At 60.2% G+C, this 112,641-nt stretch carries 103 protein-coding genes and 1 tRNA gene (2 of these 104 cut by a window edge); 55 read left to right on the plus strand and 49 right to left on the minus strand.

The genetic code is table 11. The annotated features are described in order from the left end of the window. The 3 genes in view from HXW87_RS04950 to HXW87_RS04960 are tightly spaced (at most 56 nt apart) and all read left to right on the plus strand, a layout consistent with a single transcriptional unit that may run on beyond the window. Positions 1–374 carry the 3' portion of an RNA polymerase sigma factor gene (locus tag HXW87_RS04950; RefSeq protein WP_230679351.1) on the plus strand. The gene continues 208 nt to the left of window position 1, outside the view, so 374 of the gene's 582 nt are visible here — the last part of the coding sequence; the start codon falls outside the window, past its left edge; it ends in the stop codon at positions 372–374. Further along, positions 371–970: a hypothetical protein gene (locus tag HXW87_RS04955; protein WP_239778506.1), complete on the plus strand. Its 600-nt coding sequence runs from the start codon at positions 371–373 to the stop codon at positions 968–970. Before HXW87_RS04950 ends, HXW87_RS04955 begins: the two co-directional genes overlap by 4 nt. A 56-nt stretch (positions 971–1,026) precedes the next feature. Further along, entirely contained in the window at positions 1,027–1,257 is a 231-nt protein-coding gene (locus HXW87_RS04960; protein ID WP_196302410.1) for a hypothetical protein, read from the plus strand. Positions 1,258–1,333: 76 nt separating this feature from the next. Here HXW87_RS04960 and HXW87_RS04965 read toward each other — a convergent pair. Beyond that, positions 1,334–1,410: transfer RNA gene (locus HXW87_RS04965), tRNA-Arg, on the minus strand. A gap of 443 nt (positions 1,411–1,853) precedes the next feature. On the opposite strand from HXW87_RS04965, the gene gabD reads away from it, so the two are divergent. From gabD to HXW87_RS04980, 3 genes are all read left to right on the plus strand, one after another. Continuing rightward, positions 1,854–3,296 carry an NADP-dependent succinate-semialdehyde dehydrogenase gene (gabD, locus tag HXW87_RS04970; protein WP_007963502.1) on the plus strand — a complete coding sequence of 481 codons (1,443 nt, stop codon included), beginning with the start codon at positions 1,854–1,856 and terminating at the stop codon, positions 3,294–3,296. A 185-nt stretch (positions 3,297–3,481) separates the two neighbouring features. After that, positions 3,482–4,762, plus strand: a complete 1,281-nt coding sequence (gene gabT, locus HXW87_RS04975) for a 4-aminobutyrate--2-oxoglutarate transaminase (RefSeq protein WP_108181327.1) — start codon at positions 3,482–3,484, stop codon at positions 4,760–4,762. A gap of 131 nt (positions 4,763–4,893) precedes the next feature. Then, complete coding sequence (locus tag HXW87_RS04980) at positions 4,894–6,105, plus strand: response regulator (RefSeq protein ID WP_047290759.1); 1,212 nt, start codon at positions 4,894–4,896, stop codon at positions 6,103–6,105. A gap of 130 nt (positions 6,106–6,235) precedes the next feature. Here HXW87_RS04980 and HXW87_RS04985 read toward each other — a convergent pair whose 3' ends face one another. Both HXW87_RS04985 and desA read right to left on the minus strand, forming a co-directional pair. Next, positions 6,236–7,225, minus strand: a complete 990-nt coding sequence (locus tag HXW87_RS04985) for a sensor domain-containing diguanylate cyclase (protein WP_047290760.1) — start codon at positions 7,223–7,225, stop codon at positions 6,236–6,238. A 247-nt stretch (positions 7,226–7,472) separates the two neighbouring features. Continuing rightward, positions 7,473–8,657, minus strand: a complete 1,185-nt coding sequence (desA, locus tag HXW87_RS04990; RefSeq protein WP_145595726.1) for a delta-9 fatty acid desaturase DesA — start codon at positions 8,655–8,657, stop codon at positions 7,473–7,475. 147 nt (positions 8,658–8,804) lie between these two features. Between desA and dibA the strand changes: the two genes are divergently transcribed. From dibA to HXW87_RS05020, 6 genes are all read left to right on the plus strand, one after another. After that, a complete protein-coding gene (dibA, locus tag HXW87_RS04995; protein WP_239778507.1) occupies positions 8,805–10,724 on the plus strand; it encodes a phosphodiesterase DibA in 1,920 nt (639 codons plus the stop codon). Between the two features lie 308 nt (positions 10,725–11,032). Then, positions 11,033–11,215 (plus strand): sulfur starvation response protein OscA, encoded by a 183-nt coding sequence (gene oscA / locus HXW87_RS05000; RefSeq protein WP_039772974.1) that lies wholly within the window; start codon positions 11,033–11,035, stop codon positions 11,213–11,215. Between the two features lie 145 nt (positions 11,216–11,360). Continuing rightward, positions 11,361–12,374, plus strand: a complete 1,014-nt coding sequence (locus tag HXW87_RS05005) for a sulfate ABC transporter substrate-binding protein (RefSeq protein WP_047290763.1) — start codon at positions 11,361–11,363, stop codon at positions 12,372–12,374. Between the two features lie 229 nt (positions 12,375–12,603). Continuing rightward, the gene (cysT, locus tag HXW87_RS05010; RefSeq protein ID WP_007952818.1) at positions 12,604–13,422 is read left to right on the plus strand and encodes a sulfate ABC transporter permease subunit CysT; all 819 of its coding nucleotides are present in this window, start codon (positions 12,604–12,606) and stop codon (positions 13,420–13,422) included. Positions 13,423–13,435: 13 nt separating this feature from the next. Then, positions 13,436–14,308: a sulfate ABC transporter permease subunit CysW gene (gene cysW / locus HXW87_RS05015; protein ID WP_007952817.1), complete on the plus strand. Its 873-nt coding sequence runs from the start codon at positions 13,436–13,438 to the stop codon at positions 14,306–14,308. 3 nt (positions 14,309–14,311) lie between these two features. Next, the gene (locus HXW87_RS05020) at positions 14,312–15,301 is read left to right on the plus strand and encodes a sulfate ABC transporter ATP-binding protein (RefSeq protein ID WP_047290764.1); all 990 of its coding nucleotides are present in this window, start codon (positions 14,312–14,314) and stop codon (positions 15,299–15,301) included. An 89-nt stretch (positions 15,302–15,390) separates the two neighbouring features. On the opposite strand, the gene HXW87_RS05025 is transcribed toward HXW87_RS05020, so the two are convergent. After that, entirely contained in the window at positions 15,391–15,918 is a 528-nt protein-coding gene (locus tag HXW87_RS05025) for an Mpo1-like protein (protein ID WP_047290765.1), read from the minus strand. A gap of 82 nt (positions 15,919–16,000) precedes the next feature. Here HXW87_RS05025 and HXW87_RS05030 point away from each other — a divergent pair, with 82 nt between their 5' ends. After that, a complete protein-coding gene (locus tag HXW87_RS05030) occupies positions 16,001–16,678 on the plus strand; it encodes a Crp/Fnr family transcriptional regulator (RefSeq protein WP_239778508.1) in 678 nt (225 codons plus the stop codon). Between the two features lie 126 nt (positions 16,679–16,804). Here the strand turns inward: HXW87_RS05030 and uraH are convergent, their stop codons facing one another. Both uraH and HXW87_RS05040 read right to left on the minus strand, forming a co-directional pair. Continuing rightward, positions 16,805–17,215: a hydroxyisourate hydrolase gene (gene uraH / locus HXW87_RS05035; RefSeq protein WP_047290767.1), complete on the minus strand. Its 411-nt coding sequence runs from the start codon at positions 17,213–17,215 to the stop codon at positions 16,805–16,807. A gap of 11 nt (positions 17,216–17,226) precedes the next feature. Beyond that, a complete protein-coding gene (locus tag HXW87_RS05040) occupies positions 17,227–17,712 on the minus strand; it encodes a heme-binding protein (RefSeq protein ID WP_239778509.1) in 486 nt (161 codons plus the stop codon). A 136-nt stretch (positions 17,713–17,848) separates the two neighbouring features. Between HXW87_RS05040 and HXW87_RS05045 the strand changes: the two genes are divergently transcribed. From HXW87_RS05045 to HXW87_RS05060, 4 genes are all read left to right on the plus strand, one after another. After that, a complete protein-coding gene (locus tag HXW87_RS05045; RefSeq protein WP_131670853.1) occupies positions 17,849–18,529 on the plus strand; it encodes a heavy metal response regulator transcription factor in 681 nt (226 codons plus the stop codon). Next, positions 18,519–19,907, plus strand: coding sequence for a heavy metal sensor histidine kinase (locus HXW87_RS05050; protein WP_239778510.1), 1,389 nt, complete (start codon positions 18,519–18,521; stop codon positions 19,905–19,907). The genes HXW87_RS05045 and HXW87_RS05050 overlap by 11 nt, the downstream gene beginning before the upstream one ends. Before the next feature lie 113 nt (positions 19,908–20,020). Beyond that, positions 20,021–20,269, plus strand: a complete 249-nt coding sequence (locus tag HXW87_RS05055; protein WP_182403351.1) for a helix-turn-helix transcriptional regulator — start codon at positions 20,021–20,023, stop codon at positions 20,267–20,269. Continuing rightward, positions 20,262–21,485, plus strand: coding sequence for a type II toxin-antitoxin system HipA family toxin (locus HXW87_RS05060; RefSeq protein WP_239778511.1), 1,224 nt, complete (start codon positions 20,262–20,264; stop codon positions 21,483–21,485). The genes HXW87_RS05055 and HXW87_RS05060 overlap by 8 nt, the downstream gene beginning before the upstream one ends. A gap of 3 nt (positions 21,486–21,488) precedes the next feature. Here HXW87_RS05060 and HXW87_RS05065 read toward each other — a convergent pair whose 3' ends face one another. After that, positions 21,489–22,493 (minus strand): AraC family transcriptional regulator, encoded by a 1,005-nt coding sequence (locus tag HXW87_RS05065; RefSeq protein WP_047290771.1) that lies wholly within the window; start codon positions 22,491–22,493, stop codon positions 21,489–21,491. Positions 22,494–22,593: 100 nt separating this feature from the next. Here HXW87_RS05065 and HXW87_RS05070 point away from each other — a divergent pair, with 100 nt between their 5' ends. Continuing rightward, a complete protein-coding gene (locus tag HXW87_RS05070) occupies positions 22,594–23,667 on the plus strand; it encodes a fatty acid desaturase (RefSeq protein ID WP_047290772.1) in 1,074 nt (357 codons plus the stop codon). 130 nt (positions 23,668–23,797) lie between these two features. Here the strand turns inward: HXW87_RS05070 and HXW87_RS05075 are convergent, their stop codons facing one another. Genes HXW87_RS05075 through HXW87_RS05085 form a run of 3 tightly spaced genes read right to left on the minus strand, consistent with a single transcriptional unit; the run spans position 23,798 to position 27,832 of the window. Then, positions 23,798–25,408 carry an arylsulfatase gene (locus tag HXW87_RS05075; protein WP_239778512.1) on the minus strand — a complete coding sequence of 537 codons (1,611 nt, stop codon included), beginning with the start codon at positions 25,406–25,408 and terminating at the stop codon, positions 23,798–23,800. A 13-nt stretch (positions 25,409–25,421) separates the two neighbouring features. Further along, positions 25,422–26,237: an ABC transporter ATP-binding protein gene (locus tag HXW87_RS05080; RefSeq protein ID WP_239778513.1), complete on the minus strand. Its 816-nt coding sequence runs from the start codon at positions 26,235–26,237 to the stop codon at positions 25,422–25,424. Next, entirely contained in the window at positions 26,234–27,832 is a 1,599-nt protein-coding gene (locus HXW87_RS05085; protein ID WP_239778514.1) for an ABC transporter permease, read from the minus strand. Before HXW87_RS05085 ends, HXW87_RS05080 begins: the two co-directional genes overlap by 4 nt. Positions 27,833–28,229: 397 nt before the next feature. Between HXW87_RS05085 and HXW87_RS05090 the strand changes: the two genes are divergently transcribed. Further along, positions 28,230–29,243: an ABC transporter substrate-binding protein gene (locus HXW87_RS05090; protein WP_239778515.1), complete on the plus strand. Its 1,014-nt coding sequence runs from the start codon at positions 28,230–28,232 to the stop codon at positions 29,241–29,243. Positions 29,244–29,320: 77 nt separating this feature from the next. On the opposite strand, the gene HXW87_RS05095 is transcribed toward HXW87_RS05090, so the two are convergent. Then, positions 29,321–30,241, minus strand: a complete 921-nt coding sequence (locus HXW87_RS05095; protein ID WP_041071095.1) for a LysR family transcriptional regulator — start codon at positions 30,239–30,241, stop codon at positions 29,321–29,323. A gap of 181 nt (positions 30,242–30,422) precedes the next feature. Between HXW87_RS05095 and HXW87_RS05100 the strand changes: the two genes are divergently transcribed. Continuing rightward, positions 30,423–31,343, plus strand: a complete 921-nt coding sequence (locus tag HXW87_RS05100; protein ID WP_239778516.1) for a TauD/TfdA family dioxygenase — start codon at positions 30,423–30,425, stop codon at positions 31,341–31,343. Positions 31,344–31,450: 107 nt separating this feature from the next. Here HXW87_RS05100 and HXW87_RS05105 read toward each other — a convergent pair whose 3' ends face one another. Then, on the minus strand, positions 31,451–33,067 hold the full coding sequence (locus HXW87_RS05105) for an alkaline phosphatase family protein (RefSeq protein ID WP_239778517.1): 1,617 nt from the start codon (positions 33,065–33,067) through the stop codon (positions 31,451–31,453). Positions 33,068–33,280: 213 nt separating this feature from the next. Then, a complete protein-coding gene (locus tag HXW87_RS05110; RefSeq protein ID WP_239778518.1) occupies positions 33,281–34,225 on the minus strand; it encodes a LysR family transcriptional regulator in 945 nt (314 codons plus the stop codon). A gap of 165 nt (positions 34,226–34,390) precedes the next feature. Between HXW87_RS05110 and HXW87_RS05115 the strand changes: the two genes are divergently transcribed. The 13 genes from HXW87_RS05115 to HXW87_RS05175 all read left to right on the plus strand — a co-directional run bounded on the left by HXW87_RS05115 (position 34,391) and on the right by HXW87_RS05175 (position 47,436). Further along, positions 34,391–36,751 (plus strand): TonB-dependent receptor, encoded by a 2,361-nt coding sequence (locus HXW87_RS05115; protein ID WP_239778519.1) that lies wholly within the window; start codon positions 34,391–34,393, stop codon positions 36,749–36,751. A gap of 23 nt (positions 36,752–36,774) precedes the next feature. Next, positions 36,775–38,118, plus strand: coding sequence for an aryl-sulfate sulfotransferase (locus HXW87_RS05120; protein WP_239778520.1), 1,344 nt, complete (start codon positions 36,775–36,777; stop codon positions 38,116–38,118). A gap of 181 nt (positions 38,119–38,299) precedes the next feature. Further along, positions 38,300–38,626 (plus strand): hypothetical protein, encoded by a 327-nt coding sequence (locus HXW87_RS05125; RefSeq protein ID WP_007952780.1) that lies wholly within the window; start codon positions 38,300–38,302, stop codon positions 38,624–38,626. A gap of 380 nt (positions 38,627–39,006) precedes the next feature. Further along, complete coding sequence (locus tag HXW87_RS05130) at positions 39,007–39,822, plus strand: energy transducer TonB (RefSeq protein ID WP_239778521.1); 816 nt, start codon at positions 39,007–39,009, stop codon at positions 39,820–39,822. 44 nt (positions 39,823–39,866) lie between these two features. After that, entirely contained in the window at positions 39,867–40,592 is a 726-nt protein-coding gene (locus tag HXW87_RS05135; RefSeq protein WP_041071117.1) for a MotA/TolQ/ExbB proton channel family protein, read from the plus strand. Position 40,593: 1 nt separating this feature from the next. Continuing rightward, complete coding sequence (locus tag HXW87_RS05140) at positions 40,594–40,995, plus strand: biopolymer transporter ExbD (RefSeq protein ID WP_003220570.1); 402 nt, start codon at positions 40,594–40,596, stop codon at positions 40,993–40,995. 280 nt (positions 40,996–41,275) lie between these two features. Then, entirely contained in the window at positions 41,276–41,857 is a 582-nt protein-coding gene (locus tag HXW87_RS05145; protein ID WP_239778522.1) for an alpha/beta hydrolase, read from the plus strand. Positions 41,858–41,916: 59 nt separating this feature from the next. Further along, complete coding sequence (locus HXW87_RS05150) at positions 41,917–42,837, plus strand: sigma 54-interacting transcriptional regulator (RefSeq protein WP_239778523.1); 921 nt, start codon at positions 41,917–41,919, stop codon at positions 42,835–42,837. Positions 42,838–43,097: 260 nt separating this feature from the next. Beyond that, positions 43,098–43,895, plus strand: a complete 798-nt coding sequence (locus tag HXW87_RS05155) for a MetQ/NlpA family ABC transporter substrate-binding protein (protein ID WP_041071133.1) — start codon at positions 43,098–43,100, stop codon at positions 43,893–43,895. 587 nt (positions 43,896–44,482) lie between these two features. Next, complete coding sequence (locus HXW87_RS05160; protein WP_041071136.1) at positions 44,483–45,148, plus strand: amino acid ABC transporter permease; 666 nt, start codon at positions 44,483–44,485, stop codon at positions 45,146–45,148. Then, positions 45,129–45,788 carry an amino acid ABC transporter permease gene (locus HXW87_RS05165; RefSeq protein WP_047290785.1) on the plus strand — a complete coding sequence of 220 codons (660 nt, stop codon included), beginning with the start codon at positions 45,129–45,131 and terminating at the stop codon, positions 45,786–45,788. Before HXW87_RS05160 ends, HXW87_RS05165 begins: the two co-directional genes overlap by 20 nt. Continuing rightward, positions 45,785–46,567, plus strand: a complete 783-nt coding sequence (locus HXW87_RS05170; RefSeq protein WP_239778524.1) for an amino acid ABC transporter ATP-binding protein — start codon at positions 45,785–45,787, stop codon at positions 46,565–46,567. The genes HXW87_RS05165 and HXW87_RS05170 overlap by 4 nt, the downstream gene beginning before the upstream one ends. Next, a complete protein-coding gene (locus tag HXW87_RS05175; RefSeq protein WP_047290787.1) occupies positions 46,564–47,436 on the plus strand; it encodes a transporter substrate-binding domain-containing protein in 873 nt (290 codons plus the stop codon). Before HXW87_RS05170 ends, HXW87_RS05175 begins: the two co-directional genes overlap by 4 nt. A gap of 119 nt (positions 47,437–47,555) precedes the next feature. Here the strand turns inward: HXW87_RS05175 and HXW87_RS05180 are convergent, their stop codons facing one another. Next, positions 47,556–48,752 (minus strand): AAA family ATPase, encoded by a 1,197-nt coding sequence (locus HXW87_RS05180; protein ID WP_182402958.1) that lies wholly within the window; start codon positions 48,750–48,752, stop codon positions 47,556–47,558. 202 nt (positions 48,753–48,954) lie between these two features. On the opposite strand from HXW87_RS05180, the gene HXW87_RS05185 reads away from it, so the two are divergent. The 3 genes from HXW87_RS05185 to HXW87_RS05195 are packed head-to-tail and all read left to right on the plus strand — an operon-like array spanning position 48,955 to position 54,169. Continuing rightward, positions 48,955–50,058: an efflux RND transporter periplasmic adaptor subunit gene (locus HXW87_RS05185; RefSeq protein ID WP_047290789.1), complete on the plus strand. Its 1,104-nt coding sequence runs from the start codon at positions 48,955–48,957 to the stop codon at positions 50,056–50,058. Beyond that, positions 50,055–51,119, plus strand: a complete 1,065-nt coding sequence (locus HXW87_RS05190; RefSeq protein WP_239778525.1) for an efflux RND transporter periplasmic adaptor subunit — start codon at positions 50,055–50,057, stop codon at positions 51,117–51,119. The genes HXW87_RS05185 and HXW87_RS05190 overlap by 4 nt, the downstream gene beginning before the upstream one ends. After that, positions 51,116–54,169 carry an efflux RND transporter permease subunit gene (locus tag HXW87_RS05195; protein WP_182402331.1) on the plus strand — a complete coding sequence of 1,018 codons (3,054 nt, stop codon included), beginning with the start codon at positions 51,116–51,118 and terminating at the stop codon, positions 54,167–54,169. Before HXW87_RS05190 ends, HXW87_RS05195 begins: the two co-directional genes overlap by 4 nt. 84 nt (positions 54,170–54,253) lie before the next feature. Here HXW87_RS05195 and HXW87_RS05200 read toward each other — a convergent pair whose 3' ends face one another. The 12 genes from HXW87_RS05200 to HXW87_RS05255 all read right to left on the minus strand — a co-directional run bounded on the left by HXW87_RS05200 (position 54,254) and on the right by HXW87_RS05255 (position 66,715). Then, the gene (locus HXW87_RS05200) at positions 54,254–54,883 is read right to left on the minus strand and encodes a class I SAM-dependent methyltransferase (RefSeq protein ID WP_095667830.1); all 630 of its coding nucleotides are present in this window, start codon (positions 54,881–54,883) and stop codon (positions 54,254–54,256) included. A 136-nt stretch (positions 54,884–55,019) separates the two neighbouring features. Then, positions 55,020–55,664 (minus strand): methionine ABC transporter permease, encoded by a 645-nt coding sequence (locus tag HXW87_RS05205; RefSeq protein ID WP_027611182.1) that lies wholly within the window; start codon positions 55,662–55,664, stop codon positions 55,020–55,022. Further along, a complete protein-coding gene (locus HXW87_RS05210) occupies positions 55,654–56,775 on the minus strand; it encodes an ATP-binding cassette domain-containing protein (RefSeq protein WP_239778526.1) in 1,122 nt (373 codons plus the stop codon). Before HXW87_RS05210 ends, HXW87_RS05205 begins: the two co-directional genes overlap by 11 nt. Before the next feature lie 2 nt (positions 56,776–56,777). Beyond that, on the minus strand, positions 56,778–57,587 hold the full coding sequence (locus HXW87_RS05215) for a MetQ/NlpA family ABC transporter substrate-binding protein (RefSeq protein ID WP_095667828.1): 810 nt from the start codon (positions 57,585–57,587) through the stop codon (positions 56,778–56,780). A 126-nt stretch (positions 57,588–57,713) separates the two neighbouring features. Next, the gene (locus HXW87_RS05220) at positions 57,714–59,066 is read right to left on the minus strand and encodes an LLM class flavin-dependent oxidoreductase (RefSeq protein WP_239778527.1); all 1,353 of its coding nucleotides are present in this window, start codon (positions 59,064–59,066) and stop codon (positions 57,714–57,716) included. After that, entirely contained in the window at positions 59,066–60,259 is a 1,194-nt protein-coding gene (locus tag HXW87_RS05225; RefSeq protein ID WP_239778528.1) for an SfnB family sulfur acquisition oxidoreductase, read from the minus strand. Before HXW87_RS05225 ends, HXW87_RS05220 begins: the two co-directional genes overlap by 1 nt. Before the next feature lie 36 nt (positions 60,260–60,295). Continuing rightward, positions 60,296–61,537 carry an SfnB family sulfur acquisition oxidoreductase gene (locus HXW87_RS05230; protein WP_239778529.1) on the minus strand — a complete coding sequence of 414 codons (1,242 nt, stop codon included), beginning with the start codon at positions 61,535–61,537 and terminating at the stop codon, positions 60,296–60,298. Between the two features lie 394 nt (positions 61,538–61,931). Then, positions 61,932–62,696 (minus strand): hypothetical protein, encoded by a 765-nt coding sequence (locus HXW87_RS05235; protein WP_047290799.1) that lies wholly within the window; start codon positions 62,694–62,696, stop codon positions 61,932–61,934. A gap of 469 nt (positions 62,697–63,165) precedes the next feature. Next, the gene (tcyN, locus tag HXW87_RS05240) at positions 63,166–63,915 is read right to left on the minus strand and encodes an L-cystine ABC transporter ATP-binding protein TcyN (RefSeq protein ID WP_239778530.1); all 750 of its coding nucleotides are present in this window, start codon (positions 63,913–63,915) and stop codon (positions 63,166–63,168) included. A gap of 3 nt (positions 63,916–63,918) precedes the next feature. After that, complete coding sequence (gene tcyL / locus HXW87_RS05245; RefSeq protein ID WP_003220607.1) at positions 63,919–64,584, minus strand: cystine ABC transporter permease; 666 nt, start codon at positions 64,582–64,584, stop codon at positions 63,919–63,921. Further along, a complete protein-coding gene (gene tcyJ, locus HXW87_RS05250) occupies positions 64,584–65,384 on the minus strand; it encodes a cystine ABC transporter substrate-binding protein (protein ID WP_041071182.1) in 801 nt (266 codons plus the stop codon). Before tcyJ ends, tcyL begins: the two co-directional genes overlap by 1 nt. Positions 65,385–65,716: 332 nt before the next feature. After that, on the minus strand, positions 65,717–66,715 hold the full coding sequence (locus tag HXW87_RS05255; RefSeq protein ID WP_239778531.1) for a D-cysteine desulfhydrase: 999 nt from the start codon (positions 66,713–66,715) through the stop codon (positions 65,717–65,719). A gap of 186 nt (positions 66,716–66,901) precedes the next feature. Between HXW87_RS05255 and epsC the strand changes: the two genes are divergently transcribed. Together epsC and betT are read left to right on the plus strand one after the other, a co-directional pair. After that, a complete protein-coding gene (gene epsC / locus HXW87_RS05260) occupies positions 66,902–67,828 on the plus strand; it encodes a serine O-acetyltransferase EpsC (RefSeq protein WP_095137901.1) in 927 nt (308 codons plus the stop codon). Positions 67,829–68,252: 424 nt separating this feature from the next. Further along, positions 68,253–70,214 (plus strand): choline transporter BetT, encoded by a 1,962-nt coding sequence (gene betT, locus HXW87_RS05265; protein WP_174377299.1) that lies wholly within the window; start codon positions 68,253–68,255, stop codon positions 70,212–70,214. A gap of 24 nt (positions 70,215–70,238) precedes the next feature. On the opposite strand, the gene HXW87_RS05270 is transcribed toward betT, so the two are convergent. Next, complete coding sequence (locus tag HXW87_RS05270) at positions 70,239–70,499, minus strand: hypothetical protein (RefSeq protein WP_095667822.1); 261 nt, start codon at positions 70,497–70,499, stop codon at positions 70,239–70,241. Between the two features lie 396 nt (positions 70,500–70,895). Between HXW87_RS05270 and HXW87_RS05275 the strand changes: the two genes are divergently transcribed. Next, on the plus strand, positions 70,896–71,078 hold the full coding sequence (locus HXW87_RS05275; protein ID WP_239778532.1) for a type II toxin-antitoxin system HicA family toxin: 183 nt from the start codon (positions 70,896–70,898) through the stop codon (positions 71,076–71,078). Between the two features lie 59 nt (positions 71,079–71,137). Then, positions 71,138–71,539: a type II toxin-antitoxin system HicB family antitoxin gene (locus HXW87_RS05280; protein ID WP_095669259.1), complete on the plus strand. Its 402-nt coding sequence runs from the start codon at positions 71,138–71,140 to the stop codon at positions 71,537–71,539. A 93-nt stretch (positions 71,540–71,632) separates the two neighbouring features. Here HXW87_RS05280 and HXW87_RS05285 read toward each other — a convergent pair whose 3' ends face one another. Continuing rightward, a complete protein-coding gene (locus HXW87_RS05285; protein WP_239778533.1) occupies positions 71,633–72,670 on the minus strand; it encodes a LacI family DNA-binding transcriptional regulator in 1,038 nt (345 codons plus the stop codon). Between the two features lie 205 nt (positions 72,671–72,875). Between HXW87_RS05285 and HXW87_RS05290 the strand changes: the two genes are divergently transcribed. From HXW87_RS05290 to mgrA, 3 genes are all read left to right on the plus strand, one after another. Continuing rightward, on the plus strand, positions 72,876–75,101 hold the full coding sequence (locus HXW87_RS05290) for a TonB-dependent receptor (RefSeq protein ID WP_239778534.1): 2,226 nt from the start codon (positions 72,876–72,878) through the stop codon (positions 75,099–75,101). 1 nt (position 75,102) lies between these two features. Next, positions 75,103–76,422, plus strand: a complete 1,320-nt coding sequence (locus HXW87_RS05295) for an LLM class flavin-dependent oxidoreductase (RefSeq protein WP_239778535.1) — start codon at positions 75,103–75,105, stop codon at positions 76,420–76,422. A 173-nt stretch (positions 76,423–76,595) separates the two neighbouring features. Beyond that, on the plus strand, positions 76,596–77,633 hold the full coding sequence (gene mgrA / locus HXW87_RS05300) for an L-glyceraldehyde 3-phosphate reductase (protein WP_047290806.1): 1,038 nt from the start codon (positions 76,596–76,598) through the stop codon (positions 77,631–77,633). A gap of 160 nt (positions 77,634–77,793) precedes the next feature. On the opposite strand, the gene tauD is transcribed toward mgrA, so the two are convergent. The 7 genes from tauD to HXW87_RS05335 all read right to left on the minus strand — a co-directional run bounded on the left by tauD (position 77,794) and on the right by HXW87_RS05335 (position 86,138). Next, the gene (gene tauD / locus HXW87_RS05305) at positions 77,794–78,636 is read right to left on the minus strand and encodes a taurine dioxygenase (RefSeq protein ID WP_095667817.1); all 843 of its coding nucleotides are present in this window, start codon (positions 78,634–78,636) and stop codon (positions 77,794–77,796) included. Positions 78,637–78,773: 137 nt separating this feature from the next. Beyond that, positions 78,774–79,607, minus strand: coding sequence for a taurine ABC transporter permease TauC (gene tauC / locus HXW87_RS05310; RefSeq protein WP_095667816.1), 834 nt, complete (start codon positions 79,605–79,607; stop codon positions 78,774–78,776). Next, a complete protein-coding gene (tauB, locus tag HXW87_RS05315) occupies positions 79,604–80,398 on the minus strand; it encodes a taurine ABC transporter ATP-binding subunit (protein WP_095667815.1) in 795 nt (264 codons plus the stop codon). Before tauB ends, tauC begins: the two co-directional genes overlap by 4 nt. Positions 80,399–80,414: 16 nt before the next feature. Beyond that, positions 80,415–81,392 carry a taurine ABC transporter substrate-binding protein gene (gene tauA, locus HXW87_RS05320; protein ID WP_239778536.1) on the minus strand — a complete coding sequence of 326 codons (978 nt, stop codon included), beginning with the start codon at positions 81,390–81,392 and terminating at the stop codon, positions 80,415–80,417. Between the two features lie 208 nt (positions 81,393–81,600). After that, positions 81,601–83,184, minus strand: coding sequence for a glutamate--cysteine ligase (gshA, locus tag HXW87_RS05325; protein ID WP_047290811.1), 1,584 nt, complete (start codon positions 83,182–83,184; stop codon positions 81,601–81,603). 246 nt (positions 83,185–83,430) lie between these two features. After that, complete coding sequence (locus HXW87_RS05330; protein WP_052912698.1) at positions 83,431–83,814, minus strand: PaaI family thioesterase; 384 nt, start codon at positions 83,812–83,814, stop codon at positions 83,431–83,433. Further along, positions 83,814–86,138: a Tex family protein gene (locus tag HXW87_RS05335; protein WP_239778537.1), complete on the minus strand. Its 2,325-nt coding sequence runs from the start codon at positions 86,136–86,138 to the stop codon at positions 83,814–83,816. The genes HXW87_RS05330 and HXW87_RS05335 overlap by 1 nt, the downstream gene beginning before the upstream one ends. Positions 86,139–86,496: 358 nt before the next feature. On the opposite strand from HXW87_RS05335, the gene ompR reads away from it, so the two are divergent. After that, entirely contained in the window at positions 86,497–87,237 is a 741-nt protein-coding gene (gene ompR / locus HXW87_RS05340) for a two-component system response regulator OmpR (RefSeq protein ID WP_003220637.1), read from the plus strand. Positions 87,238–87,351: 114 nt separating this feature from the next. Further along, complete coding sequence (locus tag HXW87_RS05345; protein ID WP_027611205.1) at positions 87,352–88,665, plus strand: ATP-binding protein; 1,314 nt, start codon at positions 87,352–87,354, stop codon at positions 88,663–88,665. Positions 88,666–88,751: 86 nt separating this feature from the next. On the opposite strand, the gene rimK is transcribed toward HXW87_RS05345, so the two are convergent. Then, positions 88,752–89,657, minus strand: coding sequence for a 30S ribosomal protein S6--L-glutamate ligase (gene rimK / locus HXW87_RS05350; protein WP_007949201.1), 906 nt, complete (start codon positions 89,655–89,657; stop codon positions 88,752–88,754). Beyond that, the gene (locus HXW87_RS05355; protein ID WP_230679352.1) at positions 89,654–90,073 is read right to left on the minus strand and encodes an ATP-dependent zinc protease; all 420 of its coding nucleotides are present in this window, start codon (positions 90,071–90,073) and stop codon (positions 89,654–89,656) included. Before HXW87_RS05355 ends, rimK begins: the two co-directional genes overlap by 4 nt. Before the next feature lie 276 nt (positions 90,074–90,349). Between HXW87_RS05355 and HXW87_RS05360 the strand changes: the two genes are divergently transcribed. Next, positions 90,350–90,754, plus strand: coding sequence for a S4 domain-containing protein (locus tag HXW87_RS05360; protein WP_047290815.1), 405 nt, complete (start codon positions 90,350–90,352; stop codon positions 90,752–90,754). A 167-nt stretch (positions 90,755–90,921) separates the two neighbouring features. On the opposite strand, the gene HXW87_RS05365 is transcribed toward HXW87_RS05360, so the two are convergent. Further along, complete coding sequence (locus HXW87_RS05365) at positions 90,922–91,725, minus strand: phosphatase PAP2 family protein (protein ID WP_047290816.1); 804 nt, start codon at positions 91,723–91,725, stop codon at positions 90,922–90,924. 104 nt (positions 91,726–91,829) lie between these two features. On the opposite strand from HXW87_RS05365, the gene hslO reads away from it, so the two are divergent. Both hslO and HXW87_RS05375 read left to right on the plus strand, forming a co-directional pair. Then, positions 91,830–92,732 (plus strand): Hsp33 family molecular chaperone HslO, encoded by a 903-nt coding sequence (gene hslO / locus HXW87_RS05370; protein WP_239778538.1) that lies wholly within the window; start codon positions 91,830–91,832, stop codon positions 92,730–92,732. A 181-nt stretch (positions 92,733–92,913) separates the two neighbouring features. Beyond that, positions 92,914–94,455, plus strand: coding sequence for a phosphoenolpyruvate carboxykinase (locus tag HXW87_RS05375; protein WP_239778539.1), 1,542 nt, complete (start codon positions 92,914–92,916; stop codon positions 94,453–94,455). 63 nt (positions 94,456–94,518) lie between these two features. On the opposite strand, the gene HXW87_RS05380 is transcribed toward HXW87_RS05375, so the two are convergent. From HXW87_RS05380 to HXW87_RS05405, 6 genes are all read right to left on the minus strand, one after another. Next, positions 94,519–96,009, minus strand: a complete 1,491-nt coding sequence (locus HXW87_RS05380) for a TIGR04141 family sporadically distributed protein (protein ID WP_239779137.1) — start codon at positions 96,007–96,009, stop codon at positions 94,519–94,521. Between the two features lie 360 nt (positions 96,010–96,369). Continuing rightward, positions 96,370–97,644: a HipA domain-containing protein gene (locus HXW87_RS05385; protein WP_239778540.1), complete on the minus strand. Its 1,275-nt coding sequence runs from the start codon at positions 97,642–97,644 to the stop codon at positions 96,370–96,372. Then, complete coding sequence (locus HXW87_RS05390) at positions 97,641–98,120, minus strand: helix-turn-helix transcriptional regulator (protein ID WP_239778541.1); 480 nt, start codon at positions 98,118–98,120, stop codon at positions 97,641–97,643. Before HXW87_RS05390 ends, HXW87_RS05385 begins: the two co-directional genes overlap by 4 nt. A gap of 390 nt (positions 98,121–98,510) precedes the next feature. Continuing rightward, entirely contained in the window at positions 98,511–98,810 is a 300-nt protein-coding gene (locus tag HXW87_RS05395) for a hypothetical protein (protein WP_239778542.1), read from the minus strand. A gap of 346 nt (positions 98,811–99,156) precedes the next feature. Continuing rightward, positions 99,157–100,284, minus strand: a complete 1,128-nt coding sequence (locus HXW87_RS05400) for a hypothetical protein (protein ID WP_239778543.1) — start codon at positions 100,282–100,284, stop codon at positions 99,157–99,159. A gap of 94 nt (positions 100,285–100,378) precedes the next feature. Continuing rightward, complete coding sequence (locus HXW87_RS05405) at positions 100,379–100,666, minus strand: hypothetical protein (protein ID WP_108181383.1); 288 nt, start codon at positions 100,664–100,666, stop codon at positions 100,379–100,381. Between the two features lie 290 nt (positions 100,667–100,956). On the opposite strand from HXW87_RS05405, the gene HXW87_RS05410 reads away from it, so the two are divergent. Further along, positions 100,957–101,460, plus strand: a complete 504-nt coding sequence (locus HXW87_RS05410) for a polysaccharide deacetylase (protein WP_239778544.1) — start codon at positions 100,957–100,959, stop codon at positions 101,458–101,460. Between the two features lie 19 nt (positions 101,461–101,479). Here the strand turns inward: HXW87_RS05410 and HXW87_RS29460 are convergent, their stop codons facing one another. Next, the gene (locus HXW87_RS29460) at positions 101,480–101,608 is read right to left on the minus strand and encodes a hypothetical protein (protein WP_260687873.1); all 129 of its coding nucleotides are present in this window, start codon (positions 101,606–101,608) and stop codon (positions 101,480–101,482) included. A gap of 245 nt (positions 101,609–101,853) precedes the next feature. Here HXW87_RS29460 and HXW87_RS05415 point away from each other — a divergent pair, with 245 nt between their 5' ends. From HXW87_RS05415 to HXW87_RS05425, 3 genes are all read left to right on the plus strand, one after another. Next, entirely contained in the window at positions 101,854–103,782 is a 1,929-nt protein-coding gene (locus HXW87_RS05415; protein WP_182403397.1) for an ATP-dependent DNA helicase RecQ, read from the plus strand. A 148-nt stretch (positions 103,783–103,930) separates the two neighbouring features. Next, positions 103,931–105,157 (plus strand): 3-hydroxyacyl-CoA dehydrogenase, encoded by a 1,227-nt coding sequence (locus HXW87_RS05420; protein ID WP_047290822.1) that lies wholly within the window; start codon positions 103,931–103,933, stop codon positions 105,155–105,157. A gap of 61 nt (positions 105,158–105,218) precedes the next feature. Next, a complete protein-coding gene (locus tag HXW87_RS05425) occupies positions 105,219–105,650 on the plus strand; it encodes a thioesterase family protein (RefSeq protein WP_121183125.1) in 432 nt (143 codons plus the stop codon). Between the two features lie 64 nt (positions 105,651–105,714). On the opposite strand, the gene HXW87_RS05430 is transcribed toward HXW87_RS05425, so the two are convergent. From HXW87_RS05430 to fdhD, 3 genes are all read right to left on the minus strand, one after another. Next, positions 105,715–106,194 (minus strand): glycine zipper domain-containing protein, encoded by a 480-nt coding sequence (locus tag HXW87_RS05430; RefSeq protein WP_047290823.1) that lies wholly within the window; start codon positions 106,192–106,194, stop codon positions 105,715–105,717. Between the two features lie 346 nt (positions 106,195–106,540). Then, positions 106,541–108,889, minus strand: a complete 2,349-nt coding sequence (locus HXW87_RS05435; protein ID WP_239778545.1) for an FdhF/YdeP family oxidoreductase — start codon at positions 108,887–108,889, stop codon at positions 106,541–106,543. Beyond that, entirely contained in the window at positions 108,886–109,725 is an 840-nt protein-coding gene (gene fdhD, locus HXW87_RS05440) for a formate dehydrogenase accessory sulfurtransferase FdhD (protein ID WP_239778546.1), read from the minus strand. Before fdhD ends, HXW87_RS05435 begins: the two co-directional genes overlap by 4 nt. Positions 109,726–109,960: 235 nt before the next feature. Here fdhD and lysM point away from each other — a divergent pair, with 235 nt between their 5' ends. Continuing rightward, the gene (gene lysM, locus HXW87_RS05445; protein ID WP_027611221.1) at positions 109,961–110,401 is read left to right on the plus strand and encodes a peptidoglycan-binding protein LysM; all 441 of its coding nucleotides are present in this window, start codon (positions 109,961–109,963) and stop codon (positions 110,399–110,401) included. 103 nt (positions 110,402–110,504) lie between these two features. Here the strand turns inward: lysM and yrfG are convergent, their stop codons facing one another. Then, complete coding sequence (gene yrfG, locus HXW87_RS05450; RefSeq protein WP_047290827.1) at positions 110,505–111,167, minus strand: GMP/IMP nucleotidase; 663 nt, start codon at positions 111,165–111,167, stop codon at positions 110,505–110,507. Between the two features lie 88 nt (positions 111,168–111,255). Here yrfG and nudE point away from each other — a divergent pair, with 88 nt between their 5' ends. Together nudE and cysQ are read left to right on the plus strand one after the other, a co-directional pair. After that, positions 111,256–111,822: an ADP compounds hydrolase NudE gene (gene nudE, locus HXW87_RS05455; protein WP_239778547.1), complete on the plus strand. Its 567-nt coding sequence runs from the start codon at positions 111,256–111,258 to the stop codon at positions 111,820–111,822. An 11-nt stretch (positions 111,823–111,833) separates the two neighbouring features. Continuing rightward, positions 111,834–112,641: the 5' portion of a 3'(2'),5'-bisphosphate nucleotidase CysQ gene (gene cysQ, locus HXW87_RS05460; protein WP_047290828.1), read on the plus strand. The gene runs 20 nt beyond the window's last position; the window shows 808 of its 828 coding nt (coding positions 1–808); its start codon is at positions 111,834–111,836; its stop codon lies beyond the right edge, outside the window.

A 112,641-nucleotide genomic window follows, 5' to 3' on the forward strand; every position in this document is an offset into this window, starting at 1 on the left:
AGCCACAAGGACGGGCGACGTTTCGTACGTGGCTGTTCCAGATTGCGCGCAATCGGCTGATTGATCACTGGCGTAAACACGGTGCATATCAGCCGCTGCACGACAGTTACGACGAACAGCTGCACGCGGTCGGCGACGAGACCCACGATCCCGAACAACGGCTGAACCTCAGCCGCGACAGCCAGCGCCTGGAAAGCGCCCTGCAAACCCTGCCCACCGAGCAGCGCGAAGTGTTTCTGCTGCGCGCCCACGGCGACCTCGACCTGGCGCAAATCGCCAGCCTCACCGAAACACCGCTGGAAACCGTCAAGAGCCGCTTGCGCTACGCCCAGCAAAAACTGCGTCGGCTGCTGGCCGAGGAGGTACTGACATGACTGACGCCCGCCAGACGCCGGAAGAGCAACTGCTCAAACATTATCGCGAGCAACACACCAGCGAGCCGTCAGAACAGCTCGATGCGCTGATTCTCGCCGCTGCACGCCGCGCCGCTCCGGCGCCCAAGCCAAGCCTGTGGCAACGCTGGCTGCAGGCCTGCCAGAAACCGCGCTGGCAGGTCGCATTCGCCAGCCTGGTCGGTGTGGCACTGATGCTGTCGCTGGTGCAACGTGCGCCCGAGCCGCCAGCCCAATTCGACTTCACCCCGGCCGCCAAACCGGCCGCGCCATTGGCGCGCAAGCAAGCGCTGGAAGCGCAGTCACTGGCCGCTCCGCCCGCTGCGGCCATGTCCGCACCGGCACCGATGATGGAAATGGCCGAGCCGATGCAAAGCGACGCGATCAGCGCCGACGAAGCCAGACTCGGCAAACGCGCCGTCGCGCCGGCCAACGGCCTGGATGAGCAACTGCGCGAAGTCCTGCGCCTGCGCGAGGCCGGCCAGTCGCAAGCCGCGGATGCGCTGTACAACAATCTGCACAAACGCTACCCCGGGGTGAACCTCGACCTGCGACTTGGGCGCATTCGCCAGAACTGACCGCTTGCTCACCCAGCCATTTGGCATTGCCCGGCAAAAACGCGCACTATCGAGCCATGGCTGAAGCGCTGGAGAGCAAAGTGGCAGCAAAAATCGACCGCATCGCCCAACTCCTCAACTGCCCGCAGAAGGGCGAGGAGATGCGGCGCGCGATTACCGAGGCGCGCAAGGAGTTCCTGCTGAACCAGTCGGAAGACGACGTCGTGGAAGAAGACGAGGTTTTTGAGGAGGCTGGGGAAGAAGAGGAAGACGACGATTACGACGAGTTTGACTGGACGACGGAGTGACCGCAGTCACATGAAAGTCAGCGTCCACAAAAAAGCCCCGGACCATCACAGTCCGGGGCTTTCTCGTTTCAATTCATGGCGCACCAGGCGGGATTCGAACCCACGACCCCTGCCTTCGGAGGGCAGTACTCTATCCAGCTGAGCTACTGGTGCAGCGGGCGACATCATACCTAGGTCGGCTCGGGGCGTCCATGCCGGGTTTTGGCGGGTTTTGTCAGTGCGCGTGTCGGTGTGAAACGCTGCATTCCTTAAAGCTGTAACGTCCTGCAAAACCCTCGCTTGGCGCTTTTTCCTGGCTGATCTATGGTTTGGCTGTGGCCGGGGCTTTTTGCGCGTTGATCTGAAAAATCCAGCAAACGCCGGGTTTTTGTTCTTTTTTTCGAACGACCTATTGTCCTTTAACCCCTTTGCTCCTACGATCCGTTTGAGATTTCAAACGCTCGTTGACGGGGTGAGGAAGCGCAGGTGCTGTGAATAACGCACGATCACTGCGCCTCACCCGGTGAATGATTTCCCTGACGGCAGCCTTGCGAGGCGCCTTTCTACAATCATAATTTTGCTCCGCGCAGGCCGCGGTGCTGTTAAGGAAAGCCGACATGCAGCTTAAAGATACCCAGTTGTTCCGCCAGCAAGCCTTCATTGATGGCGCTTGGGTCGATGCGGACAACGGTCAGACGATCAAGGTCAACAACCCGGCCACCGGCGAAATTCTCGGCACCGTGCCGAAGATGGGCGCTGCGGAAACCCGCCGTGCCATCGAAGCCGCCGACAAGGCGCTGCCGGCCTGGCGTGCACTGACCGCCAAAGAGCGTGCCGGCAAGCTGCGTCGCTGGTTCGAACTGATGATCGAGAACCAGGACGACCTCGCGCGCTTGATGACTCTTGAGCAGGGCAAGCCGCTGGCCGAAGCCAAGGGCGAAATCGTTTACGCCGCGTCGTTCATCGAGTGGTTCGCCGAAGAAGCCAAGCGCATTTACGGTGATGTGATTCCGGGCCACCAGCCGGACAAGCGCCTGATCGTGATCAAGCAACCAATTGGCGTGACCGCCGCGATCACCCCGTGGAACTTCCCGGCGGCGATGATCACCCGTAAGGCCGGCCCAGCGCTGGCCGCCGGTTGCACCATGGTGCTCAAGCCGGCTTCGCAAACTCCATTCTCCGCGTTCGCCCTGGCTGAACTGGCGCAGCGCGCCGGCATCCCTAAAGGCGTGTTCAGCGTGGTCTCCGGCAGCGCCGGCGATATCGGCAGCGAGCTGACCAGCAACCCGATCGTGCGCAAGCTGTCCTTTACCGGTTCGACCGAAATCGGCCGTCAGCTGATGTCGGAATGCGCCAAGGACATCAAGAAAGTTTCGCTGGAACTGGGCGGCAACGCGCCGTTCATCGTGTTCGACGACGCGGACCTGGATAAGGCCGTCGAAGGCGCGATCATCTCCAAATACCGCAACAACGGTCAGACCTGCGTCTGCGCCAACCGCCTGTACATTCAGGATTCGGTCTACGACGCGTTCGCCGAGAAGCTGAAAGTCGCGGTGGCCAAGCTGAAGATCGGCAACGGTCTGGAAGAGGGCACCACCACGGGCCCGCTGATCGACGAAAAAGCCGTAGCCAAGGTGCAAGAGCACATCGCTGACGCCGTGGCCAAAGGCGCCACCGTGTTGGCCGGTGGCAAGCCGATGGAAGGCAACTTCTTCGAACCGACCATTCTGACCAATGTGCCGAAAGACGCGGCTGTGGCCAAGGAAGAAACCTTCGGCCCGCTGGCGCCGCTGTTCCGCTTCAAAGACGAAGCCGAAGTGATCGCGATGTCCAACGACACCGAGTTCGGTCTGGCTTCCTACTTCTACGCCCGTGACCTGGGCCGCGTGTTCCGTGTGGCGGAAGCTCTGGAATACGGCATGGTCGGCGTCAACACCGGGTTGATCTCCAACGAAGTCGCGCCGTTCGGCGGCATCAAGGCGTCGGGCCTGGGCCGTGAAGGCTCCAAGTACGGCATCGAGGATTACCTGGAAATCAAATACCTCTGCCTGGGCATCTAAGCCGGGAAAGGGATCGCTGCAAACGCAAAGGGCACGAGAGCGCTGTCCCTTTGCGTCGTTTCAAACCGGAATTTTCTCTGCGGCCGGGAACGCCGTGGCAGTCGATCATCGCATGCTGTCACCGCCGATTCCCCCCGCTTAATCCTTGAACCACGCCGCCCGATGAGCGGTGAATGAGGACTGTAATGAGCAAGACTAACGCTGAACTGATGGCCCGTCGTACCGCAGCTGTTCCACGTGGTGTTGGCCAGATTCACCCGATCTTCGCCGAATCGGCGAAGAACGCTACCGTGACTGACGTTGAAGGTCGTGAGTTCATCGACTTCGCCGGCGGTATTGCGGTACTGAACACTGGCCACGTGCACCCGAAAATCATCGCCGCCGTGACCGAACAGCTGAACAAGCTGACCCACACCTGTTTCCAGGTACTGGCCTATGAGCCGTACGTTGAGCTGTGCGAAAAGATCAACGCCAAGGTGCCTGGTGATTTCGCCAAGAAAACCCTGCTGGTGACCACCGGTTCCGAAGCCGTGGAAAACGCCGTGAAGATCGCTCGTGCCGCCACTGGCCGTGCCGGCGTGATCGCCTTCACCGGTGCCTACCACGGTCGCACCATGATGACCCTGGGCCTGACCGGTAAGGTCGTGCCGTACTCGGCCGGCATGGGCCTGATGCCAGGCGGCATCTTCCGCGCGCTTTACCCGAACGAGCTGCACGGTGTGAGCATCGACGATTCGATCGCGTCCATCGAACGCATCTTCAAGAACGACGCCGAGCCGAAAGACATCGCCGCGATCATCATCGAGCCGGTGCAGGGTGAAGGTGGTTTCTACGTCGCGCCGAAAGAGTTCATGAAGCGTCTGCGCGCCCTGTGCGACCAGCACGGTATCCTGCTGATCGCTGACGAAGTGCAGACCGGCGCTGGCCGTACCGGCACCTTCTTCGCCATGGAACAGATGGGCGTTGCGGCCGACCTGACCACCTTCGCCAAATCCATCGCTGGCGGCTTCCCGCTGGCCGGTGTCTGCGGCAAGGCCGAATACATGGACGCCATCGCTCCAGGCGGCCTGGGCGGCACCTACGCCGGTAGCCCGATCGCTTGCGCCGCGGCCCTGGCCGTGATGGAAGTGTTCGAAGAAGAACACCTGCTGGACCGCTGCAAGGCTGTTGGCGAGCGTCTGGTCACCGGCCTGAAGGCCATCCAGGCCAAATACCCGGCAGTGATCGGCGAAGTGCGTGCGCTGGGCGCGATGATCGCGATCGAGCTGTTCGAAAACGGCGACAGCCACAAGCCGAACGCGGCCGCAGTGGCATCGGTGGTAGCCAAGGCACGTGACAAGGGTCTGATCCTGCTGTCTTGCGGCACTTACGGCAACGTGCTGCGCGTTCTCGTACCGCTGACCTCGCCGGACGAGCAACTGGACAAAGGCCTGGCGATCATCGAAGAGTGCTTCTCGGAGCTGTAATTCCGGGCACTGTGTGATCGGATCGAGAAAAAACCCGCTTCGGCGGGTTTTTTTATGCCTCGGAAACCCTTTTGCGCTGTATCGAAGGGCCAGCATTGGCTAAGGTTCAGGCATTGCAAGGGAGAGCGCGCATGACCGCCGTTGATTTACCCGCCGTACCCCGAGTGCTGATTGCCGAGGCCGATCCGTGGTCCCGTGATCTGCTCAAACATGTGTTGCTCAACGTGCGCTGCGATGCGCGGCTGGACTTGTGTGCCGACGGCCAGCAAGCGCTGTCGTTACTCACCGACGTGCCCTACGACCTGGCGATTGTCGATTGGGAGTTGCCGGGCATCGACGGTTTGAGCGTGCTGCGCAGCGTGCGTCAGCGCAAACGCAATCCGCCGCTGCCATTCATTCTGATGAGCAACCGCAACGACAGTGCCAGTGTGCGCGAAGCCATCCCGTTGGCCCCGACGGCCTACCTGACCAAACCGCTGAACATGGAAAGCCTGACCGAGCGGCTGCAGGGTTTACTGTTGAATGCGGGTGAAGAGGTGTTCTGCGAAGTGCCGACGCTGGCGCCGGGCATGACCTTGTCGGTGTTCCTCGAGCGGCGCCGCGAGCAGGCCGACGGCGCGCCATTGATGACCGATGTGCAGGTGGCGGTCAAACGCAGCCTCAACCCCAATGGCCTCGACCTGAAACTGCTGGAAGAAGAGATCCGTACCGATCCGCAGATTACCGCCGTGCTGATCGCCGCCGCCAACAGCGCGGCGCAGCATCATGGCGCGGCGGTACAGACCCTGGGGCAGGCGCTGCATCGCCTCGGCACCGGACAGAGCATGAACCTGATTCTCGGCCTGGCGCTCAAGCGCAGCGCCAAACTCAGCGACCCGTGCCTGGCGGATTACGCCGAGCGCTATTGGGGCTTGTCGCTGCATACCGCCGAATACGCCCGCACCCTGGCGCGCCTGCTCGACCTGGATCAGGAGCGCTGCTATTGCGCCGGCATGCTGCATCGCCTTGGCGATCTGGCGCTGTTGCGCTGTTTACAGGAGTGGAAGCAGGCCGGCGGCGAGCTGGATGAGTGGGAGGAAGTCGGTGACGCGCTGGCGGAATTTGGCGCGGCTTACGGTTCGGCGTTGCGCACGCGCTGGCGCCTGCCGCTGGAGCTGCGCGAGTTGATTGCGTCGGTCTACCAGCTCGGAGGCGGGGTGTATTCCCGTGAGGCGCTGGTGATGAACATGGCGGCGCAAATGGCCCGCCTGACCGAGCATGAGGGCGTTGAGGAGCTGGCAAAGAGTCGCACGGCGCGGCTGCTTAAGATCGGGTTGCCGGAATTGATGCGGATGCGCAAGTAACCGGATTCACGAGCATCCCCCTGTAGGAACTACGGCACGCTGCGATCTTTTGATCTTGTTTTTTAAAGCAAAAATCAAAAGATCGCAGCGTGCCGCAGCTCCTACAGGAGAGGTAAATCGGAGGGTGGATTCAGCTTGAGATAATCCGGTTCTTGCCCTGCCGTTTGGCCTCGTACATCGCCGCGTCCGCCCGGGCGAACAGGCTGTCGAGGCTTTCGTCATCGTTCCTGAGGCTGGTCAGTCCCTGGCTGACGGTGATGCCGAAGGTCTGGCCGTCGACATTGAAGACCATCCGCTGAATCTCCTGCTGCAGCCGCTCGGCCACTTGCATCGCCATGTCCGGTGCGCAACCGGGGAACACGGCAGCGAATTCTTCTCCGCCGATACGTCCGAACAGATCGCCGCGACGTAACGAGGTGCGCCCGCATTCGGCGATGCGTTGCAGCACGTTGTCGCCTTCCGGGTGGCCGTAGCTGTCGTTGATCTGCTTGAAGTCATCAATGTCCAGCAGCAGGAAGGCCAGTGGCGAACCTTGCAGGCGCGCGTCGTCGAACTCGCGGTTGGCGCATTCGAAGAAGTGGCGACGGTTGCTGCTTTGGGTCAGTACGTCGGTGGTGGCCAGGCGATGCAGTTCGGTTTCCATGCGTTTTTTGTCGGTGATGTCTTCGGCGATGCCGACGATGATCACCGGTTGCCCGGGCTCGTCCTGACGGTTGATGAAGCACTTGTCGCTGAGCCAGCGAACCTGGCCGTCAGCGGCGATGATCCTGTATTCGCGGTCTTCCACCGCGCCTTTGTGCAGCACTTCGGCCAGACTGCGCTCGGCATAGTCGAGGTCGTCGGGGTAGATGCTGTCGCGCCATTGGTTGTAGTCAGCCAGCAATAGCCCTGCGGAGCGACCGAAAATTCGCTCGTAGGCAGGGCTGACATAGAGCACCTGACGGGTTTCCCAATTGAACGCCCAGAGCACCGCGTTGACGCTCACCAGCAAGGAACTGAACAGTTGTTCGCGCTCGCTCAGCCGGGCGACTTCGCCTTGGGCGTGCATCAGCGCCATCAGGGTTTGCGCGGCCTCGGGCCACTGCGCGAGGGATGAGTCTTGTTGATTGTTGTTGACCATCGGCACATATCTCAAAGGGCGTGCCGCAATTTCGACAACGGCCACAGTACAGCCCGCCGGGATGGCGAAGTGTCTTTGAGATAGGGCTTTCGGTGCTAAGTTCCGCGCTTTTGTGGCGAGGGAGCTAGCTCCCGCCGGGCGGTAGATATGACGCGTTTCAGCAATGAGAACGCGTCGACAAATTTGCGGTAGCTGCGCTACCGATCGGGGATGAATCCCCTCGCCACAGGGGATTCGTTCATGGCGGTCAGGCTGTGGCGGGGCGCAGCGAGTAGGTTTTCAGCTGGTCGGCGAATTCACGCAGGGACTGAATGCCGCTGGCCTCGGCCTCGTGCACCCATTCCTTGATGGCGGCGAGCATGTCGTGGCCATTGGCGCTGGTCTTGACCCAGATCTGCTGCAGGGCCAGGCGTTTTTCGTAAATGACCTTCAGCGCCTGGCTGTGCTCGAGCATGTTCTGGATGCGCAAGTGATGACGGTCTTCCAGCAGGCTGGTTTCCCGCGACAGCAGGCGTTTGGCCCGATGGAATTGATGGCGTACCGAATGATCGACCTTGTCCAGCTCCTGCTTGACCAGTGGGCCGATCACCAATTTGCGGTATTGGGCCATGATCTGGAAGCGGTTGTTGAGGATCGCCATGGCGGTGTCCATGTCCAGATGGCCCTTGCCTTCGACGCGGTGGGCGATCGGCGCCACACGCTGGACCTTGGCCAGTCTGAAGAAGCTGAAGACTTTGATCCACGCCCAGCCGAGGTCGAATTCCCACTTCTTCACCGACAGCTTGGCCGAGTTGGGGTAGGTGTGATGGTTGTTGTGCAGCTCTTCACCACCGATCAGGATGCCCCACGGCACCAGATTGGTCGCCGCGTCGCGGCATTCGAAGTTGCGGTAGCCGATGGCATGGCCCAGACCGTTGACCACGCCGGCGGCCCAGACCGGGATCCACATCATCTGGATCGCCCAGATGGTGATGCCGATGGTGCCGAACAGCAGCAGGTCGATTATGCCCATGATCGCCACACCCAGCAGCGGATAGCGGCTGTAGAGATTGCGCTCGATCCAGTCTTCCGGGCAGTTCTTGCCGTAGATGCGCAGGGTCTCCGGATTCTCGGCTTCGGCCCGATAAAGCTCGGCGCCTTTGCGCAGCACGGTGGACAGACCCTTGATCACCGGGCTGTGCGGGTCATCTTCGGTTTCGCACTTGGCGTGGTGTTTGCGGTGGATGGCAGTCCACTCGCGGGTGTTCTGCGCCGTGGTCAGCCACAGCCAGAAGCGGAAAAAGTGTTTCAGGCCGGCATTCAGCTCAAGCGAGCGATGGGCCGAGTAACGGTGCAGATAGACCGTGACGGCGACAATTGTCACGTGGGTCATCAGCAGGGTGACCGCGACCAGTGACCAGGCCGACAAGCCAAGAAAACCTTCGTACCACATAGGCTATAGGGCCCTCGATAAAGATAAAAACAGCCGTTGCATTATCACCAAGCACACAGATAAAACCAGTCGCCCTTTCAGATAAGAGTCGCTGGATGTTTCTTGACCTATAATTCCAACCTTTTTTGTAGGGACATGGACAGCCGAATGCCTGCCACTTACCGCGATGCCCTGCGTGCAGCGCTGCTTTACCTGTTGCTTGCTGTTGTCTGGCTGCAAGGCACTGGTTACTTATTGAACAGTTTCTTTGATGAGTCTGTCGATCTGCAGCGATGGCAACTGATCAACGGTTACGTCTGGGCTGCCGTCAGCGCGGGGCTGATCTTCCTCGCGCGGGCCAGATTGTGCGAATTTCTCGGCATCGGTGCGCGGTTACGCGAGCGGCAGGCCGACCGTGAACGCCTGCGCCAGGCCGCCGCGGTATTCGACTGCACCCGCGAGGGCGTGCTGGTGACCGACCGCGAGGGCCTGATCGTGCACGTCAACCGTGCGTTCATGGAAATCACCGGCTACCAGTACGAGGAAGTTCTCGGCCACCAGCCGAGCCTGTTCAAGTCCGGTCATCATCCGCCGGGCTTTTATCAGGCGATGTTCGCCACGCTGGAGAGCGAGGGCGAATGGAGCGGGGAGATCTGGAACCGGCGCAAGAGCGGCGAGATTTACCCGCAGTGGCAGACCATCCGCGTGATTCACGATGATCAGGGCCGTCTCAGCCACTACGTGGCGGTGTTTTCCGACATCAGTGCGATCAAGGACTCTGAACACGAACTCAAGCACCTCGCCCACCACGACCCGCTGACCGACTTGCCCAATCGCCTGTTGTTCAGCGACCGTGCCGAGCAGGCACTGGCGTCGGCGCAGATCCACAAGCGTGGCTGCGCGTTGCTGATGATCGATCTGGATCACTTCAAGATGATCAACGACAGCCTCGGCCATAACATCGGTGATCGCCTGCTCAAAGCGGTGGCGGCACGCCTGCAGGAACTGTTCGGCCCCGGGATTACTCTGGCGCGGCTAGGTGGTGATGAGTTCGCGGTGCTGGCGGAGAGTTGTCCACAACTGGTTCAGGCGGCAGCACTGGCGCAACGCATTCTTGATGCGCTCAAGGAGCCATTCCGCATCGACCGGCACGAGCTGTTCATCAACGCCAGTATCGGCATCAGCCTGTTCCCCAGCGACGCGTTGAGTGCCGATCAGTTGTTGCGTAATGCCGACGCCGCGCTGTTCAAGGCCAAGAGCAGCGGCCGCAACGGTTACGCGTTGTACACCGAAGAGCTGACCGCCCACGCGCAGCAACGGGTCGAGCTCGCTTTCGAGCTGCGCCGCGCGCTGGAGCAACAGGAACTGCGGGTCTACTACCAGCCTGTTCACGATTTGCGCAGCAGTCGCCTGATTGGTGTCGAAGCGCTGGTGCGCTGGCAGCATCCGCAGCGCGGGCTGGTGTCGCCGGCGGAATTCATTCCGATTGCCGAGCGCACCGGGATGATTGCTGAAATCGACGCCTGGGTGATGCGCCAGGCGTGTTCGCAGATGTGCCATTGGCAGCAGGCCGGGGTCGTGCTGTCGTTCGTCGCGGTGAACGTGTCGTCGCGGTTGTTCGCCCGGCGTGAGCTGTACCAGCAGGTGGCGCAGGTGCTGCACGAGACTGGTCTGGATCCGGCCTTTCTGGAACTGGAAGTCACCGAGAGCGCGGTGATGGATGATCCGGAAGTGGCGCTGGAGCAGATGCATCATTTGCGTGAACTGGGGATTCGCCTGGCCATTGACGATTTCGGTACCGGCTACTCATCCCTGTTGCGGCTCAAGCGCCTGCCGGTGCAGAAGCTCAAGATCGATCAGGGTTTTGTCGCCGGGTTGCCGTGGGACGAGGACGACGCCGCGATCGTTCGGGTGATCATCGCGCTGGCCCGAAGCATGGGCATGCAGGTGCATGCCGAAGGGATCGAACAGGCCGAGCAGGCGGCGTTTCTGCTGGAGCAGGCCTGTGATCTGGGACAGGGCTACTGGTTTGGGCGGCCGGTGCCGGCGGGGGAGATTGATTGGGGCAAAGCCCCTGTTATCGGTTAACAGTCCTGCTCTGGCTGACACCAAACCTGTGGCGAGGGGATTTATCCCCGATGGGTCGCGCAGCGGCCCTGAAAAACAGGGACTGCTACGCAGTCCATCGGGGATGAATCCCCTCGCCACAGGGTTTCATACAGTCTTCAAACTCAGTGAACACCGCGCAAACCCTCGGCCCGTCAGATAATGTTTTCCAGTTATATAAACATTCTTAAATAGTCTTTTTAAGAATATCTGCGCCTCTCTTATATTGCTCCCACGCCGAACGCAGTGCCGCCCACTGCCAGGCATATCCCATTCAAAGGAGCAGCACCATGAGCGCATCCCTTCGCAGCGTTGACGGTCAGGACGAAAGCACCATCTTGCGGGAAATCCAGAGCGCCCTGCGCGATCTGCGTTTCGGCGCGGTGGAGATCACTGTGCACAACGCCCAGGTCGTGCAGATCGAACGCAAAGAGAAATTCCGTCTGCAGCAGCCGGGTAACAAACCGAGCTGATTTGAAGATCAAAAGATCGCAGCCTGCGGCAGCTCCTACAGGGGGCTGTGTAGGAGCTGCCGCAGGCTGCGACCTTTGAACCGGCACCCCGATTTCCGAAATACATAAGAAAAAGCCACCACCAAGAATTCCAGGAGCTTTCACCATGTCGTCGATTCGCCGTTACGCTTTGGCCGCCCTGGCCAGTGCCGTGTTTGCCGGTTCCGCAGTTGCCAAGGATTACGAACTGCTCAACGTGTCGTATGACCCGACGCGCGAGCTGTATCAGGACTACAACGCCGAATTCATCAAGTTCTGGCAGAAAGATCACGCCGGCGACACCGTGAAAATCCAGCAATCCCATGGCGGTTCTGGCAAGCAGGGCCGTGCGGTAATCGACGGTCTGCGCGCCGACGTGGTGACCCTGGCGCTGGCCGGCGACATCGACGAAATCGCCAAGCTTGGCAAGACTCTGCCTGCCGACTGGCAGAAGCGTCTGCCGGATGCCAGCACCCCGTACACCTCGACCATCGTGTTCCTGGTGCGCAAGGGCAACCCGAAAGGCATCAAGGACTGGGGCGACCTGATCAAGAACGACGTTTCGGTGATCACCCCGAACCCGAAAACCTCCGGCGGTGCGCGCTGGAACTTCCTCGCCGCGTGGGCCTACGGCCTGAAAGCCAACGGCGGCAGCGAAGAAAAAGCCAAAGAGTACGTGCAGACCTTGTTCAAGCACGTTCCGGTACTGGACACCGGCGCTCGTGGCTCGACCATCACCTTCGTCAACAACGGTCAGGGTGACGTGTTGCTGGCCTGGGAAAACGAGGCGTTCCTGGCATTGAAAGAAGACGGCGGCGCTGACAAGTTCGACATCGTCGTGCCGTCGCTGTCGATCCTTGCCGAGCCACCGGTGGCGGTGGTCGACAAGAACGCCGAGAAAAAGGGCAACGAGCAGATCGCTGAAGCTTATTTGAAGCACCTGTACAGCCCGGCCGGTCAGGAGATCGCCGCGAAGAACTTCTACCGTCCACGCGACAAGGACGTGGCGGCGAAGTACGCCCAGCAGTTCCCGAAACTGGAACTGGTGACCATCGACAAGGACTTCGGCGGCTGGAAATCCGCGCAGCCGAAATTCTTCAACGACGGTGGCGTGTTCGACCAGATCTACCAAGCGCAGTAATCTGACCCACAATGAGCCTGAAGTTCAGGCACTTGAGATGTGGGAGTGAGCCTTTGTGGTGAGGGGATTCATCCCCGATGGGTTGCGCAGCAGCCCCAACGCCGACCTTTGCGGTGAATCAAATCTACCGCGAACTCTGGTTTTGCGACTGCTTCGCAGTCGGTCGGGGATAAATCCCCTCACCACAGGGCTCGCTCCCACATTGATGCGTTTTTAACCAAGGACTTTTATGTCGCGTCGTATCTCCCCCGTCATACCCGGCTTCGGGCTGACGCTGGGTTACACCTTGGTGTACCTCAGCCTGATTGTGCTTATCCCGCTGGCGGCGATGTTCGTCCACGCCGCCCAACTCACCTGGGATCAGTTCTGGACGATCATCTCCGCACCGCGCGTGCTGGCTGCTCTGAAGCTGAGCTTCGGCACCGCGCTGTGTGCCGCGATCATCAACGGCATCATCGGCACGCTGCTGGCCTGGGTGCTGGTGCGCTACACCTTCCCGGGGCGCAAGGTCATCGACGCGATGATCGACCTGCCGTTCGCCCTGCCGACGGCGGTGGCCGGTATTGCCCTGACCGCGCTGTACACCCCGACCGGGCTGGTTGGCCAGTTTGCCGCCGACCTCGGTTTCAAGATCGCCTACACCCCGTTGGGCATCACCCTGGCGCTGACGTTCGTGACCCTGCCGTTCGTAGTGCGCACGGTGCAGCCGGTACTGGCTGACATTCCCCGTGAAGTCGAAGAAGCTGCCGCTTGCCTCGGTGCGAAACCGTTGCAGGTGTTCCGCCATATCCTCCTGCCAGCGCTTTTGCCCGCGTGGCTGACCGGATTTGCCCTGGCCTTTGCCCGGGGTGTCGGCGAGTACGGTTCGGTGATTTTCATCGCCGGCAACATGCCGATGAAAACCGAGATCCTGCCGCTGCTGATCATGGTCAAACTCGACCAGTACGATTACACCGGTGCCACGTCCATCGGCGTGCTGATGCTGGTGGTTTCCTTCGTCCTGTTGCTGCTGATCAACCTGTTGCAGCGGCGCATCGAAACCCCATAAGGAGGCGCGAACCATGTCCCAATCGTCTATTGCGGCCGCGTCCTCGGCCAACGCTGCGCGGCGTGGCAGTGCCACTTCGCGCAGAATCCTGATCGGCCTTGGCTGGCTGATCTTTTTCCTGTTTCTGGTACTGCCGCTGTTCATCGTGGTCTCGCAAGGTCTGAAGAACGGCCTCGGCGCATTCTTCACCGCGATCTTTGAACCGGACGCCTTGTCGGCGCTGAAACTCACGGTGATCGCCGTGCTGATTTCGGTACCGCTGAACCTGGTGTTCGGCGTCAGCGCCGCGTGGTGCGTGAGCAAATACTCGTTCCGCGGCAAGAGCATGCTGGTGACGCTGATCGACCTGCCGTTCTCGGTGTCGCCGGTGATCGCAGGTCTGGTTTACGTGCTGATGTTCGGTGCGCAGGGTCTGTTCGGGCCGTGGCTGCAGGATCACGACATCCAGATCGTCTTCGCCCTGCCGGGCATCGTCCTGGCGACGATCTTCGTCACCGTGCCGTTCGTGGCTCGTGAGCTGATCCCGCTGATGCAGGAACAGGGCACGCAGGAAGAGGAGGCCGCGCGGCTGCTTGGCGCCAACGGCTGGCAGATGTTCTGGCACGTCACCGTGCCCAACATCAAGTGGGGCCTGATCTATGGCGTGGTGCTGTGTACTGCGCGCGCCATGGGTGAGTTCGGTGCGGTGTCGGTGGTTTCCGGGCACATTCGCGGGGTGACCAACACCTTGCCGCTGCACGTCGAGATCCTCTACAACGAATACAACCACGTGGCCGCGTTCGCCGTGGCGAGCCTGTTGCTGATCCTGGCGCTCTTCATCCTGCTGCTCAAGCAGTGGAGCGAAAACCGTATCAACCGCCTGCGCGCCAGCGCCGCGGAGGAATAATTCATGTCGATCGAAGTGCGTAACGTCAGCAAGAATTTCAATGCGTTCAAGGCGCTGGACAACATCAGCCTGGACATTCAGAGCGGTGAACTGGTGGCGCTGCTCGGCCCGTCCGGCTGCGGCAAGACCACGCTGCTGCGGATCATTGCCGGCCTGGAAACTCCGGATCAGGGCAACATCGTGTTTCACGGCGAAGACGTCTCCGGCCACGATGTGCGTGATCGCAACGTCGGTTTCGTGTTCCAGCATTACGCGCTGTTCCGGCACATGACGGTGTTCGACAATGTCGCGTTCGGCCTGCGCATGAAACCGAAAAACCAGCGCCCGAGCGAAAGCCAGATCGCGACCAAGGTCCACGAACTGCTGAACATGGTGCAACTGGACTGGTTGGCTGATCGCTACCCGGAGCAACTGTCCGGCGGCCAGCGTCAGCGTATCGCCCTGGCTCGTGCTCTGGCGGTGGAGCCGAAAGTGCTGCTGCTCGACGAACCGTTCGGCGCCCTCGACGCCAAGGTGCGTAAAGAGCTGCGTCGCTGGCTGGCGCGCCTGCACGAAGACATCAACCTGACGTCGGTATTCGTGACCCACGACCAGGAAGAAGCGATGGAAGTCGCCGACCGCATCGTGGTGATGAACAAAGGCGTGATCGAACAGATCGGCTCACCGGGTGACGTCTACGAAAACCCGGCCAGCGACTTCGTTTATCACTTCCTCGGCGACTCCAACCGCTTGTTGCTCAGCGACGACAACCACGTGCTGTTCCGTCCGCACGAAGTGTCGTTGTCCAAACATGAGCTGGAAGATCACCACGCCGCTGAAGTGCGCGATATCCGGCCGCTGGGCGCGACCACACGGGTGACGTTGAAGGTGGAAGGGCAGACGGATCTGATCGAGGCTGAAGTGGTGAAGGATCACGACAGTCTGATCGGTCTGGCCAAGGGTGAAACCCTGTTCTTCAAGCCGAAGGTCTGGCAGAAAGTCGCCAGCCTCTAAAGTCAAAAGATCGCAGCCTGCGGCAGCTCCTACATTGGAATGCGTTTCTCCTGTAGGAGCTGCCGCAGGCTGCGATCTTTTAAAGCGGCCTAAGCCGCCGCATTGCGATTCGGATTGACCCGCACCGCCCCCGCCCGCGCCTCGATCTGCGCTTTCAACTCATGGCGCATTCCCAGCAGGAACGCCACTTCGGCCACGACAAACAGCGGCCCGACAATCAACCCGCTGACATCATCGACAAACGCCGGTTTGCGCCCCTCGTAATGGTGCCCGACGAACTGGATCACCCAGCCAATCACAAACATCGCCAGCCCGCTGCTGAGCCAGACCATCGTGCTCTGCTGCGCCAATGCATGTCCGGCCCAGACCGACAGGCCCATCAGCACCGTCATCAACACGCCGAGTTTCACTTCCAGGCGCAGATAAAACCATGCCGAGGCCAGCGCCAAGAGCACCGCCGGAGAGATCCACAAGCCGCCCAGTGACCACGCTGGTCGCGACAATAAAACGGCCACCGCCACCACGATCAGCGGAATGCCGATAAAGTGGCTGGCGATGTTGCGCGGGTCGCGGTGGTAGGCGGCGTATTGACTGAGATGGTCGACGAGGCTTTTCATTGTTGTTCCTCCTGTAGGGTGCGTGCAGCATGCCTCGGGTTCGGTGTTCGCTCTGTCAGGCAGGCGACAATTGGGAGTGTTCATGGATAAGCGTTCACGGCTGATGACCGGGCAATGGTTCAGTCATCTGCCGACATCCTTTCAGGATAGTTTGCTGGCGGCGGCCCGGGAGCGGCGGCTGACGGCGGGGCAACGCTTGTTCCAGCGCGGTGATCCGCCCTGCGGGTTGTACGCGGTGCTCGACGGCGCGATCCGCATCGGCGCAGTGAGCGAGCAGGGCAAGGAGGCGTTGCTGAGCCTGGTGGAGGCACCGCACTGGTTCGGCGAAATCTGCCTGTTCGACGGTCAGCCACGCACTCACGATGCGTATGCAGTCGGGCCGTGCACGCTGCTGAATATCCCGCAGGCCACGCTGCTGAAAATCCTCGATGAACAACCGGTGTACTGGCGCCATCTGGCATTGCTGATGAGCCACAAACTGCGCTTGACCTTTATCAACCTCGAACAGTTGAGCCTGCTGCCGGCCCCGGCTCGCCTGGCGCATCGATTGCTGATGATCGCCGAGGGCTACGGTGAAATCGATGCGCCACGCCGGGTCCTGCAATTGCCTCAGGAACAACTGGCGTCGATGCTGTCGCTGTCACGCCAGACCACCAACCAGATCCTCAAGGATCTGCAGGGGCAGGGGATTATCGGGTTGGGGTATGGCGAGATCGAGATTCTCGATGCCGAGCGATTGCGCGCGCTGGCCACTATCTGACGGGCACTTGAGATCCCCTGTGGGAGCGAGCCTGCTCGCGAAAGCGGTGGGTCATTCAACGGTGATGTTGACTGAATCGACGCCTTCGCGAGCAGGCTCGCTCCCACATTTTTGATCTGTGTTGATTCAGGAACCGCGATAGGTCGAGAAACCGTAAGGGCTGAGCAGCAACGGGATGTGGTAGTGCTGGTCAGTCTGCTTCACCTGGAAAATCACCGGGATCTCCGGGAAAAACGTCTCGCGCTTGTTCTTCTCGAAATACTCGCCGGTCTTGAACACCACCCGGTATTCGCCCGCTTCGAAAGGCTGTTTGGCCGGGAACAGTTCGGCGATGCGTCCCTGCTCGTTGGTGGTGCCCTGGGCCAGTGGCTGCCAGTTCTGGCCGACGTGTTTTTCCAGGGTCACGTTGACGCCCGGGGAGGGCAGGCCGTTTTCCAGGTTGAGCACGTGCACGCTCAGTGGATTGCCGGCGGCCAGCGCCAGGCCGGAGAAGGCACTCAGGCCGAGTGCGGCGAAGGTCATGCGCAGGGTGGTCATGGTCAGTCTCCTTATTGGGAACGGGTAAGGGGCAGGCCGGCCTTTTCGGCGGCCTTGATGGCACAGTTTTCGTCCTGCTCGCCGCCGCCGGAACCGGCCACGCCCATGGCGCCGACCAACTCATTGCCGGCGAACAACGGGATCCCGCCGTCGAGCAACAACAGCTCGTCGAGGGTGTTGAGATTGGCGGTTTCCGGGTTGCTGCGGGCGCGCTCGGCGAACAGCCGGGTCGGGGTTTTCGTCGACAGCGCGGTGTAAGCCTTGCGCTGGCTGGCCGCGGTGTTGTGCGGGCCAATGCCGTCGCTGCGCAGGGTCACCAGCACGTTGCCGCCACGGTCGAGCACCGATACCGTCGCGGTGCAATGGCTCAGTGCTGTGTCGGCCAGCAGGCGTGCGGTTTTCAGGTCGAGGTCAGCGTGACGCGGCAGTGCAGGGGCGGCGAAAGCGCTGGCGCTGAGGCCGAGGGCGAGGCTGGCTGCAAGGTATTTGACGATCATGGACAGGCTCCAAAAGCTAAGGTCGTCACTTTAATCGGCGGTCTTCGTCAGAACTCCGTCAGTCGGATTACAAGTTTGTAATGGGCAACGCCGTCGAAGGCGCCTAGCCTGTGTGCCTGATCAATCGAGGTGTGCCATGCGTTTGCTGGTCGTAGAAGATGAAGCCAAAACCGCGAATTTCCTGGCCAAGGGCCTGGGCGAATCGGGGTTTGCCGTGGACGTGGCGCTCAATGGCCTCGATGGGCGCTATTTCATCGAGCAGCAGGCATACGACCTGATCATCCTCGACGTGATGCTGCCGGGCCTCAATGGCTGGCAATTGCTGCAACTGATCCGCCAGCGCGGCGCCACGCCAGTGTTGTTCCTGACGGCCAAGGATGCCATCGAAGACCGCGTACGCGGCCTCGAACTCGGCGCCGACGACTATCTGCTCAAACCCTTCGCCTTCGCCGAGTTGCTCGCGCGGGTGCGTACGCTGCTGCGCCGCGGGCCATTGCGCGAGGCCGAGTCCTACAGCATCGCCGATCTGGAAATCGACGTGCTGCGGCGTCGAGTCAGTCGCGGCGGCCAGCGCATTGCCCTGACCAACAAGGAATTCGCCCTGCTGCAATTGCTCGCCAGCCGTCAGGGCGAAGTGTTGTCCCGTACGCTGATCGCCTCGCAGGTGTGGAACCTCAATTTCGACAGCGACACCAACATGGTCGAAGTCGCGGTGCGCCGCCTGCGGGCCAAGGTCGATGACCCGTTCATGCCGAAACTGATCCACACCGTGCGCGGCGTCGGCTATCAGCTGGAGGCGCCCGACGATGCGGTCTAGGTCGATCGCCTGGCGTCTGGCGCTGGCGTTCGCCGTGGTCTGCGCGTTGGTATTGAGCGCGATTGGCGTGTTTCTCTACCGCTCGCTCGACTCGGAGATCGCCTACCGGGATGATCTGGCGTTGCTTGGCCGCCTGGAGCAAGTGCGCGCCTTGCTCGCCGACAGCGACAGCCTCGACGCCTTGCAGGCGCGACCACGGCTGTACCAGAACATGCTCGGTAACCTCGACAGCCTGTTGCTGGTGCGGCGCGCCGATGGCTCGAACGTGATCGCAATCAACCCGCGCCAACGCGAGCTGCCGTCATTGAACGCAATCGCGCGCGAGCGAACACCGCAGCGTCGTGATGTGCTGACCTGGCAGGCGCCGGACGGCGCCGAGCTGGCGCTGTTGTCCGGTGACGCCCAAGGGCCGAACGGCGAACCGCTGACGGTGATCGCCGGCAAGGTGCTCACTGAGCGCGAGCAGATGCTCGCCAGTTATCGCTTGCGCCTGTACCTGGCCATCGGGCTCGGTGCGTTGCTGGCGTTCGCGCTGGGGCTGGTGCTGCTGCGCCGTGGCCTGCAACCGTTGCGCCAGTTAAGCGCGGCGGTGCGCGGCATTGATCTGCGCAGCCTCGACCAGCGTCTGCCCGCCAGCGGCACTCCCGCCGAACTGCTCGAACCGGTGCAGGCGCTCAACGGCATGCTCGCGCGGCTGGACGACAGCGTGCAGCGGCTATCGCAGTTTTCCGCCGATCTGGCCCATGAGATCCGCACGCCGTTGCACACCTTGCTCGCCAGCAACGGTCAGGCGCTGAACCATCCGCGCAGCTCGGCGGAGTATCAGGAGCTGCTGGCCTCGAACATGGAAGAATTCGAACGCCTCAAGCGCATGGCCGAAAACCTGATGTTCCTCGCCCGCGCCGAGCAGGCGGAGCGCGCGCTCGACTTGCAAACACTGGATCTGCACAGCCTCGGCAGCGAGCTGTGCGACTACTTCGAAGCCCTCGCCGATGATCGCCAGTTGCGCCTGGAAAACCAGCTGCACGGCGAACTGTTGGCCGACCAGCAACTGCTGCAACGCGCCCTGGGTAATCTGCTGGCCAACGCGGTGCGCCACGCCGATGAAGGCACGCCGATCAGCCTGCGCCGCCGTGATGAGGCGGGTGTGTGTTGGTTGCAGGTACACAACCACGGCCCGGTGATTGCGCCAGAACATCTGGGCAAACTGTTCGACCGCTTCTATCGCGTCGACCCTTCACGGGCGCAGCCTGGAGATTCGGGTGGGCTGGGGCTGGCGATTGTGCAGTCGATCATGCAGTTGCATGGCGGGCGGGTGCGGGTGAGCAGTGATGCGAGTGAGACGGTGTTCGAGCTGGGTTTTGTCCTGAGCCAATAATGCGCCGTGCAAGTAATCAGAAACTCAGCTAGAGTTTGGCAATTAGTGCATCGCATGCGATGCACATTGATTATTTATCTATAAATGCATCGTAAATAGTGCAGGTTTGCGCAATGGAACAGATCGGCGAACTGATCAAAAGCTTGCGCAAGGCGCGCAAACTTTCCCAGCAGGCCTTGGCTCAACAATATGGCATGAGCCGCGCCACCATCTCGGGGATTGAAAACAATACGGTCTCCGAAATCGGCCTGCGCAAAGTCGAGGCGATTCTTAACGGCTTCGGTTACGAGCTGGTTGCCGTTCCCCGCAAGTCCAATCGCCCAACCCTCGACACGCTGCAAAAAGTGAATTTCCATGACTGAAACGCCAGACAGGTTGCACATCCGTGTGGGTGAACAGGTGGTCGGGACGCTGGGGCGCGGGCAGGTTCGCGACGACAGTGTGTTCAGTTACCGTGAAGATGCCAGCGCGGACAATGCTGTATCGCTGACGATGCCGACCCGCCTGGACAGCTATGGCTGGGAGCATGGCATCCATCCCGTCTTCGAGATGAACCTGCCCGAAGGCGCGCTGCGGGAGGAGTTGATGCGGCGCTTCAGTAAGGCCGTGCGGGGCTTCGATGATTTTGCTTTGTTGGCTATTGTCGGCCCACATCAGCTCGGCCGTCTGGCAATTGCCAGCGCACCGGTAACCGAGCCGCTTCCAGCAACATCCCTGAGCGATCTGCTGGTACACGATGGTGCTCAGGGGTTGTTCGAAGATCTGTTACAGACCTACGGTCAGTATTCCGGAGTGTCAGGCGTGCAGCCCAAAGTGCTGGTGCGTGACAGCGCTGCCGCGATTGATCGTCTGACTCATCGGGGGGCGACTCATCTGGTCAAAGCCTTTCGCGCCGAAGAGTATCCGCAGTTGGCAACCAACGAATATTTCTGTATGCGGGCGGCGCAGCACTGCGGTCTTGAAGTGCCAAAATTCGAGCTCAGCGAGCGCGGTAAATTTCTGGTGGTCGAGCGTTTTGACCTGAGCGATTCGGGATACCTCGGTTTCGAAGATTTCTGTGTACTGAACGGGTGGCCATCGAAGGCCAAATATGACGGTTCCTATGAAGGTGCCGCGCGGCAGATCAAGGCTTTCGTCTCGCCGCAGTTGCTGGGCTCTGCCCTGGAAGCGTTTTTCAAGATTGTCGCGTTGTCTGCGGGACTGAAAAACGGTGATGCGCATCTGAAGAATTTCGGCGTGCTTTACGAAAATTGTGCAGAGCAGTCATCCGTCAGGCTCGCGCCGGCGTACGACATCATTACAACGTCGGTTTATATCAAGAGCGATAGCATGGCGCTGCTGCTGGGCGGTTCGAAAGCCTGGCCCAAGTACAAGATGTTGGTACGGTTTGGTCGTACGGCATGCAACCTGAGCGAGGCGCGTTGCAGCGAATTACTGCAACAAGTGGCTGATGGCATGCATATGGCGATCAAGGAAATGACCGAATACAGTCGCAAGCATTCCGGGTTTTCCGAAGTGGGCGAGGCGATGATCGAACAGTGGACATCTGGCCTGCAACGCAGCTTGATCAAGGGCTGATGTTCAGCGCAACTGATCGCGAAACTGCCCCGGTGTCATCCCCGTCCAGCGTTTGAACGCCCGGCTGAAACTGCTGGTGTCGGCGAATCCGAGTAAATAACTCACCTCGCTCAACGAACATTGCGGATCGCGCAGGTGCAGCAGCGCAAGGTTTTCGCGGCTCTCGTTGAGCAGCGTGTCGAAGCGACAGCCCTCGTCCGCCAGATGCCGTTGCAGGCTGCGCAGGCTCAGGTGCAAGGCCTGGGCGATGCGCTCGGCGCTAGGTTCGCCTTCGGGCAGTTGTTCTTCGATGGCGTCGCGCACCTTGCGCTCCCAGGTCAGCGGTTGGAGCTGGGCCAGGGTGCGCTTGAGCACCGCTTCGTTGTGTTCGGCCAGTTCCGGGTTGGCGTCGTCGAGGTGGCTGTCGAAGTCGGTAAGGGAGAACTCCAGGCGATCCTCGGCGCAGGAAAAATGCACCGGGGCGCGGAACACTTTGTGCCACTGATGTGCATCGGAGGGTTCCGGGCGGCGCAGGTAGACCGCCAGCGGTGCGTAGTCGCGACCGAGGCGATTGCGGCAGGTGCGCACGTAGATCGCGGCAAACGCGTCGATGGCTTCAAAGGCCGGCGCCGGATTGCCTGACGGAATTTTCAGACGAAACAGATAACGGTCGTCGCTGCGGCTCAGCTCCAGCTCCAGCGCATCGCTGACCACCGGGTGATAACGCACGATGCGCTCGAACACCTCACGCAGGCTGCCGCTGGCCACCAGCGCGTAACCGAGCGCATGGAACGTGGTCGGGCTGACGAACCGCGACACTCGCAGACCGATCGCCGGATCTCCGCTGAACTGCACCGCCAGTTGCCACAGGCGCGTGGTGCCGGACAACGGATAACGCGCGTTCGGGTCGTCCATCAACTGTGGGTCGAGCCCGGCCTGTTGGCACAGGCCGATACTGTCCAGCCCCAGCGCATCGAGTTGCTTGCGCAAGGCACGGGTCCAGCTGGCGAGTGAGGTCGGTTCCTTCATGCTGATTGGCGCTTCCGGTCAACAGGTTGGCGTTCACGGCTACCATCAATAAAGCGTTCGCAGGGCAGGATGCGAACATCAATAAACAGAGGATGGAAGCATGGACCGTACTTCTGCAAGTCCCCAGCGACACAATGCTGCCCAGCGATCAGCGCATATTCGCGAAGTGGTGCTGGCCAAAGGCGTCGAACTGCGTGAGCGCTACCCGATCCTGCAGCATCAGGACGCTCTCGGTGCGGGGATTCTGGCTTTTGCCCTGGCCGGGATGATCGGTTCGGCGACGCTGTACGTCACTGGCCACATGGCGTGGTGGGTGTGTCTGTTGCTCAACGCGTTTTTCGCCTCCCTGACCCACGAGCTGGAGCACGACCTGATCCACAGCATGTATTTCCGCAAGCAGCGCGTGCCGCACAACCTGATGATGGGCCTGGTGTGGCTGGCGCGGCCGAGCACGATCAATCCGTGGATCCGTCGCCATCTGCACCTCAATCACCATAAGGTGTCCGGCACTGAAACCGACATGGAAGAGCGCGCAATCACCAACGGCGAACCATGGGGTTTTGCGCGGTTGCTGATGGTCGGCGACAACGTCATGTCGGCGTTCATCCGCATGCTGCGGGCCAAGACCTGGGCCCACAAAATCAACATCATCAAACGCACCCTGAAGGTCTATGCGCCACTGGCGCTGCTGCACTGGGGCGCGTGGTACGTGTTTCTCGGCTTCCACGCGGCAAATGGCGTGGCTTACCTCGTGGGTTCGCCGATCGAATGGTCGGCGACCACGTTGTCAGTGATGCAGGTGATCGACATCGCGGCAGTGGTGATCATCGGCCCGAACGTGCTGCGCACCTTTTGCCTGCACTTCATCAGCTCGAACATGCATTACTACGGCGACATCGAGGCGGGTAACGTGCTGCAGCAATGCCAAGTGCTCAATCCGTGGTGGCTGTGGCCGCTGCAGGCGTTCTGCTTCAACTTCGGCAGCAGCCACGGCATTCATCATTTCGTGGTGAAGGAACCGTTTTACATCCGGCAGATGACCGTGCCGGTGGCGCACAAGGTGATGCGTGAGATGGGCGTGCGGTTCAATGATTTCGGCACGTTTGGGCGGGCTAACCGTTTTGTTCGTCGGGATGAGGTGGTGCAGGAAGAGGTGCGCACTGCCCGGGCTTGATAGCTGAGTTTGAGGGCCTCATCGCTGGCAAGCCAGCTCCCACAGGTTTCAGTGTCATTCAAAGGATTTGTGAACGACATTGAGCCTTGTGGGAGCTGGCTTGCCAGCGATAGCGGTGGTTCTGGCCGTTTCAGTCCGGCTGAAACGGCGAAGCACTCAGAATCACCCCGGTCTCCTCCACATATTTCTGCCAATGCCCGATCAAGGTGTTGAGCTTGTCCGGCTGACTCGACGCCAGATCATGAATTTCCCCCGGATCACTGCTCAAGTCATACAGCTGCCAGGTCGCCGGCCCCACCGGCCCGGGGATCCACACCGCCTTCCACGACCCTTGGCGAATCGCCCGGCGGCCAAACAATTCCCAGCCGGTGACGGTGTGCTCGTCATGCACCTGCGCCGTCTCGCCAGACAAAAAGCCCAGCCATGATTTGCCGCGCAGCGGCGCCACCGGTTTGCCGTGCCATTGCTTGCCCGGATGGCGCACGCCGGCCAGATCGAGAATCGTCGGAGTGATGTCCATCACCGTGCCAAAGCCGTGGCTGATCTGCCCTTTGATCGGCAGTTGCGGATAGTGCAGCAGCGCCGGTACGCGAATCCCGCCTTCGGTGGTGAACGCCTTGAACAGCCGTGACGGCGCCGTCGCCACCTGCGCCCAGCTCGGCCCGTACCAGACGTAGGAATTGGCGCGGCCGATGTTGTCGAGGCTGTTGTCGTAATGCTGATTGAGGTAGGTCAGCAGTTCCGGGCCGAACTTGGGGAACGCTTCCAGCAGCGCGCCTTCGGCACCGTTATCGGACATGAACAGGATGAAGGTGTTATCGAGTTGGCCCTGCTGGCGCAGGTAATCGACCACCCGGCCGATGTTCCAGTCCATGCGCTCGACCATGGCCGCGTAGACCTCCATGGCCCGCGCGGAAATCTGCCGTTGCTCAGCGCTCAGCGCAGCCCATTGCGTGTTCAGTTGAATCAGCGGATGCGGCTCGACATCCGGCTCGATCAGCCCCAGCGCCTTGAGTTTTTCCAGGCGTTCCAGACGCAAGACTTCGGGACCGGCGTCGTAGCGACCACGGTATTTTTCGACGATGTCGGCCGGTGCCTGTAACGGCCAGTGCGGTGCGGAGAAGGGCAGATAAGCGAAGAATGGCCGGCTCTGACCGCGCTCCTTGAGATACTGCAGCAGCTTGTCGCCAAAGGCGTCCGACGAGTAGAAATCCTTGGGCAGCTCATCGATAAAGGTGTCGTCTTCGATGTACAGCGCCGGAGTCGATTTCAGCAGGCCAGGGGTGTGTTCATCGTAGGTCGGCTCGAAACCATAGTGGTTGGCCGCACCCGGCAGCAACGAAAACGAACGCTCGAAACCGCGGGCCTGCGGCGCCAGTTCAGCAGTCAGGCCGAGGTGCCATTTGCCGCTCATCAAGGTTTGATAACCGGCCTCGCGCAGCAGCTCGGGCAGGGCCACAACGCGGTCGTTGAGATAGCCTTCGTAACCCGGTTTGCCGATCAGCTCCGGGGTCAGCGCTTCGGCCATGGTGCCGATGCCGGCGATGTGGTGGTCGGTGCCGGTCAGCAGCATCGAGCGGGTTGGCGAGCAGGTCGGTGCGGTGTGGAAATCGGTCAGGCGCAAGCCGTTATTGGCCAGCGCATCAAGGTTCGGCGTGGCGATTTCGCCACCGAAGGCGCCGATGTCGGAGAAGCCGAGATCGTCGGCCAGAATCACCAGAAAGTTGGGGCGTTGCGGCATCGAAAAGCTCCTCTCAGCAGGCAATGAACGACAGCGGCAGATCGCGGATCTGGACCGGCAGGGTCGGTTGGTAATGGTCGTCACTGGTCAGTTCGTGCAGCAGCTCTTCACGCAACTGATGGAAGTCGAAACTGCTGCGCTGACGCGGGTGCGGCAAGGCGATGTCCACCACTTGCTTGATCCGTCCCGGACGCGGCTCCATCACCACCACGCGATCGGCGAGAAAGATCGCTTCTTCGACGTCGTGGGTGACGAGGATCGTGGTGATTTTCGCCCGGTCGCGGATCGCCAGCAGCTCGTCCTGCATTTGCTGACGGGTCAACGCATCGAGCGCGCCGAACGGTTCGTCGAGCAGCAGAATCCGTGGGCTGGCGACCAGTCCACGGGCAATCGCCACGCGCTGGGCCATGCCGCCGGAGAGCTGGTGCGGATAGGCGCGGGTGAAATCGCGCAGGCCGACCAGATCGATGAAATCGTTGATGCGCTGCTGCTTTTCGGCGGTGCTCAGCGGCTCGTTGACCAGGCCCAGACCGATGTTGTCGGCCACGGTCAGCCACGGGAACAAACGGTGCTCCTGAAATACGATGCCGCGCTCGCCGCCGATGCCGCTGACCGCTTTGCCATCGACGCTGATCTGCCCGCGAAACTGCGTATCCAGACCCACCAGCAAACGCAGCAAGGTGGATTTGCCGCAACCGCTGGACCCGACGATGGCGACAAATTCGCCCTCGGCGATGTCGAGGTTGAATTCGCGAATCGCCTCCAGTTCGAAACCGTCGACGTCGAAGGATTTGCCTACATGGGTGAAGCTGACAATCGGTGCGTTCATGCGTGTCTCCAGCGAGTAGCGCGAATTTCCAGGCGTTGGCCGATGAGGTTGAGCAGGGCGCCGGTGAGGCCGACCAAAAGCATCGCGGCCATGATCAGGTCCATGCGCAGCAGTTGTTGGGCGCCGATCATCTGGCTGCCGATGCCGCCGTTGGACGGCATGAAATATTCGGCGCCGATGGTGCCGAGCCAGGCGTAGATCAGACTCAGGCGCAGCCCGGCAAAAATCCCCGGCGCCGCACCCGGCAGCACCAGACGACGCAGGCGCTGGCCGAGGCTCAGGCGCAGCACCTGCGCGGCTTCGTTGAGTTGTGGCGAGAGGTTGGCGACGCTGCGCTGGGTGGCGATGAACAGCGGGAAAAACGCGGCGAGGGCGACGAACACCCACTTCGCCAATTCACCCAATCCGAACCACGCAGTGAGCAGCGGCACCCAGGCGAAAATCGCGATCTGGCGAATGGCGGCGAGAGTCGGGCCGAGCAGCCGTTCGCTGGTGCGCGACAGACCCAGCAACAGGCCGAGGGCGAAACCGAGTCCGCCGCCCAGCAGCAACCCGCCAAGGGTACGACCGAGGCTCAAGGCCATGCCGCTGATCAGCGTGCCGTCGAGCAGACCGTTCCTGGTCGTTTCCAGTACCGCCAGCGGGCTGACCAGAATATTTACATCGACCCACTGCTGATCGCTCGCCACTTGCCAGACGCCGATCAGGCTCAGCGGCAACAGCCACGGTTGCAGCCGTTGCCAGCCTTGATAACGTGGGCCTCGGCGGATTTCCGCAGTCGCCGGGTGCGGCCAGTGCACCAGTTTGCGGTCGAGAAAACCGATGCCGCGATCCATCGCGACACCGAGGACACCGATGACTACGATGCACACGAACACGATGTCGAGCATGAACAGTTGCCGTGCCCAGACCATCAGGTAGCCGATGCCTTCGCTGGACGCCAATAGCTCCACCGCCAGCAATGAAGTCCAGCCAGCAGCCAGGGCCAGACGCACGCCAGCCATGAACGCCGGCAGTGCAGCGGGCAGCACCAGGCGCCGGATCAGCAGGTACGACGGCAGACGCAATACGGCGGCGGCTTCGCGCAGTTTCCGTTGCGCATCACGAACGCCGACCAGAGTGTGCAGGGTCACAGGCACCACGATGGCCTTGATCAGCACCACCAGTTTCAGCACTTCGCCGATGCCGAAAAACACCATGAACAGCGGAATCCACGCCAGCGTCGGTACCTGTGCCAGACCGGCGAAGGTCGGAAACACCAACCGTTCGAGGCGCCGGCTGAAGCCCAGCGCGGCACCCAGCAGCGCACCAGCTGAGATCCCTGCCAGCAAGCCCCAGAGCAGACGTTGCAGGCTGATCCACAAATGACTCCACAACTCGCCCTGGGCCAGTTCGATGGCGCTGTTCCACACCAGCGATGGCGCCGGCAGGATCTGCTCGCTCATCCATTGATTGCGCGCGGCCAGCCACCACAGAGCGAACAGGCTGATCGGCAGCAGCCAGGGCAACAGGCGTTGGTTGAGGCTTGGCCACGCCCGATGACGTTTCAGGGGCGGCGCGGGCAGCGGCAGGCTGAGCAGGGAATCACGGGCCATGGGTGACCTCCGTTGTCGGGTTGGATCGGGAGCAAGATCAAAAGATCGCAGCCTTCGGCAGCTCCTGCAGGGGGACGCGTCCGTGAATTCGCTCCTGTAGGAGCTGCCGAAGGCTGCGATCTCTAGTGGTATTAGCTATAAACAAATTGTTATAAGCGATATAAAAAATATTGAATTTGGAGATAAGCAGCGCCATTTAAGGCTTCCAGCGCATCGCGCATCCAATGCATTCGAAGAATATTTTCGATGCTGTTAATGCATACGCCGCTGAAGCCCGCGCTGTTGCTTGCTTAGCGTTAATGGCTATAAAAATGTGCATTTATAGTATTTAAGCGAAGGTCACGCTTCGGCCTACTTTCGGCTCCTCAACGCCTGTCGTGATCAAGGAGCTACATCCATGAACCTTCCCTTCAAACGAGTTTTCAGTCTGTTTGCCATTCCGGCACTGGCGGGCCTGCTGGCGTTTACCGCGCAGGCCGACGAGCTCAAGGAAATCCGGATCGCTGTGCCTGACCTGAGCGCCGGCACCCAGCACAGCGGCGGCGGTGTGGTGGATGTGCTGCGTGATCGGCAGATCTTCGAAAAAGCCTTCGCCGATCAGGGCATCAAGATTCAATGGAGCTTCTTCAAGGGTGCCGGGCCGGTGATCAATGAGGCGTTTGCCAACGGTCAGGTCGATATGGCGTATCTGGGCGACCTGGCGGCAATCATCGGCAAATCCAATGGCCTCGACACACGTTTGCTCAGCGCCAGCGCGCGTGGCGTGAAGCAATATCTGGGCGTAGTCCCGGGTTCGGGGATCAAGACTTTGCAGGATCTCAAGGGCAAGCGCGTGGCGATCTTTCGTGGCACCGCCACGCAGTTGTCGTTTGATGCGGCGCTGGCCAGTCAGGGCCTGAGCGAAAAGGATCTGAAGGTGATCAACCTCGACTTCAATGCAGCGGTCGCGGCATTGGCGGCTAAACAGATCGACGCATCGTGGGGCAGTTCCGGGCTGACGGCTCTGCAAGCCAAGGGGCTGGCGGAATTGCCGCTGAACACCAAGGATTTGGGTGGCGCCGGCAGTGTGCAGTCAGTGCTGGTGGGCACCGGCAAGTTTGTCGACGGGCACCCGCAGGTCGTGGCAAAGCTGCTCAAGGCGCAGCAACAAGCCGTGGATTGGCTGACCCAGGACAACAACAAGGATGCCTACGTGCAACTGGTGTCGGGGCTGGCGAGTTATCCACCGCTGATCCTGACCCAGGACCTGCAGGATCAGAAACTCAGCGAAGTGTTCCCGTCGACGCTGGACCCGGTATTCCTCGGCAAATTGCAGGACTCGGTGGATCTGGCGGCGCAGCAGAAACTGATCCGCAAACCGTTCAAGGTCAGTGATTGGGTGGCGCCTGAACTGGCGGCGGCCAAGCTTTAAAATCACAAGATCGCAGCCTTCGGCAGCTCCTACAGGGGCATGCGTTCTCTGGAAGAGAGGCTGCGATCCTTTGATCTTCAAACCGCGACGCTGACTTCCTGTTTATCCACCGCCACCAACGTCTCGATCATCGCTCTTGCTGCGGGCGACAGGCGAAACCCGGTACGACTGACAATCCCGCAGCGCGCATTCATGCTCTCCAGATTCTGCGGCAGGTTGCGCCAGTGCAGCAGCGCCAGTGAACCTTGGGCAATGTCTTCGACGAACGCCTCTTCCGTGCCGACGCCAATCGCATTGGATTGCAGCACCACTTTCACCAGCGCCGGGAAATGCTCGGTCTCGATGGTCGGCGAAAAATCGATCCGGCCGCTGAGGTTCGCCAGCAGTTTGCGAATCCCTGGCGGGATCAGCGTGGTCGCCAGCGGGTAGTCGAACATGTCGTTGGTCGACAAGCTTTCCTTGGCCAGCAGCGGGTGCCCGGGCCGGCAGAAAAACACCCCGCGTTTGGGCGTCAGGGCCTGGGTCTGGAAGTTTGGATCGGCCTCGAAATGGCGGATGTCGGCGATGAAGAATTCGATCTCTTCGCGGCTCAGCGCGCGGCTGAGTTTTTCCCAGTTGTCCACCTGAAAACAGGTGCGCACTTTCGGGTGCGCGTTGATGAATTGCGCCACCGCATCCGGGACCAGTTTCACCGCTGGCGCCGGGCCGCAACCAAAGTGCAGCTCCCCGGCATCAAGCTTGGTCATTTGCGTCACTTCAGCGCTGAGCAACGCCGCACCCTGCACCAGGGTCAGGGCGTGTTGCAGCACCACCTGGCCTTCGGGTGTGGGGCGCAGATCCTTGTTGCCGCGATCCACCAGCACGCAGCCGAACTCTTGCTCCAGCCCTTGAATGCTGCGGCTGAACGCCGGTTGAGTGATGCCCATCGCGTCCGCCGCACGGACAAAGCTGCGGTGTTCGTTGAGGGCGATGAAGTAGCGCAACTGGCGAAGATCCATATGCTTTCCCGGCATCCTAAAAATAGCTCGAAGGCATTTGCGACGAGGGTTGCTTGAGGTTTTAAATGCAAGCTCTTATTCCGTCAACGAAGCATGTGAATATCTATTAGATGTAAATGGAATATAGATAGAGCCATGTTTCGCTGTCGCCCAACCGCAAGCAGTCGATGAGGGTCTACCCATGAGCAATGCCGCACTCGCTGTAAAACCCGCTGTCCACGCGCTGGAAATCCATCCGGTGGCCGGTCGTATCGGCGCCGAGATTCGGGGCGTGCACCTGTCCGGTGAACTGGACGCCGCCACGGTCGAAGCCATTCAGCAGGCGCTGATCCAGTACAAGGTGGTGTTCTTCCGTGAACAGACCCAGCTCGACGATCAGCGCCAGGAAGCCTTCGCCCATCTGCTCGGCGAGCCGGTGGCGCATCCGACCGTGCCGGTGCGTGAGGGCACGCGTTATCTGCTGGAACTGGACGGCGCCGAGGGCCAGCGCGCCAACTCCTGGCACACCGACGTGACCTTCGTCGACGCCTACCCCAAAGCCTCGATCCTGCGCTCGGTGGTGGCCCCGGCCTTCGGTGGCGACACCTTGTGGGCCAACACCGCGACCGCCTACAACGAACTGCCTACCGAGCTGCGCGAGCTGGCGGACAAACTGGTCGCCGTGCACAGCAACGAGTACGACTACGCCGGGGCCAAGCCGGACGTATCGGCGGAGAAGTTGGAGCGCTATCGCAAGGTCTTCACTTCGACCGTCTACGAGACCGAGCACCCGGTGGTGCGTGTACACCCGATCAGCGGCGAGAAGAGCTTGTTGCTGGGGCACTTCGTCAAGCGCATCAAGGGTTATTCGCAAGCCGATTCGGCGCACCTGTTCGGCTTGTTGCAGAGCCATGTGATTCGTCAGGAAAACACCGTGCGCTGGCGCTGGAAGGCCGGTGATGTAGCGATCTGGGACAACCGGTCGACGCAGCATTATGCGATTGATGATTACGGCACTCAGGATCGCATCGTGCGACGGGTGACGCTCAAGGGGGAAGTGCCGGTTGGGGCTTCGGGGCAGCGTAGTCAGACCATTAAAGGCGCGGATATCGTCGGCGTTTGATAAGGCTCCATCGCTGGCAAGCCAGCTCCCACAGAGATTGGTGTCGGACACAAAGGATGTGAACAACGCAAAACCTGTGGGAGCTGGCTTGCCAGCGATGCTTTTAACTACCACACACCGATTTGCACCACCTTCTCGGTCTCCGGCTCGCCATAGCGAAACCGCTGCCCGCGCAAATCGATCTCCTGATGACTGATCGTGGTCCGCCGCTTCAACCCGCGCACCCATTCAAACAGGTACCCCGCGTGCTCCTCGCGCACCGCCGCGTATGCCGGGTCGTCACCCAAATCACGCAACTCCTGCGGATCATTCAGCAGGTCAAACAGCTGCGGCCGGAAGCCGTCGTACGCCAGGTATTTCCAGTGCTCGCTGCGCACCATGGTCATGCGGCAACGGTCGATCGGCTGGCCAAGTCGCTCGCGTGCCGGAGCCTGAAAGGCGTAGTCGTATTCGCTGATGGCGTAGCGGCGCCACTCGGGATTTTCGCCGTGCAACAGCGGGATCAGCGAGCGGCCCTCCAGCCGATGCTCGGCGCCCGGCAAACCCAAAGCCTGGAGAAACGTCGGCAATGCATCAATGGTTTCCGCGAGTCGCTCGTCCACCGTGCCGCGAGTGATATCCGCCGCCGCACGCGGGTCGCGCACGATCAACGGCACGCCCACCGCTTGTTCGAGCAAAAACTCCTTCTCGCCCAGCCAGTGGTCGCCCAAAAAGTCGCCGTGATCGCTGGTGAACACGATCAGCGTGTCATCCCAACGACCGTTGCTCTGCAGAAAATCGAACAGCCGACCGAGCTGGTCATCCACTTGCTTGATCAGGCCCATGTAGGTGGGGATTACATTCAATCGTACTGAATCACGGGAGAAGTTGAGACTTTCCTCATGCTGGCGAAACGCCGTGTATACGGGGTGTTTGCTGGCTTCGGAGGGCGTCGCGCGGACCGCTTCGAGAATCGATTTCGTACTGTACAAAGCGTGGTATGGAGCAGGTACGATATAGGGCCAGTGCGGTTTGATGTAGGAGAGGTGTAAACACCAGGATTTCTCACCTTGCTCGGTGATGAAGTCGATGGCTCGATTTGTAGTGTAGACAGTCTCTGAGAACTGCTCGGGAATTCGCGCTGGCAAATGCGCATGACGCATGTGCCAGCCGCTGAGGATCTCTCCGTTCTCGCCTTCGGCGGCGTTGGCCCAGTCGTGCCAAGGGTTGCGCCCGTCGAAACCGTGCTCGCGCAGGTAATGGGTGTAGGGCGCGGATTCGCGTTTGTCGTCGAACAGCGGGTCATCGGGGAAGATCCCGTCGTGGCGAAAGTACGGCTCGAAACCGACCTCGTTGAGCACTTCGGCCTGCGCGCTGTCCGGGTTGATCGCCAGACGCTGCAAGGCGTCGACGTTGGCCGTGGCGTGGGTCTTGCCGACCAGCGCAGTGCGAATGCCGTGCGGGCGCAGATAATCACCGATGGTCAGTTCTTCCAGCGGCAACGGCACAGCGTTCCATGCGACCTGATGGCTGCTGACGTAGCGTCCGGTGTAGGCCGACATCCGCGACGGCCCGCAGATCGTGCCCTGGGTATAAGCACGGCTGAAGCGCACGCCGGCGGCGGCCAGACGATCGATGTTCGGTGTATGCAGATGCGGATGGCCGTAGCAGGACAGGTAATCGCGGCGCAGTTGATCGCACATGATGTACAGCACGTTGCGCACGGGTTTTTGCGGGTTGGACATGGGATTCACCGGTCAGAAAGACAGGCGAGGGTTGTCGCTTTCGGCGGGGGTGTTCGGCAAGTGCATTTGGGGAATGGGTTTTATGCAGTGGATGCATCGGTGACTGTTTCGGCACCATCGCTGGCAAGCCAGCTCCCACAGGATTTGCGCCAAGCCCAAATGATGTGAACACCCGGAACTTGTGGGAGCTGGCTTGCCAGCGATAGCGGTAGCTCAGACAGCTAAATTTTCGAGTGAACAAACCTCCTCATCTACCGCATCAATCGCCTTGATCTGCTCAATCATCGCCTCGGCCAGCGGCGACAACCGATACCCCGCCCGACTGACAATCCCATAACGGGTGTACAGCTCCTCCAGGTCATCGGCCAAACCCTCGATCCGCAAACACACCAGTTTGCCCTTGACCTGATGCAGTGCGTCGGAATACGCGCCAACGATGCCGATGGCATCCGAACGCAGCACCACGCCGAGCAGGCTGGAGCTGTTTTCGCATTCGACATTGGGGGTGAAATCCGGTCGGCCGCTGAGGTCGACGATGACCTTGCGCAGGTTCGGCGGACGAAGGCTCACCGCCAGTGGATAACTCATCAATTGCTCGGCCGAAATCCGTTCGAATGCCGCTAATGGATGCCCGGCGCGGCAGCAGAAATGCCATTTGCGCGGCCGCCAACGGTACGTCAGGTAATCCGGATCGGCTTCGAAGTGGCGAGTGTCGGCGACGAAGAACTCGAACTCTTCGCTGAGCAGGCGTTTGCTCAGGCTCTGCCAGTCATCGACCTGAAATTGCACCCGCGCTTTCGGGTAGCGCCCGATGAACGCGCCGATCGCGCGCGGGATCAATCCGGCTGCCGGCGCCGGGCCGCAACCGAAGCGCAATTCGCCCGCCTCCAGCCCATTGAACTGACTGATCTCGTTGGCCATCTGCTGCGCGCCGCTGACCAGTCGCCGCGCATGTTCGAGCAGCACCTGACCCTGCTTGGTCGGGGGTAACTCCTTGCGCCCGCGATCGACCAACTGACAGCCGACGCTGTGCTCCAGCGCCTGGATGCTGCGGCTGAACGCCGACTGCGACAGGTTCACTGCCTGCGCGCCGGCGACGAAACTGCGCTGTTCGGCGAGGGCGATGAAGTGTCGAAGTTGGCGCAAGTCGATATGCATTTTTCACATAAAAAATATCCGGGAAATGCATTGGATATGCATTAGGTCGACTCCTTATAAAGGCAATCTCTTATGCAGTAAATATTTGTAAATCCATAAATAAATAACTTAAAAGAATATGCAGCGCTGAAGATGTCTGTGTGTTTTTTGACCAGGAGCCGCGCCATGAGTCCGTTGAACCTTGCGTCACCCTTAACGCCACGACGGCTCAAACGCCTGCCTCTGGCCCTGTTGCTGGCGGGGAGTGCCAGCTGGACTCAGAGCTACGCCGCCGACGCCGACACCCCACCGCCGGCTCCCGCCGGCAAGCCTGCGGCCAACAGCTCGCAGCTGGAAACCGTGACCGTCACCACCCGCCGGCGCGAAGAAAGTTCGCAAGACGTGCCGACGCCGATGAGCGTGGTCAGCGGTCAGACGCTGGAGACGCAGCGGGTCTACCGGATTCAGGATTTGCAGCAACTGGTGCCCAGCGTCAACGTCGCCTACATGCACGCGCGCCAGTCCAGTGTGTCGATTCGTGGCCTGGGCAACAATCCGGCCAGCGACGGTCTGGAAGGCAGCGTCGGTCTGTACATCGACAACGTCTATCTGGGCCGTCCGGGGATGGCGGTGTTCGACCTGATGGACATCGAACAGCTCGAAGTCCTGCGCGGGCCGCAGGGCACGCTGTTCGGCAAGAACACCACCGCCGGGGTGATCAACATCAGTACCCGCGCGCCGACCTTTACCCCGGAACGCAGCATCGAAACCTCGGTTGGCGAGGACGGGTATTTCCAGACCAAGGGCACCATTTCCGGGCCGCTCAACGATGAACTGGCCGGGCGCTTTTCCGCGTATCGCACCCGCAGCGACGGCGACATCAAGAACGAATACAACGGTCATGACCTGAACGGTGGCTCGCGCGATGGCTTCCGCGCGCAGTTGCTGTTCAAGCCCCACGAAGACTTCAACCTGCGCTGGATCGGCGACTACAACGAAGAGGATTCCAGCGCCGGCACCCGCGTGCTGTACAACACCGGGCCGACCATCAACGGCGTCAACCTCTACCAGTCGCGGGCCAATGCCGCCGGCGCGACGCTGGTCAACGGTTCGCACCGCAAGGTCAATCTGGACAACGATCAGCACGTTACCGTGCATCAGGGCGGCACGTCGGTGGAGGCCAACTGGACGCTGCCGAGCGATTTCACCCTGACCTCGATCAGCTCGTATCGCTTCTGGAATTTCACCCCGGCCAACGACGACGGTCTCAACGTCGCCGCGACTTACAACGCCGGGGTTTCTGTCGAAGATAAACAGTACTCGCAGGAATTTCGCCTCGCCTCGCCCAAGGGCGAGTTCTTCGATTACGTGATCGGCGCGTACTACTTCGGCTCGGATCTCGACAACAAGTCCTTCGCCTATTACGGCCCGCAGGCCGATATCTGGAACGGCACGCCACGCGGCGCGCTGGCCAACATTGGCAGTGTCGGCAACGGCCACATCAAGACCGACAGTTTCGCCCTGTTCGCCCAAGGCACCTGGCACCTCACCGAGCGCCTGGACTTCACTGCCGGCGTGCGTGGCACCTATGAAGAGAAGAACGCCTGGGTCACCCGCAATGCGCCGGTTGGTGGTGCCACGGTCACCGGCGCAGCGGCCACCGCACGACGCGGACGCACGGGTGCCTACGACTCCGGCGATCTGAATCAGTACAGCTCCAGCCCGTCCGGACTGCTCAACCTCAGCTATCGCATCACCGATGACCTGCTCGGCTATGCCACGCTGTCTCACGGGGAAAAATCCGGTGGCGTGAACCTCGCGGTGGGTTCGGCGCCAACCGCCGGCGCCGACTCGCTGCTGATTGGCACCGAACGGGCCAACAACGCCGAACTCGGCTTCAAAAGCACGCTGTGGGACCGGCGTCTGCAACTCAACGCCAACCTGTTCTGGACCCAGGTCAACGCCTACCAGACCAACGCCTACGACGACGTCAACCGCGTGCAATACCTGACCAACGCCGGTTCGGTGCGCTCACGCGGCGTCGAATTCGAAAGCACGGTGATCCCGTTGCGCGGCCTGACCCTGAACTTCAACGGCTCGTACAACGACGTCAGCTATCTCTCGTACAAAGATGCACCGTGCCCGCCGGAAGTCAGCCAGGCACCCGGCGCACCGGCTTCTTGCGACCTCAGCGGCCACCAGGTGGTCGGCGCGTCGAAATGGATCGGCAACGCCAACGGCAAATACGAATGGAATCTGGCCAACGGTCTGCAACCTTACGTCACCGGCAGTTACGCGTTCCGCTCCAAAGCGGTGGGCACGGTCGAGGATTCCGACTACGGGCAGATCCCGAGCTACGCCGTGGTCAACCTGTCCACCGGTCTGCGCGGCGATTTCAATCAGGGCCAGTGGGACGTTTCGCTGTGGCTGAAAAACGCCTTCGACAAGACCTATTACACGACCCTGTGGACCGGCGGCAACGGCGGTTATGAAGGCCTGCTCGGTACGCCGCGCACCCTCGGCGTAACCGGTCGCTACGACTTCTGATCCGTCATTCAAGGAGCTGCATCATGTTGCCAGGCAAAACCGCTTTAGCCCTGTTGTTATCCGGCGCAGTCTCAAGCACCGGGGTGTTCGCCGCCCCCAGCGTGTACCCGACCGGCGTCACCCGCTATGACCCGAACAAAGCGTTCAACCAGTACGTGATCTTCAGTGGCGCCGACAAGCAGACCCACTTGATCGACATGAACGGCAATGAGGTGAAAACCTGGCCACAGGCGGGTTTCCCGTCGGCGATCATCGACCCGCAACTGGTCGGCGGCGCGCGCGGGCATGTGCTGTTGCAACTGAGTGACAAGGATCCGGGCAAGCTCGGCTCCGCCGGTAACGGTCTGGGCAATCAGAGCGTCGGCGAACTGGACTGGAGCGGCAAAGTCGTCTGGCAGTGGGGCGACAAGGCCCCTGGCGGCGCAGCACAGCAACACCACGATCAGCGCCGGTTGAGCAACGGCAACACGGTGGTGCTGGCGAACAAGGTGCATAAGGTCAAAGGCTTCAAAGTGCCTGAGGTGATCGACGATGCGATCTATGAAGTCAGTCCTGACGGTGCGGTGAAATGGCAGTGGCTGGCCTCGGAGCACCTGAACGAATTCGGCTTCACCCCGGAGCAATTGAAACTGGTGCGCGCCAGCGATAATCCGGATTACTTGCACATCAACAACCTCAGCGTGGTCGGGCCGAACAAGTGGTTCGATGCCGGCGACAAACGCTTCAATCCGGACAACCTGTTGCTCGATTCGCGCAATGCCAACTTCATTGCGATCATCGACAAGCACAGCGGCAAAGTGGTGTGGCGCCTCGGCCCGAACCTGCCGCTGATCAACCCGAAAACCGCGCAGAAATTACCGCGTCCGGTGGATCAGTTTGTCGGTCAGCACGACGCGCACATCATCCCCGCCGGGCTCCCCGGTGCCGGTAATCTGCTGGTGTTCGATAACCAGGGTTCGGCGGGTTATCCAAACGTCACCCTCGGGCTGATTTCCGGCTCGCGGGTGCTGGAAATCGACCCGCAGAAAAATCAAATCGTCTGGCAATACAGCGCAGCGAATTCGAAGCAGCCGGGTTGGGCCTTCTACAGTTCATTCATCAGCAGCGCGCGACGCTTGCCCAATGGTAATACGCTGATCGACGAAGGCATGAACGGGCGGTTTTTCCAGGTCACGGCCAGCGGTGAAAATGTCTGGGAATATGTCAGCCCGTATCTGGGCAAGGCGCCGGGCAGTGATGCAATCAGCAACTGGGTCTATCGCGCGCTGCCTGTGAGTTATGACTGGGTGCCGGCGGGAACGCCGCGTTCAGAGACGGCAGTTCTGGTGCCGGCCATTGGTGTGCAACAAACCCAAGTCAGCCGTTAGTTATTAAGGCTCTTCGGAATCGAAATAAGTTATGAGCGACATGAATAGTGTATATAGCAATATCGTTGATAAGTGCCGTGGACAATAAGTCAATGGACAACCATCCTGTGTGTCGTGAGTTTCCAGGAGGAAACTTGCTCTCATCGGAAGACACTTATCCAACGATAAAGGAAATCACGTTATGTCGAGCATTAATGGCAATTATGTAAACGCTAACGCTGGCGCCAAACTGACGATCACCGATGGTAACGATTCCAACGGCACCTTCAGCGGCAAGTTCAGCCAGAACGGCGTGAACTACGACATCGCCTACGGGCATTACCATTTCCAGAACAGTACCGGGCAGCCGACGATCATCACGTTCGCGGCGCTGAATGACGGCACTGGCTATCAGTCCTGGACGCTGTTCTCGCCGGATCACAACTATTCGAAAGTTCGTGCGGTGGGTTCGCGTACTAACTTTGATGGTGATGTAGTCGGTCTGGCCGGGGAGTTTGTGAAGCAATAAAAAAATTCCGTAAATCGAAGGCCGATGCATTAAAAGTGCATCGGCCTTTTTGTTTGCCTTTTGAAAAATTTTTCAACTATCACGTTGGTATTAGTTGTCACTGAATCCCGGGTCATCGATAACCCGATGCCTTGGATGAATACTTTTTATGCCGGGAAAGCATGTCGATTTCGGCGAATCGCTGGAAGCCTTGCAGCCCGTGGCTTTGGCGGAAATGACCGTTTTTCATATTCCATAAATGTCTATCCATAACATGAAAGATTACTTTCGGAGATAAGCCGCTGGCCCAATGATTGACCCATCGATCACGCCGTGGGGGATTCAACGAACGACGGATCGGCCAAGCGAAAGAACGCAAAGAGACCGCAGGGAGTAAATCAATGGGCAATGTCCAGACCGCCGCCAGCGCACAGGAATTGCTGTGGCGCCAGACACCAAGTGGCGAGCTGGTCGATCTCGGCCGGCCCCATCGTGTGCCGTTGGGGCAGTTGCGTTTGCAGCGCGCGCCCAGGGGCATTCTGAGCCGTCGTGAAGCGATCCTGCTCGGCGTGCTGGCGCTGCTGGTGCATGGTGCGGTGATCTACTGGATCAACCAGCATCCCACGCCGGCGTTGCCGATCGTGCCGCCGGAAATTCCACCGATGACCATCGAGTTTTCGCATCCGGCACCACCCGCGCCGCCCGTGGTTGAACCGCCGCCGCCCGCGCCGGTGGTCGAACCTCCGCCACCGGTTGAAGACGAGTTGGCGGTGAAGCCGCCACCGCCTAAACCGATCCCTAAACCCAAGCCGAAACCGGTGGTTAAACCGGTGCCGAAGCCAGCACCCAAAGCCGTGGAGCAACCACCGGCGCCGCCGCAACCGGCCGCCCCGGTCGCTGCGCCAGCGCCACCTGCACCCGCGGCTCCGGCTCCGGTAACGCCGGCCTCGGCCAACGCCGCGTATTTGAAGAACCCGGCGCCGGAGTATCCATCGCTGGCCCAGCGTCGCGGCTGGGAAGGCACGGTATTGCTACGGGTGCACGTGTTGGCCAACGGCAAACCGGGCGACATCCAGATTCAGAAAAGCAGTGGCCGGCAGCAGCTCGACGATGCAGCGCTCAACGCCGTCAAACAGTGGAGCTTCGTCCCGGCCAAGCAGGGTGATGTCGCCCAGGACGGCTGGGTCAGCGTGCCCATCGATTTCAAGATTCATTAAACCGAAACCTATTCGCGCTAAATGTTTACACGAGGGAACACATCATGACGTTACTGGCCTCTCCACTGGAATCCATCGAAAGTGCGGTGATCTGGCTGCTGGTGGTTTTTTCCGTTGCCACCTGGGGACTGGCGCTGCTCAAGGCTGTGCAGTTCGGTCGTCTGAAGGCGCAGGATCGCAAGTTTCATAAACGCTTCTGGGCGGCGTCGAGTCTCGACTCCGCCGCTGAGTTGAGCGAAACCCAACCCGGCGCTGCGGCCCGGGTGGCACAGGCCGGTTACGCGGCGATTCAGGTGGGTGAGGCGCCGCAGGCCAATGATTTGAGCCAGGCGATCAACCATCAGGATCGCCTGGAGCGGGCCTTGCGCCAGCAGATCGTGCGCGAACGGCGTTCGCTGGAAACCGGTCTGGCGGTTGTCGCGAGTATTGGCAGTACCTCGCCGTTCATTGGCCTGTTCGGCACGGTGTGGGGAATCATGGAAGCGCTCAAGGGCATCAGCGCGGCAGGCTCGGCGAGCCTGGAAACAGTCGCCGGTCCGATCGGTGCGGCACTGGTCGCCACCGGTGTGGGGATCGCGGTCGCGGTGCCGGCGGTGCTGGTTTATAACTACTTTTTGCGGCGTCTGAAACTGACGGCGGCGGATCTGGATGACTTCGCCCACGACTTCTACAGCCTGGCGCAGAAGAGTGCGTTCCGCGTGTTGATCCACCCGACTGCAAACAAGGTGTCGGCACCGGGCAACGCGACAAAAGTGAAGGAGGCGTCCTGATATGGCCTTCTCCACGCAAGACAGCGACGAGGTGCTGAGCGAGATCAACGTGACGCCGCTGGTGGATGTGATGCTGGTGCTGCTGGTGGTGTTTATCGTCACCGCACCGCTGCTGACCAATGCGATCCCGATCAATTTGCCGAAGACCGAAGCCGTGGCGCCGGTCGAGCAGAAAGACCCGCTGGTGGTGAGTATCGACGGTGCCGGCAAACTGTTTATCAACAAGGATGAAATCCAGCCGGACCTGCTGGAATTCAACCTCAAGTCGGCCAAGGCGAAAGACCCGGAAGTCCGCGTGCAACTGCAGGCCGACGACGGGGTGAACTACGGCGAAGTGGCGCGGGCCATGGCTTCGATCGAGCGGGCGGGGATTACCAAGTTGTCGGTGATCACGGCGCGGTAACAGGATTTACGTTTTTCCGGGGCCGTCTCCTTGGCAGGGTGCGGCCCTTTTTTTATCTCGATTTAAACCCACACCCGATCCCTGTAGGAGCTGCCGAAGGCTGCGATCTTTTGCTCTTATTCTTAAAATCAAAATCAAAAGATCGCAGCCTTCGGCAGCTCCTACACGAAGCCAACCATATTTCTTTTGGGTCTTAATAAATAGCTTCTTATTCCTTAACGAATATAAATCCCGTCCCTATACTCGATCAGGAACAGACACGACGCAGGAGAGCTCCCCCATGCGCAACGAATCAATCCGCTACCTGATTGTGCCGGGCTGGCAAGGATCGCCAGAAGATCATTGGCAAACCCATTGGCAGAACAGCCTGCCCAACAGCGCCCGGGTGGAGCAGGCCGACTGGCTGACACCGCGCCGTGAAGACTGGGTCGCGGCGCTGGCCGAAGCGATTGCCGCCGACAGCACGCCAGTGATCCTGATTGCTCACAGCCTGGGTTGCGTCACCGTTGCGCATTGGGCGGCTACCGCGCCCGTGCAATACCTGCGGCAGGTGCGCGGGGCGTTGCTGGTCGCGCCGGCCGACGTCGAGCGCCCGACCTGTGCACCGGCGCTGCGTAACTTCGCACCGATCCCGACTGATCTGCTGCCGTTCCCCAGTCAGGTCGTCGCCTCCGACAACGACGCCGCCGTCAGCGCGCCACGCGCGCTGGAGCTGGCGCGCCATTGGGGCGCCGAAGCGGGGATTCTCGCCGGGGCCGGGCACATCAACGTCAAGTCCGGGCACCAGCGCTGGGAGCAGGGTTTCGCTTACCTCTATCGCCTGCAAAACCGCCTGGAACTCCACGCGCGGCGTCGCGCTTGAGTGGTATTTTTTCTTTTTGATCGCCCCCGTCTCCCGGCGGTTGTGGGCGGGAGTCTGCCATGAGTTTTGAAGCGTTCGGTCAGCCGTTGCTGACCTTTCCCGATGCGGAAAAAAGTCCCCTGAGCATCCGTGCCAAGGCGCTGGTCTTCGTCGATCCGCGTTCGCGGCAGTTGCGTGAAGAGCTGGAGCACCTGGCACCACGGACAATCTCGGTATTGATCCGTGGCGAGACCGGCACCGGTAAAGAGTTGCTCGCGCGCCACATCCACCGCGCCAGTGATCGCAGCGGTCTGTTCGTCTCGGTCAACTGCGGCGCGATCAGCCCGACCTATGCCGATGCCGAACTGTTCGGCTATGCCGCCGGCAGTTACACCGGTTCGGCCAGCAGTCGTGCCGGCTGGTTCGGTTCGGCCAACGGCGGCACGTTGTATCTGGACGAGATTGGCGACTTGCCGCTACCGATCCAGATCAAACTGCTCGCCGCCCTGGAAAATCATGAAGTCACCCGCGTCGGCGCCCATCAGCCAAGCCCGGTGGATGTACGGCTGGTAGCGGCCACCAGCATCGATCTGGCACAAGCGGTGGATGCGGGGAAATTTCACGAACGGCTTTATCACTACCTCAGCGAAGGGCAACTGGAATTGCCGGCGCTGCGCGAACGGATCGGCGACATCCTGTCGCTGGCCGAATACTTTCTCGGCATCTACAGCCAGCGCCTGGATCTGCCGGTGCCATTGATCAGCGAAGCCGCGCAGCACCTGCTGGAACGCCACAGCTGGCCGGGCAACACCCGCGAGCTGGAAAACGTCATTCACTTCGCGCTGCTGGTCAGCACCGGCGAGGAAATCCTCCCGGAGCACCTGAACCTGCCACAGACGCTGATGCAGATCGAAAGCCAGATCAAACAAATCCTGGAAAATGGCACCGCTGCCGATCAGCAGTCGCTAAAGCAGTTACTGAAAAACGCGGGGCTCGTGTAGGAGCTGCCGCAGGCTGCGATCTTTTGATCTTGCTTTCAGCACTTTTAAACCATTGAAAATCAAAAGATCGCTGCCTGCGGCAGCGCCTGCATGGCTATCTCGCGTGTATGAACAAAATGGAATATCAACGTGAATAAACGTTATTGTCCGGGAATAAAAAATCCCGGTATTGTCCGCTTCACGCCAGAGATAGCACTTCACTGGCACTGGTATTAATAGCCGTCGCCATTCGCGACCGTGATTCTCGATAAGGACACTGCATGAAAAAGGTTCTGTTGTTTACCGCATTGGCGGCTGCTCTGACTGCTTCCCTGGCCCAGGCCGGCGAGAAACTGGTGGTGGCGGCGACTCCGGTGCCGCACGCGGAAATCCTCGAGCTGATCAAACCGACCCTGGCCAAAGAAGGCGTGGATCTGGAAATCAAGGTTTTCACCGACTACGTGCAGCCGAACGTGCAGGTGGGCGAGAAGCGTCTGGATGCCAACTACTTCCAGACCAAACCTTACCTGGACAGCTTCAACGCCGGTAAATACAAGGACGACAAGGCCAAGTACCTGGTGACCGTGCAAGGCGTGCACGTTGAACCGTTCGGTGGCTACTCGAGCAAGTACAAGAAACTGGCTGATCTGCCTGACGGCGCGACCATCGCCATCCCGAACGAAGGCAGCAACAGCGGCCGTGCCCTGATCCTGCTGCAGAAGGCGGGCCTGATCGAACTGAAAGATCCGAAAAACGCCCTGGCGACCCCGAAAGACATCGCCAAGAACCCGCACAACTTCAAGTTCAAGGAACTGGAATCGGCCCTGCTGCCACGCGTGCTGAAGGAAGTTGATCTGGACATGATCAACACCAACTACGCGCTGGAAGCCAAGCTGAACCCGACCAAGGATGCATTGGTGATCGAAGGCGCTGATTCGCCTTACGTGAACTTCCTGGTCGCCCGTGAGGACAACAAGAACAGCGACGCCATCAAGAAACTGGCCGCTGCCCTGACCAGCCCTGAAGTCAAAGCGTTCATCGAGAAGAAGTACAACGGCGCGGTACTGCCGGCGTTCTGATCCGCCGCTTGAACCACCCCTTCAAGGTATGAAAAAAACGCCGATGGCCAGTAAGGGTCATCGGCGTTTTTTTGTGTGCTCGATTTATGGGATCGCCACAGGATCTAAAGCCAGAATCAAAAGATCGCAGCCTGCGGCAGCTCCTACAGGGGAAAGCGATCTTTTGTAGGAGCTGCCGCAGGCTGCGATCTTTTGATCTTGATGTGTGGTAACTCAGGCCACCTGAGCCTTCAACGCCCGGCGCAACGCCACGAGCAATTTCACGATGTCCTGCGGATCCAGTCGCTGCGGCACTTTTACGTCCATGTTGTCTTCCTTGTAATGGTTTGGCCGGGGGAGTCTGGCCAAAAGCTGTTCGTCCTTGGAGGGCTTTCAGGCAAAAAAGATCCTTCCTACAGCGCAAGGGAAAATAGCCTTCTTATTCCTTCCCGGCAAACCCACAGGGTAGTTTTTTGGGTGATATCAATATGCTTTAACGGTATTTAAATTCTTGTTTTTATACCTATAAAGTCAGCACCTGCCGGACAGTTACCCGCTGTCCATGGACTGCATGACCGTCGCTTACCGAGCGACGTCCAGGATGCTTCATGACTTTCGACTACGCCTTTATCCTCAGTACCCTGCCGGCCTTTCTCAAGGCCGTGGGCGTGACGCTGCAAGTCGGGTTCATTGCCATCGGCACGTCGCTGCTGGTGGCCCTGCTCAACGCGACGATTCTGGTGTTCCGCACGCCTTACCTGCAACGCGCCGTCGGCCTGTATGTGGAGCTGGCGCGCAACACGCCGCTGCTGATTCAACTGTTCTTCGTCTACTTCGCCTTGCCGGCGCTGGGGATCAAGGTTTCCGGCTTCACCGCGGCAATCATCACCATGACTTTCCTTGGCGGTGCCTACCTCACCGAGGTACTGCGCGCCGGCATCGATGCGGTGCCGCAGGCGCAGCTGGAGTCGGGGCGCTCCATCGGCCTGTCCCACGGCCAGTTGCTGCGCTACGTGATCCTGCCGCAGGCGGGGATTCTCAGCCTGCCGTCGCTGTTCGCCAATTTCATTTTTCTGCTCAAGGAAACCACCGTGGTCTCGGCGGTGGCGGTGCCGGAAATCCTCTACACCACCAAGAGCTACATCGCGCTCTACTACAAGACCTACGAAATGCTCGCCGTGCTGACGCTGATCTGCGTGCTGTTGTTCTTGCCGCTGTCGCTGTTGCTCAGCCGTCTGGAAAGGAGGCTCCAGCATGGCCAGTTCGGGTCTTGAGCTGCTCTGGGTGTCGTTGCCGCAACTGGCAAAAGGCGCCGGGCAAACCCTGTCGATCTCATTCCTGAGCATCGCCATCAGCACCGTTGGCGGCGTGCTCTACGGCGTATTGCGCACGCTCAACGTGACGTGGCTGAACGCGATCCTGCGGGTCTATCTGGAACTGTTCCGGGCGATCCCGGTGCTGGTCTGGTTGTACCTGCTGTTTTTCGGCCTGCCGATTTTCTTCGGCCTGAGCCTGCCGAGCTTCTGGTGCGCGGTGCTGGTGCTGTCGCTGTGGGGTGCCAGCGAGGTCGGCGAAGTGGCGCGCGGTGCATTGCATTCATTGCCGCGCGGGCAGCGTGAAGCGGGACTGTCGATTGGTCTGAATGCGGCGCAACTGTACGGCTACGTGTTGCTGCCGCAGGCGCTGAAACGCATGACGCCACCGACCATCAACGTTTACACACGGATCATCAAGACCAGTTCGCTGGCGGTGCTGATTGGCGTGGTCGATGTGATCAAGGTCGGCCAGCAGATCATCGAGCGCACCTACGAATCGGTGTTGATCTACGGCGCGCTGTTCCTGTTTTTCTTTTTTATCTGCTACCCGCTGTCGGCCGCCTCGCGCGTGCTGGAGCGGCGCTGGACGCAAGCATGAGCGCATTGATCGAGTTTCAGGGTTTCAACAAATGCTATGGCGAGCAACAGGTGCTCAAGGGCATCGACCTGCGCGTGCGCAGCGGCGAAGTGATCGTCATTCTCGGCCCCAGCGGTTGTGGCAAAAGTACGTTGCTGCGTTGCCTCAACGGTCTGGAAAGCGCGCACGGCGGCAGCCTGAAATTTGTCGGTCGTGAACTGTTGGACAAGGCCACCGACTGGCGCGAAGTGCGCCAACAGATCGGCATGGTGTTCCAGAGTTATCACCTGTTTCCGCACATGAGCGTGCTCGACAATTTATTGCTTGGCCCGCTCAAGGTGCAAAAGCGTCAGCGCCGTGAAGCGCAGCAGCAAGCCGAAGCGCTGCTCGAACGCGTGGGCCTGGCGGACAAGCGCGATGCCTTCCCGCGCCAGCTCTCCGGCGGCCAGCAGCAACGCATCGCCATCGTCCGTTCGTTGTGCATGAACCCACGGGTCATGCTGTTCGATGAAGTCACCGCCGCCCTTGATCCGGAGATGGTCAAGGAAGTGTTGCAAGTGATTCAGGGCCTGGCCCGCGAGGGCATGACCCTGCTGATCGTCACCCACGAAATGGCCTTCGCCCGCGCGGTGGCCGACCGCATCGTGTTCATGGATGCCGGGCGCATCCTTGAACAGAACCCGCCCGAGATTTTCTTTACGAACCCGCAAACCGCACGCGCGCAGCAGTTCCTGGAGAAGTTCTCCTTCGTTGCAACACTGCCAAAAACGAATCCGACAAAGGAACTGGAACTGTTATGAAAACTGCCGCTTTTTTACTGCCCCTGCTCAGCCTTGCCTTGCTTGCCGGTTGCAGCAAAACCGAAGAACCGGCCAAGCCGAAAGTCGCCAGCGAAAGCACCGCGCCAGCCGGTTACCTGGACAAGATCAAGGCTCGCGACAAACTGATCGTCGGCGTGTTCACCGACAAGCCACCGTTCGGTTTCGTCGATGAGGCCGGGCGCTACGTCGGTTTCGACACCGACATCGGCCGGCGTTTCGCCAAGGATCTGCTTGGTGACGAGAACAAGGTCGAGTTTGTTGCCGTGGAGCCGGCGAGCCGCATTCCGTTCCTGCAGAGCGACAAGGTCGACCTGATCCTCGCCAACATGACCGTGACCCCGGAGCGCAAGGAGGCGGTGGAATTCACCAACCCGAACCTCAAGGTGGCGGTGCAGGCATTAGTGCCGCAAAGCAGTGCGGTGAAAAAACTGGATGACCTGGCCAGCCGCACCACCATCGTCACCACCGGGACTACCGCCGATATCTGGCTGACCAGGAACCACCCGGACTGGAAACTGCTGAAGTTCGAGAAAAACTCCGAGTCGTTGCAAGCCCTGGCCAATGGCCGTGGCGATGCCTACGCGCAGGACAATCTGGTGCTGTTCAGCTGGGCCAAACAGAACCCGGGCTACCGTGTGCTGGAGGAAAAACTCGGCGCCGAAGCACCGATTGCCCCGGCGGTGAAGAAGGGTAATGTCGAGCTGCGTGACTGGGTGAACAGCGAACTGGCGAAGCTGGGTGAAGAGAAGTACCTGCTCAAGCTATACGACCAATACGTGCGCAAAGAGCTGAGCGATGACACCCGGCCTGAGAGTGTGATTGTCGAGGGTGGCAAGTGGCAGGGTTGATTAATTAAGGCGCAAAAGATCGCAGCCTGCGGCAGCTCCTACATGGACAGCGCCTGTCGCCCTATCACGGCGCGAAGCGAAACCTGTAGGAGCTGCCGCAGGCTGCGATCTTTTCGCTTTCAATCCGGCCAGTTCCACGCCGGCTCATCCAATACCCGCTGCCCGACAATTCCGGTCTGGCCGAAGGTTTTCTCCAGCACGATGCAGTTGCACTCCGGATCCTCCTGCAACGCCGAAATCAACCGCCGTGCATGGGACACCACCCACACCTGACACTGTTCCGACGCGCGAATGATCAAGCGCGCCAGCGCCGGCAAAAGATCCGGGTGCAGGCTGGTTTCCGGTTCGTTGAGCACCATCAATGACGGTGGTCGTGGCGTCAGCAATGCGGCAATCAGCAGCAGATAACGCAACGTCCCGTCCGACAGCTCCGCCGCCGACAAGGGTCGCAGCAACCCCTCCTGGAAAAACTCGATGGCAAAGCGTCCGCCGGCCAGCGGTGCGATGTTCAGCCGTGCGCCGGGAAACGCATCGCTGATCGCCACCTGCAAGGCCTCGGGGTCGCCGATTTCATTGATGGTCTGCAACGCGGCTGCCAGATCGCGACCGTCGTGGTGCAGCACCGGCGTGCGCGTGCCCAGTTGCGGCTGGCGCACCGGGGCGTCGGCGTCGCTGCGAAAGTGATCGTAGAAGCGCCAGCGGCGGATGAACTCGCGCATCTGGAACACTTCCGGCGAACTGCGCAGGCTGCCGATCTGGTCGAACAGGCTGTCGAAGTTCGGCGTGTGTTGCGCCAGCACGTCCCAGCTGCGGGCTTCGCGGGCGCGGATCATCGCACCGTTGCGATCCACCAGCAGGCTGGCCGGTCGATAGAGCGGGCCGGCCCAGATGCATTCGCGCTTGATCTGCGGATCGAGGCTGAAACGCGAGGGGCTGGGATGAGTGTCTCCCGGCAACATGAAGTGGCCGTTGGAGTCGGGCAGGCCGAGGCTGATGGAGTAGCTGAAATCCTCTCCGGCAAACCCCAGGCGCAGCCGTTTGACGCCCTGACGCACGGTCGGCTCGATCGCCACTTCGCCGTTGCGCATGCGCCGGCTGATGGTTTCCGGCCCGGCCCAGAATGTCGAGTCCAGCCCGCCCTCGCGGGCCAGTGCATTGACCACGCCACCCTGAGCGGTCTCCGCCAGCAGGCGCAAGGCGCGGTAGAGATTGGACTTGCCGCTGCCGTTGGGGCCGGTGATCAGGTTCAGCCGGCCCAGCGGAATCACCAGTTTGTTGATCGAGCGGTAATTGGCCACCGCGAGGGTCTTGAGCATGAAAATCCTTCTCTTGAGGCGACCATTGTAGGAGCTGCCGCAGGCTGCGATCTTTTGACTTTATAAGAGCAGGATCAAAAGATCGCAGCCTGCGGCAGCTCCTACAGGGGAAATATAGAGATCGCGCGAGCGAACGTTGAACCCTGTTCTAAGCTCACAGTCGTATCGTCACTTGCACGTTCGTACACAGGAAGGAGTCTGCATGGCGAGTCCCGGATTGAAAACAGTTGTCGTGCTGAGCCTGCTCACGTTGTTGACCGCTTGCGGCAAGAAAGAAGCCCCGGCGGAGTACCTGCCACGGGTCTTTGTGCAAGAGGTCAAACCCGCCGATTACGCGGCTGCCGTGACCCTGACCGGCGATGTGCAGGCTCGGGTGCAGACCGAACTGTCGTTCCGGGTCGGTGGCAAGATCATCCAGCGCATGGTCGATGTCGGCGACCGGGTCAGCGCCAGGCAAGTGCTGGCCAAACTCGATCCCAAGGATTTGCAGACCAACGTCGATTCCGCTCAGGCCCAGGTCATCGCCGAGCAGGCACGGGTCAAGCAGAGCGCCGCAGCGTTCGTGCGTCAGCAGAAACTGTTGCCCAAGGGTTACACCAGCCAGAGCGAATTCGACTCCGCCCAAGCCGCCTTGCGCAGCAGCCAGAGCGCCCTGAGCGCGGCACAGGCGCAACTGGCCAATGCCAAGGATCAATTGAGCTACACCGCGCTGATCGCCGATGCCCCGGGGATTATCACCGAGCGCCAGGCCGAGGTCGGCCAAGTGGTCCAGGCCACCGCGCCGATTTTCAAACTGGCCCGCGATGGCGATCGCGACGCGGTGTTCAACGTCTACGAATCGCTGCTGGCCGAACGCCCTGACGATCGCTCGATTGTCGTCAGCCTGCTCGACAACCCCGCGATCAAGACCACCGGCACGGTGCGCGAAATCACCCCGGCGGTGTCGGCGCAGTCCGGCACGGTGCAAGTCAAAGTCACCCTCGACAGCCTGCCGCAGGGCATGCAGCTCGGCTCGGTGGTCAGCGCCACGGCCAAGGGCAGCGGCAAGTCGGCGGTGGAATTGCCATGGTCGGCGCTGACCAAAAACATCAGCGAGCCGGCCGTATGGATGGTTGACGACAAGGGCGAGGCGCAGTTGCACAACGTCACTGTCAGCCGCTACCTGATCGGCAAAGTGATCATCAGCGACGGTCTCCAAGGCGGGGAAAAAGTCATTGTCGCGGGTGGGCAGTTGTTGCATCCGGGCATGAAAGTCGAGATCGCCGAAAACACCTACAAGGATCTGCAACCGGGAGCACAGCCATGAAGCGTTTGGGGCTGTTATCCATCAGTGTGTTGCTGGCCGCCTGCTCGAAAAGCGAGCCGCCTCCGGAGCCGGTACGACCCGTGCTGTCGATCAAGGTACAGGCGCTGAACGAGGAAACCCTCGGGCGTTTCGCCGGCAGCATTCAGGCACGTTACGAGAGCAACACCGGTTTCCGCGTCGGTGGACGTATTGCCAGCCGTAACGTCGATGTCGGTACCGAGGTGCAAAAGGGTACGTTGCTCGCCACGCTCGACCCCTCCGATCAACAGAACCAGTTGCGTTCGGCCCAAGGCGATCTGGCCAAGGTGCAGGCGCAACTGATCAACGCCCAGGCCAATGCCCGGCGTCAGCAGGCGCTGTTTGATCGTGGGGTGGGCGCGCAGGCACAACTGGACATCGCCATCACCGATCTGAAAACCACCCAGGCCTCGCTCGATCAGGCACGGGCGGCGGTCGATCAGAGCAAGGATCAGCTCGGCTACACCGAGCTGCACGCCGACCACAAAGCCGTGGTCACCGCATGGAATGCCGAAGCCGGCCAGGTGGTGACCGCCGGCCAGCAAGTGGTGACTCTGGCGCAACCGGACATCAAGGAAGCGGTGATCGACCTGCCGGACACACTGGTTGATCAGATCCCCGCCGATGTGGTGTTTCTGGTGGCCGGGCAACTCGACCCGAGCATCAATACCACCGCGACCATTCGCGAGATCGAACCGCAGGCTCAAAGCGCCACGCGCACCCGCCGCGCGCGGCTGACCCTGGCCAGCACCCCGGAGGGGTTTCGCCTCGGTACGGCGATCAGCGTGACCCTCAGTTCGGCGATCAAGCCGCGTATCGAGTTGCCTGCCACTGCCCTGCAGGAAGCCGATGGCAAGACCCGCATCTGGGTGGTCGACACCTCCAGCAAAACCGTTGCGCCCCGTGACGTCAGCGTGATCAGCCGTACCGACGGCAACGTGGTGCTGGCCGACGGCGTCAAATCCGGCGAGCGCGTGGTCAGCGCAGGCGTCAACAGTCTTAAACCCGGACAAGCCGTGAAACTCGACGAGGACAGTCAATGAAAGGCTCTTTCAATCTCTCCGAATGGGCCCTCAAGCATCAGTCGTTCGTCTGGTACCTGATGTTCGTCGCGTTGCTGATGGGGGTGTTCTCTTACTTCAATCTGGGGCGTGAAGAAGACCCTTCGTTCACCATCAAGACCATGGTCATCCAGACCAAATGGCCGGGCGCGACCCAGGAGGAAACCCTCAAGCAGGTCACCGACCGCATCGAGAAAAAACTCGAGGAGCTCGATTCTCTCGACTACGTGAAAAGCTACACGCGCCCCGGTGAATCGACGGTCTATGTGTACCTGCGCGACACCACCAGCGCCAAGGACATTCCGGAAATCTGGTACCAGGTGCGCAAGAAGATCGATGACATTCGCGGACAGTTTCCCCAAGGGATTCAGGGGCCCGGATTCAACGATGAGTTCGGGGACGTCTACGGCTCGGTCTACGCGTTTACCGCCGACGGCCTGACCATGCGCCAGTTGCGTGACTACGTGGAACAGGCGCGCGCCGAGATCCGCAACGTGCCGGGTCTGGGCAAGATCGAGATGATCGGCCAGCAGGACGAAGTGATTTACCTGAACTTCTCCACCCGCAAGCTCGCGGCACTGGGCATCGATCAGCGTCAGGTGGTGCAGAGCCTGCAATCGCAGAACGCCGTGACTCCGGCGGGTGTGATCGAGGCCGGGCCCGAGCGTATCTCGGTGCGTACTTCAGGACAGTTCGCGTCGGAGAAGGATCTGGCCGAGGTCAATCTCAAACTCAATGAGCGCTTCTATCGTCTGGCCGATATCGCCGACATCAGTCGCGGTTATGTTGACCCGGCCACGCCGGAATTCCGTTTCGACGGCAAGCCGGCAATCGGTCTGGCGATTGCCATGCAGAAGGGCGGCAACGTTCAGGAATTCGGCAAGGCGTTGCACCAGCGGATCGACCAGATCACCGCTGATCTGCCGGTTGGCGTCGGCGTCCATACGGTGTCCGATCAGGCCGTGGTGGTGGAAGAGGCGGTTGGTGGCTTCACCAGCGCGCTGTTCGAAGCAGTGATCATCGTGCTGGTGGTCAGCTTCATCAGTCTTGGCGTGCGCGCCGGGCTGGTGGTGGCGTGCTCGATTCCGCTGGTGCTGGCGATGGTGTTTGTGTTCATGGAATACAGCGGCATCACCATGCAGCGGATTTCCCTCGGAGCGCTGATCATCGCCCTCGGTCTGCTGGTGGACGACGCGATGATCACCGTGGAGATGATGGTCACGCGTCTGGAAATGGGCGAGACCAAGGAGCAGGCGGCTACGTTTGCCTACACCTCGACAGCGTTCCCGATGCTCACCGGTACGCTGGTGACCGTTGCCGGCTTCGTGCCGATCGGCCTCAACGCCAGTTCTGCCGGTGAGTACACCTTCACCCTGTTTGCAGTGATCGCGGTGGCCATGCTGGTGTCGTGGATCGTCGCGGTGCTGTTCGCACCGGTGATCGGCGTGCACATCCTCAGCACCAATGTGAAACCTCACGAGGGCGAGCCGGGACGCATTGGTCGGGCATTCAACCACGGTTTGCTGTGGTCGATGCGCAACCGCTGGTGGGCGATCGGCATCACCGTGTTGTGCTTCGTGCTGGCGGTGTTCTGCATGCGCTTTGTGCAGAATCAGTTCTTCCCGTCCTCCGATCGCCCGGAAATTCTCGTCGATCTGAACCTGCCGCAAAACGCCTCGATCGATGAAACCCGCAAGGCCGTGGACAAGCTCGAAGCCACGCTCAAGGGTGACCCGGACATCGTGCGCTGGAGCACTTACATCGGTCAGGGCGCGATCCGTTTCTACTTGCCGCTCGACCAGCAATTGCAGAACCCGTACTACGCGCAACTGGTGATCGTCAGCAAAGACTTCGAGGCCCGCGAAGCCCTCAGCCAACGCCTGCGTCAACGCTTGCACAAGGATTTCGTCGGCATTGGCAGTTACGTGCAGGCGCTGGAAATGGGCCCGCCGGTAGGACGTCCGATCCAGTACCGGGTCAGCGGCAAGGACATCGATCAGGTGCGCAAGCACGCTATCGATCTGGCGACCGAGCTGGACAAGAACGAGCACATCGGCGAGATCATTTACGACTGGAACGAGCCGGGCAAAGTGCTGCGCATCGACATTGCCCAGGACAAGGCGCGTCAGCTCGGCCTGTCCTCGGAAGACGTGGCGAAGCTGATGAACAGCATCGTCAGCGGCTCGCCACTGACCCAGGTCGATGACGATATCTACCTGATCAACGTCGTCGGCCGCGCGGTGGATTCCGAACGCGGCACCCCGGAAACCCTGCAGAACCTGCAGATCGTCACACCCAACGGTACGTCGATTCCGCTATTGGCCTTCGCCACCGTGCGGTATGAGCTGGAGCAACCGCTGGTGTGGCGTCGTGATCGTCTGCCGACCATCACCATCAAGGCCTCGGTGCGCGACGAGATCCAGCCGACCGACCTGGTGAAACTGCTCAAGCCGTCGATTGATGCGTTCGCTGAAAAACTCCCGGTCGGCTACAAAGTCGCCACGGGCGGTACGGTCGAGGAAAGCGGCAAGGCCCAGGGACCGATCGCCAAGGTCCTGCCGTTGATGCTGTTTTTGATGGCGACCTTCCTGATGATCCAGTTGCATAGCGTGCAGAAGATGTTTCTGGTGGCGAGTGTCGCGCCGCTGGGTCTGATCGGCGTGGTGCTGGCGCTGGTGCCGACCGGTACGCCGATGGGCTTCGTGGCGATCCTGGGGATCCTTGCACTGATCGGTATCATCATCCGCAACTCGGTGATTCTGGTGACGCAGATCGATGAGTTCGAGCAGAAGGGCTATACGCCGTGGGATGCGGTGGTGGAAGCGACCGAGCACCGGCGTCGGCCGATCCTGCTGACGGCTGCGGCGGCGAGCATGGGCATGATTCCGATTGCCCGGGAAGTGTTCTGGGGGCCGATGGCCTACGCGATGATTGGCGGGATCGTGGTTGCGACGTTGCTGACCCTGCTGTTTCTGCCAGCGCTGTATGTGGCCTGGTACAAGATTCGCGAGCCGAAGAAAGAGACAGCATAAGGCAAAAGCAAAAGATCGCAGCCTGCGGCAGCGCCTACAGGTAATCCCATGTCGGCGCTGCTGCAGGCTGCGATCTTTTGATCTTTAGCCAACCCGCCGCCAGACACTCGCCAGCCAAGGCTGCTGCTCGCGCGGCAATCCCGCCGGCCGGTAGTAATGTTCAAGCTCGACAAACCCCGCCGCCGTCAACAACCCGCGCCACGCGTCCAGGTCGTGATATGAGCCGTAGCGTGGCCCATTCCAGCCCTCACGGTTATCCCCGCGCGGATTGGAACTGAACAACACCCCGCCCGGTTTCAGTGTGCCATGCAGCTGCTTGAGCACCCGCGGCAACTCCTGCAACGGCACATGAAACAGCACCGCATTGGCGAAGATGCCGTCGAAGCGCTCGGTCGGCAGATCGAGTTTCAGAAAGTCCTGCTGCCAGACCTCGCAACCGCTGTCTTCGCGGGCCATGCGCGCAAATTCCTCTGAGCCATCAAGGCCGACCGCGACGTGGCCCATGCGGGTGAACGTCTGCAAATCACGTCCGGGGCCGCAGCCGAAATCGAGCAGGGTGAACGGCGCAGTGCCGTGGATATGCCGTAACAGCGCGTCGATGTTCTGGCTGACATCGTGGTCGCGGGTGCCTTCGCGGAAGTCTTCGGCCACCGAGTTGTAGTGGCCGAGGGTGGTGGCGGTGATCTGTTCCAGATCGGTGGGAGTCTGTTTCATGGGGCGGACTGTTTGGGGGAGTTGAGCAGACTATAAGCGCTTTCGCGCTTTAAAAGATCGCAGCCTTCGGCAGCTCCTACAGAAGATCGCATTCCCCTGTAGGAGCTGCCGAAGGCTGCGATCTTTTGATCTTGCTTCAGCGCTTGTTCAGACCTCTGGCGAGGCGATCGCCGCCCAACTGAATCACCGCCACCAACGCCACCAGCAACACGATCACCGTCAGCATGATCTGGCTGTCGAAACGTTGATAACCGTAGCGGTAAGCGATATCGCCGAGGCCGCCGGCGCCAATCGCCCCGGCCATGGCTGAGGAGTTGATCATCGTCACCAGCGTAATCGTGAACCCGCCGACAATCCCCGGCAGCGCTTCCGGCAACAGCACATGCCAGACGATGTGCCAGCGCCGGCAGCCCATGGCCTGCGCGGCTTCGATCAAGCCGTGATCGACCTCGCGCAAACTGACTTCGGCAATTCGCGCAAAGAATGGCGTCGCGGCAATCGTCAGCGGTACCACCGCCGCCCACACACCGTAGGTGGTGCCGACAATCAGCCGGGTGAAGGGAATCAGCGCGACCATCAGAATCAGGAACGGAATCGAACGAAACAGGTTCACGAATGCGCCCAGCGCGCGGTTGAGCAGCGGCGCCTGATAGATCCCGCCCTTGTCGCTGGTGACCAGAATCACTGCCATCGGGATCCCTACCAGCAAGGCGATCAGCGACGACACGCCGACCATCAGGAAGGTGTCGATGAATCCCTGGAGCAAACGATCAAACCACATAACCCGATACCTCCACCCGTTGCGCCCACTGCCCGGCGCGCTCGCGCAATTGTTCGGTGCTCAAGGACGAGCCGCTGACTGCCAGCAACAGTTGTCCCAGCGCGTGACCCTGAATCCGTTCGACGCCGCCCTGCAGCCACTTCACGCGTCCACCGAGGGCGGCAAATAACGCGGCCAGATCCGGCTCGTCGGCGGCGCCCCCGGTGAACTGCAAACGCAATACCACCGCCGCGCCCGGGGAGGGCGGCTGGGCATGCAGACGGCTTTGCAGCTCTTCCGGCAGTGCGTCTTGCAGCGGCGCGAGCAAGGTCTGACTGACCTCGTGTTGCGGATTGCCGAACACTTCCCAGACCGGGCCTTGCTCAACGATTCGCCCGTGTTCCAGGACCACCACGCGGTCGCAGATTTCGCGGATCACCGCCATTTCGTGAGTGATCAACACAATGGTCAGGCCGAGGCGCTGATTGATCTCGCGCAGCAGGCCGAGGATCGACTGAGTGGTCTCGGGATCGAGCGCCGAAGTGGCTTCGTCGCACAGCAGAATGTCCGGGTCATGCACCAATGCGCGGGCGATGCCGACGCGCTGTTTCTGTCCGCCGGAGAGTTGCGCCGGGTAAGCCTTGTGCTTGGCTTGCAGGCCGACCAGTTCGAGCAGCTCACGAACCTTCTGCTCGCGTTGCGCCTTCGGCACGCCCGCGACTTTCAGCGGCAGTTCGACGTTCTGCCACACGGTCTTGGCCGACATCAGGTTGAAGTGCTGGAAGATCATGCCGATCCTTCGGCGCAGTGCGACCAGGCGATCCTCATCGAACTCGCCGATGTCGACCTGATCGATCAGCACCCGTCCCGCCGTCGGTTGTTCCAGACGATTGATCGTACGGATCAGCGACGATTTGCCAGCGCCGCTGCGCCCGATAATGCCGAACACCTCGCCGCGCTGAATCGCCAGGTCGATGCCTTGCAGGGCCGCCACCGGGCCTTGCCGACCCGCGTAGGTTTTACCCAGGCCGATGAAGCGCACGTGGGCGCGATTCAGCTCGGGATGCAGTTCGGTTTTTTCAGCATGTTTTGGCTCTGGAATCTCCAGTCGCCGTTGGATCGCGGCGGTCATGTTCAGCTTTCCCAACCGGCCTGATACAGCTTGCCGTGAGCCTTATCCAGCGCGGCGCGAACGGCCGGCGAGTGCTGGTAGATGTCGACGAATTTGATCAGGCGCGGGTCGTCCTTGCTCTTCGGCTGGATGACGAACTGGATCACGTATTCCTTGTGGTCGAGGCCGTCGAACAGCAGTGCGGAGCCGGCGTCGAAGGTCTTCGCCAGACGAATGTAGGCCGGGTAGCCCTGGACCAGATCGGCGTCATCGTAGGCGCGCACCAGTTGCACGGCTTCGACTTGCAGGATCTTGATCTTCTTCGGGTTGGTGACGATGTCGTCTTCGGTGGCCTTGTAGCCGACGCCAGGTTTGAGGGTGATCAGGCCAGCCTTGGCCAGCAGTTGCAGACCGCGACCGCTGTTGATCGGGTCGTTGGCGATGGCGACGCTGGCGCCTTCGGGCAACTCGTCGAAGCTTTTGTATTTTTTCGAGTAGAGGCCGACGTTGTTGATGATCCCCGGGGCGAACGGCACCAGGTCAAAACCGGAGGCCGCCTTGGCGTTTTCGAGGAACGGGATGTGCTGGAAGTAGTTCACGTCGATGTCGCCGGCGGCGAGGCTGACGTTCGGTGCGATCCAGTCGGTGAACTCCACCAGCTCGACTTTCAGGCCTTGTCTGGAGGCCTCCTCTACGGCGGCTTCCAGCGGAATCGCGAAGGCAGCGGTGGTGCCGATTTTCAGTGGTGCATCGGCGGCGAACACCGCCGAGCTGAACAGGCCGAAGGCCAGGGCCAGTGCTTTGACTGGGTGGGACAGGAGTTTCTTGGTCATGGTGGTTTTTCCAGTCAGTGCATGAATTTTGTGGTGTCGGGTCGGGCCTCATCGCTGGCAAGCCAGCTCCCACAGGTTTTATGAACGCCACAGACCCTTGTGGGAGCTGGCTTGCCAGCGATGCTTTTAGCGGCGGTACGAAGATCCCGTATGTTGCTCAGGTAACTGCGCCCCTGCGTGAAACAGCTTTTCGCGCAAGCTGCCGCTGTCATACGCAGTCTTGTACGACCCGCGCCGCTGCAACTCCGGAATCACCAGCTCGATGAAATCGACATAGCTTTCCGGGGTAACGATGCGCGTCAGGTTGAAGCCGTCGAGACCGGTTTCGGCGATCCACGATTCCAGTTCATCGGCCACTTGCTCAGGCGAGCCGACCACGGTGATGTAGCGGCCACCGAGAGCGTGCTGGTCGAGCAATTTGCGGCGGGTCCAGTCGTTGTTCTGCAGGTTCTTGGTTGCGGACTGGATGGCGTTGCTCTTGACGTACTGGATCGGCTCGTCGATTTCGTATTGAGAAAAATCGATGCCGGTGGACGCCGAGAAGTGCGCCACACCGGCCTCGGCACTGGCATGACTCAAGTACTCGGCGTGCTTGGCCCACGCGGCATCTTCGGTGGCGCCGACGATCACGTTGAGGCCCATGAACACCTTGATGTCCTCGGGATTGCGTCCGGCTTCGACGGCGCTGGCGCGGACCTTGTCCACCTGCACTTTGGTCGATGGCTTGTTCTGGCCGCTGATGAATACGCACTCGGCGTGACGCCCGGCGAACAGCAATCCACGATCGGAACTGCCAGCCTGGAACAGCACAGGCGTGCGCTGCGGCGACGGCTCGCAGAGGTGATAACCCTCGACTTGATAGAACTCGCCGTGGTGCTCGACCTTGTGCACCTTCTCCGGCTGCGCGTAGATGCGCTGCACGCGGTCATTGAGTACCGCGCCGTTTTCCCAACTGCCCTCCCAGAGCTTGTAGAGCACTTCGAGGTACTCATCGGCCTGATCGTAACGGCGGTCGTGCTCGACCTGTTCGCGCAGGCCCATGGCCTTGGCGGCGCTGTCGAGGTAACCGGTGACGATATTCCAGCCGACCCGACCACGGCTCAGATGATCGAGCGTGGACATGCGGCGGGCGAACAGATAGGGCGGTTCATAGGTGAGGTTGGCGGTGAGGCCGAAGCCGAGATTTTTCGTCACCGCAGCCATGGCCGACACCAGCAGCAGCGGATCGTTGACCGGCAACTGGATCGACTCTTTCAGCGTGACGTCCACCGAGTTCTGATAGACGTCGTACACGCCGACGATGTCGGCGATGAACAGTCCGTCAAACAGCCCGCGCTCCAGCAACTGCGCCAGTTCGGTCCAGTATTCGATGGCGTTGTAGCGCGTCGAGGTGTCGCGCGGGTGTGTCCACAAACCGTGGTTGATGTGGCCAATGCAGTTCATGTTGAACGCATTGAGCAGAATCTTTTTCTTGCTCATCAAATGGTGCCCCGCAGTGGCGGCTTTTCATCGTTGAGGTAGTAATTGCCCACCGCGTGATACTTCCAGCGCACCGGGTCGTGCAGGGTGTGCACCCGGGCATTGCGCCAGTGGCGGTCGAGGCCGTGCTCGATCAGGGTGGCCTGGCTACCGGCCAGTTCGAACAGGGTGCTGCCGGCAGCCAACGAGATTTCAGTGCTGATCGCCCGTGCTTCGGCGACGGCAATCGAGGCGGCAGCGACGGTTTCGGCGTTGGTCTCGGCCTGGGCTTTGTCGAGGGATTCGCCGGCGCGTTCCAGCAGTGCTTCAGTGGCGTGCAGACGAATACTCAAGTGACCGAAACTCTTCAGGGTCAGCGGGTCTTCGGTGGCCTTGTCATTACCGGAGTCGATCCACGGCCGCGTTTTACTGCGTACGAAGTGCAGCGCGTCTTCGTAAGCGGCGCGAGCGATGCCAGTGTCGATGGCGGCGTGAAGGATCTGCGCCAGCGGGCCGACCGTGGTCGGACGCTCGAAGGCGCTCTGGAACGGGATCACGTCGTCGGCGGCAACGTAGACGTCTTCGAACACCACCGAACCGCTGCCGGTGGTGCGCTGGCCGAAACCGCTCCAGTCGTCGATGACCGTCAGGCCTTGGCTGTCGCGCGGGACGAAGGCCAGTTGCTGCACGCCATTTTCATCGACCACCGACGTCGGGATGCGCTGCGCGTAGATCGCGCCGGTCGCATAAAACTTGCGCCCGTTGATGCGATAGCCGTCGTCGTCACGCTCGAGGCGGGTGACGCGGTCGTGGGCGGTTTTGGTACCGAGTTCCGCCAGGGCGTTGCCGAAGCGCTGGCCGGCCAGCACCTCGGCGTACAGCCGCTGTTTCTGCTCGTGGCTGCCGTTAACGCGCAGCACTTCGAGGGCGTAGAAATGGTTCTGCGGAATCTGCCCGAGAGAGCCGTCAGCCTGAGCGATCAGGGCGATGACTTTGGCCAGGGTCACGTTGGACACAGCAGCGCCGCCGTATTCCTTGGGCACGCTGATGCCCCACAGGCCGGAGCGGGAAAATACGTCGAGTTCCGGCAGTGGCAGGCGCCGTTCACGGTCACGCACGGCACTGTCGCGTTTGAAATCTTCGGCCAGGTCGCTGGCGACGATCAGGGCTTGCTCATCGCTGGTGATGACCGCGACGGGGTGGGAAAAAGTCATGGTTCTCTCCAATGCCTTTGAGAAAGTGTGCGGTCGTCAGATCCAGGAATGGCGGGCCGGCAAAGTACCGTTGAGGCGATAGGCGCCGACCGCGTGATATTTCCAGCGCACCGGGTCGTGCAGGGTGTGCACCCGGGCGTTGCGCCAGTGGCGGTCGAGGTTGAATTCGGCGAGGGTTGCGCGGCTGCCGGCCAGTTCGAAAAGCTTTTCGCTGGCCAGCAGCGAGATCTCGGTGGTCAGCACTTTGGCCTCGGCCACGGCAATCGAGGCGCGTGCGGCGGACTCGGCGGTGAGCGGTGCGGCGTGCACCAGATCCAGCACTTGCCCGGCCTTGCGCAGCAATGCCTCGGCGGCGTGCAGTTCGATTTTCAGTTTGCCGATGTCGGCGATCACGTAGAGGTCATCGCTGGCGCGTTCGACCTTAGCGTCGATCCATGGCCGCGCGCGGGTTTTGACGAATTCGATGGCGTCGTCGATGGCACCTCGGGCGATACCAGCGTCGATGGCCGCTTGAATCAGCTGCGACACGGCGCCTTGAGTGTTGGGCTTTTCGTTGATCTTCCAGTTATCGACGACCAGGCTCGACTCGACGCGCACGTTGTTGAGCAGAATCGTGCCGCTGGCGGTGGTGCGCTGCCCGAAGCCTGACCAGTCATCGACTATGCGCAGGCCCGGGGTGCCACGGCGGACGAATGCCAGCACCTGCTTGCCGTCGTCATTGAGCGCCTTGACCGCCACCCAGTGCGCGAACAATGCGCCGGTGGAATAAAACTTCTGGCCGTTGATCACATAATCATCGCCGTCGGCGGTGATGCGCGCTTTCAATTCCAGGGTGTTTTTGGTGCCGCGCTCAGGGCCGGCATTGCCGATGCGCCAGCCTTCCAGAACACTCTGGAACAGCTGTTTTTTTTGCGCTTCGGTAGCGCTGCCGAGTACCAGATTGATAATGCCGAACTGGTTCTGCGGGATCTGTCCCAGCGCCGGGTCGGCCGCGGAAATGATCGCGAACACCTCGGCCAACGTGACAAACGAAACCTGCGGGCCGCCGTATTCACGGGGGATGGCAATGCTGCCCAGACCGCTGCGGGTGAATTGTTCGATTTCCGACCACGGCAGCTTGCGCTGGCGGTCGCGCCTCGCGGCCTGCACGCGGGCGACTTGCGCCAGCTCATGGGCGGCCTTGATGGCTTGGGCGTCGTTGCGCAAGACCTGCGCGGGCAACAACAACGGGGCGATGTCCAGATCCGACTGGACGTTTGCATCGGCCAGACTGGACATCAGTGCCGCTCCCTGGCTGCACGCAATGCCCTGGCGATCTGCACTGGGGTGATTGTGTTCCGGACCATACTACCTACCTCACATCTCATGAAAAACGCCGCAAAAGTGCGGCGAACGAAAGAATGTCCGGTGGTCCGGTTCATATACCCTAAGCGTGTATAAATATTAAATAAACTAACTTTTAGGAATATGTATAGAAGGGGTGGTGGTCGGGTTGGTTAACAGGCTCCCAGCCGTGGTGGTACAACCTGTGGTGAGGGATTTATCCCCGACAGGCCGCGCAGCGGCCCTTTCTGAATCATAAAAAACGGGACCGCTTCGCAGTCCATCGGGGCGGTGCGACTTTTCCCTGGAACCCCTCACTGCAAAGCCCCATGAGTACAGGAATGCGGCATCAATCCTTGGTCGATTCAGCGACCTTCAGATCCTGGCGCAGCGGCACCCTCAGATAAGGACTCACGCAACCGATCTTCAGCGTCCGTGGCGGTGCCCAGCGTGAGTTGTTGCCGACCCAGTCGATGACGCAGTAGGTCACGTCGAGGCGCAGATCCTCACCGCCCTCGACAATCACTGCCGGTGGTACCCAGACCTGAATCGGCAGGCCGACATCGGCAGCGGTGATTCGGGCCAGATCCATGCGCACATCGCCCCAGCGCAAGGTGATGGCGTCGTCCTCGGCCATGTTCCGGTAGGGCTCGATGGTCAGGGGCACACCGCGTTTGATCTGATTGGGATTCACGCCCTGGCGGCGGATGGTGTCGGGTACCGTGACCGGCGCCAGTTGCTGATTCTCGTCCCCGCACAACGCCGAAGGCTGGCCGCCTGGGCAGTCGAGCTTGACTTGAACCCGGGTTGCCGCCGACAGCGCCGGCCCCTGCCCGATTTGCATGACCCGATAGTGAATCCGTGCGGTACCGCTGGCGATGAAGCTCTCCGGCACTCGCAGACTGACCGATGTGCCGAGGTCTTCACGGGTCAGGACGCGTGAGGCGACGTAGCAGTTGTTCCAGAACAGTTCGATCAGATCGCCGGCGTCCATGCCGGGATACGGCAGGACATCGATCAGCAGATGCGCGGCCGCGGCCAGGTTGACGGCGTTTTTTTGCGCGGCTGCCAGGTGCGGGGCTGCCAGTTCGGGGGTATGCGAAGTGCGGATCATCGGGCTCTCTCCTTGAAATCTTGCGGCGAATTCCGTTTCTTGAAAAAACAAAAGGCGTGATGAATCGGTTATGCAGCCTGAACTTTTGTTCAGGCTGAGTGCGAATTGATTCAACTAATGGGTGCCGGTTGACGACTAGATAAGAGTGTGCGGGAAAGAGTGTCAATAGAGTGTCTTAGTTAATCCGTGAATTACCGATTAATCAGAAGATTCCTACGTTGTACGGTCACGCTGCCTAGCCGCAATGGCGAATGGAACTACGGTTTTTTGGCAGTTTTTATTGTTTTAGTGCGGGCGAGTTTGGGTCGTTTCGCAGGCAAAGAAATGCGCAACGTATTAGATCCAATGGCTGCAGAACATGTATGTATTGTTTGGACAGATTTTAGAATGGGGGGGTTTAGATATTTGTGCAGGCGGGAAAAGTATAACTTCCATCCGTGGAAGTTAATGACTCCAGGCAATAAGCTTCTCAGGTGTGATTCAGAAACTTGCTGAGAAACTGTTTGGTGCGCTCTTCTTTCGGGTTGGCAAACAAGGCCTTGGCTTCGCCTTGCTCGACGATCACGCCCTTGTCAAAAAACACCACACGGTTGGCCACGTCGCGGGCGAACCCCATTTCGTGAGTGACGATGACCATGGTGCGTTTTTCTTCAGCCAGACCACGAATGGTCGCCAACACTTCGCCGACCAGTTCCGGGTCGAGCGCCGAGGTCGGTTCGTCGAACAGGATCACCTCCGGCTCCATCGCCAGCGCCCGGGCAATCGCCACGCGCTGTTGCTGACCACCGGACAGACGACGCGGATACGCATCTTCCTTACCGGCCAGACCGACCTTGGCCAACAGCTTCATGCCCAGGGCAGCGGCTTGCTCGCGCGGCATCTTCTTGACCACGATCGGCCCTTCGATGACGTTTTCCAGGGCGGTGCGGTGCGGGAACAGGTTGAAGTTCTGGAACACGAAACCTACGTGCTGGCGCAAGTTGCGCACCAGGCTTTGTTGCTGGCTCAGAGGACGGCGGGTATCGATCTCGATATCGCCGACCTTGATCCGGCCGCTGGTGGGCTCTTCAAGGAAGTTCAGGCAGCGCAGGAACGTGGTTTTACCCGAACCGCTAGGGCCGATGATGGCCACGACCTCGCCTTCCTTCACCTCAAGATCGATGCCTTTGAGCACCTCTTGACCCTTGAACTGCTTTGTCAGTTTTTCCACGACAATCATGGGTCAGGACTCCTGGTCGTGCCGATTGGCCCGCTCTTCCAGCTTGTTCTGCAGGTGCGACAGCACCGTGGCCAGAATCCAGTAGATCAGCGCGGCGGCAAGATACATGGTGAAGACTTCGAAAGTCCGGGCGGTAATCAGCTGCGCCTGGCGGAACAGTTCCGGCACCTGAATGGTGGCGGCCAGTGCCGTGTCCTTGACCAGTGAAATGAAGCTGTTGCCCAACGGCGGCAGCGCCGTGCGCATGGCCTGCGGCAGGATGGCCCGGCGCAGGGTTTGCGCACGGGTCATGCCGATGCTCGCAGCGGCTTCCCATTGACCACGTTCGATCGAACCGATCGCCGCACGCAGGATTTCACAGGCGTAGGCGGCCATGTTCAGCGAGAAGCCGATCAGCGCCGCCGGCAGCGGATCCAGTTCCAGACCCAGTTGCGGCAAGCCGTAATAGATCACGAACAGTTGCACCAGCAACGGCGTGCCGCGGAAGAACGACACGTAGATGCGGGCAATCCAGCTCACCAGTTTGAAGCGCGACAGGCGCATCAAGGCCAGGCCGAAGCCCAGCAGCAAGCCGAAAAACATGCCGCCCAGGCTGAGGATGACCGTGTAGTACGCGCCCTTGAGCAGAAAGGGCGCGGAGTCCAGTGCGAGTTGGAAAGCTTCTTCCATTATTTGGTGACGTCAGCGTTGAAGTATTTCTTCGACAGCTTCTCAAGGGTACCGTCGGCACGCAGCTCGTCGAGGGCTTTGTTCACCGCAGCCAGCAGCTCAGGCTCGCCTTTGCGCAGGGCGATACCGGATTCCTGACGGGAGAACGCTTCACCGGCAGCCACGGTTTTCGGGGCTTTCTTGGCGTATTCCAGTGCGGCCAGACGGTCGATCAGGATGGCGTCGGTGCGGCCGTTGTTCAGGTCGGCGAACTTGGTCGGATCATCGTCGTAGGTGCGCACGTCAGCGCCCGGCACGTTGGCGCGGACCCACTGTTCGTAGTTGGTGCCCAGACCGACACCGACTTTCTTGCCGGACAGGTCGGCAGCGGTCTTGATGTTCAACTTGGCTTCCTTGTCCTTCAGCACCAGCGCCTGGATCCCGGAAACGGTGTACGGCTCGGAGAAGTCATATTTCTTCTTGCGCTCGTCGGAGATGGTCACTTGGTTGACCACGACGTCGAGACGTTTGGATTCCAGCGCAGCGAGGATACCGTCCCACTTGGTCGGCTGAATCTTGGCTTTCACGCCGAGTTTCTGCGCCAGGGCTTCGGAGAGCTCGACTTCGAAACCGGACAGTTTGCCGTCGGCGTCAACGAAGCTGAACGGTGGGTAAGTGCCTTCCAGGCCGACGTTGATGACGCCTTTGTCCTTGATCTGTTGCAGCTGCTCACCGGCGGTTGCCTGGCCGATCAGGCCGGCGCTCAGTGCAAGGCCCAGCGAACCTACCAGCAGAGTGCGACGTAGTGCGGAAAAATTCATGACAAGCCCCTGTGTTTTCTTATGGAAGACGCTTAAGGAAAGTTGGCGAATCCGGGAGTTGAACGACTGCGTTATCGTGCCCTAAAGCAGCTTATGCGTCTTGCCCGAAATTCGCCTGCGGCGAGACTATAAGATGTCTGCTTTAGACTTGAAAATACTTAATGATCTTTCTGTTATTCCAATTTCGAATATATGTAATCAATTGTGGCGAGGGGATTTATCCCCGATGGGGCGCGAAGCGGCCCTCTCTTCTGACTTGAAGAGCAGGGGACTGCTGCGCAGTCCAACGGGGATAAATCCCCTCACCACAGAAATTCTTGCAGCAGGGAGGATCAGCTTGTCAGCGAATCCCTGTAGGCAAACAACGCCGGCGCCCCACCCGTGTGCAGGAAGATGATCGGCCCTTCATCAAAACGCTGGCGACCAATCCCGTCGAGCAACCCGGCCATGGCCTTGCCGGTATACACCGGGTCGAGCAACACCGCGTCCTGACTGGCCAACAGCTTCACCGCCGCCAGTGTCCCGGCATTCGGCTCGCCGTAACGCGGACCGAAGTATTCGTCCCACAACTCGACCTTGAAGTTCACTGGCAATTTCACACCCAGCAGGTCCGCCGTACGTTCGGCCAGACCTTGCACTTTCGGGCGCTGATCTTCTTCGCTGCGCGAGACGGTCACGCCGATCACCGGCAATTGCGGCAGCGCTTCGCTCAACGCCAGCGCCAGACCGCTGTGGGTTCCGGCGCTGCCAGAGGCCAACACCACGGCGGCGAATTCCAGGCCGGTGTCCTTGATCTGCTCCGCCAGTTCGAGACCGGCACGTACGTAGCCCAATGCACCGAGAGCATTGGAGCCACCGATCGGTACCAGATACGGTTTCTTGCCATTGCTGCGCAGGCGCACAGCGAGTGCGGCGAGTTGTTCGTCGGCGTTGTCGAGGTTGTCCACCAGCTCGACCCTGGTGTCGAACAGATCCAGTAGCAGACGGTTGCCGTTGCCGGTGTAATTGCTGTCATCGGTGCCTAGCGGATTTTCCAGCAGCGCCACGCAACCCAGGCCGAGCTTGGCCGCCAATGCGGCGGTCTGGCGCACGTGGTTCGATTGCAGGGCACCGGCGGTGATCAGCGTGTCGGCGCCCTGAGCGAGGGCATCGGCGGCGAGGTATTCGAGTTTGCGCAGCTTGTTGCCGCCCATGGCCAGCGGCGTCAGGTCATCGCGTTTGATGTACACATCGCGGCCCAGCCAGGCGGACAGACGTTCAAGTTTTTCCAGCGGCGTGGGTTGGCCGAGCAGGTCGAGACGGTTAAAGCGATCCAGCTGTTGTTTGATCATGAGTCCGTACTGGCGGAGAAAGATGACAGGACTATAGGCACGCCGTTTTACCGGGGCAACCGTGAATCGCTTATAGCCAAATGTGCTTAGGCCAGCACGATCGGTTCTTAATTCGTCCTTGTGGGCATGTCGTAAAGTAGTCGCCGTTGACGCGGCCAGACCGGCCGCCTGTGAGGAGTCTTTACCGTGAGCGAGCGTTCCAGCCATTGGCAATTGCAGACCATCGTCAGCCAACTGCGTACCGCGCGGGATCAGTGGCGCACCCAGAATGGCCGGGCCAGCGGCGAGCAGGGTGGTCGTGAGTTGCCGTCCCGCGCGGCGATGGCCGAGATTCTCGAAGCGCTGTGTGGCGCGTTGTTCCCGATGCGGCTGGGGCCGGTGGATCTGCGTGAGGAAAGTGAGGACTTCTATGTCGGCCACACTCTCGATACATCATTGAATGCGTTGTTGGCGCAGGCGCGGCTGGAGTTGCGTTATGTCGCCCGGCACAGTGCGCAAGGCGATGCTGATGTCGAAGCGCAGGCGATCCGCATCATTCAGGATTTTGCCCTGGCCTTGCCGGGCCTGCGCAGCCTGCTCGATACCGACGTGCTGGCGGCCTATCACGGTGACCCGGCGGCACGCAGCGTCGATGAGGTGCTGTTGTGCTATCCGGGGATTCTGGCGGTGATTCACCATCGTCTGGCGCACCATTTGTATCGCGCCGGGTTGCCGTTGCTGGCGCGGATCAGCGCGGAAATTGCGCACTCGGCCACCGGCATCGATATCCACCCGGGCGCGCAGATCGGCCGCAGTTTCTTCATCGACCACGGTACCGGTGTGGTGATCGGCGAGACCGCGATCATCGGCGAGCGGGTGCGGATTTATCAGGCCGTGACCTTGGGCGCCAAGCGCTTCCCGGCCGATGAAGACGGGCAGTTGCAGAAGGGTCATCCACGGCATCCGATTGTCGAGGATGACGTGGTGATTTACGCCGGGGCGACGATTCTGGGGCGGATCACCATCGGCCAGGGTTCGACCATTGGCGGCAATGTCTGGCTGACCCGCAGTGTGCCGGCGGGGAGCAACCTGACCCAGGCCAATCTGCAGCATGATGACGGAACGCAGAAGTAAGATTTCCAGTTCGTTTGTGGCGAGGGAGCTTGCTCCCGCTGGAGGCCGCAGGACTCCCAATTGCGACTGACGCCGGATTGGGACTGCTGCGCAGTCCAGCGGGAGCAAGCTCCCTCGCCACAATTTTCGCATCGAATCAGGTTGATGGCATTCAGCCAATTCTCCGTTGAACGAATCCCCTCAAGCCCGCGTCATACCCCTCCTTGGGCTGCTGTACGAAAACTACCGCCTGGCCCTGCGATTAGTCCTTACCACCCTATCCATGTTTAACTTGAACGTTCATTCAAGTTAAACCGGTGGTTCGCTGCCCGCTCACAACAGGAGGCTTGCCTTTGCTGAGTCCGATCATTTCAGCCACGTTTCAACCCCTCGAGGTGCACGTTTCATGAGTGCATCGTCTACCCCCGCCAGCGGTCTGGTGCGCATGAATCCGCCGGTGTTCTACTTTGCCGCGACGGTGATTCTGCTGTTTGGTCTGGTTGTCATCGCCATGCCGGAGCAGGCCGGCGCCTGGTTGCTGGCTGCGCAAAACTGGGCGGCCAATACGGTCGGCTGGTACTACATGCTCGCGATGACGCTGTATCTGGTCTTCGTGGTGGTCACCGCGTTATCGGGCTACGGCAAGATCAAACTCGGTGCCGACCACGACGAACCCGAGTTCAGTTACCTGTCCTGGGCCGGCATGCTGTTCGCCGCCGGGATCAGCATCACGCTGTTCTTCTTCTGCGTGTCCGAACCGCTGACCCACATGCTGCAACCGCCGCAAGGCGAGGCCGGCACCGCCGATGCAGCGCGCCAGGCGATGCAGATTCTGTTTCTGCACTGGGGCCTGCACGGCTGGGGCGTGTTCGCCTTTGTCGGCATGGCGCTGGCCTATTTCGCCTACCGGCATAACCTGCCGCTGGCCTTGCGTTCGGCGCTGTACCCGCTGATCGGCAAGCGCATCAACGGCCCCATCGGTTACGCGGTAGACGGCTTCGGCATTATCGCTACGGTGTTCGGCCTGGGTGCCGACATGGGTTTTGGTGTGCTGCACCTCAACTCCGGTCTCGACTACCTGTTCGGCATCGCCCACACCCAGTGGATTCAGGTCGGCCTGATCACGCTGATGATGGGCGCGGCGATCATCGTCGCCGTCTCCGGTGTGGACAAGGGTGTGCGGGTGATGTCCGACATCAACATGCTGCTGGCCTGTGCGCTGCTGCTGTTCGTGTTGTTCGCAGGCCCCACCCAGCACTTGCTCAACACCTTGATCCAGAACCTCGGCGACTACCTCGGTGCGTTGCCGATGAAGAGTTTCGACCTCTACGCCTACGACAAACCAAGCGACTGGCTCGGCGGCTGGACCGTGTTCTACTGGGCCTGGTGGATCGCCTGGTCGCCGTTCGTGGGCCTGTTCATTGCGCGGATTTCCCGTGGCCGTACCATCCGCGAATTTGTCTTCGGCGTGCTGCTGATTCCGCTCGGTTTCACCCTGGCGTGGATGTCGATCTTCGGCAACAGCGCCATCGATCAGGTGCTCAACCACGGTATGTCGGCGCTGGGCATGTCGGCCCTCGACAATCCGTCGATGAGCCTTTATCTGCTGCTGGAAACCTACCCGTGGAGCAAAACGGTCATCGCGGTGACGGTGTTCATCAGCTTCGTGTTCTTCGTCACTTCTGCCGACTCCGGTACCGTGGTGCTTTCCACCCTGTCGGCCAAGGGCGGCAATCCGGACGAAGACGGGCCGAAATGGCTGCGCGTGTTCTGGGGCGCGATGACCGCGCTGGTGACCAGTGCGCTGTTGTTCTCCGGCAGTATCGATGCGCTGAAATCGGCAGTGGTGCTGACCTCGTTGCCGTTCTCGATGATTTTGCTGCTGATGATGTGGGGCCTGCACAAGGCGTTCTATCTGGAATCGCAGAAGCAGATCGCGCAACTGCATTCGCTGGCACCGGTCTCCGGTTCGCGGCGCGGCACGGGCGGCTGGCGCCAGCGTCTGAGTCAGGCGGTGCACTTCCCGTCGCGCGACGAGGTGTACCGCTTCATGGACACCACGGTGCGTCCGGCGATTGAGGAAGTGACGGCGGTCTTCGTCGAGAAGGGCTTGAACGTGGTCACCCAGCCGGATCCGGCGCACGACAACATCAGCCTGGAAATCGGCCACGGTGAGCAGCATCCGTTCATCTACCAGGTGCAGATGCGCGGCTACTTCACGCCGTCGTTTGCCCGGGGTGGCATGGGTTCCAAGCAACTCAACAACCGCCGCTACTACCGCGCTGAAGTGCACTTGAGCGAGGGCAGTCAGGATTACGATCTGGTCGGCTACACCAAGGAACAGATCATCAACGACATCCTCGACCAGTACGAACGCCACATGCAGTTCCTGCATCTGGTACGTTGATCGGCAACTGAGCGCCGGGACGTTTCACGACTCGGCGCTCAGCACCATGAACAACACCATCGCCGCCACCGGCACCCCGAACACCGCACTGCCCACCGCGATTTCTGATCCCAGCGGCTGCCCGGCATGCACCACCCCCACCGCACCGTTGATCACCGTCAATGCCAGCCACAGCGCGGCGAAGCTGTAGGCCAGGGTTTGTCGGCTGAAGCCGATGCGCTCGCCGATGTAGAGCATCAGGGCCAGCAGGACCAGGCCGAAGAAGATGATGATGGCGGTGTGCATGGGTGTACCTGCGGGTTATGCGGTGCTTGATCGGACGCCTTCGCGGGCAAGCTCGCTCCCACAGTGATCTCGGTCATTCACAGATTCTGTACACAACAAAGATCCTGTGGGAGCGGGCTTGCCCGCGAAAGGGCCACCTCGGTTTCATTGAGAGCATAGTCAAGTCAGCCCACATCAATACAAGCCAACCATTCTCAATCAGACACATTTCGCGACGCATTCAAATGTATCTGGACGGCAAGGCCCTTTCTCGCTGGCTCGCGCCTGCCGTTGGTCGAACCAATTACCGAGCGTTTGTTCACCCAGCTAATATTTCTCATAGTGTGTATCGTGTGTATAAATCGGTTGCTTACGCCCTAAAGTGACCCGCTCTTGCTGTCGAACAGGGCGAAGGAAATGCGTAGTCGGGAAATGATCAGGATGATCGAGGAGGATGGTTGGTATCTGGTTGCAGTGAGGGGCAGTCACCATCAGTACAAGCATCCGCGTAAGCCGGGTCGGGTGACGATCAAGCATCCGGATTCAGACCTTCCCAAAGGGACGATCAACAGCATTTTGAAACAGGCGGGGTTGAAATGAAGCCCGTTATTGGAAGTGAAAGTCCTTTTATGGACACGTCAGACGAAGGATTCACGTTTATGAAATTCCCGGTCGTTTTGCACAAGGATGCCGACTCGGACTACGGAGTGATTGTCCCGGATGTACCGGGGTGCTTCTCCGCAGGGAGCACGGTAGCCGAAGCTTTTGAAAACACTCAGGAGGCTCTGGCCCTGCACTATGAGGGGCTGGTGGCTGATGGTACACCGTTGCCTCGAGTTCGGGACATTGATGCACATCTCGACAACCCGGATTATGCGGGTGGGATCTGGGGTGTCGTCGACTTTGATATCACACCCTATTTCGGCAAGTCGGTACGCTTCAACGCCACGTTGCCCGAGCAACTGCTGGAGCGTATAGATCAAACAGTCCGGCGTGATCAGCGCTACAGTTCCCGCTCCGGATTTCTGGCCGCCGCTGCGTTACGCGAATTGTCGGCATAACCTGTAGGAGCTGCCGCAGGCTGCGATCTTTCGCTTTTAAAAGCCAGAATCAAAAGATCGCAGCCTGCGGCAGCTCCTACAGAAGCATGTTCGTCAGGTGCTCTCGCGCTCGATCAACTGGCACTGCAACAGATTCAGCCGCTGCACATCATCGCTCGGCAGCACCCCAAGACTTTCCAATACCCGCGTTGCCGCCAGCACGCCGATCTCCAGTGCCGGTGGCTTGATCGTGCTCAGGCTCGGCAACAGCATCTCGGCGAACGGGTAATCGCCGAAGCCGAGCACAGCGCAGTCTTCGGGAATTCTGAGGCCGGCGCGTTGCCCGGCGAGCAGGCCGCCGGCGGCGAGGTTGTCGTTGGCGAAGATGATCGCGTCGGGGCGGGGAGCGGCGTTCATCAGCGCTTCCATCGCTTGCTTGCCGGCTTCGAACGGCGCGCGGTCGGTGTCGGGGGCGAATACCCAAGGCTCAAGGCCGAACCCGCGCACGGTGGCGGCATAACCGTCGCGACGTTCGAGGGCACTGAGGTCACCGAGTGCGCTGTTCTGCACGAAGGCGATGCGGCGATAGCCTTTGTCATGCAGATAACGCGCAGCGCTCACGCCGACTTCATAGTGCGAAAAGCCAATCTGCATTGGCTCGCGATCCGGCTGGTAATCCCAGGTTTCGATCACCGGAATATCCGCCTCGGCGATCATCTTTTCCGTGCCCGAACTGTGGAAATGACTGGTCAGCACCAACGCGGCCGGCGACCAGCCAAGAAACGCACGCACGGCGTTTTCTTCCTGTTCGGTGCTGAAGTAACTCGACGCCAGCAGCAGCTGATAACCGTGGCGGCTGAGGGTGTCGCTGAAGCCCTGAATGGTGTTGGCAAAAATCGGCCCGGAGATGTTCGGAATCACCATGCCGACGATTTTCCCGCGCGCCGAGGCCAGGCCGCCGGCCACCAGATTCGGCACGTAACCCAGCTCGGCCACCACCGCCGCGATCCGCTCGCGGCGCTCGGGCGAGACGGTTTCCGGCTGATTGAAATAGCGCGATACGGTAATCGCCGAGACGCCAGCCTCGCGCGCCACTGCATTCAGGGTCACGCGTCCGGCGCCACGGCGTTTGCGGGGCTTTTCCTGGCTCAAGGCTCAATCCTTCTTAAAAACCAAAACGCATATAAAAGTAATTTTTCAGTATTGGACGCTCTATGACGAGCTTGCCAATACTGGCGATGTTAGCGCTAACAAGGCGCATTGTCTGCTACTCGCTCGAGCGAATGCCCAAGACACCGATTCAGGCGCTGTCGTCGCAGAACGGCAGCGGTTCAGGGCCAATTTCGAGCGGGCAACCATGCACAACACTCCCGGGGCGACACACAAACTGGCGCAATCGATTCGCGCCGCTGGCTGGATTTTTACAGGGCTGGCGGCGTTGCCGCTGCCCACGGCTTTCGCCGCCGACAGCCGCGAACAAGAGCCGACCCTCAAGTCCGTCACGGTCACCGCCACTCGCCGCGAAGCGTCGCTGCAGAAGGTTCCGGTGGCAGTGTCGGTGATCGACGGCGAACAACTGGAGCGCGACAACCGTAACGGCGTGGCGAGCATCGTCCAGCAAGTGCCGTCGCTGAATTTCCGCACTGGGGCGTCGAACAAGGACACCTCGTTGTTTGTGCGGGGCGTCGGCACGATTTCCACCTCGCCCGGCGTCGAGCCAACGGTGGCCACGGTGATCGATGGCGTGGTCTATGCGCGTCCCGGTCAATCGACGCTCGACCTGCTGGATCTGGAGCGCGTCGAAGTGCTGCGTGGCCCGCAAGGCACGCTGTTCGGCAAGAACGCCTCGGCCGGTGTGCTCAACATCACCAGCAAGGCGCCGACCAACGAGACCCACGGTTACATCGACCAGTCGTACTACAGCGGCAACGAAAGCCGCACCCGCTTCGGCATTGGCGGCAGCCTGATTCCGGACACGCTCAAGGGGTCGATCAGCACCCTGTTCGGCAGTTACGACGGCAACGTCGATAACCAGTACAACGGCCAGGAGGTCAACGGCTACAACCATCGCGGGGTGCGCGGCAAACTCGAATTCACCCCGAACGACGACGTCACCTTCACCTTGATTGCCGACTACATGCAGTCCCACGACGACGGCCCCAACGGCGTGGTCAGCAAGTCGCTGACCCCGGCCTTCGCCAACGCGCTGGGCCCGGTCTACGCCAGCAGTCACAACCGCGACATCAACACCGATACCCGCAGCCATGTCGAGGACACCAACAAGGGCCTGTCCGGCCAGCTCGACTGGCAACTGGGCGGTTACACCCTGACCTCGATCACTGCGTGGCGCGGCTGGGACAACACCCAGTATCAGGACGGCGATCGGCTGAGCACGATCACTGCAGCGTTCCCCGGCACCGCCGACAAGGGCGATCTTTCCTTCGACCAGTACTCGCAAGAGCTGCGCCTGGCCTCGCCGAAAGGTGAGTTCCTCGAATACGTCGGCGGCCTGTTCTACATGCACGGCAAGGATGACGAGACCTACCAGCGCACCCTGACGACGCCGACCAGCGTCAACCGTGGCGTGGCTGACTACAGCACCACCAGCGACAGCCACGCGGCGTTTGGCGAAGCCACGCTGAACTTCACTCCCGACCTGCGTGGCATCGCCGGCCTGCGCTACACCCACGATGATCTGGAATACGCTCACCGCCGCGTCTCGACCTCGGCGACCACAGTCAGCGGCATCCAGCCGGCCACCCGCAGTTCCGGTTCGGTGGACGAGGACGGCTGGTCCAGCCGGCTCGGCGTGCAGTACGACCTCAGCGATGCGGTCACCACGTACCTGACCTATTCGCGCGGCTACAAAGGCCCGGCCTACAATGTGTTCTTCAACATGCAGCCGCGTGACACCGAAGCGCTGAAACCGGAGACCTCGAACACTTGGGAGGCGGGTATCAAGGCCACCACCTGGAACAACCGGCTGACCACCAACCTCGCGGTGTTCCACAGCGACTACGACAACTACCAGGCAAACTTTTTCGACACGGTCGCCGGGCAAGTGGTGACGCGCCTGATCAACGCCGGCAGTGTCAGCACCGAAGGCGTCGAGCTCGATTACGCCTTGCAGGCGACCCAGCAACTGAAGATCTCCGGTGCGCTGGCCTACACCCGTGCGCGCATCGACCAATTCAGTTGCCCGGCCGGTGCGGCAGCGTCCTGCAACGTCAATGGCAAGCCGTTGCCGTTCAGCCCCGACTGGAAAAGCTACGTGCGCGCCGACTACAGCATCCCGCTGGACAACGGCCTGGATATCGAACTCGGCACCGACTACAGCTGGCAGAGCGAAGTGCAGTACGACATCAGTCAGAACGCCGACACCAAACAAGGTGCGTACGGCCTCTGGAACGCCAGCGTAGCGCTCGCCGATTACAGCAACGGCTGGCGCGTGGCGCTGCTGGGCAAAAACCTCGCCGACAAGTCCTATTCACCCCTGCTCGCCAGCGGCGGCAACTACATCTATCGCGCCGTGCCACGGGATGACGAGCGCTACTTCGGCGTGCAACTGCGCAAGGATTTCTGAGATGAGCAGACAACTGAAACTCGGCGCGTTTCTCATGGCCACCGGGCACCACGTCGCCGCGTGGCGTCACCCGCAGGTACCGGCCAATGCCGGGCTGGATTTCGCCCACTACAAGCGTCTGGCGCAGATTGCCGAGGCGGCGAAGTTCGACACGCTGTTCGTCGCCGACAGCGTTGCCGCGCCGACCCAGACCATCGCCAGCCGCATGGCACGCTCGGATCACTTCGAGCCGCTGACTTTGCTCTCGGCCCTGAGCGCGGTGACCGAGCACATCGGCCTGATCGCCACGGCGACCACCAGCTACAACGAGCCGTATCACGTGGCGCGCAAATTCGCCTCGCTCGATCATCTGTCGGGCGGCCGCGCCGGGTGGAATCTGGTGACCTCGGACAACGCTGCCGAGGCACTGAACTTTGGTCGCGACGAGCACATCGGCCACGCCGAGCGCTACAGCCGCGCCCGGGAGTTTCATCAGGTGGTCACCGGGCTGTGGGACAGTTGGGAGGATGATGCGTTTGTCCGCGACAAGGCCAGTGGCGCTTATTACGACCCGTCGAAGCTTCACGTGCTGGATCACGTCGGTGAACACTTTCGGGTGAAAGGCCCGCTGAACGTCGCACGCTCGCCACAGGGACAACCGGTGATCGTGCAGGCCGGCTCGTCCGAAACCGGGCGTGAGCTGGCGGCACAAACTGCTGAAGTGGTGTTCACCGCGCAGACGTCGCTGGCCGGTGCGCAGGCGTTCTACGCCGACCTCAAGGGACGTCTGGCCAAGTACGGGCGCAGTGCCGATTCGCTGAAAATCATGCCGGGAGTGTTTGTCGTCGTCGGGCAGACAGAAGCCGAAGCGCAGGAAAAATGTGAAACGTTTCAGCAATTGGTCGAGCCGGAGGTTGGCGTGGCGTTGCTTGGGCGTATGCTGGGCAACTTCGACTTGTCGAAGTACCCGCTGGACGGACCGTTGCCTGAGTTGCCGCTGACCGACAGCGGCCAGCAGAGCCGGCAGAAACTGCTGACTGAGCTGGCGGGCCGGGAGAACCTGACCCTCGCCGAATTGGGCCGCAGGATGGCTGGCGGACGCGGGCATTACAGCCTGGTGGGCACGCCGACGCAGATCGCCGATCACTTGCAGGCGTGGTTCGAACAAGGCGCGGCGGATGGCTTCAACGTGCTGGTGCCGCACCTGCCGGGCGGACTCGAAGACTTCGCTAATGGCGTGGTCCCGGAACTGCAGCGGCGTGGGCTGTTCAGAACCGAATATGAGGGCCGAACCTTGCGCGAGCACCTCGGCCTGGTCCGACCGCAAAACAGATTTGTGTAAACAACCTGTGGTGAGGGGATTTATCCCCGATGGGTGGCGAAAGCCACCCCCAAATCTGTATTCAAATTCGCGATTTTTTTGGGACGGCTACGCCGTCCATCGGGGATAAATCCCCTCACCACAAAGTTGAAATTCACCCTCAATTTGCTGTTAATCAAACAAGAGAGGATTCGATGACTTATACCGCTGCCGAAAACCGCTACGACTCCATCCCTTACCGCCGCGTCGGCCGCAGCGGTCTGGTGCTGCCGGCGCTGTCGCTGGGCCTGTGGCACAACTTCGGCGACAGCACGCCGATCGACACCCAGCGCGCCCTGCTGCGTACGGCGTTCGACCTAGGCATCAACCACTTCGACCTGGCCAACAACTACGGCCCGCCATACGGCAGCGCCGAGACCAATTTCGGTCGTCTGCTGCGCGAAGACTTCAAGCCGTACCGCGATGAGCTGATCATCTCCAGCAAGGCCGGTTGGGACATGTGGCCCGGCCCTTATGGTCAGGGCGGTGGCTCGCGAAAATACGTGCTGGCCAGTCTCGACCAGAGCCTGCAGCGCCTCGGTCTGGACTACGTGGATATTTTCTATTCGCACCGCTTCGACCCGGACACTCCGCTGGAAGAGACCGCCAGCGCCCTCGCCACCGCCGTGCAGCAGGGCAAGGCGTTGTACATCGGCATCTCGTCGTACTCCGGGGTGAAAACCCGCGAGATCGCTGCGCTGCTCAAGGAATGGAAGGTGCCGCTGCTGATTCATCAGCCGGCGTACAACCTGCTCAATCGCTGGGTGGAAAAAGACCTGCTCGACACCACCGAAGAACTCGGCACTGGCGTGATTGCGTTCACACCGTTGGCCCAAGGTCTGCTGACCGACAAATACCTCAACGGCGTGCCGGCGGATGCGCGGGTCAATCGTCCGGGCGGTGGTTCGCTGCAGGCGTCGCACTTGTCCGAGGCCAACATTGCCCACGTGCGTGCGTTGAACGAGATTGCCAAGCGTCGTGGCCAGAGCCTGGCGCAGCTGGCATTGGCCTGGACCCTGCGTGATCCACGGGTAACTTCGGCGCTGATCGGTGCGAGCCGGCCGGAGCAGATCATCGAAAACGTCGGGGCACTGAAGAATCTGAGCTTCAGTGCTGAGGAACTGGCGGAGATTGATCGCTTTGCCCAGGAGGGCGGGATCAATCTGTGGGAGAAGCCTTCGACCGCTGAATAAGTGACTGGCGCCGAATTATTCGGCGCCTGCTCTGACGCTTTCGCGGGCAAGCCCGCTCCCACAGGGTTCCAGTCGTACACAAAGTCTGTGAACGGTGCTGTACCTGTGGGAGCGGGCTTGCCCGCGAAGGGGCCAGTTCAGGCAATGAGGAAATCGGGCCTCATTTGAAGAACGGCACATCCCCCAGCATCGTCGCCCGCTGCATCACCCGCCGCGCCGGACGGTAATCATCCACCGCGTAATGCTGGGTCACGCGGTTATCCCAGAACGCGATGTCGTCCTGCTGCCAGCGCCAGCGAATGGTGAATTCAGGCCGCGTTGCGTGGGCGAACAGGAATTTCAGAATCGCCTCGCTTTCGGTGTCCGACAGTTCGTTGATCTTTGAGGTGAAGCCTTCGTTGACGAACAACGAACGGCGCCCGCTTACCGGGTGCGTGCGGATCACCGGGTGTGACAACGGTGGGTTCTTGCGTCGTGCCTCTTCCCACTGTGCCAACGCTTCGGGCGTGTTGCCGTAGCGCTCCAGCGGAAACGAGCGGGTGAAATCGTGGGTCGCAGTCAGCCCCTCGAGCAGGGTTTTCATCGGCGCCGAAAGCGCTTCGTACGCGGCAATCCCGCTGGCCCACAACGTATCGCCACCGAACTCCGGCAGCAGCTTGGCGCTGAGCACCGCGCCCATCGCCGGCGTTGGCAGGAAGGTCACGTCGGTGTGCCAGATCGCGTTGTCGCGCACGTCAGTGACGGCGGTGTCGAGGATCAGCACCTCGGGCTGCTCCGGCACGTTCGGGTAGATCGGATGGATGTGCAGGTCGCCAAAGTACGCCGCGAAACGCGCCTGTTGCGAAGGCTCGATCGGCTGGTTGCGAAAGAACAGCACCTGGTACTTGAGCAGCGCCTGCTCGATGGCATTGCGCTGTTCCAGGTTCAACGGCTGGCTGACGTCGACGCCGCTGATCTGCGCGCCGAGGGCCGAACTTAAGGGGGTGATGGTCAGGCTGCTCATGATGGTTCTCTTCAATTCCGGGTAACCGCGCCCCTGTAGGAGCTGCCGCAGGCTGCGATCTTTTGATTTGTTTTTTAAAAGCAGATCAAAAGATCGCAGCCTGCGGCAGCTCCTACACGGGAGGATTCACAAATGCTTTAGTGGGTTTGGCCGTGCCACGGCACCAGTTTGCGCTGCAGCGCACGCAGGCCCATTTCCATGGCGAAGGCAATCAGGGCGATCACCAGAATCCCCAGCACCACCACATCGGTGACCAGAAATTGCGCGGCCGATTGCACCATGAAACCCAAACCGCTGGTGGCGGCGATCAGTTCGGCGGCGACCAGGGTCGACCAGCCAACGCCCAGACCAATTCGCACACCGGTGAGAATGTCCGGCAGGGCGCTGGGCAAAATCACATGGCGGATCAGTTGTGCGCGAGTGGCACCGAGCGACTGCGCAGCGCGCAATTTCGCCGGGTCAACGGTGCGCACGCCGGTCGCGGTGGCGATGGCGATCGGCGCGAAAATCGCCAAGTAGATCAGCAGCACTTTCGACAACTCGCCGATACCGCACCAGATCACGATCAGCGGCAGATACGCCAGCGGCGGAATCGGCCGATAGAACTCGATCAGCGGGTCAAGCACACCACGAGCAATACGGTTGGCGCCGATGGCGATGCCCACCGGCACCGCGGTCAGAATCGCAAAACCCAGACCCAGACCGATGCGGCTCAGGCTCGCGCCCAGGTGCTGCCACAGAGTTGAATCCATGTAACCGCTGGTCGCGAGCAACCAGCCTTTTTGCAGCACGGCGGACGGTGGTGGCAGGAACAGCGGTTCGATCAAACCGCTGGCGGTCACCGCCCACCAGATCACCAGCAAGGCGAACAGGGTCAGCAGGCTGATCCAGCGGTTGCTGAGGCTGCGCCGGACTGGAATCGCCACCGACGGGGTTTTCACTGCGGGGGCGGAAACGTCGTAACTGCTCATGCGCGCTCCTGCCGTTGTACGGCGCTGCGTTGCGAGAACACTTTGCTCAGCACGTGCTCGCGGGTTTCGATAAAACGCGGGTCGGATTTGATCGCCCGCGCCGACTCACCGGCGGCGTAGCGCTGGCCGAAATCCAGAGGCAGTCGCTCAACGATCTGCCCCGGATTCGGCGCCAGCAGAATCAGGTCAGTGGCGAGAAATACCGCTTCTTCGATGTCGTGGGTAATCAGGAACACCGGTTTGGCGGTGCGCTGCCAGACTTGCAGCAACAGCTCCTGCATCTGCTCGCGAGTGAAGGCGTCGAGGGCGCCGAAGGGCTCGTCCATCAGCAGCACGCGCGGGTCGGCGGCGAGGGCGCGGGCCAGGCCGACGCGCTGTTTCTGGCCGCCCGAGAGCTGCCAGATCCGGCGGTGTTCAAAACCTCCGAGGTCAACCAGCGCGAGCATTTCCCGGGCGATCTTTTCGCGTTTGTCCTTGGCGACGCCGGCCAGCTCCAGACCGAACGCGACGTTGGCCAACACATCCTGCCAGGGCAGCAGCGCGTCATCCTGGAACACCACGCCGCGTTCGGCGCTCGGGCCTTTGACTGGCACGCCGTCGAGGGTGATGCGCCCGGCGCTGGGTTCGACGAAGCCGGCAATCAGGTTCAACAGCGAGGTCTTGCCACTGCCGGACGGGCCGAGGGCGACCAGCAATTGCTGAGGCCCGAGGGTCAGGGAAATGTCCGCCAGCACCGGTTCCGGGCTGCCCGGGTACTGTGCGCTGATGCGCTCCAGCTGTAGCAAGGCCATCGCAGTGAACTCCCGATCAGTTGGTGATGTATTTGGCGCTGACGTACGGCGCGTAGTCCGGCAGTACGGCTTCGACCTTGCCTTGCTCCTTGAGGAACGCGGCGGTGTCGGTGATGGCTTGGGTGGTCGGCGCGCCGAGGCTGATCACTTGATCAGCTGCCAACGGGTAGACGTTGCCTTGCAGCAGCAATGGAATGTCGCTGGCCTTGGCGCCGGAAAGCTTCACCAGCTTGTCGACGTGGGACTGGTCGGCGAGCCAGGCTTTGGGATCCTTGCGGTAATCGGCGTAGGCGTCGAGGGTGACCTTGGCGAACGCGGTGACGATTTCCGGGTGCTTCTCGGCGAAGTCCTTGCGCACGATCCAGGCATCGAAGGTCGGCGCGCCGAACTTGGCCAGTTCGCCGGAAGTGATCAGCACTTTGCCGTTTTCCTTGGCCACACCGAGGGCCGGATCCCACACGTAAGTAGCGTCGATATCACCGCGTTTCCACGCGGCGATGATCGCTGGCGGGGCGAGGTTGAGCACGGTGACTTTCGACGGATCGATGTTCCAGTGCTTCAGCGCGGCGAGCAGGCTGTAGTGACCGGTGGACACGAACGGCACGGCGATTTTCTTGCCGACCAGATCCTGCGGGGTCTTGATCCCGGAACCGTCGCGAGCGACCAGTGCTTCAGCGGCGCCGATCTGGGTGGCGATGAGGAAAGTTTCCACCGGGACTTTGCGGGTGATCGCAGCGGTCAGCGGGCTGGAACCGAGGTAGCCGATCTGCACGTCACCGGACGCGATGGCGGCGATGATGTCGGCGCCGTTGTCGAACTTGCGCCAGCTGATGTCGGCTTTGGTGGCTTTCTCGTAGGCGCCATCGGCCTGGGCGACTTTCGCGGGGTCGACGGTGGTCTGGTAGGCGACGGTGAGGTCGGCGGCCTGCGCCAGAAAGCTCGCAGCAGCCAACGAGGCCACGGCCAGCAGGCGAAGCGGGAAATTCAGTTTCATGGGGGAGTGCTCCAAATCAGGCGACCGACGATCGGCGTGAAAGGAGACTAAATGATCTAAGAAACTAAAAATAAATAACTTTTTAGACTTAGCTTATGAGCGGAAAAATCTAAAGATCAAAAGATCGCAGCCTGCGGCAGCTCTTACATGGGATAGGCGTACACCCTGTAGGAGCTGCCGCAGGCTGCGATCTTTTCAAAGGCGGCGCTTAGTTGCTGATCGCCAGAATGCTCGCCTGATACGACCCGACAAACACATCGAAATCGCCCACCTCGTTCTGTTCAAGCTCCGCCTGTTGCGCCAGCGACGAACGCGCCAGTTCCTCGAACTTCGCCTGCTCATCCGCCGTCAACGGCTCGCGGCGGAAGAACTCGGCGTGGGCCTGGCTCTGACGCAGGGAGAATTGCGCAAAGCTTTCCTTGTGCTCGGCCATCGCGGCCAGCACCTGCGCCGACGGGGTCAGGGACGGGTCGCTGACTTTGGCCAGTTGCGCATCCAGCGCCTTGCTATGCGCGTCGCCGCCGTGGCTTTGATCAAGCAACGCCGCCAGCGGTGCGATTTTTTCCAGCAGCTCGGCTGCCCAGACCTTCAGCTCGACCGCTTCACCGTCACGCTGCAATTGCAGCCCCGGACGCCGGCCTTCCTTGACCACGCTGAGGAAGTTCGAAGTGGCATTGCCGCACGAAGTGTTGGTCAGCAGCGGACTGTCGTTCAGCGCGCAATACAGCAGGAACGCGTCGAGGAAGCGCGACTCGGTGACGTCGATGCCCATCGGCAGGAACGGGTTGATGTCCAGGCAACGCACTTCGACGTACTGAATGCCACGGGCCATCAGTGCCTGGATTGGCCGCTCGCCGGTGTAGGTCACGCGTTTCGGGCGGATGTTGGAGTAGTACTCGTTTTCGATCTGCAGGATGTTGGTGTTGAGCTGAACCCACTCTCCATCCTGGTGCGTGCCGACTTCCACATATGGCGGATACGGCGTGGCCACAGCCTTGCGCAGGCTGTCGGTGTAGCTCGCCAGATCGTTGTAGCACGGCGTCAGGCCAGCCTGGGCGTTGCTCTGGTAACCGAGGTCGCTCATGCGCAGGCTGGTGGCGTACGGCAGGTACAGCGTGTCCGGGTCCAGCTGTTCCAACTGATGCGAACGGCCGCGCAGGAAGCCTGCGTCCAGCGCTGGCGAAGCACCGAACAGGTACATCAGCAGCCAGCTGTAGCGGCGGAAGTTACGGATCAGCGCGATGTAGGACGACGACTGGAAGTCGCGGTCGGTGCCGACAAAACCCTCGGCTTCGCGCAGCAGCGGCCAGAGCTTTTCCGGCAGGGAAAAGTTGTAGTGGATCCCGGCGATGCACTGCATGGTCTTGCCGTACCGCAGGGCCAGGCCCTTGCGGTAGACGTATTTGAGCTGACCGATGTTGGAGGTGCCGTAATAGGCGATCGGGATGTCTTCCTCGGCCGGCAACGGGCACGGCATCGATGGACTCCACAGGTACTCGTTGCCGAGCTTGCTGTAGGCAAAGCGATGAATCTTGTCCAGGCTCGCCAGCGTATCGGCCGGGTCGGGCAGGGCAGGGGTGATGAATTCCAGCAGCGACTCGGAATAGTCGGTGGTGATCTGTTCATTGGTCAGCGCGGAACCCAAGGCTTCCGGGTGCGGCGTTTGCGCCAGACGACCTTCACTGGTCACGCGCAGGCATTCACGTTCGATACCGTGGAGGCACTGTTCGAGCAGAGAGAGGTTGGCGCGCTCGCCGAGCAGAGCCAGGCGGCGGTTGAGAAGTTCGCTCAATTTGGATTCCTTCACGCGTCAGTCGCCCCAATATGGGGGTGGGCAGGACGGTCTACAAGGGTGAAGTTGAAACTGGCGTTTTCGCCTGGTTTTCTAGCCGGTCAGCCACACACATAAACTGTAGGAGCTGCCGCAGGCTGCGATCTTTTGATTTTGTTTTTCAATAGCAAGATCAAAAGATCGCAGCCTGCGGCAGCTCCTACAGGATTCATTGCGCCGAAATTAACTCAAAATGATGAACAACATCTACAGGACAGCGAACGTGCCTTGCGCTTTTGCGACCAGTTTGTCGCCCTGCATCACGTCGGCCTCGACCACCAGCGTGCGACGGCCCGGGTGGATCACCCGCGCCGTGCACAGCACCTCGCCGTCGGATACGGCGCGGATGTAGTTGATCTTGCACTCGATGGTCGCGCTCTGCTGGTCGAAGCCGTGGGTGCTGGAACAGGCCAGCCCCATGGCGATATCCACCAGACTGAACAGTGCGCCACCGTGCAATTTGCCGCCGCGATTACGCAGTTGCGGTTCCAGCACCAGGGCGACTTGCGCCACCCCGGTTTCCAGGCTGTGCAGGCGGCAGCCCAACAGCTGGAAAAACGCGCTCTCGACGAGCCCGGCCGGAATCTCCATCAGCGTTTCTTCAACTGCTTGGCGTTAGCGAACAGCGAAGCCATGGCGTTGTTTGCCGGTGCGGCTGTGGCCGTTTCCTTGCGTGGTGCGTTGTTCGACGACTGGCGCGGTGCCGAGCCTGGACGCGAACCGCGGGCACCGTCGATCTTCTCGCCCGGGGTATCACTCATGCGCATCGACAGGCCGACGCGTTTGCGCGGGATGTCGACTTCCATGACCTTCACTTTCACCACGTCACCGGCCTTCACCGCTTCGCGTGGGTCCTTGATGAACTTCTCCGACAGCGCCGAGATGTGCACCAGACCGTCCTGATGCACGCCGATGTCGACGAACGCGCCAAACGCGGTCACGTTGGTCACGACGCCTTCGAGGATCATCCCCAGTTGCAGGTCTTTGAGGTCTTCGACGCCTTCCTGGAACTCGGCAGTCTTGAACTCCGGACGCGGGTCGCGGCCGGGTTTTTCCAGTTCTTGCAGGATGTCGGTGACGGTGGGCAGACCGAAGGTTTCGTCGGTGAATTTCTTCGGATCCAGACGCTTGAGGAATGCGGCGTCGCCGATCAGCGAGCGAATGTCACGGTCGGTTTCAGCGGCAATGCGCTGCACCAGCGGATAGGCTTCCGGGTGCACAGCGGAAGAATCCAGCGGGTTGTCGCCATTCATGACGCGCAGGAAGCCTGCGGCCTGTTCGAAAGTTTTCTCGCCCAGACGCGCGACTTTCTTCAGCGCCGCACGGGTCTTGAAGGCGCCGTGCTCGTCACGGTGAGCGACGATGTTCTGCGCCAAAGTCGCGTTGAGGCCGGAGATCCGCGCCAGCAAGGCCACCGAGGCGGTGTTCACATCGACACCGACGGCGTTCACGCAGTCCTCGACCACCGCATCCAGACCGCGCGCCAGTTTCAGCTGCGACACGTCGTGCTGGTACTGGCCGACACCGATGGATTTCGGATCGATCTTCACCAGCTCGGCCAGCGGATCCTGCAAGCGGCGAGCGATCGACACCGCACCACGGATCGACACGTCCAGATCCGGGAATTCCTTGGCTGCCAGTTCCGATGCCGAGTACACCGAGGCGCCGGCCTCGGAGACCATGACCTTGGTCATTTTCATCGCCGGGTATTTTTTGATCAGCTCGATCGCCAGTTTGTCGGTTTCGCGGCTGGCGGTGCCGTTGCCGATGGCGATCAGATCAACCGAGTGCTTGGCGCACAGGGCGGCCAGGATCGCGATGGTCTGATCCCACTTGTTGTGCGGCACATGCGGATAAACCGTGGCGTGATCGAGCAGCTTGCCGGTGGAGTCCACCACCGCGACTTTGCAGCCGGTACGCAGGCCCGGGTCAAGGCCCAGGGTCGCACGCGGGCCGGCCGGCGCCGCCAGCAACAGGTCGTGCAGGTTATGGGCGAAGACGTTGATCGCCTCGGTTTCGGCACTGTCGCGCAGCTCGCCGAGCAGGTCGGTTTCCAGGTGCGTGTAAAGCTTGACCTTCCAGGTCCAGCGCACCACTTCACCGAGCCATTTGTCGGCCGGGCGGTTCTGGTTCTGGATGCCGAATTGCTGGCCGATCATGCCTTCGCACGGGTGCATGGTGCCCGGCAGTTCGTCGCCGACTTTCAGTGCGGAGCTGAGGATGCCTTCGTTGCGGCCACGGAAAATCGCGAGTGCGCGGTGCGACGGCATGCTTTTCAGCGGCTCGTCGTGTTCGAAGTAGTCGCGGAACTTGGCGCCTTCTTCTTCCTTGCCAGCGATCACGCGGGCGCTGATGGTCGCTTCCTGCTTGAGGAAGTTACGCAGCTTCTCCAGCAGACTGGCGTCTTCGGCGAAGCGCTCCATCAGGATGTACTTGGCGCCTTCCAGCGCAGCTTTCACGTCGGCTACGCCTTTCTCGGCGTCGACGAAGCGTGCGGCTTCGGTTTCTGGCGACAGATTCGGGTCGTTGAACAGGCCGTCGGCCAGCTCGCCGAGGCCGGCTTCCAGGGCAATCTGGCCCTTGGTGCGGCGCTTCTGCTTGTACGGCAGGTACAAGTCTTCGAGGCGGGTCTTGGTGTCGGCGAGTTTGATGTCGCGCTCGAGGGCGGGGGTGAGTTTGCCCTGCTCCTGGATGCTGGCGAGGATGCTGATGCGCCGTTCGTCGAGTTCTCGCAGGTAGCGCAGACGCTCTTCCAGATGACGCAGCTGGGTGTCATCGAGGCTGCCGGTGACTTCTTTCCGGTAACGGGCGATGAAGGGAACGGTAGAGCCTTCATCGAGTAGCGCGACGGCCGCTTCGACCTGTTGCGGGCGTACGCCGAGTTCCTCGGCGATGCGGCTGTTGATGCTGTCCATAAAACCACCTGACATAGTGTGAAAGCAGGCTCGCAGGCACGGAAATAAAGGCCCGGAGTCTGGTTGAGCGGCTAGAAAATTGCCGCTGCCTGGGTCAAAAGGCTCCCCATTGACCCGTGAAATCGAACAATTACTGCGGCCACCGCGAAAAAAGCCCGGCCACCTGCGGTAACGATTCAGACGTTGCCTGGCACAAAACGCCGCGCATTATAACCAGCGTTCTGTCATTCGGGGGTGTAGCAGTCTGTAGGCATAAACCCCGGTTTTCTGGCAGTGAAGGAAAAATCTGCTAACAATGCACACGGTGCGTATAACGGCAGCTACGCCATAATGCGCGCCGAGCTAAAAGGAGCATCCAATGAGCAGCACTGCAAACAATGCTGAAGGCGAAAAAATTCTTATTGTTGACGACGATCCGGGGCTGAGCAGCCTGCTGGAACGCTTTTTCGTCAGCAAGGGCTACCGCGCCCGTGCCGTACCGAACACCGAGCAAATGGACCGCCTGCTGTCGCGTGAAGTGTTCAACCTGGTGGTCCTCGACCTGATGCTGCCGGGCGAAGACGGCCTGACCGCATGCCGTCGCCTGCGGGCCGCGAACAATCAGATTCCGATCATCATGCTCACCGCCAAGGGCGATGAGATGAGCCGCATCAAGGGCCTGGAACTGGGCGCCGATGACTACCTGGCCAAGCCGTTCAACCCGGACGAGCTGATGGCTCGGGTCAAGGCTGTTCTGCGTCGTCAGGCCGCACCGGTGCCAGGTGCACCGGGCAGTGAAGACGAAAATGTCACCTTCGGTGATTACGTGCTGTCGCTGGCGACCCGCGAACTGAAACGTGGCGAAGAAGTGCACATGCTCACCACCGGTGAGTTTGCGGTGCTCAAGGCGCTGGTGATGAACGCGCGTCAGCCGCTGACCCGCGACAAACTGATGAACCTGGCCCGTGGTCGCGAGTGGGATGCCCTGGAGCGTTCCATCGATGTGCAGATCTCCCGTCTGCGCCGGATGATCGAGCCGGATCCGTCGAAACCGCGCTACATCCAGACGGTCTGGGGCGTGGGCTACGTGTTCGTGCCGGATGGCGCCGCCACCAAGTGATCGGCGATTTGTAGGAGCGGGTCTGCGCAGATCGGGTTGATCGACCCTCTGCGCAGACTCGCAATCCGCAATATGCGAGCATGGCTCGCTCCTGCAAGTGTGTAACGGTTATCGATGAAAACCCCCGTCTGGTTCCCCCAAAGTTTTTTCTCCCGCACCCTTTGGCTGGTGCTCATCGTCGTGCTGTTTTCCAAGGCGCTGACCCTGGTTTATCTGTTGATGAACGAGGACGTGCTGGTGGATCGCCAATACAGCCACGGCGTCGCCCTGACGCTGCGTGCCTATTGGGCGGCCGATGAAGAAAACCGCGCGAAGATCGCCGATGCCGCGACGCTGATCCGGGTGGTCGGCGCCGGTGTGCCGGAGGGCGAACAGCACTGGCCGTACAGTGAAATTTATCAGCGGCAGATGCAGGCGGAGCTGGGCGCCGATACCGAAGTGCGTTTGCGCATGCACTCGCCGCCGGCGCTGTGGGTGCGTGCACCGAGCCTGGGCGATGGCTGGCTGAAAGTGCCGCTGTACCCGCATCCATTGCGCGGCCAGAAAATCTGGAACGTGCTCGGCTGGTTCCTCGCCATCGGCTTGCTGTCCACCGCCTCGGCGTGGATTTTCGTCAGCCAGCTCAACCAGCCTTTGAAGCGTCTGGTGTACGCCGCCCGACAACTGGGTCAGGGCCGCAGCGTACGTCTGCCGATCAGCGACACACCGAGCGAGATGACCGAGGTGTACCGCGCCTTCAACCAGATGGCCGAAGACGTCGAACAGGCCGGTCGCGAGCGCGAGCTGATGCTGGCGGGGGTCTCCCATGATTTGCGCACGCCGCTGACCCGTTTGCGGCTGTCGCTGGAGCTGATGGGCGACCGCAATGACCTGACTGACGACATGGTCCGCGACATCGAAGACATGGACGCGATTCTCGACCAGTTCCTCGCGTTCATTCGTGACGGTCGTGACGAGTCGGTGGAAGAAGTGGACCTGAGCGATCTGGTGCGTGAGGTGGCCGCACCCTATAACCAGAGCGAAGAGAAAGTGCGCCTGCGACTGGAACCGATCCAGCCGTTTCCACTGCGCCGGGTGTCGATGAAACGCCTGCTGAACAACCTGATCGGCAACGCCCTGAACCATGCCGGCAGTGGCGTCGAGGTCGCGGCTTATGTGTCTGGCGATACCAGCGCGCCGTACGTGGTGTTGAGCGTGATGGATCGTGGCGCGGGGATTGATCCGTCAGAGCTTGAGGCGATCTTCAACCCGTTCACCCGTGGCGACCGTGCCCGGGGTGGCAAAGGTACCGGGTTGGGTCTGGCGATCGTTAAGCGCATTGCTTCGATGCATGGCGGCAATGTCGAGCTGCGCAACCGTTCCGGTGGCGGGCTGGAAGCGCGGGTAAGGTTGCCGTTGGGGTTGATGTTGCCGCGGGATGCTGTTTAACCGTTGAAAAAGATCGCTGCCTTCGGCAGCGCCTGCAGGGTACGGATTCCCATGCAGGCGCTGCCGAAAGCGGCGATCTTTTGCTTTTAACCCTTGCCCTTGGTGCGAGTCATGTTCGGCCCGCCATTCTTCTCAAGATGTTCGATGATGATCCCCGCCACGTTCTTGCCGGTGGTGGTCTCGATGCCTTCCAGGCCCGGCGACGAGTTCACTTCCATCACCAGCGGCCCGTGGTTCGAACGCAAAATATCCACGCCCGCCACCGCCAGGCCCATGACCTTGGCCGCACGCAACGCAGTCATGCGTTCCTCCGGGGTGATCTTGATCAGGCTGGCGCTGCCGCCACGGTGCAGGTTGGAGCGGAACTCGCCCGGTTTGGCCTGACGTTTCATGGCTGCGATCACCTTGTCGCCGACCACGAAGCAGCGGATATCCGCACCGCCGGCTTCCTTGATGTATTCCTGAACCATGATGTTCTGCTTCAGGCCCATGAACGCCTCGATCACCGATTCGGCTGCGGTTGCGGTTTCGCACAGCACCACACCGATGCCTTGAGTGCCTTCCAGCACCTTGATCACCAGCGGCGCGCCGTTGACCATGTCGATCAGGTCGGGAATGTCGTCCGGCGAGTGAGCGAAGCCGGTGACCGGCAGGCCGATGCCGCGACGCGACAGCAGTTGCAGCGAACGCAATTTGTCCCGGGAGCGGGCAATGGCCACCGACTCGTTGAGCGGAAACACCCCCATCATTTCGAACTGGCGCAACACCGCGCAGCCATAAAACGTCACCGATGCACCGATTCGCGGAATCACCGCGTCGAAGCCTTCCAGCGGTTTGCCGCGGTAGTGGATTTGCGGCTTGTGGCTGGCAATGTTCATGTAGGCGCGCAAGGTGTCGATCACGACCATTTCATGCCCGCGCTCGGTGCCGGCTTCGACCAGGCGACGGGTGGAATACAGACGCGGATTCCGCGACAGCACAGCGATCTTCATGCAACACCTGTGGAGGAGGTAGATACCGGGAACACCGGCTTGTCTTGTACATATTTGATGCCCGGATTGACCACCAGCTGGCCGTCGATCAAGGCTTTGGACCCGAGCAACAGGCGATAGCGCATGGACTTGCGGCAGGCGAGGGTAAACTCGACCTGCCAGACCCGATCACCGAGGGCCAGGGTGGTGCTGATCACATAGCGCACCTGCGCCTGGCCGTTGGAGCTTTTGATGGTTTTGCGCGTCACCAGCGGTGCTTCGCAACGCCGATGACGCAACTGCACCACCGTGCCCAGATGCGCGGTGAAACGCACCCACTTCTCGCCATCGCGTTCGAACGGTTCAATGTCGGTGGCGTGCAGGCTGGAGGTGCTGGCGCCGGTGTCGATTTTCGCCCGCAGGCCCGCGACTCCCAGATCCGGGAGCGCCACCCACTCGCGCAGACCGACAACGGTCAAATGGTCAAATGTCTTCAAAAAAATGCTCAACCGTGGCAACCGCTCAGCCCGCAAGGGCCGGGTTCGCGGTATTCACGCAGAATAAGGGTTAAAAGGCGACAGATTTCTATGGCCCGGATCGCCGACGCCTCAAGCGGGTGTCGGCTGGTGCGCATTGTAATCCGCGGCGGCGTCATTCATGGCACGACAGAAACGGTAGTACAGTTCATCAATATTTCAGAATGAGGAAATTCCATGGCACAAAAAAGCGAAGAGGACGACAAGGTCCGGCTCGACAAGTGGTTGTGGGCGGCGCGCTTTTATAAAACCCGGGCGCTGGCCAAAGCAGCCATCGAAAGTGGCAAGGTGCACTGCCGAGGGGAGCGCTGCAAGCCTGGCAAAGAGCCACGCATTGGCGATGAATTCGAGATTCGTACCGGTTTTGAAGAGCGCACGGTGAGGGTCGACGCCTTGTCGATCGTGCGTCGCGGCGCACCCGAGGCGCAGACGCTGTATTCCGAGACCGAGGCGAGTATTGCCAAGCGTGAAGCGGCAGCGGCGATGCGTAAGGCCGGGGCGCTGGGCGTGAGCACTGATGGCAAACCGAGCAAGAAGCAGCGGCGGGATCTGTTCAAGTTTCGTGGCAGCAGCCACGAGTAGTGTGCGACGAACACACTTGTGGCGAGGGAGCTTGCTCCCGCTGGCGGCCGAAGGACGCCCTGTACAGGCGAGCACGTATTTCAAAATACAACTGCATCGACGGGTAAAGCGACTGCTACGCAGCCGAGCGGGAGCAAGCTCCCTCGCCACAGGTCTTCACACAACTGTCAGTTCGCGGCAGACACCACACTCATCCGCGAAACCACCGGCAGCTTGCCCAGCAGATTGAAAACCGGCGCAGTCACCTTCAGCCAGAAGTTGGCGGCGTGATAAGCGAATGGTGTGTAGTAACCCCAGCCCAACGCCCATACCGCCAGCAGCATGCCGCCGATGTAATCGTCCTGGCCCCAGTGCGCGCCGGCCACCAGACGCGGCAGCATGAACAGCAGTGCCAGGCCCCAGACGGTCAGGAACTGACCAACAGTACGGCTGAACACGCCCATGAACAGTGCCCAGATCAGCAACACCGAAGCGTGGTCACCGGGGAAGCTCTGGCTCGAGCGATCCTTCAGCTCCCAGGCTTTTTCCAGGTGCGGGAAGTAATCACTCAGGTGCACCGCGCCTTCCAGCACCATCGACGGGCTGCTGTGCTGCCAGTCCATGTAGTCGGCGAATTTGGAAAACAGCGCGCGAATCACCACCATCAACAGCAGGATCGAGAAAAATCCGAAGAAGGCGCGACGCACATCAATCGCCTTGAACACCCAGTCGCCCTTGATCAGCAGCGTCAGCAGGATCAGTCCGACGATGATGTCGAACGGGCGCAGACTTGCAATTGCCCAGATGTGGAGCCATATGGGGTTGCTGGCCAGTGGTGCATTGAGTGAGCGGAACAGCCACTCGTCGAAAATCACACACAGCATTTGGCCCGTAGGCCATAACCAGAAAGCCAGTAGCGCCAAGGGCACTACGTTACACAGAACCAGCCGGCCGAGGTTCCACCTTGATTGGAACAAACCCGGATTGTTCATAAAATGCCTCCCATGGCTTAGCGCTGGCACCAAAAAGGGTGCCAAGAAGCGCAAATTTTCACGTCTTGTAACCATTTTGTCACCACATTCAGATACCCAAAATTATGACCGACCTAGCGGATACCGATTTCACCCAACGTTTCATCTTCGATGACAGCGACACACGCGGCGAACTGGTTGCGCTTGAGCGCAGCTACGCCGAAGTCCTCGCCAAGCACCCGTACCCGGAGCCGGTCGCGCAATTGCTGGGCGAATTGATGGCGGCGGCCTCGTTGCTGGTGGGCACCCTGAAATTCGACGGCTTGCTGATTCTGCAGGCGCGCTCCGAAGGCCCGATTCCGCTGCTGATGATCGAATGCTCCAGCGAGCGCGAGATCCGCGGCCTGGCGCGTTACAACGCCGAGCAGATCAAGGCGGACGCCACCCTCAATGATCTGATGCCGAACGGCGTTCTGGCCTTGACCGTCGACCCGACTGTTGGTCAGCGCTATCAGGGCATTGTTGATCTTGACGGCGAGACACTGTCGGACTGCTTCACCAACTATTTCGTCATGTCGCAACAGGTCGGCACCCGCTTCAAGCTCTTCGCCGACGGCCGTCGTGCCCGCGGCATGCTGCTGCAGCAACTGCCGGCCGACCGCCTGAAAGACGAAGAAGAGCGCGCCGCCAGCTGGCAGCACATCACCGCGCTGGCCAGCACCCTGAACGCCGATGAATTGCTCAGCCTGGACAACGAAACCGTCCTGCATCGTCTCTATCACGAAGAGCAGGTACGCCTGTTCGATGTGCAACATTTGCGCTTCAGCTGCAGTTGCTCGCGGGAACGCTCCGGCAACGCGCTGGTCAGTCTTGGGCTGGAAGATGCGCTGGCGCTGGCAGCCGAGCAGGGCGGCAAAGTCGAGATCGATTGCCAGTTTTGCAATCAGCAGTACCTGTTCGACTCGGCCGATATTGCTCAATTGTTCGCTGGCGCAGGCGTCGACACGCCGTCAGATACCCGGCACTAAAACGGTTCAGCGCAGGTAAATTCACTGCGTAACGACGGAATTTCGCCGTTACGACGGGAGGACCCTACTCTTTTTGGGCTTTTCTGGCATAATCCGGCCCACTTTTTTCGCGGTAGTAGTGCACGACTTTCTACTACAAAACGTTTGGAGCACACTCGGCCACTGGCCGACGGGGAACCTCATGACGCAAGCCAATAACGCCGTGTACACCGATCTGAGTGTTGATGATCTGGTAAAAGAAGCCCTGCAACGCGGTGAGGGCGAGCTTGCCGATACCGGCGCTCTGGTTGTTCGCACCGGTCACCGCACCGGCCGTTCGCCAGTCGATCGTTTCATCGTTGAAGAGCCTTCCACCCAGGCCGCTATCGCCTGGGGCCCGATCAACCGCAAGTTCCCGGCCGACAAGTTCGACGCGCTGTGGGCTCGTGTCGAGGCGTTCAACAACGCGCAAGAGCACTTTGTTTCCCACGTGCATGTAGGCGCGGCTGAAGATCACTACCTGGCCGTGAAAATGACCACCCAGACTGCCTGGCAGAACCTGTTCGGTCGTTGCCTGTTCATCAACCCGGCCCAGTACAACCCGGCCGGTCGTGAAGAGTGGCAAGTGCTCAACGTGGCCAACTTCGAGTGCGTGCCTGAGCGTGACGGCACCAACTCCGACGGTTGCGTGATCATCAACTTCGCGCAGAAGAAAGTGCTGATTGCCGGCATGCGTTACGCCGGTGAGATGAAGAAAGCCATGTTCTCCGTGCAGAACTTCCTGCTGCCGGCCGCTGACGTGCTGCCAATGCACTGCGCTGCCAACATCGGCGAAGAAGGCGATGTGACCCTGTTCTTCGGTCTGTCGGGCACTGGTAAAACCACCCTGTCGGCCGATGAAAGCCGTTACCTGATCGGTGACGACGAACACGGCTGGGGCGAAGGCGTTGTCTTCAACATCGAAGGCGGCTGCTACGCCAAGTGCATCGACCTGTCCGAGAAGAACGAACCGGTCATCTGGAAAGCCATCAAGCACGGCGCCGTGCTGGAAAACGTGGCCATCGACGACGCCAAGCACGCCGACTACGCCGATGTCAGCCTGACCCAGAACAGCCGCGCGGCCTACCCGCTGGAGCACGTTGCCAAGCGTTCCGCGAAGAACCTGGGCGGCGAGCCAAACGCGGTGATCTTCCTGACCTGCGACCTGACCGGCGTGCTGCCGCCAGTGTCGATCCTCAACGAAGAGCAAGCGGCCTACCACTTCCTGTCCGGCTACACCGCACTGGTGGGCTCGACTGAAATGGGTTCGGGCAGCGGCATCAAGTCGACCTTCTCCACCTGCTTCGGCGCACCGTTCTTCCCGCGTCCGGCTGGTGAATACGCCGAGCTGCTGATCAAGCGCATCCGCGGCTTCGGTTCCAAGGTTTACCTGGTCAACACCGGCTGGACCGGCGGCGGCTACGGCGTCGGCAAACGCTTCAACATCCCGACCACCCGTGCCGTGATCGCCGCGATCCAGAGCGGCGCGCTGATCGGTGCCGCCACCGAGCACCTGGACACCATCAACCTCGACGTGCCACTGGCCGTACCGGGCGTTGAAACCAACCTGCTCAACCCACGCAACACCTGGGCTGACAAGGCTGCCTACGACGAAGCGGCCAAGGCCCTGGCCGGTCTGTTCATCGAGAACTTCAAAAAGTTCGAAGTGAGCGACGCGATCAAGGCGGCGGGTCCTAAGTTGTAAGACTTAGTTCTGGTGAATGAAAAAGCCGCCTCTTGAGGGCGGCTTTTTTTCTTATATAAGCCCTCATTTATTCTTCCTGTGTTTTTTCTTGCAGGCAAGAACAGCATCTACCTCGATTCTTGCAAGATTGACCTCAAAGTCTAAAGCCCTTAATGTTCTGAAAGCATTTTTCAACGTTACTTTTGAAAAAAAAGGTAGCTTTTTCGGTATCTCTCGGTTTACGGCAATGGCATATACAACGCAGAATTTTTTTGATTCTGGCCGAATGTCTATATCAGCTAACTTCATTTCTTCAGGTAGTTTTTTGTTTAGTCTTTTTCGGAACTCTTTGTCACTAACAAATGCTTCGGCAGCGACGCAGCCTTGAGAGAATAAGTGGCTTAGGGTGCTCGAGCTTCTATAGTATTTGACGTGAATTAAGTATCGAGAGTTTCTTAAAATATCGCAAAACTCGATTTTGTCATTTTTTCCGCCAAGTCCAATAGTTTTTTTGTCAAACAGTACATAATTAGGGTCGTTTGCAACGACATAGTTGTTGTATTCGTCTTCCCTTTCATGGTTGTAAGTTGGAAGGGTGTATTGATACTGCGTTAATTCACTGAGGTAGTTGTCTATGCGTTTCACGAAGTCTTGATTTACTCTGTACCATATCCCGTTTCTAAGGATATATTGTTCACTGCCATATGTTATTTCGGCGTAAAGACAGCGATATGCAGACCATGACTTATTGCTATGATGTTCCTCGTGAACTATAAAAATTTGTTGTTTCTTCAAGGCTTTTGTACATATTTTCTCTTGACTATTGGTCTGTAAATGCCTTGCGAGTTCTTTAATTTCTAATGTCGGATGTATTGCCGCCTTGTAATGCTGGTCAAATGAGTACCCCGATTGATACTCCCAATCTACGATTTCTGGCTCACCTAGCCAAAAATGATCAAGATGCTGATCGACGGATAATCTCTCATCCAGCTCCATGTCGAGTAATAATGCAACGTCTGGGTCTTTTATTTTACTTATGTTGTCCACCCATTCGAAGTTTTCTGGAAGCTTCATTTTGAAGCGTTCTAGTGCTTCAAATAGGATGTCTGATAATGTATCAAGAGTCACTTCTGGGCATATGACAAGAGCATCTCTGCCAGTTATTTGAGTCCCGAATATGCTGACCATGGACTCCCCAGTTATCGCGTAAAGCATATCCGTCTCCGAGTCTATTTCAAGCTCAAAGATTCCTACGCTTTTAGGGCTCTGATTTCTCGAGTTCAGTGGATTGTCTTCATAGTTTGACTTGTCCAGGCTTCTGAGCTTTTCAGGACTTACAGAGTTTAAGGTTACGCGAAGACCAAAGTCGCGTTCAATGCTGTCGGATATTATCAAGTGGTAGCCTGAGCCAAAAGCTAGAGAGAATATTTTCCCATGAACTCGAATTACTAATAGCGCGCCGACGGTATTTCCCTGTCCAAAAATTTCTGGTGAGAATTCTTGATCCTTGCAAAGGAAACTTGCCCATTTGGGGGGTGAGGATCGACTTCCTTTTTTATATAAAGCGTTGCGGATCCCGTAGGAAGCTTTACTGTTTTTGGGGCGATTGAGTTTTCAACTTTTACAAACTCTATGTCGGATGCATGGTCGTTTTTTGCCAAGTAGATTGAAAGTTTTTCTTTGTTCTTTTTAGCTCTTGGCATTTTTTACTCCCTGTCTACCGGTTGCCGATTGTTCAAGGTCCCAAAAACGTTTTCCACCAAGTATCTATTACTCATTCCTCTGTATTGGATTTTATCGCTTTAGAGGAAGATTAGATCATAGCCATCAGATGGCCAGTGTGCCAACCAATTAGTTCACTAGGTGGATGAGGTGGCTTTTTTCGAAGTGTTAAAAAGCCATCTGAGCTGCAAGTTACTTGCTTGGCCATGAGTGTTACTGTCGGCCAGAATCCCGAAACGCCGGCTCCATGCTGTCCTGCTCACGCTTAGACAGGCGCAGAACCCCAGCGATGGTTTGCCACTGACTAACAACGGCCCGAAACCGTTCGATGATATTTTCTGTATTTTCCCGGCTGACTCGAAAAAACTCTGCCACTTCTCTAGCCAATTCCAGATCCAAGGCGTTATCAAAGTCCGTGATGTTCAGTTTCAACCCATCCGCATTCGCCACGGGATTAATGTCGTAAGCCTCGGACAACCGCCACCCGCGACCAGGGTCGAGAAGGAATCCGTGGTTACGCAGATGGTCGTCGGTGTTTGAAACGAGAATATTGAAGACAATTCGCGACCATAGCTCGCGCAGGTCGGTGTCGACTTCTGAGCCGTGTTCAATGATCGCTCGAGCCAGTTCGATGTAGCTGGCGCCATTCGAGGCATCGTCACCGTCGACGCGGTCGGTCATGGTCATGGCGGAGGCGAAGTGGAAGCGGCCACCGGATCTGCTTCGGTCAAAGCGTTTAACCATGAAGCAGTGATGCTGGCTCGCATAGCGCTGGGCGGTGGCGGTTGCGACTCTCAAGCCACAATTTTTGGCGAGAGCATTCACCACCATTTCCCAGGCACCGACGTCGTAGTCATCTCGAATGCTTGGAAACTTGGCAATCCACAGATGACCGTGTTGGTCTGCAACGCTGGCTTTGGGTCTGGCGCCACCCAAAGAGCCACCGGGTGCGATCAGCATTCTTAGCCACTCGCGTCCTTCCAGTGCCGTGTTGTCCGGGTCGTTTTCCAGCGCGCGGCTTGCCTGCTCTAATGCGCGCAGCTCTAAAAAGGGTGGCGCTGCCAAGCCGTCGCGGTCATCGAGGAAGCTGCCCTCATCATTGAGCTTGTAGCGCAGACCTCCTACGCGAAAGAGGTCATGTACGCCCAGCAGATAATCGGATTCGTACAGTTTGCTGCCTTTTGGCATCAAGCCGTCCCGAATGTCGCGTTCCTGCCGCCGCTTCATCAGCAAGCGTCCCCAGCGATCAGGGCTTGAGTCTGCGAATACACCGAACTGGGTTTGGTGCCCGCCGGGGAATTGGTGTCCTTCGAAAAAGTTGATACGGGGATCGAGCTTCATGAAGTTCAGTTCAGGATCGGCCAGTGCGGCTGGATCGTACTCAAACTCGAACACTTCGTTAGCACGGGCCTTTCTGACATGCAGGAATCCGAGGCGTCTTGCGCCATTCAAGGATTCCCAATCTGCATAAACCGCAATTCGCGTCATTCTTCACCTGTTTTGGAGCCGCTTTTTTTCTTGTTCAACAGTTCTGAAAGCGAGTGGGTGTTGAGGGGAAAATCTTCCGTCAGGCTGGCGATGTAGGCGCTGTCTTCCTCCACTCTTGTGCTCTTTTCGCCGACCAGAGGCGACTTCTTGATCCTGGATGTTCCGCGTACTCGTTGGGGGGTTGATCCAGGCAGCAATTGCGCGTCCTGCAATCGGCGCCCCATCTCATCGGCCTCGGCCAGTTTATTCAGATCCTTTTCCAGCCCGAGTACCTGCATGACTGATAGATAGGCACCGATGGTTACTCCCGAGCCACCAGACTCCAGTGAGCGCAGGGTTGTCAGCGACATGCCTGATCGTTCTGCGACCTGTTTGGCCGTCAGTTTACGGCGCAGGCGGGCCAGCTTCAGGCGCTCGCCAAACTCGGAAAGCAGTCTGGAAGTCGCGGGCAAGAGCGGTGCTGTCTTATTAGCCATGTGCCAATATTCCTTCATTTTTAAGCCTTAACTACCAGAATAGTAGCACTTAAGACTAAGAAGAATGTTCGGCAAGACAAGTGGAGGCAGAAACAGCTAACTGGAAGTATTCCACCTGTTTTTATGGCTAATAAGCATAATTTTGGTACTTATTTGTCTTCGTCATTGTCAGGAAACGGTGTGCCTTGAAGGTGCTCTTCAATTTTCCAGCGGCATCTTTGGAGCAGGTGGCGAGTCGAGGTCTCCGTGCTCGCGGCGGAAGATTTCATCTGCCTGTTTGACGCTTTCCATCAGCTCATCAAAAAATTTGCTCACGAGAATCTCCATCGTTTGATTGCGTTTTTTCCATCGCTCTCAGGCAGTGCCTGAGAGCGATTCGATCTCTCAGCTTCAGGCCGGGGCTTTCAAGCTGAGCATTTTCTGCTGGGCGACTTGCAGCAGGTCGCAGCCGTCTTTGGTCAGCAGGTAGAGGGCATGGGTGATGTGCGGGATGTCTTCGACGTCGGCGTGTTTGAAGCAGATGCAGTAGAGCGTTTGCAGCAGGTCACTGGACGCACGCAGGCGCTGGACGGCGCATTCGAGGATGTCTTGCGGGTTGGCATCGGTGTCGATGACCAGGGGCTTGGTGTCAGTGAGGTTGGAGTCGACGGGGCGGTAGCGATCGGAGTGGAGCTCGTTCCATGATTTCATTTTTAGATCCTCAATTGCTTCGAATGAAGCCACCACATCGTGACCAAGCGACTGGAGGCGACTGTGTTCGGGTTGGTCAACCGGTGAGGATCATGCACATACCCGGCACGCTCGAAAGCGTCCCAAACACAGCCACCATAACGCTGCTGGCAATTGAGTGCCGGCAGCATACAGCGGACGCGAATGCATGATCCAATCGGGTGACCAAGCCCGAGCCGCTGAATTGGCAGCGACAGTCACAACTATAGGTTTCGGCCTATCGGCGCCGATAGAAGACAAGGCGCCGCTGCGTGTAGGAACGGGATGCAGATTCGAGCAGGCCGTTCCTACAGATCTATCACGGTTTTCAACGAATCGCCCGATACCCCTCGACATCCAGCACACTCGTCGTCAGTCCGGTCGCCGGCGCGTAGATCCCGCCCTTCCCCGACGAGAAAGGCACGCCTTTGCTGCCCAGCGAAACGTAGCGTTCGCCTTGGTCCAGTTCGGTGAACCAGGTGTAGGAGTACTTTTCCATGGCCTTGTATTTCGCGGCGTCCCTGACCATCGCATCGCCGCATTGCTTCAGGACGGCGTCGCTCAGGTTCAGGGTGTTGGTCAGCGGGGTGCCCCAACGCTTGAGGCAGGCTTCGGCGAAGTGGCGCACGAACTGGCCGGGTTCGGCGAGGACCTTCGGGCCGGCGTTGCCGTCAGCGGCAGCGTTGCCGACCAGGGTGGCGTGGCGGCCGGGGATCGGGAAGATATGCGTGCGCGTACCGGTAGCCGTTTGCGGGATAACGCAGCTGAAACCTTTCGAACGCTCGTCGCGGGCATAGAAGCCAACGTACTCTTTGACGTTGCTGTTGAGTTTGACCCGATGTTCCTGGAAGTTGCCGATGCCGGGCACCGGATCAATGGCGAGGATCTTCACCGGAATGCTTTTCAAAGTACTGTCATTGAACATGGCGTTGGCCAGCATATGGCAACTTATACCGCCTCGACTCCAGCCGACCAGGTTGACCTGAGTGGGAATAATGCCGTCCTTGCGGAACGTTTTAATGATTTGCTCCTGCAACTTCTGCTGGGTCACGCTGCGTTCTCCGTAGTTGTATTTACGCCAAAACCAGGAGCCTTCGATTTTTACATCTTCAATGGGAATACCGGCCGCTTTGAGACGGTTGTATTCCGCTTCGGTCAGTTGCTGGCGTTGCCAGTCGCACTTGCCTTTGATGATGTTCATTGCGTGCTGCACGTTTTCCTCCCAGCCCTTGCCGAACAACGTGCCGCTGAGACCGTAGTCGGCAGATTTGGTGAACAGCTCATCGGCCTGCAGATTACTGGAGCCGGGGCCGTCGACGACAATCCATTCGGCGAACTCGCGGCCAGTGTGGTGCGAAGCGAGAGTGGACACCAACTCACCGTTCCAATAGTTGCTGTTGCTGGTGTCGAACTTGGTGGAACCCGTGCCGCAAAAGAAAATAGTCAATGTACTCATAATGTTGCTCTTGAATGAATTAAGAGCAAGCAGGCTAGTTTTTTATATTGCGGATATGAAGTGGTTAGTTGTTGCGTTGTTTGTGCGCGTGATTTTATAAAGCGTTTGCAAGTTGAAGTTTTGCTACTTCCAGAAGTTCGCAGCCGTCCTGGGTCAATAAATACAGGGCGTTGACGATGTTCGGGATGTCTTTGACATCGGCCTGTTTGAAACACAAACAGTAAAGAGTCTCCAGCAAATCGCTGGCGGCACGCAGGCGTTGATGCGCAGCGTCGAGCAGTTCGCCGTGGCTGGCTTGAGTATCTATGGTCAGCACCGGATGATCGCCGTCGGTGCTTTTGAGCGGGCGATAACGATTGGCCAGCGGGTTATGCATGTTTATGTTCAGACGTGTCCTGTACGAAGTCGCTCCAGTGGTTGCAGCCGCGCCGGCCACTATAGAAGTGCGTGGCAAGGGGTCACAAGACCGCCGTGATGGACGGAGTTCGTAGGGGTTTTTCCGAGACTCGGGCAATTGCCCTACAAGGTTTTGCAGCTTTTTCGAGGTAAAACCCTTAGCGCAGAAATTTCCCACGGGATTCACAGGCGTTTCTTGAGAATCCTCTGTATGGTGCGCGCCAGAAACTGTAGGACGTTTCCAAACGTCCGATGCGCGCTTAAAGGGAATTGAGTATGCGGTGGCTACGAAAAGCCTCGATTTTATTGCTGTGGACCATTGGGTGTCGCTTGGCCGGAGCCGCTGATGCCGGCAACAGCTGGGTGTTTGTCGATCTGCAACGCACCGGCTGGCCCGACGCGCTGTCCAGCCAGGCCCGCATCGATACTGCTTCACGTGCCGAAGTGTTGATGTTCGCCAAAGTCCTGTTGGCGAGTGAAACGCTGGATGCTGGCGCACTGCAACGGCAACTGGATGTGCCGCATGTGCGGCTCAAACCGATCCGACAGGTGCGCGAGGGACTGTGGGAGCGTTTGCTGGGCATTTATCGCAACGCCAGTCAGGACTGTGGCGAACAGCTGTTCTGTGCACGAGTGCGCAGTGTGGCGGACCTGCGACAACTGGCGGCGGCGTTTACCGGCGATATCAGTCCGGCCCATGCACAGTGGGCGAGCAAGAGCCAGGGTGTGCATGAACAGGAACTGAATGCGCAACTTCGGGTGGCCGTGCTGCGTCCCTAGCCTGTCGTTGCGACGAGACCTAGGTGACTACGTGATCTGCAGTGGCGCGCATGGCGAGGGGCGGAATGTCATCGGGGAGTTGCATGCATCCGCCCAGCAACAGCGATGCGAGCGTCAGGGTGAGGAGCAGTTTCAGTCTGTCGGACATGTTTATTCCTTGAGTTGACCCACGGGTGTCGGCCGTCCTGGCACGACGCTCGTTTCGTGGATGCGGCGCACGTTACCTGCCTTGCGGTCAGGCCGGCGAGAGGCAAATTGTTTCCTTTGTTTGATCCGGTGGCATCTGCCCCGGCGCTGTATCATTCCGTATCGAATTGACCCCGACCTTTTCTCGACTCGCTGTGATCGCCCGCTAGGCTGTTGACATCACAGCGGTCAACGGAGTGACAGCGCATGCACCACACCCTGGAACAGGTTTTCGGTTATCCACAGTTTCGACCCGGGCAGGAAGCGGCAATCAGCGCTGTATTGGCCGGGCGCTCGGCGGCGGCGATTTTCCCCACCGGGTCCGGCAAGTCACTGTGCTATCAAGTGCCGGCACTGTTGCTGCCGCATCTGACCCTGGTGGTGTCGCCGCTGTTGGCGTTGATGCAGGATCAACTGGCATTCCTCAAGCGTCACGGTATCAGTGCCGGCAGCATCGATTCGGCGCAAAGTCGCGATGATGCCAGTGACGTGATGGCCCGCGCCCGTTCGGGTGAATTGAAGATTCTGATGATTTCGGTGGAGCGTCTGAAGAACGAGCGTTTCCGCAACTTTTTGCAGCAGGTGCCGATCTCGTTGCTGGTGATTGACGAAGCGCACTGTATCTCGGAATGGGGCCACAACTTTCGCCCCGACTATTTGAAGCTGCCGGACTATCAGCGCCAGTTCAACATTCCGCAAACCCTGCTGTTGACGGCTACGGCGACGCCGAAAGTCGTCGCCGACATGCAGGCCAGATTCGCCATCGCCGCCGCTGATGTGGTGACCACCGGCTTCTATCGACCCAACCTCAATCTGCTGGTGGAACCGGTACGCGGCGAGGACAAACGCCGGCGCCTGGTGGAGTGGATGAGCGAGCGTCCAGGCCAGCCGGGCATTGTCTACGTGACGCTGCAGAAAACCGCCGAACACATCGCCGAGCATCTGGGGCGTAACGGCATACAGGCCCAGGCCTATCACGCCGGTTTGCCCAATGATCAGCGCGAGGCGATTCAGAAGGAATTCATGGCCGGGCAGTCCAATTGCATCGTCGCAACCATTGCCTTCGGTATGGGGATCGACAAGAGCGACATCCGCAACGTGGTGCATTTCGATCTGCCGAAATCCATCGAAAACTACAGTCAGGAAATCGGTCGCGCCGGACGCGACGGGCAGCCGTCGGATTGCCTGGTGCTGGCCAACCGCGACAGCCTCAACGTGCTGGAAAACTTCGTCTACGGCGATACCCCGGAGCGTGAAGGGATTCGTTGTGTGCTGGAAGAAATGCAGGCTGCCGCAGCCGAAGGGCAGTGGGAGTTTCTGCTCGGGCCGCTGGCCGATCAGAGCAACATTCGCGCGTTGCCGCTGAAAACTCTACTGGTGCAAATGGAGCTGCGCGGTTTGATCGCGCCGCGCTATGCCTATTACGCCGAATACCGTTTCAAATACCTGCTGGAGCCGGAAGCCTTGCTTGAGCATTTCGACGGTGAGCGCAGGGATTTTGTCGCGGCCATCATCCACACCTCCAGTCGCGCACGCACCTGGGCCACGGTGAATTTCGAAGCGATGTACACGCAGTATTCGGCTGAGCGCAACCGGGTGGTGAAGGCGCTGGATTACTTTCAGGAGAAGGGCTGGGTCGAGCTTGAGAGCAAGCAGATGACCGAGGTCTACAACGTGCTGCACAGTGATTTCGACAGCGCTGTTTTGAGCGCCGAATTGCATGCGTATTTTACCCGGCATGAACAGGCTGAAATAACGCGGATTCACGCCATGCTCGATCTGTTCGGCACTGAGCGCTGCCTGGGCCATCGCCTGGCCGAACACTTCGGCGATCACAACGCCCCCGAGCGATGCGGGCACTGTTCGGTGTGTCACGGTGCTATCGCGCGCCTTCCGGCGCCTCCCGAGTTGCCAGCGCTTGTGGATAAAAACTTCGCGGTGCTGTGCGGTGATTTTATCCACAGGCACGAACAGCACACTGGCAGTGTGCCGACGGCGGAGCGGCTGACGCGGTTTCTGTGCGGGATAAATGTGCCGTTGTTCACCAGGTTAAAGGCACGGACGATTTCGGGGTATGCGGCGCTGGAGGAGTATCCGTACGCCGAGGTTCGCAGTTGGGCTCAAGAACACCTCTGATATGTCGGCAGTTCCTGCAGTGTGCGGTTTCAGGGCGATTGGGGGTTATCCATGCGCTGAATGTTGCTCATCACGGGAATAAACTTCAAAAACGTCCGGTGCCTGACTATGGTGAAGGCTGTCTTTGGATCGCCAACAAGAGAACAACATGAGCCAGACATCCTTCGATATTCAGCAAGCTGCCGTGATCGGCGCGGGCACCATGGGCCGCGGCATTGTCATGTGCCTGGCCAATGCTGGCATCGCCGTGCAGTGGGTCGATAACAATCCACAGATGCTTGAACAGGCACTGGCGACGGTGGCCGACACCTATGCACACAATGTGCGCCAGGGCCGGATCGATCAGGTCGAAGCCGACGCACGACTTGCCCGGATCAGCGCGGCGGCGGATTACCCGGCGATTCGCAATGTCGATCTGGTGATCGAAGCGGTATACGAAAACCTTGAGCTCAAGCAGAAGATCTTTCGCGAGCTGGATGGCCTGCTCAAGCCTGAGGCGTTGTTGGCGAGTAACACTTCGGCGCTGGATATCGACGCGATTGCTGCTGCGACTCGACGTCCGTCGCAAGTGCTCGGCCTGCATTTCTTCAGCCCTGCGCACATCATGAAACTGCTGGAAATCGTCCGTGGGGCACAGACTTCGCCGCCTGCACTGGAAGCGGCGCTGGCGCTGGGCAAGCGCATGGGCAAGGTCAGTGTGGTGTCGGGCAACTGCCACGGCTTTATCGGCAATCGCATGCTGCATCCGTACGTGCTGGAGGCGCGCAAGATGCTGCTCGAGGGCGCTTATCCACAACAGGTGGATGCGGCGCTGCAGGGGTTCGGTTTCGCCATGGGGCCGTTCCGCATGTATGACGTCGTCGGTATTGATCTGGAATGGCGCGCACGCGAGCTGGCCGGCAAGGGGCAGGATGCGCCGGAGGTTCAGGTGGACAACCGTTTGTGCGAGATGGGCCGCTTCGGGCAGAAATCCGGCAATGGTTATTATCACTATGAGCCGGGCAGTCGACAGGCCGAGCCTGATCCCGAAGTCGATGCACTGGTGCTGCGGGTCAGCGAAGGGCTGGGCTTCCAGCGCCGCGCGATCGGTCCGGAGGAGATTCTGGAGCGTTGCCTGCTGGCGCTGGTCAACGAGGGCGCAAAGATTCTTCAGGAAGGCATTGCCGGGTCGGCCCATGACATTGATCTGGTGTACCTGAACGGCTACGGCTTCCCGGCCGACAAGGGCGGTCCGATGGCCTGGGCGGATCAGCAGGGGCTGGCGGACATTCATCAGCGCTTGCTGGCACTGCAAACGCGGCAGGGTGATCAGTGGCAACCGGCGCGCTTGATTGGCGAGCTGGCGGCTCAGGGCAAGGGGTTTGCCGAACGCTGATTGCTAGAGCCACCACGGTTTCGCCTTTAGACTGCTCGCAAAACTTCCTGGATCAATGCTGATGTCCAACCCGATGCCACAACGCTCCGATTACCCGCATTTCCAGCCGGTCACCACGCGCTGGCACGACAACGACGTCTACGGGCATGTGAATAACGTCACCTATTACAGTTTCTTCGACACTGCAGTGAATACCTACCTGATCCAGGTCGGCGGCCTGGATATTCATGACGGCGAGGTGGTGGGGTTTGTGGTCAGTTCGGCTTGTGACTACTTTGCCTCGATTGCTTTTCCGGACTTGATCGAGATCGGTCTGCGGGTCGGCAAACTGGGCAACAGTTCGGTGCAATACGAACTGGCAGTGTTCAAGGTCGGTGAAACTGAGGCCTGTGCGGCGGGGCGTTTCGTCCATGTATTCGTGGACCGGAGGAGCAATCAGCCGGTGCCGATTCCAGGCAGATTGCGTGACGCGCTGGAGCGTCTGGTGGTTTGAACCAGAGCAAAAAAAATCGCAGCCCTTGGGCTGCGATTTTTGCTTTCCCGCTTAACGCAACGGATTAGTCGCGATAGTAGCGGTGATGCTTGCGGTGGCCGTAAGCGTGGCCACGGCCAGGATGGCGGTCGCGGTAGTAGCGACGGTCGTCGCGGCCGCGATCGTAATGACGACCTTCGTCACGGCTTTCGTTACCCATGTAGTTGCCCAGCGCGCCACCGGCGCCGCCACCTGCTGCGGCGCCGATCAGGCTGCCGGTGGTGCCGCCCATGCTGCGGCCGACCACGTTACCGCCGGCTGCGCCCAGCGCACCACCAATGGCGGCTTCGCCACGGCTGTGCTTGTTGGCGCCGACCGCGCTACCACCCGCGCCGCCCAGGGCTGCGCCAATGGTTGAACCTGTATTGCCGCCTAAAGACTGACCGACGACCGAGCCAAGAACCCCGCCCAATGCGCCGCCCACACCTGCTTCGGTGGTGCCTCCGGCAGAAGCGAAGCCACTGACCAGGCCAAGGGACAACAAGAGAATCGAGGAGAACTTCATAGAGGAGCCTCAAAGGGATGACGGCGCGATCCTGAGGCTCTGTACCAAGACTGACAATCGAAATCCGACGAATAACACGACTTGTATACAATTATGCAAGTTGCTGTTTTGTATGCGGAACTTAAGCGATTTTCGCCGGTCTTTAGCTACTTCGGACAGGCCGTTTTTGAGAAAAAGCGGCCTTTTTTGTGGGCGTTCGAAAGCTTCAGGAACCAGAGACTCAACACAGATTCTTTGGCGGGGGGCTTGCTCCCGCCGGGCCGCGAAGCGGCCCCAAAAAATGCAAAACGGAGGGAGTCCTGCGGCCTCCAGCGGGAGCAAGCTCCCTCGCCACAGGGCCGCGAGTTCAAGCGGATTTGGCCATGATCAAACCCGTCTCGCTCGCCGCCTCAAGGCGGATCGCAATGAACTTCGACGTCGGCGTATGGCTGCCATCGCCGGTGCTCTCCAGCGGCACCAGCGGATTCACTTCCGGATAGTAAGCCGCCGCCTGACCCGCCGGAATATCAAACGCCAGCAAGGTAAAGCCCTTCACCCGACGTTCACGGCCATCGTCCCACAGCGACACAATGTCCGCCTTCTGCCCGGGACGGAAGCCCAGACGAATGATGTCGGCCTCGTTGGCGAACAGCACATCGCGCTGGCCCTTGACCCCACGATAACGGTCGTCGAGGCCATAGATGGTGGTGTTGTACTGATCGTGGGAGCGCATCGATTGCAGGATCAGGTCCGGCAGTTGCCCGGTGGCGCGGGTGCGTTCGTGCACCAGATCCTTGGGCAGCCGGTTGGCGCGGAAATTGGCCCGGCCCGACGGGGTGTTCCACTTGCGTGCGCCAGCACTGTTGCCGAGGTAGAACCCACCTGGATTCTTGACCTTCTCATTGAAGTCCTTGAAGCCTGGAATGGTATCGGCGATCAGGTCGCGGATGCGCCCGTAATCGGCCACCAGCCAGTTCCAGTCCACCGGTTTGCTGCCCAGCGTGGCGGCGGCGATCCCGGCAATGATCGCCGGTTCCGAGCGCATCTGGTTCGACAGCGGCTGCAACTGGCCATTGGAGGCGTGGACCATGCTGAACGAGTCTTCCACGGTGACTGCTTGCGGGCCTTCGGTCTGGATGTCGATGTCGGTGCGGCCGAGGCACGGCAGGATCAGCGCGTCCTTGCCGTGGGCCAGGTGGCTGCGATTGAGCTTGGTGCTGATCTGTACCGTGAGGTCGCAGTTGCTCAGCGCCGCGAAGGTGCGCGGACTGTCTGGCGTGGCCTGGGCGAAGTTGCCGCCCAGACCGATGAAGACCTTGGCGCGGCCCTCGGCCATGGCGTGGATCGCCTCGACCACGTTGTGCCCGTTGTCACGCGGCACCTTGAACTGGAAACGCCGCTCAAGAGCGTCGAGGAACATCACCGGTGGGCGCTCGTTGATGCCCATGGTGCGGTCGCCCTGCACGTTACTGTGACCGCGTACCGGGCACAGGCCGGCCCCGGGTTTGCCGACGTTGCCGCGCAGCAGCATCAGGTTGGCGATTTCCTGGATGGTCGGCACCGAGTGACGATGCTGGGTGATACCCATCGCCCAGCACATGATCACATTCTTGCCTTTGGCGTACATGCGCGCCGCTTGTTCGATTTCGACCAGGGTCAGGCCGGACTGCGCGACGATCTGCTCCCACGGTGTGTCATCCACCACGCCGAGATACTCCAGCACGTTGGTGCTGTGGGCATTGAGGAAGTCGTGATCGAACACCGCAGGTTCACCGGCCTTCTGCGCATCGCGTTCCCACTGCAGAAGAAACTTGGCCATGCCGCGCAGCACCGCCATGTCGCCGCCCAGTGCCGGACGGAAGTACGCGGTGTTGGTCGGTTTGTCGCCATTGGTGAGCATTTCCAGCGGATGCTGTGGATGCTGGAAACGTTCCAGACCGCGCTCTTTCAGCGGGTTGATGCACACCACTTGTGCGCCGCGCTTCACGGCTTCGCGCAGCGGCTCGAGCATCCGTGGGTGGTTGGTGCCGGGGTTCTGGCCCCAGACGAAAATTGCATCGGCGTGTTCGAAGTCGTCGAAGGTGACCGTGCCTTTGCCGACGCCAACGCTCTGCGCCAACGCCACGCCGCTGGCCTCGTGGCACATGTTCGAGCAGTCGGGGAAGTTGTTGGTGCCGTAGGCACGCACGAACAGTTGATACAGGTACGCCGCTTCGTTGCTGGCGCGGCCCGAGGTGTAGAACTCGGCTTGATCCGGGCTCGACAACGCTTGCAGGTGCTTGCCGATCAGGGCGAAGGCGTCGTCCCAGGCGATCGGCTTGTAGCGATCGGTCTGGGCATCGTAGACCATCGGCTCGGTCAGGCGGCCCTGGTACTCCAGCCAATAGTCGCTCTGCTCCAGCAACGACGTGACGCTGTGTTTGGCGAAGAACTTGCCATCCACTCGACGCTTGGTCGCTTCCCAGTTCACCGCTTTGGCGCCGTTCTCGCAGAACTTGACCATGCCGCTTTCCGGCGAATCGCCCCAGGCACAGCCCGGGCAGTCGAAGCCGCCGTTCTGGTTGGTCTTGAGCATCATGCGCAGGTTTTTCAGCGCGTTGTCGCTGGTCAACCAGGCCTGAGCCACACTGATCAGTGCACCCCAGCCGCCGGCAGGGCCCTTGTAAGGCTTGTAGCGCGGGACAGGTTTCTGGTCGGCTTGATGATGTTGGCTCACGCTTGGTTCTCCATCGCTGGGCTATAGACCCGCGGCGCATTCTTCTGCGGCAGGTGGATGAGATTGAGGTTGTGGCGGCGGGCCCATTGCACGGCAAGGCCGGTGGGCGCGGACAGGCTGACCAGCGTCTGGATCCCGGCGCGCAACACTTTCTGGATCAATTCGAGACTGCACCGGCTGGTGACAATCGCCAGGCCGCCGTCGGTGGAAATCTTCTGGCGGATCAGCCCGCCAATCAGCTTGTCGAGGGCGTTGTGCCGACCGATGTCTTCACGGCCCAGCAGCAATTCACCGCTGGCGTTCATGAACACTGCGGCGTGTACCGCACCGCAGTGCTGGCCGAGGGGCTGGAACGCGCCGATGCGCTGGCGCAGACCGTCGAGCCATGCGGCGGGCGGCAGCGGTGCGCCGGGCAGGACTTGCAGATCGGGCAGGGCTTGCTCGACCGCTTCAACGCCGCACAGACCGCAGCCGCTGGTGCCGGCCAGTTGTCGGCGCTGTTGTTTGAGGTTCCAGAAAGCGCGGTTGGCAATGGTCACTTGCGCGTATTGCGCCGAGCCGGCGCCAGTCAATTGCAGGTCATAAATGTCGCTGGCGTCTACGATGATGCCGCTGCCGAGGCTGAAACCGACGATGAAATCTTCCAGATCCGTCGGCGTCACCAGCATCACCGCCTGACTGATGCCGTTGTAGGCGATCGCCAGCGCGACTTCCTCGGCGAGCGCGGTGCTGGCCGATTCCACAAAGGGCAGATCGCTGTAACTGTAGGTCTGGCTGGCGGCGGGCGCGGGCGTTTGAAGTGCAGGCGCCGCGCAAGTGGGGCGCTTGGCGTTCATGGCATCACCGACGGATTGATCAACGCTAAGACTAGGCGCGGCAACTTGTCGCGTCTAATCGCTACTGTCGATCTATTGATAGACGCCGTCGATCAAGCAAGGGGCCGCGATCTGCGGGACGCGCGCCAGACGCTTGAGCCAGCGGCGGAGCCGGGTCATTGGTCGGGCTGGAACCGGGTCCGGCAAACGTGGTCTAGGCTTGGACGTCTGGAATCCAAATCAAGGAGTGTGCGCCATGAGTCTGTTGAGCTTTGTGAAAGAGGCCGGTGAGAAACTGATCGATCTGCTGACCCCTGGTAATGCCAATGCCAGCGAGCAGTTGAAGGAACACATCAGCAAGGTCGGGCTGGGCAACCCGAATGTTCAGGCAACCGTGGATGGCGACAAGGTCACAGTGACCGGTGAGGTAGCGAGCCAGGAGGAGAAGGAAAAAATCCTGCTGGCGGTGGGTAATATCGAAGGCGTGGGCAGTGTTGATGATCAGATCACGGTGACCGGGCCGGTTGTGGCTGCGGCACGTTTTGTCGTAGTGAAGAAGGGCGATACCCTCAGCGCGATTTCCCTGGCGGTGTATGGCAATGCCAACCAGTACAACAAGATTTTCGAAGCCAACAAACCGATGCTCAAGGACGTGAACAAAATCTATCCGGGCCAGACCCTGCGTATCCCGGAATAACTCACACCCCCTGCAGGCGCTGCCGAAGGCAGCGATCTTTTGATCTTGTTTTTTAAACAATCAAAGTCAAAAGATCGCAGCCTTCGGCAGCTCCTACAGGAAATCAGAGTCCCTGAATCAAATCGCGGTAATCCTCAACCGCCGCAAACTCGGCCGTGTCCTTCGGCCCCTTGCGACTGTCCGGCTCTTTCACCGCCAACAAATGCGTCACACCAAATTCCCGCGCACTGCGCAGAATCGGCAACGTATCGTCGATGAACAGACTGCGCGCCGGATCAAAATCGATATCCGCCTGCAAGGCATCCCAGAACTGCGGGTTCTCTTTGGGATAACCGTAATCATGTGAGCTGATCAGCCGTTCGAAATAGGGCGCCAGTTCGACTCGCTCCAGTTTCAGCGACAGTGAATCGCGATGCGCATTGGTGATCATGATCACCCGTTTGCCGGCCTCTTTGATCGCCTGCAGAAAGGTGTCGGCATCCGGACGCAGCGCGATCAGGTGCGCGGTCTCCCGTTTCAGTTCACGTACCGAAAGCTTCAGTTCGGTGCTCCAGAAATCCAGGCAGTACCACTGCAGCTGCCCGGCATGGCGCTCGAACAACGGCTGCAGTTCCATATCGGCCAGGGCCCGGCTCACTCCGTGCAGATCGGCGTAGCGTTGTGGCAGGTGTTCCAGCCAGAAGTGGTTGTCGAAGTGCAGGTCCAGCAACGTACCGTCCATGTCCAGCAGGACGGTATCGATGTCAGACCACGGTAAAGAAGGCATGGCAACGTCTCGAGCGGTAGAAAGATATCCGACACAAACAATCGGGAAAGCCGCGTTATAGTAGCGCGTTCACGCCAAGGAGCTTTGCATGCGCCAGAAACCCACTGTACTCGCCCGCGAGATTGTCGCCACCAGTCGCCTGTTTTGCGTCGAAGAACTGAAGCTGCGTTTTTCCAACGGCGTGGAACGCACCTACGAGCGTCTGGTGGGCAAAGGCGCGGGCTATGGCGCAGTGATGATCGTGGCAATGCTCGACAGTGAACACGCGGTGCTGGTCGAGGAGTACTGCGGCGGCACTGATGAATACGAATTGTCCTTGCCCAAAGGCTTGATCGAGCCGGGCGAGGATGTGCTGGCCGCGGCCGAGCGCGAGCTCAAGGAAGAGGCCGGTTATGGCGCTCGTCAGTTGGAGCATCTGACCGAGTTGTCGCTGTCGCCCGGTTACATGAGCCAGAAGATTCAGGTGGTACTGGCCACCGATCTGTACGAGGAGCATCTGGAGGGCGACGAACCCGAGCCGATGCGGGTCGACAAGGTCAACCTGCGTGAGCTGGCGGCGCTGGCGCAGAATCCGCAATTTTCCGAAGGTCGCGCCTTGGCGGCGTTGTACCTGACCCGCGATCTGCTGGGGCAGCGCGGGTATTTTCAGTCATGAGTGAGATATCGATGAAGTTTCCCCATCCGTTAATGGCGCCAGTGGTGACGTTGGCCTTGCAGGCTGGCGAGGCGATTCTGCCGTTCTGGCGCTCTGGCGTGGAAGTCACCGCCAAGTCCGATGATTCACCGGTGACCGCAGCGGACATGGCCGCGCACCACGTGATCGTCGCCGGGCTGACCGCGCTGGACTCCAGTATTCCGATTCTGTCCGAGGAAGACGCCAACATTCCGCAGAGCGTGCGCGCCGGGTGGCAGCGCTGGTGGCTGGTGGATCCGCTGGATGGCACCAAGGAGTTCATCAGCGGCAGCGAAGAATTCACCGTCAACATCGCCCTGATCGAAAACGGGCGGGTGGTGTTTGGTGTGGTGTCGATGCCGACCAATGGCCGCTTCTATGTCGGCGGTGCCGGTCTCGGCGCGTGGCGTGGGGACCAGGGTGGTTCGCCGGTGGCGATTCAGGTGCGTGACGCGCTCGCGCCCGGTGAAGCGTTTACCGTGGTGGCGAGCCGTCGCCACTCCAGTGCGGAGCAGGAACGTCTGCTCGCCGGTTTGAGCGCCAGCCTGGGCGAGTTGCAACTGGCAAACATCGGCAGTTCGCTGAAGTTTTGTCTGTTGGCTGAAGGGGCGGCGGATTGTTATCCGCGATTGGCGCCGACTTCGCAATGGGACACTGCGGCAGCGCAGGGCGTGCTCGAAGGTGCAGGCGGCGAGGTGCTGGATCTGCAGGGCGACGCGTTCTGTTATCCAGCGCGGGAATCGCTGCTCAATGAGTTCTTTCTGGCGTTGCCGGCGAAAGCGGCTTGGCGTTCAAGACTGT

The sequence above is a fragment of the Pseudomonas sp. Y5-11 genome, from assembly GCF_022368695.1.
Lineage (GTDB): Bacteria > Pseudomonadota > Gammaproteobacteria > Pseudomonadales > Pseudomonadaceae > Aquipseudomonas > Aquipseudomonas parakoreensis.

Excerpts from the sequence above, each read along its gene's own strand:
- HXW87_RS04955 (WP_239778506.1), top strand. The coding sequence starts at position 371 with ATGACTGACGCCCGCCAGACGCCGGAAGAGCAACTGCTCAAACATTAT.
- HXW87_RS04960 (WP_196302410.1), top strand. The coding sequence starts at position 1,027 with ATGGCTGAAGCGCTGGAGAGCAAAGTGGCAGCAAAAATCGACCGCATC.
- gabD (WP_007963502.1), top strand. The coding sequence starts at position 1,854 with ATGCAGCTTAAAGATACCCAGTTGTTCCGCCAGCAAGCCTTCATTGAT.
- gabT (WP_108181327.1), top strand. The coding sequence starts at position 3,482 with ATGAGCAAGACTAACGCTGAACTGATGGCCCGTCGTACCGCAGCTGTT.
- HXW87_RS04980 (WP_047290759.1), top strand. The coding sequence starts at position 4,894 with ATGACCGCCGTTGATTTACCCGCCGTACCCCGAGTGCTGATTGCCGAG.
- HXW87_RS04985 (WP_047290760.1), bottom strand. The coding sequence starts at position 7,225 with ATGGTCAACAACAATCAACAAGACTCATCCCTCGCGCAGTGGCCCGAG.
- desA (WP_145595726.1), bottom strand. The coding sequence starts at position 8,657 with ATGTGGTACGAAGGTTTTCTTGGCTTGTCGGCCTGGTCACTGGTCGCG.
- dibA (WP_239778507.1), top strand. The coding sequence starts at position 8,805 with ATGCCTGCCACTTACCGCGATGCCCTGCGTGCAGCGCTGCTTTACCTG.
- oscA (WP_039772974.1), top strand. The coding sequence starts at position 11,033 with ATGAGCGCATCCCTTCGCAGCGTTGACGGTCAGGACGAAAGCACCATC.
- HXW87_RS05005 (WP_047290763.1), top strand. The coding sequence starts at position 11,361 with ATGTCGTCGATTCGCCGTTACGCTTTGGCCGCCCTGGCCAGTGCCGTG.
- cysT (WP_007952818.1), top strand. The coding sequence starts at position 12,604 with ATGTCGCGTCGTATCTCCCCCGTCATACCCGGCTTCGGGCTGACGCTG.
- cysW (WP_007952817.1), top strand. The coding sequence starts at position 13,436 with ATGTCCCAATCGTCTATTGCGGCCGCGTCCTCGGCCAACGCTGCGCGG.
- HXW87_RS05020 (WP_047290764.1), top strand. The coding sequence starts at position 14,312 with ATGTCGATCGAAGTGCGTAACGTCAGCAAGAATTTCAATGCGTTCAAG.
- HXW87_RS05025 (WP_047290765.1), bottom strand. The coding sequence starts at position 15,918 with ATGAAAAGCCTCGTCGACCATCTCAGTCAATACGCCGCCTACCACCGC.
- HXW87_RS05030 (WP_239778508.1), top strand. The coding sequence starts at position 16,001 with ATGGATAAGCGTTCACGGCTGATGACCGGGCAATGGTTCAGTCATCTG.
- uraH (WP_047290767.1), bottom strand. The coding sequence starts at position 17,215 with ATGACCACCCTGCGCATGACCTTCGCCGCACTCGGCCTGAGTGCCTTC.
- HXW87_RS05040 (WP_239778509.1), bottom strand. The coding sequence starts at position 17,712 with ATGATCGTCAAATACCTTGCAGCCAGCCTCGCCCTCGGCCTCAGCGCC.
- HXW87_RS05045 (WP_131670853.1), top strand. The coding sequence starts at position 17,849 with ATGCGTTTGCTGGTCGTAGAAGATGAAGCCAAAACCGCGAATTTCCTG.
- HXW87_RS05050 (WP_239778510.1), top strand. The coding sequence starts at position 18,519 with ATGCGGTCTAGGTCGATCGCCTGGCGTCTGGCGCTGGCGTTCGCCGTG.
- HXW87_RS05055 (WP_182403351.1), top strand. The coding sequence starts at position 20,021 with ATGGAACAGATCGGCGAACTGATCAAAAGCTTGCGCAAGGCGCGCAAA.
- HXW87_RS05060 (WP_239778511.1), top strand. The coding sequence starts at position 20,262 with ATGACTGAAACGCCAGACAGGTTGCACATCCGTGTGGGTGAACAGGTG.
- HXW87_RS05065 (WP_047290771.1), bottom strand. The coding sequence starts at position 22,493 with ATGAAGGAACCGACCTCACTCGCCAGCTGGACCCGTGCCTTGCGCAAG.
- HXW87_RS05070 (WP_047290772.1), top strand. The coding sequence starts at position 22,594 with ATGGACCGTACTTCTGCAAGTCCCCAGCGACACAATGCTGCCCAGCGA.
- HXW87_RS05075 (WP_239778512.1), bottom strand. The coding sequence starts at position 25,408 with ATGCCGCAACGCCCCAACTTTCTGGTGATTCTGGCCGACGATCTCGGC.
- HXW87_RS05080 (WP_239778513.1), bottom strand. The coding sequence starts at position 26,237 with ATGAACGCACCGATTGTCAGCTTCACCCATGTAGGCAAATCCTTCGAC.
- HXW87_RS05085 (WP_239778514.1), bottom strand. The coding sequence starts at position 27,832 with ATGGCCCGTGATTCCCTGCTCAGCCTGCCGCTGCCCGCGCCGCCCCTG.
- HXW87_RS05090 (WP_239778515.1), top strand. The coding sequence starts at position 28,230 with ATGAACCTTCCCTTCAAACGAGTTTTCAGTCTGTTTGCCATTCCGGCA.
- HXW87_RS05095 (WP_041071095.1), bottom strand. The coding sequence starts at position 30,241 with ATGGATCTTCGCCAGTTGCGCTACTTCATCGCCCTCAACGAACACCGC.
- HXW87_RS05100 (WP_239778516.1), top strand. The coding sequence starts at position 30,423 with ATGAGCAATGCCGCACTCGCTGTAAAACCCGCTGTCCACGCGCTGGAA.
- HXW87_RS05105 (WP_239778517.1), bottom strand. The coding sequence starts at position 33,067 with ATGTCCAACCCGCAAAAACCCGTGCGCAACGTGCTGTACATCATGTGC.
- HXW87_RS05110 (WP_239778518.1), bottom strand. The coding sequence starts at position 34,225 with ATGCATATCGACTTGCGCCAACTTCGACACTTCATCGCCCTCGCCGAA.
- HXW87_RS05115 (WP_239778519.1), top strand. The coding sequence starts at position 34,391 with ATGAGTCCGTTGAACCTTGCGTCACCCTTAACGCCACGACGGCTCAAA.
- HXW87_RS05120 (WP_239778520.1), top strand. The coding sequence starts at position 36,775 with ATGTTGCCAGGCAAAACCGCTTTAGCCCTGTTGTTATCCGGCGCAGTC.
- HXW87_RS05125 (WP_007952780.1), top strand. The coding sequence starts at position 38,300 with ATGTCGAGCATTAATGGCAATTATGTAAACGCTAACGCTGGCGCCAAA.
- HXW87_RS05130 (WP_239778521.1), top strand. The coding sequence starts at position 39,007 with ATGGGCAATGTCCAGACCGCCGCCAGCGCACAGGAATTGCTGTGGCGC.
- HXW87_RS05135 (WP_041071117.1), top strand. The coding sequence starts at position 39,867 with ATGACGTTACTGGCCTCTCCACTGGAATCCATCGAAAGTGCGGTGATC.
- HXW87_RS05140 (WP_003220570.1), top strand. The coding sequence starts at position 40,594 with ATGGCCTTCTCCACGCAAGACAGCGACGAGGTGCTGAGCGAGATCAAC.
- HXW87_RS05145 (WP_239778522.1), top strand. The coding sequence starts at position 41,276 with ATGCGCAACGAATCAATCCGCTACCTGATTGTGCCGGGCTGGCAAGGA.
- HXW87_RS05150 (WP_239778523.1), top strand. The coding sequence starts at position 41,917 with ATGAGTTTTGAAGCGTTCGGTCAGCCGTTGCTGACCTTTCCCGATGCG.
- HXW87_RS05155 (WP_041071133.1), top strand. The coding sequence starts at position 43,098 with ATGAAAAAGGTTCTGTTGTTTACCGCATTGGCGGCTGCTCTGACTGCT.
- HXW87_RS05160 (WP_041071136.1), top strand. The coding sequence starts at position 44,483 with ATGACTTTCGACTACGCCTTTATCCTCAGTACCCTGCCGGCCTTTCTC.
- HXW87_RS05165 (WP_047290785.1), top strand. The coding sequence starts at position 45,129 with ATGGCCAGTTCGGGTCTTGAGCTGCTCTGGGTGTCGTTGCCGCAACTG.
- HXW87_RS05170 (WP_239778524.1), top strand. The coding sequence starts at position 45,785 with ATGAGCGCATTGATCGAGTTTCAGGGTTTCAACAAATGCTATGGCGAG.
- HXW87_RS05175 (WP_047290787.1), top strand. The coding sequence starts at position 46,564 with ATGAAAACTGCCGCTTTTTTACTGCCCCTGCTCAGCCTTGCCTTGCTT.
- HXW87_RS05180 (WP_182402958.1), bottom strand. The coding sequence starts at position 48,752 with ATGCTCAAGACCCTCGCGGTGGCCAATTACCGCTCGATCAACAAACTG.
- HXW87_RS05185 (WP_047290789.1), top strand. The coding sequence starts at position 48,955 with ATGGCGAGTCCCGGATTGAAAACAGTTGTCGTGCTGAGCCTGCTCACG.
- HXW87_RS05190 (WP_239778525.1), top strand. The coding sequence starts at position 50,055 with ATGAAGCGTTTGGGGCTGTTATCCATCAGTGTGTTGCTGGCCGCCTGC.
- HXW87_RS05195 (WP_182402331.1), top strand. The coding sequence starts at position 51,116 with ATGAAAGGCTCTTTCAATCTCTCCGAATGGGCCCTCAAGCATCAGTCG.
- HXW87_RS05200 (WP_095667830.1), bottom strand. The coding sequence starts at position 54,883 with ATGAAACAGACTCCCACCGATCTGGAACAGATCACCGCCACCACCCTC.
- HXW87_RS05205 (WP_027611182.1), bottom strand. The coding sequence starts at position 55,664 with ATGTGGTTTGATCGTTTGCTCCAGGGATTCATCGACACCTTCCTGATG.
- HXW87_RS05210 (WP_239778526.1), bottom strand. The coding sequence starts at position 56,775 with ATGACCGCCGCGATCCAACGGCGACTGGAGATTCCAGAGCCAAAACAT.
- HXW87_RS05215 (WP_095667828.1), bottom strand. The coding sequence starts at position 57,587 with ATGACCAAGAAACTCCTGTCCCACCCAGTCAAAGCACTGGCCCTGGCC.
- HXW87_RS05220 (WP_239778527.1), bottom strand. The coding sequence starts at position 59,066 with ATGAGCAAGAAAAAGATTCTGCTCAATGCGTTCAACATGAACTGCATT.
- HXW87_RS05225 (WP_239778528.1), bottom strand. The coding sequence starts at position 60,259 with ATGACTTTTTCCCACCCCGTCGCGGTCATCACCAGCGATGAGCAAGCC.
- HXW87_RS05230 (WP_239778529.1), bottom strand. The coding sequence starts at position 61,537 with ATGTCCAGTCTGGCCGATGCAAACGTCCAGTCGGATCTGGACATCGCC.
- HXW87_RS05235 (WP_047290799.1), bottom strand. The coding sequence starts at position 62,696 with ATGATCCGCACTTCGCATACCCCCGAACTGGCAGCCCCGCACCTGGCA.
- tcyN (WP_239778530.1), bottom strand. The coding sequence starts at position 63,915 with ATGATTGTCGTGGAAAAACTGACAAAGCAGTTCAAGGGTCAAGAGGTG.
- tcyL (WP_003220607.1), bottom strand. The coding sequence starts at position 64,584 with ATGGAAGAAGCTTTCCAACTCGCACTGGACTCCGCGCCCTTTCTGCTC.
- tcyJ (WP_041071182.1), bottom strand. The coding sequence starts at position 65,384 with ATGAATTTTTCCGCACTACGTCGCACTCTGCTGGTAGGTTCGCTGGGC.
- HXW87_RS05255 (WP_239778531.1), bottom strand. The coding sequence starts at position 66,715 with ATGATCAAACAACAGCTGGATCGCTTTAACCGTCTCGACCTGCTCGGC.
- betT (WP_174377299.1), top strand. The coding sequence starts at position 68,253 with ATGAATCCGCCGGTGTTCTACTTTGCCGCGACGGTGATTCTGCTGTTT.
- HXW87_RS05270 (WP_095667822.1), bottom strand. The coding sequence starts at position 70,499 with ATGCACACCGCCATCATCATCTTCTTCGGCCTGGTCCTGCTGGCCCTG.
- HXW87_RS05275 (WP_239778532.1), top strand. The coding sequence starts at position 70,896 with ATGCGTAGTCGGGAAATGATCAGGATGATCGAGGAGGATGGTTGGTAT.
- HXW87_RS05280 (WP_095669259.1), top strand. The coding sequence starts at position 71,138 with ATGAAATTCCCGGTCGTTTTGCACAAGGATGCCGACTCGGACTACGGA.
- HXW87_RS05290 (WP_239778534.1), top strand. The coding sequence starts at position 72,876 with ATGCACAACACTCCCGGGGCGACACACAAACTGGCGCAATCGATTCGC.
- HXW87_RS05295 (WP_239778535.1), top strand. The coding sequence starts at position 75,103 with ATGAGCAGACAACTGAAACTCGGCGCGTTTCTCATGGCCACCGGGCAC.
- mgrA (WP_047290806.1), top strand. The coding sequence starts at position 76,596 with ATGACTTATACCGCTGCCGAAAACCGCTACGACTCCATCCCTTACCGC.
- tauD (WP_095667817.1), bottom strand. The coding sequence starts at position 78,636 with ATGAGCAGCCTGACCATCACCCCCTTAAGTTCGGCCCTCGGCGCGCAG.
- tauC (WP_095667816.1), bottom strand. The coding sequence starts at position 79,607 with ATGAGCAGTTACGACGTTTCCGCCCCCGCAGTGAAAACCCCGTCGGTG.
- tauB (WP_095667815.1), bottom strand. The coding sequence starts at position 80,398 with ATGGCCTTGCTACAGCTGGAGCGCATCAGCGCACAGTACCCGGGCAGC.
- tauA (WP_239778536.1), bottom strand. The coding sequence starts at position 81,392 with ATGAAACTGAATTTCCCGCTTCGCCTGCTGGCCGTGGCCTCGTTGGCT.
- HXW87_RS05330 (WP_052912698.1), bottom strand. The coding sequence starts at position 83,814 with ATGGAGATTCCGGCCGGGCTCGTCGAGAGCGCGTTTTTCCAGCTGTTG.
- HXW87_RS05335 (WP_239778537.1), bottom strand. The coding sequence starts at position 86,138 with ATGGACAGCATCAACAGCCGCATCGCCGAGGAACTCGGCGTACGCCCG.
- ompR (WP_003220637.1), top strand. The coding sequence starts at position 86,497 with ATGAGCAGCACTGCAAACAATGCTGAAGGCGAAAAAATTCTTATTGTT.
- HXW87_RS05345 (WP_027611205.1), top strand. The coding sequence starts at position 87,352 with ATGAAAACCCCCGTCTGGTTCCCCCAAAGTTTTTTCTCCCGCACCCTT.
- rimK (WP_007949201.1), bottom strand. The coding sequence starts at position 89,657 with ATGAAGATCGCTGTGCTGTCGCGGAATCCGCGTCTGTATTCCACCCGT.
- HXW87_RS05360 (WP_047290815.1), top strand. The coding sequence starts at position 90,350 with ATGGCACAAAAAAGCGAAGAGGACGACAAGGTCCGGCTCGACAAGTGG.
- HXW87_RS05365 (WP_047290816.1), bottom strand. The coding sequence starts at position 91,725 with ATGAACAATCCGGGTTTGTTCCAATCAAGGTGGAACCTCGGCCGGCTG.
- hslO (WP_239778538.1), top strand. The coding sequence starts at position 91,830 with ATGACCGACCTAGCGGATACCGATTTCACCCAACGTTTCATCTTCGAT.
- HXW87_RS05375 (WP_239778539.1), top strand. The coding sequence starts at position 92,914 with ATGACGCAAGCCAATAACGCCGTGTACACCGATCTGAGTGTTGATGAT.
- HXW87_RS05385 (WP_239778540.1), bottom strand. The coding sequence starts at position 97,644 with ATGACGCGAATTGCGGTTTATGCAGATTGGGAATCCTTGAATGGCGCA.
- HXW87_RS05390 (WP_239778541.1), bottom strand. The coding sequence starts at position 98,120 with ATGGCTAATAAGACAGCACCGCTCTTGCCCGCGACTTCCAGACTGCTT.
- HXW87_RS05395 (WP_239778542.1), bottom strand. The coding sequence starts at position 98,810 with ATGAAATCATGGAACGAGCTCCACTCCGATCGCTACCGCCCCGTCGAC.
- HXW87_RS05400 (WP_239778543.1), bottom strand. The coding sequence starts at position 100,284 with ATGAGTACATTGACTATTTTCTTTTGCGGCACGGGTTCCACCAAGTTC.
- HXW87_RS05410 (WP_239778544.1), top strand. The coding sequence starts at position 100,957 with ATGCGGTGGCTACGAAAAGCCTCGATTTTATTGCTGTGGACCATTGGG.
- HXW87_RS29460 (WP_260687873.1), bottom strand. The coding sequence starts at position 101,608 with ATGTCCGACAGACTGAAACTGCTCCTCACCCTGACGCTCGCATCGCTG.
- HXW87_RS05415 (WP_182403397.1), top strand. The coding sequence starts at position 101,854 with ATGCACCACACCCTGGAACAGGTTTTCGGTTATCCACAGTTTCGACCC.
- HXW87_RS05420 (WP_047290822.1), top strand. The coding sequence starts at position 103,931 with ATGAGCCAGACATCCTTCGATATTCAGCAAGCTGCCGTGATCGGCGCG.
- HXW87_RS05425 (WP_121183125.1), top strand. The coding sequence starts at position 105,219 with ATGTCCAACCCGATGCCACAACGCTCCGATTACCCGCATTTCCAGCCG.
- HXW87_RS05430 (WP_047290823.1), bottom strand. The coding sequence starts at position 106,194 with ATGAAGTTCTCCTCGATTCTCTTGTTGTCCCTTGGCCTGGTCAGTGGC.
- fdhD (WP_239778546.1), bottom strand. The coding sequence starts at position 109,725 with ATGAACGCCAAGCGCCCCACTTGCGCGGCGCCTGCACTTCAAACGCCC.
- lysM (WP_027611221.1), top strand. The coding sequence starts at position 109,961 with ATGAGTCTGTTGAGCTTTGTGAAAGAGGCCGGTGAGAAACTGATCGAT.
- yrfG (WP_047290827.1), bottom strand. The coding sequence starts at position 111,167 with ATGCCTTCTTTACCGTGGTCTGACATCGATACCGTCCTGCTGGACATG.
- nudE (WP_239778547.1), top strand. The coding sequence starts at position 111,256 with ATGCGCCAGAAACCCACTGTACTCGCCCGCGAGATTGTCGCCACCAGT.